This is a genomic window from Actinomyces sp. S6-Spd3 (assembly GCF_000758755.1).
Classification (GTDB): Bacteria; Actinomycetota; Actinomycetes; order Actinomycetales; family Actinomycetaceae; genus Pauljensenia.
This window is the reverse complement of sequence record NZ_JRMV01000274.1, coordinates 1-115,343: the sequence shown is the minus strand read 5'-3', so window position 1 is coordinate 115,343 and position 115,343 is coordinate 1. Positions and strand designations below refer to the sequence as shown.

General features: G+C 57.9%; 100 protein-coding genes and 7 tRNA genes (1 of these 107 running past the window's edge). 35 read left to right on the top strand and 72 right to left on the bottom strand.

Annotation, left to right across the window (positions count from 1 at the left end):
• The 17 genes from rplX to rpsL form a co-directional block, all read right to left on the bottom strand.
• Positions 1-381, bottom strand: partial view of a 50S ribosomal protein L24 gene (gene rplX / locus HMPREF1627_RS03975; protein WP_034501330.1) — the 5' portion only. Its footprint begins 54 nt before the window's first position; 381 of the gene's 435 nt are visible here — the first part of the coding sequence; the start codon lies at positions 379-381; its stop codon lies beyond the left edge, outside the window.
• Complete coding sequence (gene rplN / locus HMPREF1627_RS03970; RefSeq protein WP_034501327.1) at positions 381-749, bottom strand: 50S ribosomal protein L14; 369 nt, start codon at positions 747-749, stop codon at positions 381-383. Before rplN ends, rplX begins: the two co-directional genes overlap by 1 nt.
• 95 nt (positions 750-844) lie before the next feature.
• On the bottom strand, positions 845-1,111 hold the full coding sequence (rpsQ, locus tag HMPREF1627_RS03965) for a 30S ribosomal protein S17 (RefSeq protein ID WP_034501324.1): 267 nt from the start codon (positions 1,109-1,111) through the stop codon (positions 845-847).
• Between the two features lie 5 nt (positions 1,112-1,116).
• Entirely contained in the window at positions 1,117-1,350 is a 234-nt protein-coding gene (rpmC, locus tag HMPREF1627_RS03960) for a 50S ribosomal protein L29 (protein WP_034501321.1), read from the bottom strand.
• Positions 1,350-1,769 carry a 50S ribosomal protein L16 gene (rplP, locus tag HMPREF1627_RS03955; protein ID WP_034501318.1) on the bottom strand — a complete coding sequence of 140 codons (420 nt, stop codon included), beginning with the start codon at positions 1,767-1,769 and terminating at the stop codon, positions 1,350-1,352. The genes rpmC and rplP overlap by 1 nt, the downstream gene beginning before the upstream one ends.
• 5 nt (positions 1,770-1,774) lie before the next feature.
• On the bottom strand, positions 1,775-2,584 hold the full coding sequence (gene rpsC, locus HMPREF1627_RS03950) for a 30S ribosomal protein S3 (RefSeq protein ID WP_034501315.1): 810 nt from the start codon (positions 2,582-2,584) through the stop codon (positions 1,775-1,777).
• Positions 2,585-2,956: a 50S ribosomal protein L22 gene (rplV, locus tag HMPREF1627_RS03945; RefSeq protein ID WP_034501311.1), complete on the bottom strand. Its 372-nt coding sequence runs from the start codon at positions 2,954-2,956 to the stop codon at positions 2,585-2,587.
• 35 nt (positions 2,957-2,991) lie between these two features.
• On the bottom strand, positions 2,992-3,273 hold the full coding sequence (gene rpsS / locus HMPREF1627_RS03940) for a 30S ribosomal protein S19 (RefSeq protein ID WP_009408780.1): 282 nt from the start codon (positions 3,271-3,273) through the stop codon (positions 2,992-2,994).
• 13 nt (positions 3,274-3,286) lie between these two features.
• Complete coding sequence (gene rplB, locus HMPREF1627_RS03935; RefSeq protein ID WP_034501308.1) at positions 3,287-4,123, bottom strand: 50S ribosomal protein L2; 837 nt, start codon at positions 4,121-4,123, stop codon at positions 3,287-3,289.
• 24 nt (positions 4,124-4,147) lie between these two features.
• A complete protein-coding gene (gene rplW, locus HMPREF1627_RS03930; RefSeq protein WP_034501306.1) occupies positions 4,148-4,453 on the bottom strand; it encodes a 50S ribosomal protein L23 in 306 nt (101 codons plus the stop codon).
• Positions 4,450-5,094, bottom strand: coding sequence for a 50S ribosomal protein L4 (gene rplD / locus HMPREF1627_RS03925; RefSeq protein ID WP_034501433.1), 645 nt, complete (start codon positions 5,092-5,094; stop codon positions 4,450-4,452). The genes rplW and rplD overlap by 4 nt, the downstream gene beginning before the upstream one ends.
• A gap of 2 nt (positions 5,095-5,096) precedes the next feature.
• Positions 5,097-5,762 (bottom strand): 50S ribosomal protein L3, encoded by a 666-nt coding sequence (gene rplC / locus HMPREF1627_RS03920; protein WP_034501305.1) that lies wholly within the window; start codon positions 5,760-5,762, stop codon positions 5,097-5,099.
• Between the two features lie 11 nt (positions 5,763-5,773).
• Positions 5,774-6,082 (bottom strand): 30S ribosomal protein S10, encoded by a 309-nt coding sequence (rpsJ, locus tag HMPREF1627_RS03915; RefSeq protein WP_009408775.1) that lies wholly within the window; start codon positions 6,080-6,082, stop codon positions 5,774-5,776.
• A 576-nt stretch (positions 6,083-6,658) separates the two neighbouring features.
• A complete protein-coding gene (gene tuf, locus HMPREF1627_RS03910) occupies positions 6,659-7,849 on the bottom strand; it encodes an elongation factor Tu (protein ID WP_034501302.1) in 1,191 nt (396 codons plus the stop codon).
• Between the two features lie 150 nt (positions 7,850-7,999).
• On the bottom strand, positions 8,000-10,123 hold the full coding sequence (gene fusA, locus HMPREF1627_RS03905) for an elongation factor G (RefSeq protein ID WP_034501301.1): 2,124 nt from the start codon (positions 10,121-10,123) through the stop codon (positions 8,000-8,002).
• An 82-nt stretch (positions 10,124-10,205) separates the two neighbouring features.
• Entirely contained in the window at positions 10,206-10,676 is a 471-nt protein-coding gene (gene rpsG, locus HMPREF1627_RS03900; RefSeq protein WP_034501300.1) for a 30S ribosomal protein S7, read from the bottom strand.
• The gene (rpsL, locus tag HMPREF1627_RS03895) at positions 10,676-11,050 is read right to left on the bottom strand and encodes a 30S ribosomal protein S12 (RefSeq protein WP_034501299.1); all 375 of its coding nucleotides are present in this window, start codon (positions 11,048-11,050) and stop codon (positions 10,676-10,678) included. The genes rpsG and rpsL overlap by 1 nt, the downstream gene beginning before the upstream one ends.
• 1,025 nt (positions 11,051-12,075) lie before the next feature.
• Between rpsL and HMPREF1627_RS03890 the strand changes: the two genes are divergently transcribed.
• Positions 12,076-12,858 carry a hypothetical protein gene (locus HMPREF1627_RS03890; protein ID WP_052040834.1) on the top strand — a complete coding sequence of 261 codons (783 nt, stop codon included), beginning with the start codon at positions 12,076-12,078 and terminating at the stop codon, positions 12,856-12,858.
• 659 nt (positions 12,859-13,517) lie between these two features.
• Here the strand turns inward: HMPREF1627_RS03890 and HMPREF1627_RS03885 are convergent.
• The 5 genes from HMPREF1627_RS03885 to HMPREF1627_RS03865 form a co-directional block, all read right to left on the bottom strand.
• Positions 13,518-14,987 (bottom strand): LPXTG cell wall anchor domain-containing protein, encoded by a 1,470-nt coding sequence (locus HMPREF1627_RS03885; protein WP_034501296.1) that lies wholly within the window; start codon positions 14,985-14,987, stop codon positions 13,518-13,520.
• Positions 14,988-15,220: 233 nt separating this feature from the next.
• A complete protein-coding gene (gene rpoC, locus HMPREF1627_RS03880) occupies positions 15,221-19,120 on the bottom strand; it encodes a DNA-directed RNA polymerase subunit beta' (protein ID WP_034501428.1) in 3,900 nt (1,299 codons plus the stop codon).
• 15 nt (positions 19,121-19,135) lie between these two features.
• Positions 19,136-22,621: a DNA-directed RNA polymerase subunit beta gene (rpoB, locus tag HMPREF1627_RS03875; protein ID WP_034501295.1), complete on the bottom strand. Its 3,486-nt coding sequence runs from the start codon at positions 22,619-22,621 to the stop codon at positions 19,136-19,138.
• Between the two features lie 237 nt (positions 22,622-22,858).
• Positions 22,859-22,932 (bottom strand) — tRNA-Ile (locus HMPREF1627_RS03870).
• A gap of 59 nt (positions 22,933-22,991) precedes the next feature.
• On the bottom strand, positions 22,992-23,579 hold the full coding sequence (locus tag HMPREF1627_RS03865; protein ID WP_231945365.1) for a LytR C-terminal domain-containing protein: 588 nt from the start codon (positions 23,577-23,579) through the stop codon (positions 22,992-22,994).
• Between the two features lie 120 nt (positions 23,580-23,699).
• On the opposite strand from HMPREF1627_RS03865, the gene HMPREF1627_RS03860 reads away from it, so the two are divergent.
• Positions 23,700-24,386, top strand: coding sequence for a uracil-DNA glycosylase (locus HMPREF1627_RS03860; RefSeq protein ID WP_034501292.1), 687 nt, complete (start codon positions 23,700-23,702; stop codon positions 24,384-24,386).
• An 86-nt stretch (positions 24,387-24,472) separates the two neighbouring features.
• On the opposite strand, the gene HMPREF1627_RS03855 is transcribed toward HMPREF1627_RS03860, so the two are convergent.
• From HMPREF1627_RS03855 to HMPREF1627_RS03820, 8 genes are all read right to left on the bottom strand, one after another.
• A complete protein-coding gene (locus HMPREF1627_RS03855) occupies positions 24,473-27,838 on the bottom strand; it encodes an RICIN domain-containing protein (RefSeq protein WP_107066755.1) in 3,366 nt (1,121 codons plus the stop codon).
• A 312-nt stretch (positions 27,839-28,150) separates the two neighbouring features.
• Complete coding sequence (locus HMPREF1627_RS03850) at positions 28,151-28,330, bottom strand: hypothetical protein (RefSeq protein ID WP_034501290.1); 180 nt, start codon at positions 28,328-28,330, stop codon at positions 28,151-28,153.
• Positions 28,331-28,425: 95 nt separating this feature from the next.
• A complete protein-coding gene (locus HMPREF1627_RS03845; protein ID WP_034501289.1) occupies positions 28,426-28,731 on the bottom strand; it encodes a metal-sensitive transcriptional regulator in 306 nt (101 codons plus the stop codon).
• Positions 28,728-30,410 (bottom strand): FAD-dependent oxidoreductase, encoded by a 1,683-nt coding sequence (locus tag HMPREF1627_RS03840; RefSeq protein ID WP_034501286.1) that lies wholly within the window; start codon positions 30,408-30,410, stop codon positions 28,728-28,730. Before HMPREF1627_RS03840 ends, HMPREF1627_RS03845 begins: the two co-directional genes overlap by 4 nt.
• 203 nt (positions 30,411-30,613) lie before the next feature.
• Positions 30,614-31,030 carry a hypothetical protein gene (locus HMPREF1627_RS10160; protein ID WP_234305243.1) on the bottom strand — a complete coding sequence of 139 codons (417 nt, stop codon included), beginning with the start codon at positions 31,028-31,030 and terminating at the stop codon, positions 30,614-30,616.
• Positions 31,022-31,097: transfer RNA gene (locus HMPREF1627_RS03835), tRNA-Thr, on the bottom strand. The genes HMPREF1627_RS10160 and HMPREF1627_RS03835 overlap by 9 nt, the downstream gene beginning before the upstream one ends.
• Before the next feature lie 202 nt (positions 31,098-31,299).
• Positions 31,300-32,151, bottom strand: a complete 852-nt coding sequence (locus HMPREF1627_RS03825) for a DsbA family protein (RefSeq protein WP_034501282.1) — start codon at positions 32,149-32,151, stop codon at positions 31,300-31,302.
• 111 nt (positions 32,152-32,262) lie between these two features.
• Entirely contained in the window at positions 32,263-34,113 is a 1,851-nt protein-coding gene (locus HMPREF1627_RS03820; protein ID WP_034501280.1) for a serine/threonine-protein kinase, read from the bottom strand.
• A 208-nt stretch (positions 34,114-34,321) separates the two neighbouring features.
• Here HMPREF1627_RS03820 and HMPREF1627_RS03815 point away from each other — a divergent pair, with 208 nt between their 5' ends.
• The 3 genes from HMPREF1627_RS03815 to HMPREF1627_RS03805 all read left to right on the top strand — a co-directional run bounded on the left by HMPREF1627_RS03815 (position 34,322) and on the right by HMPREF1627_RS03805 (position 37,749).
• The gene (locus tag HMPREF1627_RS03815; RefSeq protein WP_034501279.1) at positions 34,322-35,452 is read left to right on the top strand and encodes an ABC transporter ATP-binding protein; all 1,131 of its coding nucleotides are present in this window, start codon (positions 34,322-34,324) and stop codon (positions 35,450-35,452) included.
• Positions 35,453-35,557: 105 nt separating this feature from the next.
• Positions 35,558-36,976 (top strand): DUF4032 domain-containing protein, encoded by a 1,419-nt coding sequence (locus HMPREF1627_RS03810; RefSeq protein WP_034501278.1) that lies wholly within the window; start codon positions 35,558-35,560, stop codon positions 36,974-36,976.
• A gap of 23 nt (positions 36,977-36,999) precedes the next feature.
• Positions 37,000-37,749: a glycerophosphodiester phosphodiesterase family protein gene (locus HMPREF1627_RS03805; RefSeq protein ID WP_034501275.1), complete on the top strand. Its 750-nt coding sequence runs from the start codon at positions 37,000-37,002 to the stop codon at positions 37,747-37,749.
• On the opposite strand, the gene HMPREF1627_RS03800 is transcribed toward HMPREF1627_RS03805, so the two are convergent.
• Complete coding sequence (locus HMPREF1627_RS03800) at positions 37,746-38,366, bottom strand: TrmH family RNA methyltransferase (RefSeq protein ID WP_034501273.1); 621 nt, start codon at positions 38,364-38,366, stop codon at positions 37,746-37,748. The two genes, HMPREF1627_RS03805 and HMPREF1627_RS03800, sit on opposite strands and share 4 nt — an antisense overlap.
• Before the next feature lie 49 nt (positions 38,367-38,415).
• Between HMPREF1627_RS03800 and HMPREF1627_RS03795 the strand changes: the two genes are divergently transcribed.
• The 5 genes from HMPREF1627_RS03795 (at position 38,416) to HMPREF1627_RS03775 (ending at position 43,891) form a co-directional block, all read left to right on the top strand.
• On the top strand, positions 38,416-39,234 hold the full coding sequence (locus HMPREF1627_RS03795) for an HAD-IIA family hydrolase (RefSeq protein ID WP_034501271.1): 819 nt from the start codon (positions 38,416-38,418) through the stop codon (positions 39,232-39,234).
• Between the two features lie 10 nt (positions 39,235-39,244).
• Positions 39,245-39,772 carry a hypothetical protein gene (locus HMPREF1627_RS03790; RefSeq protein ID WP_034501269.1) on the top strand — a complete coding sequence of 176 codons (528 nt, stop codon included), beginning with the start codon at positions 39,245-39,247 and terminating at the stop codon, positions 39,770-39,772.
• 139 nt (positions 39,773-39,911) lie between these two features.
• Positions 39,912-41,324: an SLC13 family permease gene (locus tag HMPREF1627_RS03785; RefSeq protein ID WP_034501425.1), complete on the top strand. Its 1,413-nt coding sequence runs from the start codon at positions 39,912-39,914 to the stop codon at positions 41,322-41,324.
• Complete coding sequence (locus HMPREF1627_RS03780) at positions 41,325-43,424, top strand: sensor histidine kinase (RefSeq protein WP_034501268.1); 2,100 nt, start codon at positions 41,325-41,327, stop codon at positions 43,422-43,424. It abuts the gene before it with no gap.
• Positions 43,421-43,891: a response regulator gene (locus HMPREF1627_RS03775; protein WP_034501267.1), complete on the top strand. Its 471-nt coding sequence runs from the start codon at positions 43,421-43,423 to the stop codon at positions 43,889-43,891. The genes HMPREF1627_RS03780 and HMPREF1627_RS03775 overlap by 4 nt, the downstream gene beginning before the upstream one ends.
• 78 nt (positions 43,892-43,969) lie before the next feature.
• On the opposite strand, the gene HMPREF1627_RS03770 is transcribed toward HMPREF1627_RS03775, so the two are convergent.
• Complete coding sequence (locus tag HMPREF1627_RS03770; RefSeq protein ID WP_034501424.1) at positions 43,970-46,762, bottom strand: choice-of-anchor M domain-containing protein; 2,793 nt, start codon at positions 46,760-46,762, stop codon at positions 43,970-43,972.
• A 99-nt stretch (positions 46,763-46,861) separates the two neighbouring features.
• Complete coding sequence (locus HMPREF1627_RS03765; RefSeq protein WP_034501265.1) at positions 46,862-47,623, bottom strand: SDR family NAD(P)-dependent oxidoreductase; 762 nt, start codon at positions 47,621-47,623, stop codon at positions 46,862-46,864.
• Between the two features lie 39 nt (positions 47,624-47,662).
• On the opposite strand from HMPREF1627_RS03765, the gene HMPREF1627_RS03760 reads away from it, so the two are divergent.
• On the top strand, positions 47,663-48,448 hold the full coding sequence (locus HMPREF1627_RS03760; RefSeq protein ID WP_034501264.1) for an exodeoxyribonuclease III: 786 nt from the start codon (positions 47,663-47,665) through the stop codon (positions 48,446-48,448).
• Here HMPREF1627_RS03760 and HMPREF1627_RS03755 read toward each other — a convergent pair.
• The 6 genes from HMPREF1627_RS03755 to HMPREF1627_RS03730 form a co-directional block, all read right to left on the bottom strand.
• Positions 48,432-49,238: a serine hydrolase domain-containing protein gene (locus tag HMPREF1627_RS03755; protein ID WP_034501263.1), complete on the bottom strand. Its 807-nt coding sequence runs from the start codon at positions 49,236-49,238 to the stop codon at positions 48,432-48,434. The two genes, HMPREF1627_RS03760 and HMPREF1627_RS03755, sit on opposite strands and share 17 nt — an antisense overlap.
• 3 nt (positions 49,239-49,241) lie before the next feature.
• The gene (locus HMPREF1627_RS03750; RefSeq protein ID WP_234305241.1) at positions 49,242-50,015 is read right to left on the bottom strand and encodes a TetR/AcrR family transcriptional regulator; all 774 of its coding nucleotides are present in this window, start codon (positions 50,013-50,015) and stop codon (positions 49,242-49,244) included.
• A gap of 112 nt (positions 50,016-50,127) precedes the next feature.
• Positions 50,128-52,743, bottom strand: coding sequence for an ATP-dependent chaperone ClpB (gene clpB, locus HMPREF1627_RS03745; protein ID WP_034501422.1), 2,616 nt, complete (start codon positions 52,741-52,743; stop codon positions 50,128-50,130).
• 193 nt (positions 52,744-52,936) lie between these two features.
• Entirely contained in the window at positions 52,937-53,782 is an 846-nt protein-coding gene (locus HMPREF1627_RS03740) for a hypothetical protein (RefSeq protein ID WP_234305240.1), read from the bottom strand.
• Positions 53,745-54,518, bottom strand: a complete 774-nt coding sequence (locus tag HMPREF1627_RS03735) for a type 1 glutamine amidotransferase (RefSeq protein WP_034501260.1) — start codon at positions 54,516-54,518, stop codon at positions 53,745-53,747. Before HMPREF1627_RS03735 ends, HMPREF1627_RS03740 begins: the two co-directional genes overlap by 38 nt.
• Positions 54,515-55,828 (bottom strand): MurT ligase domain-containing protein, encoded by a 1,314-nt coding sequence (locus tag HMPREF1627_RS03730; protein WP_199805876.1) that lies wholly within the window; start codon positions 55,826-55,828, stop codon positions 54,515-54,517. The genes HMPREF1627_RS03735 and HMPREF1627_RS03730 overlap by 4 nt, the downstream gene beginning before the upstream one ends.
• A gap of 89 nt (positions 55,829-55,917) precedes the next feature.
• Here HMPREF1627_RS03730 and HMPREF1627_RS03725 point away from each other — a divergent pair, with 89 nt between their 5' ends.
• Entirely contained in the window at positions 55,918-56,526 is a 609-nt protein-coding gene (locus tag HMPREF1627_RS03725; protein WP_034501259.1) for a GtrA family protein, read from the top strand.
• 81 nt (positions 56,527-56,607) lie between these two features.
• Here the strand turns inward: HMPREF1627_RS03725 and HMPREF1627_RS03720 are convergent, their stop codons facing one another.
• From HMPREF1627_RS03720 to dnaK, 4 genes are read right to left on the bottom strand one after another with little or no spacing between them, the layout of a single operon-like run.
• The gene (locus HMPREF1627_RS03720; protein ID WP_034501258.1) at positions 56,608-57,129 is read right to left on the bottom strand and encodes a heat shock protein transcriptional repressor HspR; all 522 of its coding nucleotides are present in this window, start codon (positions 57,127-57,129) and stop codon (positions 56,608-56,610) included.
• Positions 57,129-58,172 (bottom strand): DnaJ C-terminal domain-containing protein, encoded by a 1,044-nt coding sequence (locus tag HMPREF1627_RS03715; protein ID WP_034501257.1) that lies wholly within the window; start codon positions 58,170-58,172, stop codon positions 57,129-57,131. Before HMPREF1627_RS03715 ends, HMPREF1627_RS03720 begins: the two co-directional genes overlap by 1 nt.
• A gap of 45 nt (positions 58,173-58,217) precedes the next feature.
• On the bottom strand, positions 58,218-58,871 hold the full coding sequence (locus HMPREF1627_RS03710; RefSeq protein WP_034501256.1) for a nucleotide exchange factor GrpE: 654 nt from the start codon (positions 58,869-58,871) through the stop codon (positions 58,218-58,220).
• Complete coding sequence (gene dnaK / locus HMPREF1627_RS03705; RefSeq protein WP_034501255.1) at positions 58,868-60,724, bottom strand: molecular chaperone DnaK; 1,857 nt, start codon at positions 60,722-60,724, stop codon at positions 58,868-58,870. Before dnaK ends, HMPREF1627_RS03710 begins: the two co-directional genes overlap by 4 nt.
• 1 nt (position 60,725) lies before the next feature.
• Here dnaK and HMPREF1627_RS10760 point away from each other — a divergent pair, with 1 nt between their 5' ends.
• Entirely contained in the window at positions 60,726-60,896 is a 171-nt protein-coding gene (locus tag HMPREF1627_RS10760; RefSeq protein WP_234305239.1) for a hypothetical protein, read from the top strand.
• An 81-nt stretch (positions 60,897-60,977) separates the two neighbouring features.
• On the opposite strand, the gene HMPREF1627_RS03700 is transcribed toward HMPREF1627_RS10760, so the two are convergent.
• A complete protein-coding gene (locus HMPREF1627_RS03700) occupies positions 60,978-61,433 on the bottom strand; it encodes an RNA-binding S4 domain-containing protein (RefSeq protein WP_034501253.1) in 456 nt (151 codons plus the stop codon).
• 180 nt (positions 61,434-61,613) lie between these two features.
• Here HMPREF1627_RS03700 and HMPREF1627_RS03695 point away from each other — a divergent pair, with 180 nt between their 5' ends.
• Positions 61,614-62,720, top strand: a complete 1,107-nt coding sequence (locus HMPREF1627_RS03695; protein WP_034501252.1) for a methyltransferase domain-containing protein — start codon at positions 61,614-61,616, stop codon at positions 62,718-62,720.
• Between the two features lie 259 nt (positions 62,721-62,979).
• Positions 62,980-64,773 (top strand): cell wall protein, encoded by a 1,794-nt coding sequence (locus HMPREF1627_RS03690; RefSeq protein ID WP_234305238.1) that lies wholly within the window; start codon positions 62,980-62,982, stop codon positions 64,771-64,773.
• A 108-nt stretch (positions 64,774-64,881) separates the two neighbouring features.
• Here the strand turns inward: HMPREF1627_RS03690 and HMPREF1627_RS03685 are convergent, their stop codons facing one another.
• A complete protein-coding gene (locus HMPREF1627_RS03685; protein ID WP_052040832.1) occupies positions 64,882-70,167 on the bottom strand; it encodes an endo-alpha-N-acetylgalactosaminidase family protein in 5,286 nt (1,761 codons plus the stop codon).
• Positions 70,168-70,315: 148 nt separating this feature from the next.
• On the opposite strand from HMPREF1627_RS03685, the gene HMPREF1627_RS03680 reads away from it, so the two are divergent.
• The 3 genes from HMPREF1627_RS03680 to HMPREF1627_RS03670 all read left to right on the top strand — a co-directional run bounded on the left by HMPREF1627_RS03680 (position 70,316) and on the right by HMPREF1627_RS03670 (position 73,143).
• A complete protein-coding gene (locus HMPREF1627_RS03680) occupies positions 70,316-71,410 on the top strand; it encodes a phosphodiester glycosidase family protein (protein ID WP_034501248.1) in 1,095 nt (364 codons plus the stop codon).
• A gap of 3 nt (positions 71,411-71,413) precedes the next feature.
• Positions 71,414-72,634 carry a bifunctional glycosyltransferase family 2/GtrA family protein gene (locus HMPREF1627_RS03675; RefSeq protein WP_052040831.1) on the top strand — a complete coding sequence of 407 codons (1,221 nt, stop codon included), beginning with the start codon at positions 71,414-71,416 and terminating at the stop codon, positions 72,632-72,634.
• Between the two features lie 68 nt (positions 72,635-72,702).
• Complete coding sequence (locus tag HMPREF1627_RS03670) at positions 72,703-73,143, top strand: GNAT family N-acetyltransferase (RefSeq protein ID WP_034501245.1); 441 nt, start codon at positions 72,703-72,705, stop codon at positions 73,141-73,143.
• A 53-nt stretch (positions 73,144-73,196) separates the two neighbouring features.
• Here the strand turns inward: HMPREF1627_RS03670 and HMPREF1627_RS10000 are convergent, their stop codons facing one another.
• Positions 73,197-73,655, bottom strand: a complete 459-nt coding sequence (locus tag HMPREF1627_RS10000) for a MarR family winged helix-turn-helix transcriptional regulator (protein ID WP_052040830.1) — start codon at positions 73,653-73,655, stop codon at positions 73,197-73,199.
• A gap of 261 nt (positions 73,656-73,916) precedes the next feature.
• On the opposite strand from HMPREF1627_RS10000, the gene HMPREF1627_RS03660 reads away from it, so the two are divergent.
• Positions 73,917-75,227, top strand: coding sequence for a M18 family aminopeptidase (locus HMPREF1627_RS03660; protein ID WP_034501243.1), 1,311 nt, complete (start codon positions 73,917-73,919; stop codon positions 75,225-75,227).
• A 59-nt stretch (positions 75,228-75,286) separates the two neighbouring features.
• Here HMPREF1627_RS03660 and HMPREF1627_RS03655 read toward each other — a convergent pair whose 3' ends face one another.
• Entirely contained in the window at positions 75,287-75,799 is a 513-nt protein-coding gene (locus HMPREF1627_RS03655; protein ID WP_034501241.1) for an NUDIX hydrolase, read from the bottom strand.
• Between the two features lie 15 nt (positions 75,800-75,814).
• Positions 75,815-77,383, bottom strand: a complete 1,569-nt coding sequence (locus HMPREF1627_RS03650) for an aspartate:alanine exchanger family transporter (protein WP_034501239.1) — start codon at positions 77,381-77,383, stop codon at positions 75,815-75,817.
• A 159-nt stretch (positions 77,384-77,542) separates the two neighbouring features.
• Between HMPREF1627_RS03650 and HMPREF1627_RS03645 the strand changes: the two genes are divergently transcribed.
• Positions 77,543-78,361, top strand: coding sequence for a DUF2510 domain-containing protein (locus tag HMPREF1627_RS03645; protein ID WP_034501237.1), 819 nt, complete (start codon positions 77,543-77,545; stop codon positions 78,359-78,361).
• A complete protein-coding gene (locus HMPREF1627_RS03640; RefSeq protein ID WP_052040829.1) occupies positions 78,358-79,107 on the top strand; it encodes a hypothetical protein in 750 nt (249 codons plus the stop codon). The genes HMPREF1627_RS03645 and HMPREF1627_RS03640 overlap by 4 nt, the downstream gene beginning before the upstream one ends.
• 120 nt (positions 79,108-79,227) lie before the next feature.
• On the opposite strand, the gene HMPREF1627_RS03635 is transcribed toward HMPREF1627_RS03640, so the two are convergent.
• Positions 79,228-79,962 carry a TetR/AcrR family transcriptional regulator gene (locus tag HMPREF1627_RS03635; protein WP_034501233.1) on the bottom strand — a complete coding sequence of 245 codons (735 nt, stop codon included), beginning with the start codon at positions 79,960-79,962 and terminating at the stop codon, positions 79,228-79,230.
• A 206-nt stretch (positions 79,963-80,168) separates the two neighbouring features.
• Between HMPREF1627_RS03635 and HMPREF1627_RS03630 the strand changes: the two genes are divergently transcribed.
• The 3 genes from HMPREF1627_RS03630 to HMPREF1627_RS03620 are packed head-to-tail and all read left to right on the top strand — an operon-like array spanning position 80,169 to position 82,881.
• Complete coding sequence (locus HMPREF1627_RS03630; RefSeq protein WP_034501231.1) at positions 80,169-81,014, top strand: aldo/keto reductase; 846 nt, start codon at positions 80,169-80,171, stop codon at positions 81,012-81,014.
• 38 nt (positions 81,015-81,052) lie between these two features.
• Entirely contained in the window at positions 81,053-81,514 is a 462-nt protein-coding gene (locus HMPREF1627_RS03625; protein WP_231945358.1) for an ACT domain-containing protein, read from the top strand.
• A 50-nt stretch (positions 81,515-81,564) separates the two neighbouring features.
• Complete coding sequence (locus HMPREF1627_RS03620) at positions 81,565-82,881, top strand: DUF4921 family protein (RefSeq protein WP_034501229.1); 1,317 nt, start codon at positions 81,565-81,567, stop codon at positions 82,879-82,881.
• A 372-nt stretch (positions 82,882-83,253) separates the two neighbouring features.
• On the opposite strand, the gene HMPREF1627_RS03615 is transcribed toward HMPREF1627_RS03620, so the two are convergent.
• Both HMPREF1627_RS03615 and HMPREF1627_RS10485 read right to left on the bottom strand, forming a co-directional pair.
• The gene (locus tag HMPREF1627_RS03615; protein ID WP_034501227.1) at positions 83,254-83,517 is read right to left on the bottom strand and encodes a hypothetical protein; all 264 of its coding nucleotides are present in this window, start codon (positions 83,515-83,517) and stop codon (positions 83,254-83,256) included.
• A gap of 814 nt (positions 83,518-84,331) precedes the next feature.
• A tRNA-Ser gene (locus HMPREF1627_RS10485) sits at positions 84,332-84,418 on the bottom strand.
• A gap of 78 nt (positions 84,419-84,496) precedes the next feature.
• Between HMPREF1627_RS10485 and HMPREF1627_RS03610 the strand changes: the two genes are divergently transcribed.
• Positions 84,497-84,868 (top strand): sterol carrier family protein, encoded by a 372-nt coding sequence (locus tag HMPREF1627_RS03610; RefSeq protein WP_034501225.1) that lies wholly within the window; start codon positions 84,497-84,499, stop codon positions 84,866-84,868.
• Here HMPREF1627_RS03610 and HMPREF1627_RS03605 read toward each other — a convergent pair.
• Positions 84,855-85,148 carry a DUF4235 domain-containing protein gene (locus tag HMPREF1627_RS03605; protein WP_034501223.1) on the bottom strand — a complete coding sequence of 98 codons (294 nt, stop codon included), beginning with the start codon at positions 85,146-85,148 and terminating at the stop codon, positions 84,855-84,857. The two genes, HMPREF1627_RS03610 and HMPREF1627_RS03605, sit on opposite strands and share 14 nt — an antisense overlap.
• 104 nt (positions 85,149-85,252) lie before the next feature.
• Here HMPREF1627_RS03605 and HMPREF1627_RS03600 point away from each other — a divergent pair, with 104 nt between their 5' ends.
• The gene (locus tag HMPREF1627_RS03600; RefSeq protein WP_034501219.1) at positions 85,253-86,290 is read left to right on the top strand and encodes a hypothetical protein; all 1,038 of its coding nucleotides are present in this window, start codon (positions 85,253-85,255) and stop codon (positions 86,288-86,290) included.
• Positions 86,291-86,298: 8 nt separating this feature from the next.
• Here HMPREF1627_RS03600 and HMPREF1627_RS03595 read toward each other — a convergent pair whose 3' ends face one another.
• The 4 genes from HMPREF1627_RS03595 to HMPREF1627_RS03580 form a co-directional block, all read right to left on the bottom strand.
• The gene (locus tag HMPREF1627_RS03595) at positions 86,299-87,753 is read right to left on the bottom strand and encodes an LssY C-terminal domain-containing protein (RefSeq protein WP_081940754.1); all 1,455 of its coding nucleotides are present in this window, start codon (positions 87,751-87,753) and stop codon (positions 86,299-86,301) included.
• 369 nt (positions 87,754-88,122) lie between these two features.
• Positions 88,123-88,671: an NADPH-dependent FMN reductase gene (locus HMPREF1627_RS03590; RefSeq protein ID WP_034501218.1), complete on the bottom strand. Its 549-nt coding sequence runs from the start codon at positions 88,669-88,671 to the stop codon at positions 88,123-88,125.
• 105 nt (positions 88,672-88,776) lie between these two features.
• Complete coding sequence (locus HMPREF1627_RS03585; RefSeq protein ID WP_034501217.1) at positions 88,777-89,805, bottom strand: hypothetical protein; 1,029 nt, start codon at positions 89,803-89,805, stop codon at positions 88,777-88,779.
• Positions 89,795-90,826 carry a vWA domain-containing protein gene (locus HMPREF1627_RS03580; RefSeq protein WP_234305237.1) on the bottom strand — a complete coding sequence of 344 codons (1,032 nt, stop codon included), beginning with the start codon at positions 90,824-90,826 and terminating at the stop codon, positions 89,795-89,797. The genes HMPREF1627_RS03585 and HMPREF1627_RS03580 overlap by 11 nt, the downstream gene beginning before the upstream one ends.
• A gap of 157 nt (positions 90,827-90,983) precedes the next feature.
• Between HMPREF1627_RS03580 and HMPREF1627_RS03575 the strand changes: the two genes are divergently transcribed.
• Positions 90,984-92,414 carry a hypothetical protein gene (locus tag HMPREF1627_RS03575; RefSeq protein WP_034501214.1) on the top strand — a complete coding sequence of 477 codons (1,431 nt, stop codon included), beginning with the start codon at positions 90,984-90,986 and terminating at the stop codon, positions 92,412-92,414.
• 133 nt (positions 92,415-92,547) lie between these two features.
• Here the strand turns inward: HMPREF1627_RS03575 and HMPREF1627_RS03570 are convergent, their stop codons facing one another.
• From HMPREF1627_RS03570 to HMPREF1627_RS03545, 6 genes are all read right to left on the bottom strand, one after another.
• Positions 92,548-93,561, bottom strand: a complete 1,014-nt coding sequence (locus HMPREF1627_RS03570; protein WP_034501212.1) for a vWA domain-containing protein — start codon at positions 93,559-93,561, stop codon at positions 92,548-92,550.
• On the bottom strand, positions 93,558-94,040 hold the full coding sequence (locus tag HMPREF1627_RS03565; protein ID WP_034501211.1) for a hypothetical protein: 483 nt from the start codon (positions 94,038-94,040) through the stop codon (positions 93,558-93,560). Before HMPREF1627_RS03565 ends, HMPREF1627_RS03570 begins: the two co-directional genes overlap by 4 nt.
• A complete protein-coding gene (locus tag HMPREF1627_RS03560; RefSeq protein WP_034501210.1) occupies positions 94,030-94,998 on the bottom strand; it encodes a DUF58 domain-containing protein in 969 nt (322 codons plus the stop codon). The genes HMPREF1627_RS03565 and HMPREF1627_RS03560 overlap by 11 nt, the downstream gene beginning before the upstream one ends.
• A complete protein-coding gene (locus HMPREF1627_RS03555) occupies positions 94,995-95,984 on the bottom strand; it encodes an AAA family ATPase (RefSeq protein ID WP_034501209.1) in 990 nt (329 codons plus the stop codon). Before HMPREF1627_RS03555 ends, HMPREF1627_RS03560 begins: the two co-directional genes overlap by 4 nt.
• A 74-nt stretch (positions 95,985-96,058) precedes the next feature.
• Positions 96,059-98,077 (bottom strand): hypothetical protein, encoded by a 2,019-nt coding sequence (locus tag HMPREF1627_RS03550; protein ID WP_234305236.1) that lies wholly within the window; start codon positions 98,075-98,077, stop codon positions 96,059-96,061.
• 115 nt (positions 98,078-98,192) lie between these two features.
• On the bottom strand, positions 98,193-100,031 hold the full coding sequence (locus HMPREF1627_RS03545) for a phosphoenolpyruvate carboxykinase (GTP) (RefSeq protein ID WP_034501208.1): 1,839 nt from the start codon (positions 100,029-100,031) through the stop codon (positions 98,193-98,195).
• 304 nt (positions 100,032-100,335) lie between these two features.
• On the opposite strand from HMPREF1627_RS03545, the gene HMPREF1627_RS03540 reads away from it, so the two are divergent.
• The 3 genes from HMPREF1627_RS03540 to HMPREF1627_RS03530 are packed head-to-tail and all read left to right on the top strand — an operon-like array spanning position 100,336 to position 102,484.
• Complete coding sequence (locus HMPREF1627_RS03540) at positions 100,336-100,968, top strand: DUF47 domain-containing protein (RefSeq protein ID WP_081940753.1); 633 nt, start codon at positions 100,336-100,338, stop codon at positions 100,966-100,968.
• A 3-nt stretch (positions 100,969-100,971) separates the two neighbouring features.
• Positions 100,972-102,033 (top strand): inorganic phosphate transporter, encoded by a 1,062-nt coding sequence (locus HMPREF1627_RS03535; protein ID WP_034501206.1) that lies wholly within the window; start codon positions 100,972-100,974, stop codon positions 102,031-102,033.
• A gap of 13 nt (positions 102,034-102,046) precedes the next feature.
• Entirely contained in the window at positions 102,047-102,484 is a 438-nt protein-coding gene (locus tag HMPREF1627_RS03530; RefSeq protein WP_234305235.1) for a septum formation family protein, read from the top strand.
• A 4-nt stretch (positions 102,485-102,488) separates the two neighbouring features.
• Here the strand turns inward: HMPREF1627_RS03530 and HMPREF1627_RS03525 are convergent, their stop codons facing one another.
• The 6 genes from HMPREF1627_RS03525 to HMPREF1627_RS03500 form a co-directional block, all read right to left on the bottom strand.
• Positions 102,489-103,523 (bottom strand): NUDIX hydrolase, encoded by a 1,035-nt coding sequence (locus HMPREF1627_RS03525; protein WP_234305234.1) that lies wholly within the window; start codon positions 103,521-103,523, stop codon positions 102,489-102,491.
• A 92-nt stretch (positions 103,524-103,615) separates the two neighbouring features.
• On the bottom strand, positions 103,616-105,073 hold the full coding sequence (locus tag HMPREF1627_RS03520) for a sulfatase-like hydrolase/transferase (RefSeq protein WP_052040826.1): 1,458 nt from the start codon (positions 105,071-105,073) through the stop codon (positions 103,616-103,618).
• Positions 105,070-105,924 (bottom strand): carbohydrate ABC transporter permease, encoded by an 855-nt coding sequence (locus tag HMPREF1627_RS03515; RefSeq protein WP_034501204.1) that lies wholly within the window; start codon positions 105,922-105,924, stop codon positions 105,070-105,072. The genes HMPREF1627_RS03520 and HMPREF1627_RS03515 overlap by 4 nt, the downstream gene beginning before the upstream one ends.
• Positions 105,921-106,871, bottom strand: a complete 951-nt coding sequence (locus HMPREF1627_RS03510) for a carbohydrate ABC transporter permease (protein ID WP_052040825.1) — start codon at positions 106,869-106,871, stop codon at positions 105,921-105,923. The genes HMPREF1627_RS03515 and HMPREF1627_RS03510 overlap by 4 nt, the downstream gene beginning before the upstream one ends.
• A gap of 1 nt (position 106,872) precedes the next feature.
• Positions 106,873-108,147, bottom strand: coding sequence for an ABC transporter substrate-binding protein (locus tag HMPREF1627_RS03505; RefSeq protein ID WP_034501203.1), 1,275 nt, complete (start codon positions 108,145-108,147; stop codon positions 106,873-106,875).
• A 130-nt stretch (positions 108,148-108,277) separates the two neighbouring features.
• Positions 108,278-108,916, bottom strand: coding sequence for a hypothetical protein (locus tag HMPREF1627_RS03500; RefSeq protein WP_034501202.1), 639 nt, complete (start codon positions 108,914-108,916; stop codon positions 108,278-108,280).
• 66 nt (positions 108,917-108,982) lie between these two features.
• On the opposite strand from HMPREF1627_RS03500, the gene HMPREF1627_RS03495 reads away from it, so the two are divergent.
• Positions 108,983-109,054, top strand: a tRNA-Lys gene (locus HMPREF1627_RS03495).
• Positions 109,055-109,069: 15 nt separating this feature from the next.
• On the opposite strand, the gene HMPREF1627_RS03490 is transcribed toward HMPREF1627_RS03495, so the two are convergent.
• From HMPREF1627_RS03490 to HMPREF1627_RS03475, 4 genes are read right to left on the bottom strand one after another with little or no spacing between them, the layout of a single operon-like run.
• Positions 109,070-110,008, bottom strand: coding sequence for an EamA family transporter (locus HMPREF1627_RS03490; protein ID WP_034501201.1), 939 nt, complete (start codon positions 110,006-110,008; stop codon positions 109,070-109,072).
• Positions 110,005-110,922 (bottom strand): EamA family transporter, encoded by a 918-nt coding sequence (locus HMPREF1627_RS03485; RefSeq protein WP_034501200.1) that lies wholly within the window; start codon positions 110,920-110,922, stop codon positions 110,005-110,007. The genes HMPREF1627_RS03490 and HMPREF1627_RS03485 overlap by 4 nt, the downstream gene beginning before the upstream one ends.
• Positions 110,923-110,929: 7 nt before the next feature.
• Positions 110,930-111,397, bottom strand: a complete 468-nt coding sequence (msrB, locus tag HMPREF1627_RS03480; protein WP_034501199.1) for a peptide-methionine (R)-S-oxide reductase MsrB — start codon at positions 111,395-111,397, stop codon at positions 110,930-110,932.
• 2 nt (positions 111,398-111,399) lie between these two features.
• A complete protein-coding gene (locus HMPREF1627_RS03475) occupies positions 111,400-113,208 on the bottom strand; it encodes a mechanosensitive ion channel family protein (RefSeq protein ID WP_034501198.1) in 1,809 nt (602 codons plus the stop codon).
• A 219-nt stretch (positions 113,209-113,427) separates the two neighbouring features.
• Between HMPREF1627_RS03475 and HMPREF1627_RS03470 the strand changes: the two genes are divergently transcribed.
• The 4 genes from HMPREF1627_RS03470 to HMPREF1627_RS03455 all read left to right on the top strand — a co-directional run.
• Positions 113,428-113,500: transfer RNA gene (locus HMPREF1627_RS03470), tRNA-Glu, on the top strand.
• 61 nt (positions 113,501-113,561) lie between these two features.
• Positions 113,562-113,635: transfer RNA gene (locus HMPREF1627_RS03465), tRNA-Asp, on the top strand.
• A gap of 28 nt (positions 113,636-113,663) precedes the next feature.
• Positions 113,664-113,739, top strand: a tRNA-Phe gene (locus HMPREF1627_RS03460).
• 297 nt (positions 113,740-114,036) lie between these two features.
• On the top strand, positions 114,037-115,343 hold a 1,307-nt coding region (locus HMPREF1627_RS03455; RefSeq protein WP_234305233.1), incomplete at its 3' end, for an Ig-like domain-containing protein.

Genomic DNA, 115,343 nt, shown 5'->3' with positions numbered 1-115,343 from the left:
GACGCGAACGGTGCGCGTACGGCCGTCACGCTCAACGGTGTCCTCGCGGAAGCCAACGCGAACGCGCTGCTTCGTCTCGGGATCCACCAGAGCAACCTTCGACAGCGAGATCGGAGCCTCGACGGTGATGATGCCGCCGGCCTGGCCCTGAGTCTGTCCCTGACGAACATGGCGGGTCTTCAGGTTAATGCCCTCAACGAGGACCTTTTCCTCAGCGGGGAAAACGCGGATAACGCGACCCTGCTTGCCCTTGTCGCCGGGCTTGAGGGGCGCGAGGCCCTGCTCTGCACGGCGAGCATTGCGCTTTGCGAGTTCCTTTTCATCCGAGGTACGTCCACGAACGACCTCGACCAAGTCACCCTTACGAATCTTCGCTGCCATCAGATCACCTCCGGTGCGAGAGAAACGATTCGCATGAACTTCTTTTCACGCAGCTCGCGGCCCACGGGGCCGAAGATACGCGTACCGCGGGGTTCACCGTCATTCTTGAGAATGACTGCCGCGTTTTCATCGAAACGGATGTAGGAACCGTCGGGGCGACGGGTCTCCTTGCGCGTACGCACGATGACCGCCTTGACGACGTCCCCCTTCTTAACATTGCCGCCAGGGATAGCATCCTTGACGGTGGCGACGATCACGTCGCCGATTCCGGCATAACGCCGACCAGATCCGCCGAGAACACGGATGGTGAGGATTTCCTTAGCACCTGTGTTGTCGGCGACCTTCAGTCGCGACTCCTGCTGGATCATTTTCTACTGACTCCTGTCGTCGAGCCGGTTCTCTGCCCCGGAGTTTCCTCCGGGGCCGAGCCTTGCCGAACGGATTTCGGTCTGTTAGGCGAATGTCACTTCGCCTTTTCGAGAATCTCGACCACGCGCCACCGCTTGGTGGCGGAGAGCGGACGAGTCTCCATAATCAGGACGAGGTCGCCAACGGAGCACTCGTTGTGCTCGTCGTGAACCTTGACCTTCTTGCTCTTGCGCATAACCTTGCCGTAGAGGGCGTGCTTGACACGGTCCTCAATCTCAACGACAACGGTCTTGTCCATCTTGTCACTGGTGACGTAGCCACGACGGACCTTGCGCTCGTTGCGCACAGTGCTTTCTGCCATGTTTGTCACTCCTCAGTGCCAGGTGCGGTGCGGTAGCCAAGCTCCCGTTCACGCGCGATGGTGTAAATGCGGGCGATATTACGACGAACAGTCTTCATACGACCGTTGTCTTCAAGGGAGCCAACTGCCTGCGCGAAGCGGAGGTTGAAGAGCTCAGCCTTTGCCTTCTCGAGTTCGGTGGACAGTTGTGCATCGTCCATGGCGTCGAGATCGGCGGTGGTCAGACCCTTTTCGGCCATCAGTTGTCACCACCCTCGCGGACCACGAAACGGGTCTTCATCGGAAGCTTGTGCTGGGCGCGACGCATTGCCTCGCGGGCAAGAGCCTCGGGCACGCCGGCCAGCTCGAACATGATGCGTCCCGGCTTAACGGGAGCGACCCACCACTCAACGGCACCCTTACCGGAACCCATACGGGTTTCGGCGGGCTTCTTGGTCAGCGGGCGGTCGGGGAAGATGTTGATCCACACCTTGCCACCACGCTTAACGTGACGGGTCATTGCGATACGAGCAGCTTCGATCTGACGGTTGGTCACGTAGGCACCCTCAAGTGCCTGAATGCCGTAATCGCCGAATGCGAGCTCCGTGCCGCCGGTCGCAAAACCGGTGCGGTGCGGGCGGTGCTGCTTACGCCACTTAGTACGACGGGGAATGAGCATTGGGCTCAGGCCTCCGTTCCGGTCTCGGTAGCGGCAGGTGCCTCAGTTGAAGCTTCCTGCTGCTGAGTGTTCTCCTGCTGCTGCTGGCCACGCTGGCCGCGACGCGGGTTGCGGCGCTCGCCACCACGGCGTCCGCCGCGGTTGGCCTGCTCAGCCTGCTGGCGGGCAAACTCACGCTCGGTGATATCGCCCTTGTAGATCCACACCTTGACGCCAATACGACCAAAGGTGGTACGCGCCTCGTGGAATCCAAAGTCGATGTTCGCGCGCAGGGTCTGCAACGGGACACGGCCTTCGCGGTAGAACTCGCTACGGCTCATTTCAGCGCCACCCAGACGGCCGGAGACCTGGACACGGATGCCCTTGGCTCCCGCACGCTGTGCAGACTGAATACCCTTACGCATCGCACGACGGAAAGACACACGGGCAGCGAGCTGCTCGGCGATTCCCTGTGCGACCAGCTGTGCAACCAAGTCGGGGTTCTTGACCTCGAGGATGTTCAGCTGAACCTGCTTGCCGGTGAGCTTCTCCAGGTTCTGGCGAAGACGATCTGCTTCTGCTCCGCGGCGACCAATAACGATACCGGGGCGAGCGGTGTGCAGATCGACGCGAACGCGGTCGCGCGTACGCTCAATATCGACCTTTGCAATACCTGCACGCTCAAGATTCTCAGTCAGGTTCTTACGAATTGCGACGTCTTCTGCAACGTAGTCGGCGTAACGCTGACCTGCAGTCGTCGAATCGGAGAACCAACGAGACCGGTGATCAGTAGTGATTCCCAGGCGGAACCCGGTGGGGTTAACCTTCTGGCCCATTTACCGGTCTCCCTTCTTCTGATCTTCCTTAGTGCCGACCACAACAGTGATGTGGCTCGTGCGCTTAAGAATGCGTCCTGCACGGCCCTGAGCGCGGGGGCGGAAGCGCTTCATGGTGGGACCTTCATCAACAAAGGCTTCGAGGATCAAAAGATCCGCCTCGTTGAAGGTTTCCTTAGCGGCTTCTGCCTTCACCTTCGCGTTAGCGACGGCGCTCAAGAGAACCTTGCGGACATCGGTGGCGACGGCCTGCGGGGCAAACCGCAGAATGTCGGCTGCCTCCAAAGCAGCCTTGCCGCGAACCTCGTTCACGACACGGCGTGCCTTCTGGGGCGTGACGCGGACAAAACGCGCCTGCGCCTTGGCTTCCATGAAATCCTGCCTTTTCTTCCGTACGCAAGGCCGGCTCAGCGCCGACGTCCCTTGCGATCGTCCTTGTCGTGGCTACGGAAAGTACGCGTGGGAGCGAACTCTCCGAGCTTGTGGCCCACCATCGACTCAGTGACGAAAACGGGCACGTGCTTGCGACCGTCGTGCACGGCGATGGTCAGTCCCAGGAAATCCGGGGTGATGACCGAACGACGCGACCAGGTCTTGATAACGTTCTTCGAGCCGGATTCGACCGCCGCGTCAACCTTCTTCATAAGGTGATCGTCGACGAAGGGGCCCTTCTTCAAACTACGAGGCATTCCCAGCTCCTACTCAGCGATTCTTGCCGGTCTTGCGACGACGCACGATCATGCGGTCGCTGGCCTTGTTCGGACGACGGGTGCGGCCCTCGGGCTTGCCCCAAGGCGACACAGGGTGACGACCACCAGAGGTACGGCCTTCACCACCACCGTGCGGGTGGTCAACCGGGTTCATAACAACACCACGGACATGCGGGCGCTTGCCCTTCCAGCGCATACGGCCGGCCTTGCCCCAGTTGATGTTGGACTGCTCGGCGTTGCCGACCTCACCAATGGTTGCGCGGCAAGTGATTTCGACGTTGCGAATTTCACCGGAAGGCATACGCAGCTGAGCGAAGCGGCCTTCCTTTGCGACGAGCTGAACCGAGGTACCAGCACTACGAGCAATCTTTGCGCCACCGCCGGGGTAGAGCTCCACAGCGTGGATCACAGTACCGAGGGGGATGTTGCGCAGGGGCAGGTTGTTGCCGGGCTTGATATCGGCCGCGGGGCCAGCCTCGACAATGTCGCCCTGGTTGAGCTTGGCGGGTGCCAGGATGTAGCGCTTCTCGCCATCCGCATAGTGCAGGAGGGCGATACGAGCGGTGCGGTTGGGGTCGTACTCGATGTGAGCAACCCGTGCGGGCACGCCGTCCTTGTCGTGACGACGGAAGTCGATCACGCGGTAGGCGCGCTTGTGGCCGCCGCCGCGGTGGCGGGCAGTCACACGGCCGTTGTTGTTACGGCCGCCAGTCTTGTGCAGCGGACGCACCAGCGACTTTTCGGGCTCGGAACGAGTGATCTCGACGAAGTCAGAGACGCTCGAACCACGACGACCCGGGGTCGTGGGCTTGTACTTGCGAATTCCCATGATTTTCCTCTAGTTCTCCGACGCTCAGGCCTGCTCGCCGAAGATGTCGATGGTGCCTTCACGCAGGGTCACGATCGCGCGCTTGACATCCTTGCGCGTGCCGATTCCGTTGCGAGTGCGGTAAACCTTGCCCTTGCGGTTCTGCGTCGCCACAGAAGCAACCTTCACGCCGAAGATTGCTTCGATCGCCATCTTGATCTCGGTCTTGTTCGAGCGAGGATCAACTTCGAAGGTGTACTTGCCCTCATCCATCAGGATGGAGGACTTTTCGGTAACAACCGGACGCAGGATGATGTCGCGGGGGTTCTTAGCGGATTCGATCGAGCTCACTTCGTTTCCTCCTTGGTGCCAAGGAATGCCTCGAGGGCGCCCTGGGTGAAGATGACATCTTCGTGATCGAGGACGTCGTAGGTGTTGAGCTGATCGGCCCACAGCACGTGAACTTCGCGTGCGTTACGCAGCGAAAGAGCGGTGAGCTCGTCGCCGCGCTCGAGCACGACGAGTGCCGGACGATCGGCAACAAGAGCGCGAACCGCAGCCAGTGCCTGCTTGGTCGAGGGCTTCTCACCTTCGAACAGAGCGGTCACGACGTGGATGCGACCATTGCGTGCGCGGTCTGACAGAGCCGAGCGAAGAGCGCCCACCTTCATCTTCTTGGGGGTGCGCTGCGAGTAATCGCGAGGCTGCGGACCGTGGACGATGCCACCGCCGGTGAAGTGAGGTGCACGGATCGAGCCCTGACGAGCGTTACCGGTGCCCTTCTGGCGGAACGGCTTCTTGCCACCACCGGAAACCATGCCACGCGTCTTGGTTGCGTGCGTGCCCTGACGGCCTGCAGCAAGCTGAGCGACGACGACCTGGTGCATCAGCGGAATATTGGTCTCAACGTCAAAGACCTCTGCGGGAAGATCGACCGAACCGGCCTTCTTACCCTGCAGGTCCAGAACATCGATGGTACGGATTTCAGACATGATCACGCACCCTTCACAGCGGAGCGAACCAGCACGATGCCGTTCTTAGGTCCGGGGATTGCACCCGAGATCAGGAGCAGACCCTTTTCCACGTCGACGGCCTGCACGTGCAGGTTCTGGACGGTACGACGGACACCACCCATGTGGCCAGCCATACGCTGACCCTTGAAGATGCGACCGGGGGTTGCGCAAGCACCGATCGAACCGGGCTTACGGTGGTTACGGTGAGAACCGTGAGATGCGGACACGCCAGCAAAACCGTGACGCTTCATAACACCGGCAAATCCCTTGCCCTTGGTGTTACCGGAAACATCGACAAGCTGTCCTGCTTCAAAAATCGAAGCATCCAGTTCCTGACCGAGCTCGAAGTTATCAGCCTCGGAGGTACGGACCTCGGCGAGATGACGACGGGGAGCAACCCCAGCCTTTGCGAAGTGAGCAGCCAGGGGCTTGGTCACCTTGCGAGCATCGATTTCGCCAAAGCCAAGCTGGATTGCGGTGTATCCGTCGGTTTCCTCAGTGCGGAGCTGAGTAACGACGTTAGTGCCGACCTGCACGACAGTCAGGGGCACGAGGCGGCCGTCGGCGTCCCAAACCTGGGTCATACCGAGCTTGCGGCCGAGCAGCGCCTGAACAGGCGCAGCAGCGTGCTGCTTATTCTTTGTCATTGCAGATTACCTCAGAGCTTGATCTCGATGTTGACATCCGCGGGCAGATCGAGACGCATGAGCGAATCGACGGCCTTAGGCGTCGGGTCGATGATGTCGATGAGCCGCTTATGCGTACGCATTTCAAACTGTTCGCGGCTGTCCTTGTACTTATGGGGCGACCGAATCACGACAAACACGTTCTTTTCGGTCGGCAGCGGCACCGGGCCCACGACAGTGGCACCTGCTCGCTGCACGGTGTCCACGATCTTGCGCGCGGAGCTGTCGATGACCTCGTGGTCATACGACTTGAGCCGGATGCGGATCTTTTGTCCCGCCATGCCGTCTTACCTCTTCTCGTACAGATTCGGCGCCGGTACCCGTACTCGGGCGTGTCACTCTTCGCGAGAGCGCCCAATGCGGACCGGCGTCTTGTCCAAAGATCTTGGGCATTTTGCCCGGTTAAACAGTGATTGCACTGTCTAACCGCCCTACCTCTAGTAGGGCAACCCTTCTATTTTTGCAGAAAGACGCAGGTCTCCTCAAGCTTGAAGCCAAGGAAACCTGTGTGAATCCACTGACATAGAAGGTATGCGCACACATTGCTCCGGTGGAGGTACTGTGCGCACCGAGTTCCTACACTACACCGCACTCGGGCGTGTCGCAAAGTCAGATCGGTCACTTCCCCTGCCAAACCCAGCGTTTTTCTCCATCGCCGAGGCCTCGCTGGAGTCGCAGATCACCCAATTTGGTGCACTTCCCCCCAAAGAGCTGGCGCCCACTCCCCCACGCTTAGGGAACCATCGCGTACCGAAACTAGCCATGGCCTCGGCAATTGCAATAAAAAGGAGCAGGCCCGCTCAACTGAGCGGACCTGCTCTACTGAAGAATCAGCGATCGCTATGCGATCAACAAAGTCACTTCAGGATCTTGGTCACACGACCGGAACCAACGGTGCGGCCACCTTCGCGGATTGCGAAGCCGAGGCCGGGCTCCATGGCGATGGGCTGGATCAGCTGAACGGTGATCTCAGTGGTGTCGCCAGGCATGACCATGTCGGTGCCCTCGGGGAGGGTGATGACGCCGGTCACGTCGGTGGTACGGAAGTAGAACTGAGGACGGTAATTCGAGAAGAACGGGTTGTGACGTCCGCCTTCTTCCTTCTTCAGGATGTAGACCTGGCCCTCGAAGTCGGTGTGAGGCGTGATGGAGCCGGGGACGGCCACAACCTGGCCACGCTCGACCTCGTCGCGCTTGGTGCCACGGAGAAGCAGACCACAGTTCTCGCCTGCCCATGCTTCGTCCATCGACTTGTGGAACATTTCGATGCCGGTGACGGTGGTCTTCTGAGGCTCGCGGATACCGAGGATCTCAACTTCGGAGTTGATCGGCAGCTTGCCACGCTCGACACGACCGGTGACGACGGTGCCACGACCGGTGATCGTGAAGACGTCTTCGATCGGCATGAGGAAGGGCTTGTCCATGTCGCGCTCGGGGGTGGGAACGTAGTCGTCCACAGCATCCATGAGCTCTTCGACCTTGGCGGTCCACTCGGGGTCACCCTCGAGGGCCTTGAGTGCAGAAACCTGGATGACGGGAGCGTTCTCGCCGTCGAAGCCCTGCGAGGACAGGAGGTCGCGGACCTCTTCCTCAACGAGCTCCAGCATTTCTTCGTCATCAACCATGTCGGCCTTGTTCAGGGCGACGAGGATGGTGGGCACGCCGACCTGACGGGCGAGCAGAACGTGCTCGCGGGTCTGGGCCATGGGGCCGTCGGTGGCGGCGACAACGAGGATGGCGCCATCCATCTGTGCCGCACCGGTGATCATGTTCTTCACGTAGTCAGCGTGGCCGGGGGCGTCAACGTGTGCGTAGTGACGCTTCTCGGTCTGGTACTCAACGTGAGAGACGTTAATGGTAATACCGCGATCGCGCTCTTCAGGAGCGTTGTCGACCTGATCGAAGGGGGTGAACTCGTTCAGATCCGGGTACTTGTCGTGCAGAACCTTGGTGATTGCTGCAGTCAGCGTGGTCTTGCCGTGGTCAACGTGACCGATGGTACCGATGTTGACGTGCGGCTTGGTGCGCTCGAACTTGGCCTTCGCCACTTGTGTCCTCCTGGACTCGGGTAGAAATTCTCAGCCTATGGCTAGGTGTCAGCATAACACCCAATGGGGCATGAGACCTACAGGTTTATTGATTCTTGTCAGGTTGGTCACAACTAAGAGGTTTCTTAGCCGTGACCAACCCTGTGGGACTCACTCGCCCCGAGACTTTCCGATGATCTCATCCGCGACGTTACGCGGGACCTCGGCGTAGCTATCGAACTGCATGGAGTACACCGCGCGGCCCTGCGTCTTGGAACGCAGATCGCCGATGTAACCAAACATTTCGGACAGCGGAACCTGTGCGCGGACCACGCGCACACCGTGCTGCTCATCCATGGACTGGACTGCACCACGACGAGAGTTGAGGTCGCCGATGACGTCGCCCATGTACTCTTCGGGCGTACGGACCTCGACGGCCATGATCGGCTCGAGCAGAACCGGAGAAGCCTTCTTTGCGGCTTCGCGGAATGCCATCGAACCGGCGATCTTGAAGGCCATTTCCGAAGAGTCAACTTCGTGGTATGCACCATCAAGCAGGGTTGCCTTGACGTCGACCATCGGGTAACCGGCAAGAACACCATTCTGCATTGCGTCCTGGATACCAGCGTCGACCGAGGGGATGTATTCGCGAGGAACGCGTCCACCGGTGACCTTGTCCTCGAAGATGTACTCTTCTTCGGAATCAGCCGGGATGGGCTCGAGTGCAATGATGACGCGCGCGAACTGACCGGAACCACCGGTCTGCTTCTTGTGCGTGTACTCGAACTTTTCGACGTTCTTACGGATGGTCTCGCGGTAAGCAACCATGGGCTTACCAACGTTTGCCTCGACCTTGAATTCGCGACGCATACGGTCGACGATGATGTCGAGGTGAAGCTCGCCCATACCGCCGATAACGGTCTGGCCGGTTTCGGCATCGAGCTCAACCGTGAAGGTCGGGTCCTCTTCTGCCAGCTTCTGGATGGCAACGCCCATCTTTTCCTGGTCGGCCTTCGACTTGGGCTCAACGGCCACGTGGATCACGGGCTTCGGGAAGGTCATAGACTCGAGGACGACCGGCTTGTCGATCGCGCAGAGCGTATCGCCAGTGGTCGTATCCTTCAGGCCGATAACCGCGTAGATGTGGCCTGCATGTGCCTCTTCGACCGGGTTTTCCTTGTTGGAGTGCATCTGGAAGATCTTGCCGATGCGCTCCTTCTTGCCCTTGGTCGAGTTAAGAACCTGCGAGCCTGCCTCCAGCTTGCCCGAGTAAACACGGACGAAGGTCAGCTTGCCGTAGAAGGGGTGGGCAGCAATCTTGAATGCAAGAGCTGCGAAGGGTTCCTTCTCCGAGGCCTCGCGGACCTCGTTGCGCTCTTCGTCGTCATGACCGGGCTTGAAGCCGCGAACCGCGGGGATATCCAGCGGCGAGGGCAGGTAGTCGATGACCGCGTCAAGCACGGGCTGAACGCCCATGTTACGAAGTGCGGTACCGCAGAAGACGGGGAATGCGCGACCGGAGATGGTCAGTGCACGCACGCCTTCCTTGATCTGCTCAATGGTCAGCTCGCCGTTTTCGAGGTAGGCCTCGGTCAGCTCATCGGAGCCTTCCGCAGCTGCCTCGACGAGGGCCTCGCGGTACTCTTCCGCCTTCTCCTGGAGTTCTGCGGGGATCTCGCCACGGACGACAAGCGCACCAAGGGTGGGCTGGCCGTTCTCGTCTTTGGCGGGGTAACGCACAGATTCCATGGTCAGCAGATCGATGGTTCCCTCGAAGTCATTCTCCGCGCCGATGGGCAGGTGCATGACGATCGGGGTTGCGTGAAGGCGATCGCGAATGGTCTGAACCGAGAAGTAGAAGTCCGCACCCATCTTGTCCATCTTGTTGATGAAGCAGATACGGGGGACGTCATACTTGTCAGCCTGACGCCACACGGTCTCAGACTGGGGCTCGACACCTTCCTTACCGTCGAACACAGCGACTGCACCGTCGAGGACGCGCAGCGAGCGCTCAACCTCAACCGTGAAGTCAACGTGACCGGGGGTGTCGATGATGTTGATTTGGTTTCCGTTCCAGAAGGAGGTGACGGCTGCGGAGGTGATGGTAATACCACGCTCCTTTTCCTGCTCCATCCAGTCGGTGGTGGAGGCGCCATCGTGCGTCTCACCAATCTTGTAGTTGATGCCCGTGTAGAACAGGATTCGTTCGGTCACGGTGGTCTTGCCGGCATCGATGTGAGCCATGATGCCGATGTTGCGAACCTTCTTGAGGTCAGTAAGCACCTCGTGTGCCACTACATCAGTCCTTCGTTTGAAGTGAGGGTGTTAAAACATCCTGCCCGCTCCGGATGGGGTCATCGCGAAGCGGGAGGGGTGATCACCAGCGGTAGTGAGCGAACGCGCGGTTCGACTCAGCCATCTTGTGCATGTCCTCACGACGCTTGACAGCGGCGCCAAGACCATTGGAGGCGTCGAGAATCTCGTTGGCGAGACGCTCGGTCATGGTCTTCTCACGACGCTGGCGTGAGAAGTCCACCAGCCAACGCAGTGCGAGGGTGGTCGCACGTGCGGGGCGAACCTCAACCGGAACCTGGTAGGTCGCGCCACCAACACGGCGGGAACGAACCTCGAGGGCCGGGCGAATGTTGTCCAGTGCGCGCTTAAGCACGGAAACGGGTTCCTGCTCGGTGCGCTCACGAACGATTTCAAGTGCGCCGTAAACGATGCGCTCTGCGACGGTCTTCTTACCGTCGAGCAGCACGCGGTTCACGAGCTGGGTCACGATCTTGGAGCCGTATACCGGGTCGTCGACCAGCGGGCGCTTGGGAGCGGGGCCTTTACGAGGCATTACTTCTTCTCCTTCTTTGCGCCGTAACGGGAACGGGCCTGCTGGCGACCACGGACACCCTGGGTGTCGAGGGCGCCACGGACGATGCGGTAACGCACGCCGGGGAGGTCCTTCACACGACCGCCACGAACGAGGACGATCGAGTGTTCCTGCAGGTTGTGGCCTTCACCGGGAATGTACGCGGTGACCTCGATGCCCGACGAAAGGCGCACACGAGCGACCTTACGCAGAGCCGAGTTCGGCTTCTTAGGGGTGGTGGTGTACACACGGGTGCACACGCCGCGACGCTGGGGCGAGCCCTTGAGCGCGGGGGTCTTCACCTTTGCGCGCTTGGTGCTGCGGCCCTTGCGGACGAGCTGCTGAATGGTAGGCACTGGTTCTCCAGTTCAATTCCGTCTACGGTTTAAGGATTTCCTTAAACCCATGTCTCAGTCTTCCATGACTGTCCTTATCCCCCAGCGCGCACAGCGATCCGCCAGGGGCCGGCGTGCCATGATAACGGGGCTAAGCCGCGTCAGAGAATGACACCCGGAGCTCCGACGGAGGGAGCCCGCGCGTTCCACATTTGGCTCATAGTCGCCGCGATAAGATCACGGAGAAGAACCGCTCGGGAACTGTCCACACATAACGTGGACATAGGAAACCCGTACAGTCACGGGTACCGCGTTCAAGAATAGTCAGCTATTCCCACTCCCGTCAAAGCCAGATTGTTCACATTATTTGTGGGACTGCCCACTTCTGACTTAGCTCACCCATTCCTGGTTCCGCTCCCCCATTCCTGGTTTAGCTCGCTCACCTGCGGCCTCAGAACAGCGATAGGCCCGGAACGAGTGAGCTAAACCAGGAGTGCAGTGCACTAGAACAGAACCAGCACTAGGTGAAAGCTCCCCGTTGCACCGCTCGCTATCCTTCTTTCCACAGGAATACCCATTTCCACAGGACTGTCGGGAAATAGGCGTTTTCCACAACTACATCGTTCGTACTTTCGGCGTCGCCTGCTAGTGGCGACACTTGCAAAATGAGCCCCGTTACCATTGAGAACATTCAAACTCGACATAACGCTTTCCGTCATTTACGCGAAGATTCAGAGGTCTGCCGAATTCGCCGCGGGTATTATGCGCGTTTTCATTCGCCAGACAACGTTCCTCTGTGGGATTTGTGGCAGGCCGTTGCGCTCTCCCGCATATTCGCATCAGCTGCGCTTGCCCGAAGCGGTCGTGTATTTACCGGAAGATCCGCGTTGCTCCTTCACTCAATCCCTACATGGGTCACGAATCCCAATGTTGAGTATTGGCGGAAAGACGGGTGTAGAAGAACTATCCCCTTCTCTAGTGTGCAGTTTCAGAGCAAGAGCGTTCCTCCGTGTGCGATTACTCTTCGTTCTCAGGAACCTCACGCGGTGGTACGACTTCCTGAAGGCCTCATTGTTGAGTCGATTGAAAGTGCAGTAGTTCGAATTGCACTCAACGAAGAACCTCTTGAAGCCTTTGTCGCCGCGTGCATGGCGTTACATTCACTTTCGGACTTTTCGCGTTATGCGCTAGAAATATCTCGCACTCGCGTTGAGATAGCAAGAGACAAGCTATTGACGGTATTACATGATCGACTAACGCACAGGAACTATGCGATCGCACATTCGATTCTCGCTTTTGCCGACGGTGGCTGCGACAACATTTTCGAGGCCGCGGTCCTTTGGGTGGTCCGCACTCTTTACCCGGGTGAAGTGGTCACACAATTTGAGATTCACGGCAGATATGGTCGCTACTTCGGTGACATTGTTATTCCCGCTCTCCACTTGATCATCGAGACAGATGGCGTGAGCAAGCTTTCTTTTCCGCGTTCAGATGGATTATCCGCTGAAGACGCATGGATGCGTCGCCAGCAGGATCTCATTAATCTCGGATGGAACATCTTCAGAGTCTCTTGGGCAGACCTTGAAGACTTCGCAGCTTTACGTCGTGCTATTGCGTCACATTTAGGGATAAGACGTCTTCCGCCGAGTTCAGAATGCGCACGAATATGGGCTCTTCCCAGCGCTGAATGCGATGGGCCGAAACGTCGCATCCATACAAAGAGACATCGCTCAGCCGGATTTCTAAGCGCCGATGACCAACCGGACTCCGGGTTTGGCTCACCCATTCCTGTTTTAGCTCGCTCACCTGCGGCCTCAGAACAGCAATAGGCCCGGAATCAGTGAGCTAAACCAGGAGATGGCAGAGGACGGAGGGCAGAGGGCGGAGGACGACGCGCCGCGGACGACAGAAGACAGACGGAGGACACCGACCGGTCCCGACATAACGACACACAACGGGATAACAGCAGAAGACAGACGAAGGTCTTAGCCGCCACGCAGAAACGGTAAAGGGGACCTTGATCGACTCAACCATCTTCCACACATCAGACCAGTTGATGGAAAGCATTGTTGATGTCCTCTTTCAGTTCCGAAACCCCGCATCCCAGAGCCAGATCAGCTCCCTTTCCATCCCCGTTTGTGTCTCCATAGACGTGGGCCACCGCAGACCCGAGGGCAGACGGGAACCACCACCACCTATTCAACCGCACGGTCGGCCCCTCGAGGTGGGACCTCGTGCGTTCTGTCGGATTGCGTGCACAATCTGTCAGAGTGGGCAAGCTGGCGCCCGCATGCTTCGCCCCCCTACGTGGAAAGTCTCTCTCCCCGACAGCCTCGCTCCCTGACCGAGGTCGGGCCCGCGGAGCTTAATGCCGGGGCGCCACGGCGGTATCAGCCCTGTCACCGACGACGGCAATCGCAGGGGATGCACGAGGGCCCGGCCCCCTCGCGGGGACCGGGCCCTGTGACGTTGTCGACCGGATCTCCGATCAGTGTGCGCGGCGCCTCGCCGCTACGAGGCCGACGCCGGCGACGCCTAGCAGGCCGACGAGCGCGATGGCAACTCCGGTGTTTGCGCCAGTGCGGGCAAGCTTGTTGCCTTCAGTGCTCTTGCCGCCCGTGGGCTGCGCCTGCTCAGGAGTCGACTGCGCCTGCTCAGGAGTCGACTGGGACTGCTCGGCAGTGGGCTGGGACTGCCCAGGAGTCGGCTGGGACTGCCCAGGAGTCGGCTGGGACTGCCCAGGAGTCGGAAGCTCGGGGAAATCGCACGTCGAAGACTGCGAGGTATCGGACTCGACGATGGCTGCACCACTCGTCGTCGTCCCCGAGATCTTCACGAGCGGAGTAACCTCAGCGCTGCCGGCGATAAGGAACGAGAACTTCACCGACCCGTTGGCGGGAAGCTCCAGATTCTTGAAGGTCAGAACCTTACCCGCGACCGTCGGCTCGGGGGCACCACTGACCGACTGGGGAACGTAGGTGGCGTCGTCCGACAGGGTTGCAATGACCGTCTGAACCGACTTGACATCACGGTTCGGGTTCGTGATCGTCACGCCGATGGTGCGCGTCGCGGTGGAGTCGGCACCCGGCTGGGCGACGGCGCACGTCGCGGAGGACAGCGCGACCTGGCCCTTCGGCGAGAAGGAGGTGACGAGAGAGTAGTCGACCGTCGCATTCGGCTCGAGGGTACGAGTCCAGCTCAGAGCCATGCCGTTGTCCCGGCTAGAATCTGCTCGCTCGAGCTTGTTGGGCAGCGGGGCGCGATCCTTGAGCTTATTCCAGACCTCGTTAAAGGAACTGTAGTAGTAGTTCGAACCGGCGGTTGTCGGGACGAACTGCTCGACTCGGCCACGATCCGTATGCTTGCCGGTTTGCGGATCCTCCGCTCGGCAGATGACCGTCCCCGTGCTCTCGTCGTACTCACCGAAGCCGTAATCGTTGTCCTGAAGGTAGCAATCCGCCGCGTGGTAAAGAGTAAAATCCTGAGCTGCATCCGAAATGTTCTTCACTGACGAGGTCGTTGCGTAGAAGTCATTGCCCGTTGAGTAGGTGTCCGTCTGCGTGATCTCGAATCCACCGCCGCGAACGACAGTCGTGAGGACCCACGGATCGGCTTGAGTACCCGTTCCTGACTTCGTTTGCGAGACCGGCGTCCAGGCGATCCTCCCCATCCGCCTCGCAGCTGGAGAATTCAGCTTCCCCGGACCGAACAGCTCGGATCCCACAGCGAGGAAGGTCCCACAGTCGGCTGGATTCTGAGCGGATCGACTGTTGTAGAACTCGTTGAACCTATCGCCCTGATAGTTGATCGAGCAGTTGAGCGTGTCGGAGATGGCGATCCGGACAAGCGGACCTTCCGTATCCTCAATCATGGGACCGGCGGCGAAGGCTGCCAACGAGTTGAGAACGAGGGTCGCGGAGCCGAGCGCTGCAATGACCAGCTTCTTGGACAGGCGCATGAGGAGACATCCTTAAGCGTTAACGGATAGTGTGCAGCCAATCTAGCATCCGCGCGTCAGCTTTCCAAATTGTTGAACTTGTAATGTTCGATCGTCGCCGCCTGTGCTTGATCTGCGCCGCCGTGAGACATCCCCGGCGCGCTCAGGGCAAGCAAGCAGACACGACAAAGAACCCCGGCCTCGTCACGCTTACGCGGAAGAGGCCGGGGAACTTCAGGAAACCGCTGAGGCGGTTACTCCTTGAAGGTCATACCGAAATCGATTGCACCAAGGGCATCCAGGAAGTCCGCGGACACCTGGCCGTCTTGGAAATCGAGCTCGGTGTAGTTCGAGTTCGCCAGAGCCTCGGGCGTGGGCTCGACCGTAACGTTGTTGTAACGCGACAGGCCGGTACCAGCCGGGATGAGCTTACCGAGAATGACGTTCTCCTTGAGGCCAAGAAGCTGATCCGACTTGCCGTTCATTGCGGCCTCGGTCAGGACCTTCGTGGTCTCCTGGAAGGATGCAGCAGACAACCAAGAATCGGTTGCCAGCGACGCCTTGGTGATACCCATGAGCATCTGACGACCGGAAGCCGGCTGTCCACCCTCGGCAGCAACCTTACGGTTCTGCGCGAGGTAGGCCATGCGGTCAACCAGTTCACCCGGCATGAAGGTCGTGTCGCCCGGCTCCAGGATGGTGACCTTGCGGAGCATCTGGCGAACGATGACCTCGATGTGCTTGGAGTGGATACCCACACCCTGATCGCGGTAAACCTTCTGGACCTCGTCGACGAGCTGCTTCTGGGCCACGTTGCGGCCCATGATGCGCAAAACTTCCTTGGGATCCAGCTGGCCTTCGGTCAGTGCGGTACCGGCATCGATGTGCTGTCCTTCTTCCACCAGGAGCTTCTGGCGGCGAGAAACCTCGATGACCAGGTCTTCCTTGGCGTCATCACGGATGATGACAATGCGACGCACCGAAGGATCTTCGTCGTCAATGTGAACGCGACCAGCGGCCTCGTTCATCTTGGCTTCGATCTTCGGGCTACGCGCTTCGAAGAGTTCCTGAACACGCGGCAGACCCTGCGTAATATCGGCTGCCGAGGCCGCACCACCGGTGTGGAAGGTACGCATCGTCAGCTGGGTACCCGGCTCGCCAATCGACTGAGCAGCAATAATGCCGACGGCCTCGCCGATGTCAACCTGCTTGCCGGTGGCCAGCGAGCGACCGTAGCAGGTCGCACAGGTGCCGACCTGAGATTCACAGGTCAGGACGGAGCGGCAGACAACTTCCTCCACGCCAGCTGCAACGAGCTGTGCGAGCAGATCGTCACCCAAGTCGCTTCCTGCCGGAGCAACAACGGTGCCATCTTCTGCAACCGCATCGCGAGCAAGGGTACGTGCATACGCCGTGGTCTCGATGGTGTCCAGAGCTTCCCATTCTCCCGCAGAGTTCTTCTGCGCGATCTGGATGCGCACGCCCTGGCGGGTGCCACAGTCGGCCTCGCGAACGATGACGTCCTGCGAGACGTCGACGAGGCGACGGGTCAGGTAGCCCGACTCTGCCGTACGAAGAGCGGTATCGGCCAGCCCCTTACGAGCGCCGTGGGTTGCGATGAAGTACTCGAGAACCGTCAGGCCCTCGCGATAGTTCGCCTTAATGGGCTGCTCGATGAGCTTCTGCTTCGGGTCGGACACGAGGCCACGCATACCAGCAAGCTGCTGGACCTGCGACCAGTTACCACGTGCGCCGGAAGAAACCATGCGGTACACGGTGTTACGTGCCGTGAAGTGTTCACGCATATCCTGCGCGACCTCTTCGGTGCACTTGAGCCACAGGTCAACCAGCTCTTCGTAGCGGGTTTCCTCGAGGATAATACCGGTCTCGAACTGATCCTGGATCTCGGCGGCCTTGGCCTCGTAACGAGCAAGGATCGCACGCTTGTTCGGCGATGCCTGAATATCCGAGAAGGCAATGGTGATGCCCGACCAAGTCGACCAGTGGAAACCAGCGGACTTGAGTGCATCCAGGCAGTCAGCAACCAGAACATTCGGGTAACGCTCGGTCAGGGTGTTGACGATCTGGCCCAGCTGCTTCTTGCCGACAACTTCGTTGACGAAGGGGTAGTCGACAGGGAGCTGCTCGTTGAAGATCGCACGACCCAGCGAGGTTTCCAGAATGATGTCGTCGCCCTCGCTCCAGCCTTCGGGAGCTTCCCAATCCAGCGGAGGAACGATACCCGAGAAACGGATACGAGCGCGCTGGTTCAGGTGAAGATCGCCGTTATCGAAGGCCATGCGGGCCTCGGCAACAGTGGAGAACACGGGGACGATTTCCTCGCCGTTGTCATCGCGGGCAACCTCAACCGAGGGATCGGGATCCGAGGTCAGGTGGAACAGACCGATGATCATGTCCTGAGAGGGCATGGCCACGGGGCGTCCATCCGAGGGCTTCAGAATGTTGTTGGTCGACAGCATGAGGATGCGGGCTTCAGCCTGCGCCTCTGCACCCAGCGGCAAGTGGACTGCCATCTGGTCACCGTCGAAGTCAGCGTTGAAGGCGCCACAAGCCAGCGGGTGAAGCTGGATTGCCTTACCTTCAATGAGCTGAGGCTCGAAGGCCTGAATACCGAGGCGGTGCAGCGTAGGTGCACGGTTCAGCAGAACCGGGTGCTCGCGGATAACGTCATCGAGGACGTCCCACACCTCGGGGCGCTGACGCTCAACCTTGCGCTTTGCAGCCTTCACGTTCTGCGCGAAGTTCTTCTCAACCAGGCGCTTCATAACGAAGGGCTTGAAGAGCTCCAGAGCCATCTGCTTGGGCAGACCACACTGGTGGAGCTTGAGCTGAGGTCCAACGACGATAACGGAACGACCCGAGTAGTCCACGCGCTTACCCAGAAGGTTCTGGCGGAAACGACCCTGCTTGCCCTTGAGCATGTCAGAGATGGACTTGAGCGGACGGTTACCGGGGCCTGCGACGGGACGGCCACGGCGGCCGTTGTCGAAGAGCGCGTCAACGGATTCCTGAAGCATGCGCTTCTCGTTGTTGACGATGATCTCAGGCGCACCCAGCTCGAGCAGACGCTTGAGTCGGGTGTTGCGGTTGATCACGCGACGGTACAGGTCATTCAGGTCGGAGGTCGCGAAACGGCCACCATCAAGCTGAACCATGGGGCGAAGATCCGGCGGAATAACCGGGATGTTCGTCAGAACCATGGACTCGGGCTTGTTGCCGGTCGCAACGAATGCGTTGATGACCTTCAGGCGCTTGATCGCACGAGTCTTGCGGGGACCGTTCTCGTTCTGAATGATCGAACGCAGCTGTTCGACTTCGGCTTCCAGATCAAAGGTCTGCAGACGCTTCTGGATAGCAGAAGCGCCCATGTCGCCCTTGAAGTAGGTGCCGTAGCGAGCAACCATCGCGCGGTACAGGCGCTCGTCACCTTCAAGGTCACCGACCTTGAGGGACTTGAAGCGCTCCCAAACGGTCTCCAGGCCTTCAATATCGCCGTCGTAACGACGACGGATCTTGGCCATGTCGCGCTCGCCAGCCTTGCGGCGGCGTTCAATCTCGGTTGCGGAGGCATCGGAAGCTTCGAGCTGGGCGATCTCGGCTTCCAGGCGCTCTGCGAATTCGTTGATAGCGGCATCGCGCTGGTTTTCGAGGTGGGTCTTTTCGACCTCGAGCTCGGAACGAAGATCCATCAGGTCTTCGTCACGGCCCTTCTCGTCAACCTCGGTGATCATGTAGGCAGCGAAGTAGATGACCTTTTCGAGGTCCTTCGGAGCCAGGTCCAGCACGTAGCCCAGGCGCGAGGGAACACCCTTGAAGTACCAAATGTGGGTAACGGGAGCTGCCAGGTCGATGTGACCCATACGCTCACGACGCACCTTGGAGCGCGTCACCTCGACACCACACTTTTCGCAGATGATGCCCTTGTAGCGCACGCGCTTGTACTTACCACACGCGCATTCCCAGTCGCGGGTGGGACCGAAGATCTGCTCACCGAACAGGCCGTCGCGCTCGGGCTTGAGCGTGCGGTAGTTGATGGTCTCCGGCTTCTTCACTTCACCGTGGCTCCACGAGGCGATGTCCTCGCCCGTGGCCAGGGTGATCTTCAAACTGTCGAACGTCTTGGCGTCCAGCAAAGTCATTGCTCCTTATCAGATCGCATCGATGGTCGCCGCGGCGTTCGGACGCGCATCAAGAGTGATGCCCAGTTCCTCACGCGCATTGAAGTCGTCATCTTCTTCACGCAGGTCAATCACGTTGCCGGCTGCGTCGAGAGCCTCGACGTTCAGGCACAGCGAACGCATTTCCTGGATCAGAACACGGAAGGATTCGGGGATGCCGGGCTCGGGGATGTCCTCGCCCTTAACGATCGCCTCGTAAACCTTGACACGTCCGGTGGTGTCATCGGACTTGATGGTGAGCAGTTCCTGAAGGGCGTAGGCTGCGCCGTACGCTTCCAGGGCCCACACTTCCATTTCACCAAAGCGTTGGCCACCGAACTGGGCCTTACCACCCAGAGGCTGCTGCGTAATCATCGAGTACGGGCCAGTTGAGCGAGCGTGAATCTTGTCGTCAACCAGGTGGTGCAGCTTGAGCATGTAGGCGTAGCCCACTGCAATCGGGTACGGGAAGGGTTCGCCAGAGCGGCCGTCGAACAGGCGCGCCTTGCCCTCGGCGTTGGTGAGGACGTCACCATCGCGGTTGGGGTTGACGTTGCGCAACAGACCGGCGAGCTCTTCGGCCTCGAGGCCGTCGAAGACGGGGGTTGCCACGGGGGTCTCGGGGGCGACGACGATGCCTTCTTCGGGAAGGTGCTTCGTCCATTCTTCGCCAGCCTTGACAGCTTCCGAGGCGTCCCATCCCTGGTGGGCGAGCCAACCAAGGTGGTACTCGAGCACCTGGCCGACGTTCATACGACCGGGGACACCCAGCGGGTTGAGGATGATGTCAACCGGGGTGCCGTCCTCGAGGAAGGGCATGTCTTCGACCGGGAGGATCTTAGACACAACACCCTTGTTACCGTGGCGGCCTGCCATCTTGTCACCAATGGTGATCTTGCGGCGCTGGGCAACGTAGACGCGAACCGTCTGGCGCACGCCGGGGTTGAGATCGTCTTCGTCGTCGTTGAATTCACGAACGCCAATGACGATGCCTTCTTCACCGTGGGGGACGCGCAGCGAGGTATCGCGAACCTCGCGAGCCTTCTCACCGAAGATGGCGCGCAGCAGGCGCTCTTCGGAGGTCAGTTCGGTTTCACCCTTCGGGGTGACCTTACCGACGAGGATGTCACCAGCGGTCACCTCGGCGCCGATACGGATGATGCCGCGCTCGTCCAAGTCAGCGAGGGATTCCTCGGAGACGTTGGGGATATCGCGGGTGATTTCTTCCTCACCGAGCTTGGTTTCGCGTGCGTCGACTTCGTACTCTTCGATGTGAATCGAGGTGAGGACGTCCTCTTCAACAACGCGACGGCTCAAGATGATGGCGTCCTCGTAGTTGAGGCCTTCCCACGACATGTACGCAACCAGCAGGTTCTTACCCAGTGCGACTTCACCATTGTCGGTGGCGGGACCGTCGGCGAGCACGTCGCCTTCTTCCACGCGCTGGCCTTCGTCAACAATTACGCGCTGGTTCGTGCAGTTACCGGGGTTGGAGCGCTCGAACTTCTCGAGGCGGTAGGTGTCGCGTCCGCCTTCATCCGTGGTGACGACAACCAGGTCTGCCGAGACCTCGGTGACAACACCGGAGTGCTGGGCGATAACCATTTCGCCAGAGTCGTGTGCGGCACGCTGTTCCATACCGGTACCCACGAGCGGAGCTTCCGTGGTGAGCAAGGGCACGGCCTGACGCTGCATGTTCGCGCCCATGAGGGCTCGGTTTGCATCGTCGTGCTCGAGGAAGGGGATGAACGCGGTTGCCACGGACACCATCTGGCGAGCAGAAACGTCCATGTAATCCACGCGATCACGTGCGATGAGGGTCGGGTCTTCGCCGGCAACACGGCACAGAACCTGCTCATCGATGAAGTGTCCATCAGCATCGACCGGCGAAGAAGCCTGTGCGATGAAGTGGCCCTTTTCGTCATCGGCGGTCAGGTACTCGACTTCGTCGGTGACCTGTCCGTTGCGGACGATACGGTAGGGGGTTTCGATGAAACCGAAGGGGTTGATGCGGGCGAAGGTTGCCAGCGAACCAATCAGACCAATGTTCGGGCCTTCAGGGGTTTCAATCGGGCACATACGACCGTAGTGCGAGGGGTGAACGTCACGAACCTCCATGGAGGCGCGGTCACGAGACAGACCACCAGGACCCAGAGCCGACAGACGACGCTTGTGCGTGAGGCCAGCCAGGGGGTTGTTCTGGTCCATGAACTGCGAGAGCTGCGAGGTTCCGAAGAACTCCTTGATTGCAGCCACAACAGGACGGATGTTGATCAGGGATTGCGGCGTGATGGAGTCCGTTTCCTGAGTAGTCATACGCTCACGAACGGTACGTTCCATACGTGCAAGGCCCGTACGCACCTGCGCCTGGATGAGTTCGCCCACGGCGCGGATACGACGGTTTCCAAAATGATCAATATCGTCAGACTCGACGCGAACCTCGACGGGCTCACCGTGACGGACGCCTGCGAAGGTCTTCTCACCGGCATGCAGGGCAAGCAGGTACTTGACGGTCGCAATAATGTCACCGATGGAGAGCACCAGTTCGGGGCTATCGGCCGGGGTGTCAACAGCCAGCTTCTTGTTGATCTTGTAGCGGCCGACCTTTGCCAGGTCGTAACGCTTGGGATCGAAGTAGAAGTTGTGCAGCAGAGCCTCAGCGGCTTCAACGTTGGCGGGTTCGCCCGGACGCAGCTTGCGGTAGATATCGGTCAACGCCTCGTCGCGGGTACGAACGGTGTCCTTCTCGAGGGTCTCAAGAAGCACCGGGTAGGCGGCGAAGTGCTCGCGAATTTCGGCCTCGGACAGGCCAAGAGCCTTGAGGAAGTGCGTCACCGACTGCTTACGCTTACGGTCGATGCGCACGCCCACGGCGTCACGCTTATCGATTTCGAACTCGAGCCATGCACCACGGCTGGGGATGATCTTCGCGTTGAAGATTTCCTTGTCGGATGCGCGATCCGAGGTCCGCTCGAAGTACACGCCCGGCGAACGGACGAGCTGCGAGACGACGACACGCTCGGTGCCGTTAATAATGAAGGTGCCACGGGGGGTCATGAGCGGGAAATCGCCCATGAAGACGGTCTGCGACTTGATTTCGCCCGTGTTGTAGTTCATGAACTCGGCGGTCACGTACATGGGTGCCGAGTAGGTGTAATCCTTAGCCTTCGCTTCTTCAACGGAGTACTTCGGTCGTTCCAAGCGGTGATCGCGGAACGAAAGAGACATGGTGCGAGCCACGTCTTCAATCGGCGAGATCTCTTGGAAAATTTCTTCAAGACCGGAGACATCCGGAACATCTACGCGTCCAGCAGCCTTTGCGGCATCCACGCGTGCTTTCCATGCATCGTTTCCCAGCAACCAGTCAAAGCTTTCGGTCTGCAGGCCGAGCAGATTCGGTGCCTGCAGAGGCTCGCGGAGCTTAGCGAAAGAAATGCGGTTCTTGGGCTGGTTGGCAGTGTTGGTACTTGCAGCCAACGGGGGTCCTTCCCTGCGTTTTCATTGCGCGCACACGCTTTTCGACCCATTAACTGACACCGTCCGCATCCGCCCAGCGCCTATTACAGCGAATGGATACGGGTCACCTCGGGCACAATAAAGCGCAAATACTCATCATAGGCACAGGGATATAGGGGCGCAATGCTCGACGGACAATATGTCCAACCTCACGTTCAGGTTGCCCCCAGAACTACTTCAGCGTAGAAACGCTTCCAGTGCCCCAAGTCGGGCTTGAACCGACGACCCACGGATTATGAGTCCGCTGCTCTGACCGACTGAGCTATTGGGGCGTAGAAAGTTTAACGCGAAGTATTGGCCTCAGCGCAACACGAGCCCCACAGTCCCCTACTTACTTGAGAACAACAACGACGTCGGGATCGCCCGTCTGCGTTTGAACAACACGCGAGATTCCCAAGACATTTGCAACCTCTTCAGCGGTGGGCTTGAGGTTGGGATCCTCGTAGTAGACGGTCGTAACTTCGGTATCCCAGCCACGCGCATTTGCGGCGCTTGCACCATCAAAACCGGCGTTCGCCAGTGCAGAAACCTTCTGCGCAGCAAGACCTTGAGTTCCGGTTCCGTTCAGCACGGAAATCTTCGCGGAGTGACGCACCGGGATGCTCGGCGAGGGAGAGGGGGTCTCACTTGTCGTCGCCGAGGCGGAGGGCGAGGCGGTGGCCTCGGAAGAAGGAGAAGCAGAGGGAGTGGTCGCGCTTGCGCTGGCAGATGCCGTCGCAGTAACGCTGGTCGTAGCCTTCGGCTGCGAGCCACCCGAGGTCAGGATGTGGCTGATCCCCCATGCGGCCGCGGGAACGATCACCAGCACTGCGAGGAAGGGCCACACGCTCTTCCAACGCGAGGGCTGCTGAAGGTGCATGCCCTGAGGCATGTCTTCGCCGGCGCGGTCAAATTCGTCCTTTGGATACTGAGAAGTCACGGTTTCAGAGTAGCGAAAACACTATCCCCGCGCATAGTCCCTCCCCGCGTGGCTGAGATTTCCCCATTTCAACCGATTGACGAGGCCGCGGCCCGGCAAGCCTGCGGCTACAGTAGGTCCGTGGAATCTTTGGATCGAGTGATTGACCCCTCGTGGGCACGTGCACTAGCCCCGGTTGAAGACAAAATTCACGAGTTGGGTGCGCAGCTGCGCGCTGAAGTCGAGGCTGGGCATGGGTATCTTCCCGCCGGAAGCGATGTCTTACGCGCTTTTACCTACCCTCTGGATCAGGTGAAAGTCCTCATCGTCGGCCAAGACCCCTACCCCACTCCCGGGCATGCGATGGGCCTCAGTTTTTCTGTTGCACCCGGCGTTCCTTTCCCCGCATCTCTGCGCAATATCTTCAAGGAACTCACCACCGATGTGGGCGTTCCCATGCCAACCAGCGGGGATCTGACCCCTTGGTCCAGACAGGGAGTGTGCCTTCTCAACCGCGTATTGACGGTTCGCCCCGGACAGGCTGGCTCTCATCGGAAGATGGGATGGGAAGAAGTGACCTCACGGGCCATTGATGCTCTGGTTGAGCGCCGCGATTCCTCGGGGAATCGTCTTCCACTGGTTGCAATCTTGTGGGGACGAGATGCGCAGTCTCTGCGCGAGCAGTTGGGGGATACTCCCGCGATTGAGTCTGTGCACCCCTCTCCCCTGTCGGCCAGGCGCGGTTTCTTTGGCTCGAGGCCTTTTAGCCGCGCAAACGCGCTGCTTGCGCAGCAGGGGGCAACAGCGATTGATTGGCGACTTCCCTAAGGCGAGCGTGTTCAAAGTCGCCACTCAGCGAAAAGGGGCACCCGCGTACTCTGCGCGGGCGCCCCATCTCTATAGAGCTCTAGCGATTACTGCTTGATGAAGCGGAAACGCTGAGCCTTTGAACCGTTGTATCCGTAGGTCTGCAGAGGTGTCCCATCAGCATTTCGCCCGCCCTCTAGGTCGAGGAACAGCAAGGGAGCAACAGCGGATGCAATAGCTAGATCACCGTTGTCGGTCTCGACGACCATCCATTTCTGCGCGTGAGTACCGTTTGCAGGTTGTTGAGTCACCTTGGTCCCAAAGGCTTTGCTGGCACCGTAGACATCCAGCACCTTCCCTGAGCCAACATTCGTCAAAATGACATAGCCCTGAGCATCGTGACTGACACGCCACTTTTGTGCAGAACTACCATTCGCCGAATAGAGCCACACTCGAGCGCCGGCGTCCTGTGAGGCCCACTGAACATCCAGACGCTTTCCGGGAGCAGCAATCGGTTCGATCTCGTAAATCCCATCTTCGACAAGGCCACGCGTTGCATCGGCGGCATCATCAAAACGACTGATGGGGTCGTTGAGCTTGTCGAGACGCCACTGCTGAGCGGTCGTGCCATTTGCAAGGTAACCGTCAATGGGTCTGCCATTTTGAGCAATACCGGCACTGAGGTCGACGACCAATCCCGTTCCCACATTGCGAAGCATGTAGGCCCCGCCCGTGACCGAAGTGATCACCCACTTTTGATTCGGGTTGTTCAGATCCGTTGTCCAGAGCTGAAGTTGGCGGCCCGGAATGGGCGTCCCATCTGTACTATCCAGGGATTTATTCGACCAAACATTTTCGAGGCGGTAGTAGCCATCGGCGTCACGGGAGATCTTCCAGATTTGGTCGTGGAATCCGTAGTTGGTCCACGCATGGACCTTTGCACCGTTATCCAAAGAATAATTTGCAAGAGCCATAATCATATTGGGGTTCACAACACTGGAAATCGAGTAGTAACCCGGGGCAACATCTGCCTGCCCTTCAGGACTTAGCAATGGCTTCGTCGGGATAAACGCGAAGGTCTGAGCGTCTGAACCATTGGCCGTCCACAGTTGAACGTTCGCACCGGAGAATCGCCCTCCCGCCGAGATATCAAGGACGATCGACGGATCCAAGGCGGAAACAATGGTGATACGCCCCTTGTCACCGGTCACGATCTTCCACTTCTGTGCGCGGCTTCCATTACCGCTCCACTGTGCGACATTCGTTCCGGGGCGGGATGATCCCCACTGCGCATCAAGGACCTTACCCGAGGCGACATTCGTAATGGTCGCAAACCCCTCAGAGTCATAAGAGACCCGCCACTTCTGAGCGCCACTCAAGTTCGCGTTCCACAGCTGAACATTCGCGCCATCATTTCGGCTCGCCGCCCAAACATCGAGCACCAGGTCATCTGCAAGCGCGGACTTGATGTAGTACTCGCCCGCTTCAACCGACGACTTAGCACCCACGCCGTTTTGGACGCGGATCTTTTCGAAGGAATTGCCGTTCTTCTTGTAGTAGATAATGACGGAGTCTGTCGCATCCCACAGCGCGTGGGTGTAGCCTTCCTTGGCGCTGATTGAGTCAGAGAATTCGACTTGGTAGCAGGTGTGGCCGCCTGGGCACAGTTTCTTCAGCCCGTCTTCCGCCTTGTCCATGGGGACGATCCAGTATTCAAGACCGCGGTAGGGCGAAGCCTCGGATTCCATTGCCTTGGTCTTCGTCAGGTTGAAGACACCTTTCGCTTTACCCGGCTGCGTGCTGGCAAAGGTCGATGACTCATACCCCGCAACATCAATGCCCGGATTGAAGAACAGGATGAGTTCCGCTGCGATTGAGGCATCGACATCGGTCATTTCAAGGCGCTTGAGTTCGTCTTGCTTAGTGGTAGAAAGCTCAGTCGGGGTCGCGGGATGGCCCTTGTAGTAGTACAGGTAGCGATCCCCGTAGTAGCTCTGCGTGAATCGCGCATAGTCTTCAAAGCCGGACTCCTGCTTCAGGTGGGTTCCAAGCATGAGCATGACCTCTTTGCCCTGTTTCTCAGCTTCGTTGAAGTATCCGTCATTGAAGTTGTAGAGGGCCTTGAATTGAGCTGTCGCTTCAGCAGAGGGCGCGATATTGGTCTTGAGCAGAGCCGAGATATTGACGGCCTTGACCTTGGAAGAGCTCTGAACTTCCTTGGCGAAAGCGTCTGCGTCTCCAGGCGAGCTCAGCAGTTTCGGCCGGGAGAGCCACCACTGTGCATTCGGTTCAGAATCAACCATCGCCCACAGGTATGGCGACATCTCCCAGGTACTATCGGCAGGGTATTCGGCACGGCCCTTGGCATAGGTCTTTGCCTTCAGTTCTTTCCACTCACGCACCAAACGTTCATGTGTTCCCTTGGGATTTCCGTCTTGGTAAACATCGGGGAACTTCACGTAGGAGTATGCGCCGTCAGTGATCAAACGGATCGTGTAGCGATCCTGCGGGATTTTATTCGCGTAAATGACCTTCTGGACAACGTTGACGAAGACGTCAACGACGTAGAGGTTGATCGTCGAGGAGGGGTCTAATTCGCGCAGGTCGCGCACGTAGTCGGCGACGATGTCGATGCGATCACGGAACTGCTGCGAGGCCTCGTCGAAGCCACCGGGTTGGAGGGTGATTTCCTTTTCAGAGAGATAAGGAAGCCCGTAGACACCGTAGTTATCAGCCTCGGGTCCGGGCAGCGCCTTCCAGTTGTAGGCGTTCGGGCGCTCAAACATCGCGATTACCGGGCCGGATTTACGAATCGAGTTTTCTCCCCACAAGTTCAAGGAGAACATTGCTACGGGCAAGGTCGCGCTAACCGGTGCAATGTTGTAGCTATCTGCAGTCACGCCAATAGTTTGATTGGACAGAGCGCGAACAGTGTTCCCGTTCTTTTCCAAAGTAAGCGAAGCAGTGAATTTTCCGAAGGTCCCAAAGTCAAGGGAGTAGTTTCCCTCTTGCACCTGGGCGAGGGGAATCTTCTTGTCGATCTCGCGAGTGACTTTTCCGCGGTAGTTCATCGTCGCGCGAAGGTGAACAGTATCCGCATTGGCTGCAATATCATCTGCGGCGTCATCAGCGACGCGTACTCGCACCTGGGTGGTGTTCCTTTGTGGTTCAAGAAGGATTTCCGAGGCATCAGTTGAGCGAGCGACACGCCTGCCTTGGGTGGTGGGCGTGGGAGCTTCTTCGGGTGCGGGTGAGACGCTGGCTTCAGGAGTGGCAGTCGGCGAGGCTTCAGAAGGTTGCGAAACCGTCTGCGTCGTATGTGGTGCCGTTGGGGTTGTGTCAGTGTAGGGAACCGTAGGAGCGGCCTGTGCGGGAAGTACAGCGGTTCCGACTCCAAGCGTGGTTGATAACAGTGTTGCAATGAAAATGCGCCGGAGGGTGTGCTGGCGCGTCGAAGGATATACACGGTGCATGAGAAGTAAACCCATCTGTCGTGAAAAGCTCAGGTGCCAATTGGGGGCGCACCTTTGCGTAGGCTGGATGGACAGTTGCGAGTTTACCGAGCCAGCGGAGCATTTGTTGCTGCGACAACCCGAATTTATTGGATTCAAAAATGTTTCGAAAGCTTGAAAACGCAGGGGAAAAACAGGAGTCGGTTTCCCGGATAAAAACGGATACCTCTCTATCCAATCGGTACACCAGTAGCGTCCTACATAGTGGAGTAGGTTATTCGAGCGCTCAATCCTTCCGCAGGCGGCGCGCGACGATGCCAGAAGGGCCGAGGGCTAGCTGCAGAGGCTTCCGAAGAAACCGCGCTTCTTCTTGGCGGCGGCGTACTCCTCTTCGGTATGGTCCTTATCGCACCACTGATCCGGGGGCACTTGTTCCCTCACCGAGTCGATGTGCTTGCCGCAGCCTTTCCAGGTGGTCTTTCCGCATACTTCACAGGTAGTGGGTCGACACATGATTGTCTCCTTCGTTGATCGGGCCTCGAATCCGTCAGCGGATCCGCTGCATGGTGTGATGAGGTTTTTCTAGGCGGGCTGATTGCTGTGTCGCATCAGCCTAGCCGGAGGAACAATTGCTCGAGTTCTTCGATCGAGATGCTCCCGGTTTTGACTAGAGATTCTTCCGCTTCGGGTGTCGGCGCATCATCGTTTTCGAGGATGGAATCCTCGAGCGCACACTGCGACATGATCGTCGCAACCGCGAGGTAGCTTGCGCGTTTCATCGCGGAGTTAACGGCTGCGAACTGGGTCAGGACATCGCGACAGTTCGCATCTCCACTCTCGATGTGGTCGATGAGGCTGTCGAGCTGCCCGCGAGCACGCTTGAGGCGATTGACGACCTGCTTGCGCGTCGTCATGAGTGTCCCTCCCCCGTGACGAGAACGGCCTCGGCCCGATCGCCGAGCCATGCGCGCAGCGTCTGGATGCCGCCCGACAGCATGGTGACGTTAAAGCCCGCGTGACGCACGATGCGGTAGCCGATCCAGGAGCGCACGCCCGCAGCACACATGACGACGAAGGGCCGGTCGCCGACGCTCTCGTCGACCCAGGCGCGGACTTCATCGAGGCGGTCGCGCAGCTGGGTGTGCGGAATGTTGAGTGAGTTGGGCATGTGCCCGGCCGCGTATTCTCCCACCGTGCGCACGTCGAGGACCGGCATGTCCTCGGTGAGGGCCTCCGGGCCAGTGAGGATGAGCTCGCCGGTCAAGACGTTGTGGGCAACCATGCCGGTCTGGTTGACGGGGTCCTTGGCCTGACCGTAGGGCGGGGCGTAGGCGAGGTCCAGGTCGATGAGATCCGTGGCTTTCAGGCCGGATCGCATGGCGGTCGCAATGACATCGATGCGGCGGTCCACGCCGTCGGCACCCACGGCTTGCGCGCCGAGAATCTGCCCGCTGACCCCCAGGTGCATGAGGATATGCACGGGCTTGGCGCCGGGAAAATAGCCTGCGTGTTGGTTGGCGTGCGTGTGCACCGTGAAGTACTCCGTGCCCGAGGCATCGAGGGCCTGGCGGTTAGCGCCGGTCATGGCGGCGGTAAGTCCGCCGATCCGCACGATCGCGGTGCCCTGAGGCCTCGGGATGGGGCGCGCGGTAGCCTCGCCGCGCTCGGCGTCGGAGATCGCGTCGGCGACGAGGCGTCCCCCACGGTTCGCAGGTCCGGCTAGGGCGACGGGGTGGTCGTGGTCACGGCCAACCGTGGCGTCGCCAACCGCGTAGATACCATCCACGCTGGTGCGCCCGTGCTCATCGACGAGGATATAGCCGCGGTCGGTCTCGATGCCCGCAGCCTCGGCGAGGGCAGTGTCGGGGCGGAGGCCGGTCGATAGGACGATGACGTCGGCACCCAGCTCGGTACCGTCGGAGAGCGTCACGGAGTCGTGGTCCTCGCCATGCTTGATGGACTGGGCGGAGACACCGGCGTGGACGCGCACGCCAAGAGCACGCAGCTCCTGCGTGACCAGGCTTGCCATCTCGACTTCGAGGGGCGGCAGGACGTGCTCGGCATACTCGACGAGGTGGGTCTCAAAGCCTCGCTGTGCGAGTGCTTCGGTGGCCTCGATGCCGATGAACCCGGCACCCAGGACGACGGCGTGCGTACCCGAGGCCTCGCACTGGGAGCGTGCGTCATCGACCGTGCGCAGGGTGTGCACGCGCGGGGAGTCGAGGCCATCGATTGGGGGCCGGCTGACGAGGCCGCCCGGGGAAAGGATCAGATGATCGTAGGTGAGTGCGTAGGCCTCGCCCGTCTTCGTGTCGGTGACCTGGACGCTGCGCGCCGCCGGGTCGATCGCGGTGACCTCGGAGTTGATGCGCACGTCGAGGTTGAGCGCAGCCTTGAGGGTTTCCGGGGTGTGAAGGAGGAGCTTGGCGGGGTCTTCGATCTCGCCGCCAACGTAGTACGGGAGCCCGCAGTTCGCGAAGGACACGTACTTGCTGCGCTCCAGCACGATGATCTCGGCACCCTCATCGCGTCTGCGCAGGCGCGCCGCCGCGCTCATGCCACCGGCGACTCCTCCGAGGACTACAACTCGCATATGCGGCTCACTTTCTGACTTGAGCTTTTGTCTTCTTCGCTTCCTCCAATAATACCCCTGGGGGTATTGGGAAACAAGATTCCAACACATACAGCAGACTCCACAACCTTCGAGAAAGCCCCTACTTCTGACTCGAAATTATTGGACGCACAAGGATCACCGAATTCATTTTTTCCTTAATTCTTTCGGAGACCTCACCGGTTCTACTCTGGTTTTTGTGATGGATCGGAGTTACTGCTCGCCTTGTATATCCATATAATTCCGACGAGACTTTGTGCACTAAACACAACTACCGGAATAAGCGGAGAAATGATCTCGTGGTAGATTCCTTGAAGAATGAAGAGTAAACCTGAATCTGCATAAGCAACGGCTAAGCAGATGAGTGGTACTGAACCTGCTCGTTGAACCTGATACCAGGACGACTCCGACTCTGATGCTGCCTTACGTACATCGAGCGCGATAGTACGTTTCAATCCGCAAAGCACCCGCGCAGCCACAACAAACAACAGGTATAAATAAGCCGGGTCCCCACTTTCCCGAAATAACAGGGGAATGCAGGCCGCCCGGCCAATGCCAGCCACAAAACGGGCGTATCCGTTTGGACTGAATAATGGAGCCACCTGTCGGACTCGAACCGACGACCGCCCGCTTACAAGGCGGGTGCTCTACCAACTGAGCTAAGGTGGCAACCCACATAGTGTGCCATGAGTGGGGCCACAAAGACGAATTAAAAACCGCAATATGGCTCACATGCCACTTCATGATCCTCCCCATCACGGGACACGCAAAAGCTCAGGGGACATCTCAGAAGATACAACAGGGGCGCATGCGCGACCATGTCACGCACGCGCCCCTGAAAAGCCCAATCACATGAGAGCGATCAGCAGCATCACTTCGATGCAGATGCCGGACCGGCAGCTTGAAGCTGAGCAGTAATCACGGGATAGAAGTCCTTGACACTGGTTGCCTTGACGCCCTTGAAATCAACGACGGCTTTATCGTTCACAACGAACTCAGGAGTTCCCAAAGATCCATTTTCGCGACCGTCAATCTTCGCCTCAGCCCACGCGTTGGTCGACTTGGTCAGATAGTCATTCACACCGTTTTCGGGGAAGGTGTCAATAACATCCTGCGGAATTCCCGCCTGCGCAGCGATTTCTTTAACCTTTGTAGCAGAAGCAGACAGGTCCTGAACGACAGTTCCCTTGCCGGAGTTGTACTGATCATTGAAGTAAGACAGCAAAGCATTGTGGAACTTCATCCATGTTTGCGCATCGACCTTTTGCGCAGCGACCAGAGCCGCACTGGTTGATGCATACTGATACGCGGCCTTCACCGTATTCACTGGCTGGTACTTGATGTTGTACTTACCAGCAAGAACGTCCTGGCTAACCTGCTCCCCAAAAGCCACATCGTATGCGGCACACACATGGCAGGAGTAGTCGAAATACTCAGTCAGCGTCGGAATGGATTCGTCGACCTTCCCAATACCAAGGTGGGAAACAACAACGGGTTCACCATTTGAATACGCACCGAGCGCAGCCGATCCAGCCTCGGCGATTTCTGCCTTCTTGCGGTTGGACTGAACGATCACCGCAGCAATTGCCACGATGATGACAACCACAATCAGTGCAACCAAAGAAATGATGATGTTGCGAGTCCGGCGATCTGCACGCGCCTGTTCTTCACGCAGTTGCTGCGCCTTTGCGCGCACATCCTGCGAGCGGGAAGACTTTGCCATTATTGCGGGCCTTTCTGTTGAACTGCATTCAAGACTAGCGAGCAATGCCCGTTTACGCACCGATACCAACGCAGCTGCGCCATATTTCATTCCGTGCGCACCAGCTGAACCTTAGAAATTCAGGGCAAGGACAGCTGCAACGCCACCGGAAATGAGCAGACCAAGAAGTACTCGCATCCATGTCTTGGGAGCACAGGTCGACACGCATACGCTCACGCCATCACGCAAAGCGGATCCCGTTGGCATCACCCACATTCCCCACAGGGCAAGAGTGGTCAGAACCCAGGTCAAGATAATCCACGAGGGACTCCCCGCCAGCCACGCATCAGACGTGATCGGCGCATGACCGGTCAATACAAGCGGGAACCACCATGTTCCGGGATCTCCGAAGGGGGTGGAGAAGAATCCAAAATCGGGAGACAAACCGAGAGGCTCGTAGAGGCCACGGGAAAAGAGAATCCACTGCCCCCACGCCAGAGCAGCCCCGGGGGCAAGACCAACCGCAGTAGAGAGAATCCCTCCCAGCCCGGTGAAAGGAGCAACACCGAGTGCAGCCCAGGTATCACTGGAGCGCGCCTCTTGATTGAGGATCCTCCGATTTTCACGCCATTTATAGGCGCTCCCAAGCACTGCGAAGAGCGCGACGATCACCCCCACGCTGATCAACCCGATCAACCCCCTATATAAAGGAATCAGCGCAAGAGCAGAAAGAATGATCAGCCCTAAAATATTCGCCGTCTTCACCTGCTGAGGAATATACGCGGGTGCTTGGGTTGCAAATTCGATACTGGGCGGGATCGACGCCTGTCGGAATCCATCCTGAGCGGGTAGGTAGCTTGTCCCCGTTGACGAGGCCATGGGATGCGGGTAGTTAAAAAGCGAGGTTTCGTCGATACTTGGCTGCGCGCCACCCATGAACTGCGGATACACCTGAGTTTCATCCGGAGATGAGAAGTCATTCGCTAATGCCGCAGTACGATCCGGATCGAACTCTTCAATGACCGCGGTCTGTAAAGCATCATCGTCAAAGACCTGAGTTTCCTCGTTAGCAGAGTCATCTGCGACCACTGAGACACTTGGGGTATCCCCTTGACGAACAGGAGCCAAGAGTCGTGCCCAATTGAGGTTTTCCCACGCCTGACTTCCCCCATAGATCGCAATCTTTTCAAGGGGGAACCCGCCCCAGTGCGCAAGATGGCGGATGATGTGGTCAGGGTTTGGGCGAAGCTGAGGATCCGGGTGAAGTCCTTGTCGCATGAGCTGAGCGACAGACGAATCGAGGCCGTCGGTGTCAGGATCCCCCTTGAGCACCCGATCCAAGATCGCAGCGGTCACCCCACTTCCATAGGGTGGGCGCCCAGTGAGTGCGGCAAGCAGGGTAGCCGTCCACGCCCACCAATCTGTCGCTGCCGAGGCCGAAGCCCCCTTGAGCAATTCGGGTGCGGTATATCCCGCGGTTCCCGATACCAGACCGGTTTGAGTCAGGCGCGCCTCGTCTTGCCCCATGGCGATACCGAAATCGATGAGCACCGGCCCTTGCGGGGAACAAATGACATTCGAGGCCTTCACATCGCGGTGGACAATCCGACGAGCATGAACATCTTGAAGGGTTTGGGCAAGCGCCCCGCCGATGGCCGCAACCCCTCCAACATTGATCGCACCGCGGGAGAGTAATTCGGAAAGCGTGGGGCCTGGAATGTACTCGCTGACGACAAAAGGTTGAGTCGCATCGATCTCGATATCCAAGATGTGGGACACTCCCCCACCGCGAATGGAATTCACCGTTCGAGCTTCTCGAAGGAGACGCTCACGGTAGTCATCATCGGCGGCGAGCGCGGGGTGAAGGATCTTAAGGGCTACACGCTCCCCGGCCTCGTCGCAAGCAAGCCACACGGTAGCAGCGCCCCCCGCCCCCAGGCGTTTGAGGAGGCGGTACCCACCGATGATCTCTTGCTCACGCACCCCCCAAGGGTATCGAATGCCCAGCTCATTTCGAATCTCTTCTATGCACTTCGTTTTAAATTGAGTTGGATTTTTCGCAAATTTTGGTGCTATCGTGAGCAAGTACGCACTTCACACAGGTGGTGAAGGACGTGCGGCGGCAGTGAAGACGCTGTCGTCTGGTCTCTACTAAGGATCGTCCGGCACGTACCGCCGGTGGAGGTTCAATATGGCAACTGTAACTTTCGATAAGGCAACCCGAATCTACCCCGGGTCAGATAAGCCCGCTGTCGACCAGCTCGATCTTGAGATTCAGGATGGTGAATTCCTGGTTCTCGTCGGTCCCTCCGGTTGTGGCAAGTCCACCTCGCTGCGCATGCTCGCAGGTCTTGAGGATGTGAACTCTGGCCGCATCTTCATTGGCGATAAGGACGTCACCGACGTACAGCCGAAGAACCGCGACATCGCAATGGTCTTCCAGAACTACGCCCTCTACCCGCATATGACCGTGCGTGAGAACATGGGCTTCGCACTCAAGATCGCAGGCACTCCTAAGGATGAAATTAACAAGCGCGTTGAAGAAGCCGCACGCATCCTTGACCTGGAGCCCTACTTGGACCGCAAGCCCAAGGCTCTCTCCGGTGGCCAGCGTCAGCGTGTTGCTATGGGCCGCGCAATCGTTCGTAAGCCTCAGGTCTTCCTCATGGATGAGCCTCTGTCCAACTTGGACGCCAAGCTCCGTGTCCAGACCCGTACCCAGATCGCCTCGCTGCAGCGCGAACTCGGCGTCACCACGGTCTACGTGACCCACGACCAGACCGAGGCTCTGACGATGGGCGACCGCATTGCGGTTCTCGCAGGCGGTCTCCTCCAGCAGGTCGGTACCCCGCAGGAAATGTACGAGCGCCCTGCCAACGAATTCGTCGCAGGCTTCATCGGCTCCCCCGCCATGAACCTCGGCAAGTTCAAGGTTGAAGGCAATGTCGCAAAGCTCGGCACCGCAGAGGTTCCGCTCTCGCAGGCAACGCTGGATGCCATGGTTCCCGAAGACGAAGGCAAGATCACGATCGGCTTCCGTCCCGAGGGCCTCGAGGTCGTTTCTGCAGAAACCGAAAACACCATTCCGATCGAAGTTGAGTTCGTTGAGGAACTGGGTTCGGATGCCTACATCTACGGCCACCTGGCAGGTGCAGATTCCGGCCATGGTCTGGGTTCCGGCAGCGAAGGCAAGGGCGAACAGCTCATCGTCCGCGTTCCTCCGCGCACCGCTCCCAAGCCTGGCGGCGTGATCCACACCCGCATCAAGGAAGGACAGCAGCACAACTTCTCTGCGTCCACCGGCGAGCGCCTGCCCGAGTGACCTACTCGGCGTCTAGACGCTACTCAGGGCTAAACCACGGGGCCCGCAACCACACACGGTTGCGGGCCCCGTGCCACTTTGCTCAATGAATGCGAGAATAGAGCTATGCCCATTCCCTCAACGCTTGAGATCACAGCAGCGACGGTTGACCCCGCACTGTTGGACTTACCTTGGGATATCCCCCTTGAAGACTGGCCGACGGAGATCCTTGCTGCTCTTCCTCGCGGCATCTCTCGCCACGTCGTCCGTTTCGTCAACCTTTCCGACAGGGTCATCGCGGTCAAGGAAATCGGCGAAAGCGTCGCATACCGCGAATATGAACTCCTTCGAGATCTGTCGCGTCTAGGTGCACCTTCCGTCCTGCCCACTGCAGTCATCACCGGGCGACGCGACGCCTTTGGCGAAGAACTTGCGGCTGTGCTGGTTACCGAACACCTTCAGTTCTCTTTGCCCTACCGCGCGGTTTTTAGCCAACACATGACACCCGAAACCGCAGGGCGCTTGATCGATGCCCTCGCAGTTCTCCTGGTTCGTCTTCATCTCCTCGGCTTCTATTGGGGCGATGTTTCTCTTTCAAACACGCTTTTCCGTCGCGACGCCGGATCCTTCTCCGCATACCTCGTTGACGCAGAAACTGGCGAAATCCATCCTTCTCTTACCGAAGGCCAGCGTCTCTACGACGTTGATCTGGCACGGACGAATATCATCGGCGAATTAATGGACCTTCAAGCAGGATCTTTCTTCCCCAGCGATGAAGATCCCATCGAGGTCGGCGACCGGATTCGCTCGCGCTACTTGGAGCTGTGGAACGAACTCACCGGACCTGAAGTTATTGAATCCAACCAGAAGTGGAGAGTCGCTCAGCGTATCCGCCGCCTGAATGACCTTGGCTTCGAAGTCGGTGAACTCCAGATGTCCTCCGACCTTGATGGAACGCACCTGATCATCACTCCAAAGGTCGTTGATGCCGGCCACCATCACCGCAAACTCATGCGATTGACGGGCATGGACGTCGGCGAGAATCAGGCCCAACGTATGCTCAACGATATTGAGACCTACCGTGCCATGACGGGAAAGACCCGAATGCCTCTCGAAATCGTTGCTCATGAATGGATGAACGAAGTTTTCGAACCTGTCATCACTGCCGTTCCCGCCGAGCTCGCAGCCAAGCTGGAACCGGCCCAGATCTTCCACGAATTCCTGGAACACCGCTGGTACCTTGCCCAAGATGTTGGGCACGACGTTCCCCAGGATGAAGCCATCCAGTCCTATGTGGAGAGCGTCCTTCCCACCAAGCGCGACGAAGCGATGCTGCTCGACCCGGCGCTGATGACCCAACCTGACGAAGGCGCGGCCTCGGAGATGGAAACGCTCACTGAAGAAGAGGGTTTCAGCCGCCAAGAAGAGCGCGCGGGAATCGACGGAATGCACGGGAAAGCCGATGAAACGGAAACCCCCACGGACCGCCCGAAGATGCAATTCGTACCCGGAGTCGGGCTGATCCCCGTCGATGACTATTTCTAGAATTGCGCAGCGAAGGAGAAATAATGACTGAATTCCCAAAGATTTTCGCCCACCGCGGGGCTCCCACGCTCGCGCCCGAAAACACGATCGCTTCCTTCGCGAAGGCCTCGGAAATTGGGGCCCGCTGGTGTGAGTGCGATGTGGGTGTCATGGCGGATGGGACGCTGCTCATCATTCACGATGACACTGTCGACCGCACGACAAATTCCTCGGGTTCCTGGGATTCATGGGGATACGGTGAGCTGCGCAGGCTCGACGCGGGCGCATGGTTCTCGCCAACCTACCGTTTTGAGCGCATCCCCGAGCTAGCCGATGTTGTCTCCTTTGCCAACTCAACCCAGACCGGCTTCAATTTCGAGCTCAAGCCTCGAGCGGCAGGCAGACGCCGCGATACTCTCATCGAGAATGTCGAAGTAGCCCTGCGCTCTTTTGTGAACAAGGACAAGATCCTTATTTCTTCATTCGATCACGACCTGCTTCGCGCGGTGCGCGAGGCTATGCCCGAAGTTTCGCTCGCCTGGCTGTGCACCCCAGCGGAAGTGCGCGCAGGAAGCTGGCGCGAGGCCTCGCAGATTGAGTGCACTGCGATCCACCCCTGCGGGCAAGACCTGACCGAGGCCGACGTCCACGAGATGCTCGACGCCGGCTTTGAGGTCAACGTCTGGACCGTGAATACCCTCGAGGATTCGCGGAAAGCTGCGCAATGGGGCGTTACGGGGATCTTCACCGACCGGGTGCAAGACTTCCCCGCCGAGGCCTTGGCGCGAGCCTAGGAGTGCTGAATCACCCACGCCCACATTGCGATTGCTGCGGCGTGGCCGACATTCATTGAACGCGTTGAGCCGCGCTGCGTAATGTGGAGGATTTCGTTGCATTCCCGGCGCATTTCTTCGCTCAAACCGCTTGATTCTTCACCGAAGACCAGGCATGCCCGTTTGGGAAGAGCATGCCCTTCAAGGGGAATAGAGCCGGGAACATTGTCGATTCCAACCGGGGTGATTCCTCGTTCGTGCAGTGAGGAAATAAATTCACCGACCTCGGGATGGTGAATAACCTCCAAGTAGCGGTCGGTCACCATAGCCCCGCGCCGATTCCACCTACGCCGACCGACGATGTGGACGCGGCTTACTCCCAGAGCATTCGCGCTGCGAACGATTGAGCCGATATTGAAGTCGTGACCGAGGTTTTCGATGGCTATCTCGAAAGGAAGTGCGTGAGAGGCGATATCAGCGATGATTGCCTCCATCTTCCAATAGCGGTAGCGGTCCTCGACATTGCGTCGATCCCCCTCGGCCAAGAGCTGCGGATCGTAGAACTCTTCCGATGGCCAGTTTTCTGGTCCTCCCGGCCAGGGCCCAACGCCAACTTCTGGCTGAGAGTTTTCTTCCATGGTCGCCTTCTTCCTACCGAACGAGCTCGCAAACAGATAGATTAGAGGCATGACGAATTCTCTTTCCACTGCACTGTCGGATATGCCCCCAATTAGCGCTTGGCTTTCGGATATGGATGGCGTTCTGGTTAAGGAAAACCGCGCCCTTCCCGGAGCCCAGGATTTCATCTCCGCTTTGGAAGAGAATGGCATTCCATTCCTGGTCCTGACGAATAACTCGATCTTCACAAACCGCGACCTATCTGCGCGCTTGGCGAATTCGGGCCTCAATGTTCCAGAAGAGCACATCTGGACATCGGCGAATGCAACCGCCGCATTCTTGTCCCAGCAGTCCCCCAATTCTTCCGCCTACGTGATTGGCGAAGCTGGCCTGACGACGGCGATCCACTCAGCCGGATACATCATGACCGATCAGGATCCTGAATTCGTGGTCCTCGGTGAAACCCGCGTCTATGACTTCTACGCTCTGACGACTGCAATCCGATTGATCGAGCGCGGTGCGAAGTTCATCGCGACGAACCCGGATGTTTCTGGTCCTTCAGATGAGGGCACTCTTCCGGCAGCGGGATCGGTCGCCGCGATGATCCAAGCCGCGACCGGCAAGGCCCCCTACTTCGTCGGAAAGCCGAATCCTGTGATGATTCGTGCGGGCCTGAACAAGATCGGTGTTCACTCTGAGAATGCCGCAATGGTCGGCGATCGCATGGATACGGATGTGCGCGCAGGCGTTGAGGCAGGCATGAGGACCTTCCTCGTCCTTTCTGGTTCGACCAGTGCCGAGCAGGTTTCTAATTTCCCCTTCCGCCCCTATCGGATTTACAACGGCATCGGCGATCTGATCCGCTACGTCAATCCTTCGTCCAACTGATAGTGCTGATATGACGACACACGACCCGCATCTTCTGACCCTCCGCGGCCTTGCCGCTCCCCTTCTTGAGTCACCCAATCCTTTGGGTCGTCTCAACGAGCTCACTTTGAGCGCTCAGGGGGCTGCCGTTTGCGGGCATATCCTTATCGATCTTTTGGAAGAACATGATCTTGCCATTGGGGATTATGAGCTGGTGATTGCCCCCGCGGGTGACGCTGCCCTCGCAGCAGCGATGATTCACGCTGCAGGAGGGCGCGGGCTTGACCTTGACGCCGCGCTTTTCCTGCCCGCCCAAGGCCCGGCCTCGGCAATTAACAACGCAGCGGACGAGCGCTGCTTCTCGGGTTCCCCACTCGCGGGGCGCAAGGCGGTTCTTTTAGCGAACTCTGCCCTGGCTAATGGGGAAGAAATCCTCGCCGCCGCGACGGAGTGTGGGGCGCAAATCGTGGGTTGTGCCTCGCTTCTCCCGGACGAGGCCGCGCGCGCTTTTGCCGCTTCTGCGGGCATTGCGTATTGCTCGCCAGCGCTTGGTGACTAATCATCAAATGGTCATCATCACGTGATGTATGACATATAATTATGCGTACTATTTCCGCAAAGACAACGAGGTCTGCACAATGGTACGTCGTACGCGCACTACCGCCGCCGTTTCGATTAACCCGCGCTCCGCGCAAAATATGTCGACTCGACCGGCCGATTTTACGAAGAACAAGACGCAGCTTAGCCCCTTCAAGGTGTTCGGCGCTGTCGGTGCATTGGCCTCGATTGTCACCTGTTTGTTCATTCAGCTTCCTGGATTGGATACCTCGGGAACGCGAATGTTCGGAATCTTCTTGGCGGCAATCCTCCTGTGGGTGACCGAAGCTGTTCCCCTCGCCGGCACTGCTGTGCTGGTGATTTTCCTTGAGGTTCTCTTCATTTCGGACCACGCGCTTCTCTCGATCCCAGAGAAGGCGCCCGCCTACACGAAATTCTTTGGTGCACTGGCAAACCCCGTAATCATCCTCTTCTTGGGCGGTTTTATGGTGGCCGACGGGGCTGCAAAGTACAAGGTTGATCGCGCGCTCTCCGCGGTGCTGTTGAAACCATTCATTGGGAAGCCTCGCCTGACCGTCATGGGCGTCATGCTCATCACCGCAATCATGAGTATGTTCATGTCGAACACGGCGACAACCGCGACGATGTTCGCCGTCATGATGCCCGTCATCATGGCCCTCCCCGAGGGCAAAGCACGCACGGGCATCGCGCTTTCGATCCCGGTCGCCGCAAATGTCGGCGGCATGGGCACCCCCGTCGGCACTCCCCCCAACGCCATCGCTTTGGGCGCGCTTGAAAACGCGGGCGTCAAGGTCACCTTCTTCCAATGGATGTTGGCGGCAGTCCCGCTCATGCTCGTTCTTCTTGCACTTTCGTGGGTGTTCATCGCCTGGCGTTACATCCCCTCTGACGCGCAGTTCAACATCGACACCTCGGCGCGTTTTGAGAAATCAAAGAATGCCATTATTTTCTACGTGGTTGCGGGAGTAACGATTCTCCTGTGGATGACAGAATCCCTCCACCACATCTCCTCTAACGTCGTCGGCTTCCTACCGGTCGTGGTCCTCTTAATGACGAAGGTGATGAGCGGGGACGACCTGCGAGCCTTGGACTGGCCTGTTCTGTGGCTGGTCGCGGGCGGCATTGCGCTCGGATCAGGCGTGGCCGCCACCGGCCTCGACAAGTGGATGCTTGGATCAATCCAGTGGGCCTCGATCCCCGGAGCACTACTCATCCTGGTCCTCGCGCTGGTCGGTTGGGTGACCTCCAATGTCATCTCCCACTCGGCCTCGGCGAACCTCCTGGTCCCAATGGGTATGGGCCTTGCGGCAACGGTTTCCACAAGCGCCGCGGAAATTGCAATTGTCATCGCACTGGGCTGCTCGCTCGGCATGTGCCTGCCGATCTCCACTCCGCCGAACGCGATCGCCTATTCGACGGGAACCACCCCCACGAAGGAAATGGCCATCGTCGGTATCGTCGTTGGAGTGATCGGAATTATTTTGCTTTCCTTCGTCGCGCCTCTGACCTGGGGTGCGATTGGGGTGATGTAGGTGTCTTTTCCCGAGGCTGACTCCCCTTCCGCGAGTACGCCGGGTCTTGCGCACGGCTGGACGCACGGCCCGTCTTCGCTCGATGCCTCAATTCTGGAGAAAACGAGTGTTCGTAGTGGACATCGGAGCGGTTATCACGTCCATGTTCTGGTTGTCGGCGATAATTCACGCCAACTCGCCGGCCCCCTGACCCGCGATCTCACGCAGTCTTTCCCCAATCTGTGTTTTGACAGGATCGAGAGCGCCAAGGATCTCGCGCTTTTCTTCGAAGGACTGGATGAAGAAGACCACGTTCTTCTCGGCGTTGCCACCAGCGAAGTCAAGGATGTCGATGCACTCATTGATGCAGCCCGAGCATCCTCACTGATGGCATCAACTCAGTGGATGCTTGTCACCGATCAAGAACTCCATACGGACCTTGCTGCATGCACCGAATCCGGGCATCTGGCTGCGGTCGTGCGTTTCCCCTGGACGGTTCCCCTTTTGTCCGGGCAAGCCTACTCGACGATGCGTCGTTACCTCGAAGAGTGCGGGTACTGCACGTACGAGATTCTCGACCTCATTCAAGAACCTCCCTCTTTTGCTGTTCAAGGTCCCATCCTTGAGGGACTCGACCTCAACGAGGACCAGGTCGTACACGAGCTCCTCGAAGGCGTCGAGCGCGTTTTGGGGCCGAGGCCTCGAATTCGTCTCCCCCGCGGCACGCACCTTCTCACCCAAGGACACCGGGTCGAGGCTGTTCATTTGGTTCTTGAGGGGACAGTTTCCCTGCACCGCGATTCTCGCCACGGTGAGGTCCTTGCCCACCTTGCAACCTCGGGTCCACTCATTGGTCTGATTTCGCTCGCTCGAGGTGAAAACGCGTTTTTCACAGCACTGACGACAAGCGAAGCGACCGTCGTGCGTCTGACAACCGAGCAGCTTCAGATCGCGTTAACCGAAGACCCCTCAATTTCGACAGTCTTGACCGCGCTGGCAATTCGTTCACTGACACGTCGACTCATGCGCGCCGAGGACCTGCACGTGGAAAACGCAATGCTTGCCGAAGACCTCGAACGTCAAAAAGAAGAGTTAGCAGCGACCCTTGAAGATCTTCGTGCAACCCGCGCCGAGCTTGTTGAGCGCGCACGCTTCGCTATGCTCGGTGAGCTCAGTGCGGGAATCGCTCACGAGCTCAACAATCCCGTGACAGCTCTATTGCGCGCGGCCGGGCACCTGCGCGAGGACGCCGAGGCGGTGATGGCTTCGCGCGCGCCCGAGGCCTGCCGCAGTGCCCTTGATTGCGCGATGGACTCTCCGCCGCTGTCTACTGCACGCGAGAGGGAACTACAAAAAGAACTCCTCCCCATTCTTCACGATCGCAGCGTCATTCGTCAGCTCATCCGCGCCGGTTTGACTGACACTGCCCACGCGCGAGCTTTAGCAAACGACCCCGCTCAACTAGAAGCTTTCCAAGCAGGAGCACGCTTAGGAGGCTCATTGCGGTCAGTGTTGGCCTCGGGAGAACGCATTATTTCCCTTACTCAGTCCCTGAAGGGATACGCGCGCCCCGATGCCGACGATCTCAAGGAAGTTGATGTTCGACGGGGAATCGATGATGTCTTGCGACTGACCTCTCACCGCGTCCACGGTATTGAGGTCGTCTGTGAATACGAGGATGTCCCTCCCATCCTCGCTCACCCTGCCAAGCTCCAGCAGGTGTGGACAAATCTCATTGTCAACGCTGCCGAAGCAATTGAGGACGAAGAGGCGGACCTCAAGGCGCAGGGGCAAGAAAGCGCGGCCTCGGAAAAGATGCTTCCCGCACGAGGCCACGCGGAAGCACGCATCACCATTACCGTCGCAAATTCCGGCGACGGTGTCGAAGTGTGCGTGTGCGATAACGGACCGGGAATTTCTCCGCAGGTCCTTGAACGCATCATGGAACCGCATTTCACGACGAAGGCTGGTCGTGTGCGTTTCGGTTTGGGAATGGGCATGTCCATTGTTCATTCGATCATCGCTGATCTGGGTGGTCAGCTCACTATTGACTCTCACCCGGGGTCCACAATTATGCGGATCCTGCTTCCACTACATCATGTTCACGAGGAGGAATCATGACCCTGACCATTTTGTCCCTCGAAGACGAGGCCGATGTTCGCCAGGCACTGGAACGTGACCTTGAAGATTTCGAGGTCCGCGTCCGTTTGGAGCTCGCGGAAGATGTTGAAGATGCGTGGAGCGTCATCGAAGAAATTACCGATGACGGGGATGAACTTGCCCTAGTTCTTTCTGACCACCGCCTTCCGGGCAAATCCGGTGTCGATTTTTTGGTTGAGCTCACTGCAAATCCGCGCTTTGCTTCCACGCGAACAGTGCTGGTGACCGGTCAGGCCGATCAGGCGGATACGATTCGCGCGCTCAATCAGGCGGGATTGGACTACTACATTGCCAAGCCGTGGGACCCGGAGGTTTTGCGCGAGGTGGTGCGCACTCAGCTGACGGATTACGTCCTTGAAATGGGGATCGATCCCCTGCCCTACATGCCTGTCTTGGACAGCGTGCGGGTCATGGAGTCGATTCGCTAGAACATTCCTCGCGCCAAAACAAGGAACCGGCCCGCCTCCTCAGGAGATCGGGCCGGTTCTGACATGGAGTCCTTCGCTTTATCGCATTCTTCTGATGACGACAGCGGTGCCTGCGCCGAGCGCGATCGCTCCGGCCGCCACGGGGATCCACCACCAGCGAGACAATGGTGATCGCGATGGTGCAGCTGGAGAGTCTGCTGCCAAAGCAATGGGATTAGCCTCTGGCGTTTCTTGCGCGTCATCGCTCGGTGAGGTGGATGCTTCCTCCTTATGCTCACCTGCAGGGCTTGTATCCGCACTCGTTGCGCTTTGTGTGCTTCCGCTCGATCCGAAGACCTGTCCTCCCGTCAAGCGTTCAACGGCGCTGACTCGTCCCAGCGGGCTGGCCGATCGCGAGGGTGCAGCATTGGAAGACGCGACCGTAGAAGTTCCCGGAGCCGGAGGATTCTGCGCTGCGGGTGAGCTCGCGGGAGAATCCACCGGAGCTTGAGAGGGCTCGGGGGCAGGCGTCGCAGTCGGCGCTTCAGGCACTGGGTTTGAGGAAGCAGCAGGGGTAGGCACGCTCGGCACTGCGGATGCACTCACCGAAGGCGTAGGAGCCAAAGTCGGCTGCACGGAAGGAATCGCGGTCGAGGGGCTAGAGGGTTCCGGCTTAGCTGCGGCCTCGTGAATGGAAGCAATCCAACTCACCGGTGCAGCGATTTCCTTGTCGCCATCGAGTGCGCGGATCTGCAGGCGATAGCGACCTGGGCGCGAGAAGACCCAATTCGCGTGCATGTGAGTCGGCGAATCCGTGTGAATTCGCGAGAGCGCGGGGTTCGCAGAATCGATCATGACCTGTGCTGGGCCACCGAAGGTGCCCGTTTGGAAGAACGCGACTCGGGAGTCCTTCGGAGATTCAAGTACGCGGACTTCATAATCGATTCCCTTAGGGAAGACAGAATAGTCAATCCCTTCCGTGCTCACTCCCGGCCAGACGATGTCGGGGTTCTGGGTTTCAGGCAGCACATAGCTGGATTCACCAATCGCACCGAGGACGTCATAGCTTGGGTCTGTCAGGCTCTGAGGGCGTGTAAAGCGGGCGTTGACACCGACCTTCCAGGTCACTGAATCGATTGAGCGCATGACTGAGGTCTTCTCACCCGTGAGTGAATCGTCCTTGAGCACCAGCGAGTACTTCGTGGGACTAGAAGAATCTGCGCGAAGACGCAGGTCCATGTGTCCGTGCGTGAGCTCAACCGGATTCGTCTTCAGCTCGTCAGCTGCGTGGTCGTTGCTCGTGTCCGGAATATTCGGGGCGGGCGATGCAGATGCAGACGGCTGCGGCGTAGGAATGAGCGGCTGTGTCGTTGGTGTGGGAGTGGGCTCAACCGTGTTTCCACCCGGCCACATCTTCAACTTCAGATCAAGCCCGAATGATGAAGACAATTCGACATCTTCTTGTGCCTTCGTGGTCATCGAGGCTAAGGACTTCGGGTGCGGGCGAACAGTGAATTTCATATACATGGGCTGGCCCACGCAGGCCCCCAAGTCTTGCTGCTGAACATCGATTCCGCCCTTTCCGAGCGTGCCTTCGATGGCACACCACGGCGAGAAATCGTATTCACTTTCAAAGAACTCGACCTTGTAGGCTGCGCGCAATTCGGGATCATCGGCTTGGACCTGAACTGTGTATTGGTCTTCGCTTCCTTCCTTACGGACATAGGAGACATGAACCCCTGGACGCGACACGGAAATCTGCGCGGGGTCCCAGACGGGGCTTGGGTCCGGATTTGAGGGCTCAATGATGACCGAGCTCGATCGGGTGACGCGCACTTCCGCTCGATCTCGCTGAGAAAATGCCTGAGGTGTTGAGGCCCAGCGCGCGGCCCCGCTTCCGGCCTCGGGAATGAAGACCGCCTGAATCAGCGCATCATCATCGCCGAGGAGTTCGCGTACCTGCGCACGCCCATCGACGACAGGTTCTTCGGTGAGAAAGTATCCATTGACGGTGAGCCATAGACGTCCTTGATCCCCCGGATTTCCACTGTTGAAGGTGATCTCGCTGAGGTGCTGGTCGCCAGGATGTTCACGCTGCGCATTGGGAGCAAGCGTGAGGGAAGGACGTGCCTGCGCGCCGTCACTGCGCTCGACGGGTGCCGCCGCGAAGGCCTCGTGAATGTCCTTGATGCTTCCAGAAGCAGGATTCGAGCCGCCTACCTGCCACGTCAGTGACTGGATGGGAGAGGTGTAAATTGTCTTGCCATCAATCGAACGGGCATTGACGCGGAAGCGCGCCTGGTAGCGGCCGGGCTGTGTAAAGGTCGTGAAGAGGTGCGTGTGGCGCGGGTTGTAAACCGAACGATATGCAACATCGTGACTGGAGAGGAAACGAGAGACTGAGTCTCCGTGGTCGATAAACATTTCCATCCGGCCGGGGCCATCGACATTGATGAGGTCGAGCGTGTAGGTGCTTCCGTCGAATTCATCAGGAGCCGCCCACTCAACCGAGGAGTCAGCTCCAAGACCTGCCCAGATTGGAGTGTTATTAGGACCGGGGTTTTGCGGGGCCGCGTTGAGCACCGAGTGCTCGGGACCCAAGAAAGCAAGATCGGGGCGCTTCTCGGGGACTTCTAGTTGATACTTCGCATCCTGTGCACCGCTTCCCGCCCACGCTTTTGGCAGCCATAGGACAGTCTTCTCAACGGGCATATTGATGGTGTTCATGGTGAAACTACGCGTGTCAGCATGCCAGATGGGAATGGGAGCATCGACGTGTTGTCCCGTGACGACCCATTCGGTATCACGGTCGGGTCCGGCCCATGCCATTTGGGGGGCAAACACGAGGGAAAGGGCAAGGGCCCCCGCAGAAATCAGTCTCTTTGTTCTCATAATGAGAATCATTATCACTCTATAAAAGGGGCGCCGTCAATTTCATGACAATGCCACACGCCTCCTTTGCCGAGCCTCACGCCCTAAAAGCACGGCGCTTCACATATGCGGAATGCTGCGCATCACCCTCCGCGTGAGCCAACGCGGAGAAACCCGCATGGCGCCCATCGCAAGTTTGTAAACGGGACGCGGCGTAACCAGCACCTGTCCCCGGCGAACCGCATCCAAGGCCTCGGAAACAACTTGCTCAGGGCTTGCCCACAGCCACTGCGGCGCTGCGGACATATCGACTCCTGCGGCCTCGAAGAAGTTCGTATGCACGGGTCCTGGACACACCGCAGTCACCGTCACACCACTCCCCCGTAGTTCCTCTGAAAGCCCCTCACTAAAGGCTCTGATCCACGCCTTGTGCGCACTGTAGGTCCCTGCACCCGTCTCCGAAGCAACTGAAGAGAGATTGCAAATCGCCCCGCGCCCGCGAGCGCGCATTGCCCGAGCTGCCGCATAGCTCAAAACCATGGGAGCGCGAACCATCACGTCCAGCGCATTCTCCTCAGCCTCAAGGGAGTTATCGACAAAGGCCTTCCCCAATGCGAACCCCGCATTATTGACCAGCAAACCGATGGGCGCTTCATCTTGGCGAAGATGCGCGGCTACGCGTTCAACATCTTCCGCGACACTAAGATCCGCAACGAGTACCTCCACGGCTACACCCGCGATCTGGCGGAGTTGCTCAGCCAGCTCCTCGAGTTTGTCCTTGCGTCGCGCGACCACAACCACATCGTGGTGCGCCGCAGCCAGTTGCCAACAAAATTCCTCGCCGATACCAGAGGTTGCCCCGGTCACAAGTGCTGTACCCATGGCGATTATTTTAGGTCCTGCCGCGTATGCTGGGGTGCCATGAGGCTTGCAACATGGAACGTTAACTCAATTCGCACCCGCGTCGAACGCGTCATCGCTTTCCTTGAACGCGCCGATATCGACGTCTTGGCAATGCAAGAAATTAAGTGCAAGCCCGAGCAGTTCCCCGTCGAAGCCTTTCACGAGGCCGGCTATGAAGTCCGCATGCACGGCCTCAACCAGTGGAACGGTGTTGCCGTCGCTTCCCGCCTCCCAATCGTTTCAACCGAGGTCAACTTCCCCGGCCAGCCCGGCTTCGGTGATCCTGAAGTCGTTGAGGCTCGCGCACTAGGAGTCACCGTCCTCAATGGAGACCAGGAAGTTACAACCTGGAGCCTGTACGTGCCCAACGGTCGCGAGCTTGATCATCCGCATTACACCTACAAACTGCGATGGCTTCGCGCTCTTCTTGAGGCCGGAGATACCTGGCTTGAGCAGGGCCGCCAGATCGCGCTTGTTGGGGACTGGAATATTGCACCCTACGACCACGATGTCTGGGATATCAAGGCATTTGAGGGACAAACCCACGTCTCACAGCCCGAACGCGAGGCGTTCTTTGCCTTTGCGCAGCACGGATGGGATGAAGTCACCCGCGAGCGCGTCTCCCAATACACCTACTGGGATTACCAAAAGCTCCGCTTCCCGAAGAACGAGGGAATGCGCATCGACTTCATCTACGCCTCGCCGCAATTGGCCGCGCGCGTGGACTCTGCTTCGATCGATCGCGATGAACGCAAGGGTAAGGGCGCTTCCGATCACGTTCCCGTGATCATTGACCTCGCATAGCGTGCAAGATTTCCTCGTTCAGGGCGCTCCAATTGTCGCGGTGCCACGGACCAAAAGGCTCTTCGCCTAAGAAAACCGCACGTTCGCCTGAAAGAGGATCGACCCACAGGAAAGATCCCGACTGTCCAAAGTGACCGAAGGTCTTTCCCGAAGAAGAGGGCGCAGTCCAATGCGCCTGCTTCTCACCCTTAATTTCTGCACCGATTCCCCAAGGACAGGGACGGAAATTTCCGTATCCGGGAACGATCCCATCCAGATGAGAGAAATGAACACTGGTTGCCAGGTCAAGAAGTTCAGCACTGATCAGCGTCGGGCGAGATAGCTCGCGAGCAAAAAGCATGAGGTCTTCCGCGTGAGCGTAACCCGAATAGGCCGGAGAGCCTTCAACTGTGAGGCTTGTCAGCCCCAGTGGCTCAGCAATCGTTTCTTCAATCCAACGCCCGATCTCTGTGCCCGTGGCTTCTTCAAGCATGTCTGCGGCCGCTTCAATTCCCGCATTGGAGTAGATCCTGCGGGTGCCCGGCGGGCGCGTAATGGCGCGCTCCCCCATTGCCATTCCCGAGGCGTGGGAAAGCAGGTGCTCAAGCGTCACCCCCGGATAGGGAGCGGGCGCACTCAAAGTAACGAGGCCTCGGGAGATCGCAATCAATGCTGAGTAGGCGGTGAATAGTTTCGTCACCGAGGCGAGGGGGAAGACTTCGCGTGCGTCCCCTGAAGCGAGGGAAGCCCCCGCGTCGTTTTCCGCGAGAATCGAGGCGTGGAAGGGAATAGAGAGCAACTGCGGGGTCATCGACTACTTCGAGGAGCTGGAGTACTCCACGAGGAGCTGCTGGAAGGGTGCAGCGGCCTTGCGCGGAATCATCGATCCCAGGGCAAGAAGTTGCTCAGCGCTGTAGTGGAGCTCGCGAACGGCAAAGGCGAGGTACTTGACGATGAGTTCGCGGCTATCGAAACGCTCGCCGTCCCAACCGCCAAGGATCACCATGCCATACCAGCGCTCAACGAGCCTGCGAGTATCAACGGGGTTGTCCGGGTCGCGATCGGGCATTTTCTCCGCGAGGCGTTCGAGCAGTTGCAGCATTGCTTCGACTCGATAGGAGAAGTGATCGTGTGCGGGGTGGCTTTCATTGACCGATTCGACGGTGAACACACGATCCAAGTCGGTCATGATCTGATTGTCGCTTGCTGCAGCAAGACGAAGGTGAGCAGCAATCCACTCATTCATCGTGTCGACTTTGGCACCGCGCTCTTCCAGAACAAGCTGATCAGCTTCGCCCTCGACGCCTTCGCGGGTAACGACATCAACGTCGAAAATTCCGAAAGCATCTTCAAAAGCATGGATAACGTGAAGAACGAGCGCGTCTTTCGTTGGGAAGTGGTACATCACGGTCGGATGTGAGACGCCGATTTCGTCGGCGAGGTCTCGCAGCGAGAAACCGTAATAGCCGCGAGTTGACAATAGCTGCGCCGCACCGCGGATGATTGTTGTCCGGGTGGAACGCCCAACGGAGTAGCTGCCTCGCTTCTTGCGAGTTGCTCCGCTTTGCACACCTTCGTCGTCGCTCACGGCTACCTCCTTCATTCTTCAGTTCTGCTCTGTTACTTGGGATAACTATTAGAGTCTATGCGAAAAAATGGGTGGCGCGAAATTATCGCGCCACCCAAAGGTATTTTCGTGATCAACGACCTATGATCTCGATTTTCAGCTCTTCAAGGTCATCGCTGACATCGATGAGGACTTGCTCTCCGTCAGTGAGTTCACCACTGAGGAGGAGCTTTGCCAAACGGTCACCAATCTCGCGCTGAATGAGACGGCGCAAGGGACGAGCACCGTAAGCCGGATCGTATCCGCGCCTGGTCAGCCAGCCACGAGCGCCTTCACTGACGCTCAGGCTAATGCGGCGATCCTTGAGCCGCTCTGCCATGGAATCAACCAAGAGGTCGACAATTCCAGACAGATCATCGGGGCTGAGCGGGTCGAAAATAACCGTTTCATCCAGACGATTGAGGAACTCAGGCTTGAAGGAGGCGCGCACGGCGTTCATCACGCCCTCACGCTTTTCTTCGTCACTGAGGTCCGGATCGGTGAGGAACATCGATCCCAGATTCGAGGTCAGGATCAAGATGGTGTTCCTGAAGTCGACAGTGCGTCCCTGGCCGTCGGTGAGACGACCGTCGTCCAAGACCTGCAAGAGAATATTGAAGATCTCAGGGTCAGCCTTCTCAACTTCGTCCAAGAGGACGACGCTGTAGGGGCGACGGCGCACGGCCTCGGTCAGTTGACCGCCCTGTTCGTAACCAACGTATCCCGGAGGGGCACCGACGAGGCGCGCAACCGAGTGTTTCTCGGAGTACTCCGACATGTCGATTCGAACCATCGCACGTTCATCGTCGAAGAGGAACTCGGCCAAAGACTTGGCAAGCTCCGTCTTACCGACGCCCGTGGGGCCGAGGAAGAGGAAGGATCCGGTCGGCCTGTTCGGATCGGACAGCCCGGCGCGTGAACGACGAACCGCGTCCGAGACCGCGCGAACAGCGTCCTTTTGCCCGATCAAGCGGTGGGCAATGACGTCTTCCATGTGGACGAGCTTTTCACTTTCGGTTTGAAGCAGTTTGCCCACAGGGATCCCGGTCCAGGATTCGACGACCTCTGCGATTTCGGTGGGACCAACCTTTTCGGCGATCATGGGTTCTGCCGAATCGGAGTTCTTCTCCTCGGCTTCAACCTTTTCTTCCTCTTCGCGAATCTGGCGTTCGATCTGGGGAATATCGCCGTTTTGGAGGCGTCCAGCCTCATCGAAACGACCCGCGCGGATTGCAAGTTCAAGCTGGGTGCGCAATTCATCCAATTGCACGCGAAGCTCGCCGACACGATTATGTCCAGCCTTCTCCGCTTCCCAGCGACTGGTCAGAGCAGACAGCTCCTCATTCTTGTTCGCTAGGTCCTCACGCAGCTTCTCGAGGCGCTCCGCCGTGGCCTCGTCCAATCCATCGGGGTCAGACTCGGTCAGGTAGGACTCTTCCATGCGCAGGCGGTCCACCTGACGACGCAGAACGTCGATCTCCTCAGGGGAGGAATCCAGTTCCATGCGCAGGCGGGAGGCGGCCTCGTCGATCAGGTCAATGGCCTTATCGGGAAGCTGGCGGCCGGTGATGTAGCGGTCGGACAGCTGTGCGGCTGCAACCAGAGCACCATCAGAGATGGTGATCTTGTGGTGTGCCTCGTACTTGGGGGCAATACCACGCAAGATTGCGACGGTATCCTCGACCGAAGGCTCACCAACGAAAACCTGCTGGAAACGACGCTCAAGCGCTGGGTCCTTTTCGATGTTCTCGCGGTACTCATCCAGAGTGGTTGCGCCGACCATGCGGAGCTCGCCACGGGCAAGCATGGGCTTGAGCATATTGCCCGCATCCATTGCCCCTTCTGAGCCGCCACCGGCACCGACGACCGTGTGAAGCTCGTCGATGAAGGTGATGATTTCACCATCGGAGCGTTCGATCTCATTGAGAACAGCCTTGAGGCGTTCCTCGAATTCACCGCGATACTTCGCACCCGCAACCATCCCGGTCAGGTCAAGAGCGATGAGCTTCTTGTTCTTCAGGGATTCGGGCACGTCGCCAGCGACGATTCGCTGGGCCAGGCCTTCCACGACTGCCGTCTTACCAACGCCAGGTTCACCGATGAGAACAGGATTGTTCTTGGTACGACGCGAGAGCACTTGGATCACGCGGCGAATCTCGCTATCACGACCAATCACCGGGTCCAACTTGCCTTGGCGTGCCACCTCAGTGAGGTCGCGACCATACTTCTTCAGGGCCTCGAAGGAGCCTTCAGGATCGGCGCTGGTAATGGGATCGGGGCGAAGCTCATCCAGAGCCTTCTGCAAGCGTTCTGCGGTTGCGCCGTTTTCACGTAGGATTTCGCCGGCGCTATCGTCATTTGCTGCCAACGCAATAAGCAGGTGCTCGGTGGAGACATAGGCGTCTCCCTTAGCTTCTGCGCGCTTGCGGGCATCGTTAATCACTTGGATCAGGCCGCGCGAGGTTTGCGGTTGGGCAACACTCGAACCGCTGGTTGAGGGCAGAGCCACCAGCGCATTGCGCGTACGAGCGCCGATCTGCTGCGGGTTTGCCCCAATTGCTTGAAGCAGGGAGTAGGCAATGCCCTCGCCCTGTTCAAGAAGTGCTTCCAAGAGGTGCAGGGAATCCACCTGCGGGTTCCCAGCGGCCTGTGCCGACTGGACCGCGCTGCTCACTGCCTCTTGGGCTTTGCTTGTAAATTGTTCAGTCATCATTCCTCCTGCCGCTCGTAATGGGCGGCTTTATTCGTTCTGACTAACACAACGTCAACAAACTTGAGTCTATTCCACTCAACTTTATTTTTCTGCACAAATCAGCATTCGAAGGCACATTTCACAAAAAAGAAAAGAACGCTGAGTCTGACGCATAACACGCCAGCTCAGCGTTCCCCATATGAGAGCAGTTTTAGCGCGAACGGCGTAGGTAGATTCCCAGACCTATCACACTTAAGCCAAGCATTCCAACAACACTTGACCACGTCATCGCGTCGGGGGCCTTCGACAGGGCCGCAGACTCACTAAAGCCAGTCATTCCAACCATTTTCACGCCGTCGGGAGAACAACTCAGAGTGTATTCACCGGGGGTAAGCCCGGAGACAGTCCACTGATTAAGAGTGACCTGCATCGGGTGCTCGCCACCATCAGCGCCCCGCAAGCTACATGTCTGTGCACTCCCAGCGGTGATCTGCACGACGTAACCGCCACTGGAATCAACCGTCACGCTTTGGCTATTGGACACCTCGCGAAGGCTCGACTGCATCGCCGAGAAATCGGTGCCAGAAAAGGCAATAGCAAAGAAGAGCACAGGGGCACATACAACGGACATGACAATGCCAAGGAGAATGACCCAACCTCCACGCTTACGCGCGCGTGGCACTGCTGCGACCGAAGAGGGATCAACAGGCGCCTGCGCGGGTGGCGCATAGCCCAGCGGCCCACCTGACGTGCGCAAACGGATTCTTCCCGATTCCCCTTCACGAGGCAGTCGCCGGCTAGGACCGTCACTTTCCTGTGCAGCAGGCACTGCAGCGTCGTCGAAAGAAGATGACGAGGCCTCGACAGAGGGATCGAAGCGAGCAAAGCGCGGGGTACGCGCGGGGGCAACGACCTCGCCGTACTGCTCCCAGGGAACCGAGGACGGAGAGGAAGGGGCTGCACTCTCCTGCGATTCATCCTGCCACTGCGGCGAACGGGCTCCGAAACGCGGCTGATCCTCAGCGGCCATCGCGATCCAATCGCGAGATCGTCGCACCTAGGCGTTCCTTGCGAAGTTCATCGACACCGGGAATCTCGAGAGGTTCAAGCTTGTGTCCACAAGCGCGCTCAAGGAGCAAATCAGCCAACTGCGGATTGCGGGCAAGAACTGGCCCGTGCAGGTAGGTGGCGATAATCGACCCCTGGACAGCACCGTCGATTGCTCGAGACTGTTCAGCTTCGCCCTCGCCGCCTTGACGATCAGCGGGCAAGATCGAATTGCCGTTACCGAAAAGAACCCTGCCCAAGGGACGTGCCAGCGGCCCTAGGCGACTGCCACCACCGTGGTTCTCAAAACCTGTCAAGGGCTCGGTCAGCCCCTCAATTTCGGGTTGAACAACGAGTTCACCAATGGAGCGCTTACCCTGCGGCAAGGTCGTAAGGTCCAAGAGTCCCAGGCCAGAAACCTTGCGATTACGCGCATCCGTGTACCAGTGACCAAGGATCTGCAGGGAAGCACAGATTGCAAGGAGAGGGCGACCGGCCTCGACCGCACGCTTCAGACCAGAATCGGCGGTGAAGGTCTCAACTGCTAGCTCCTGAGCGGCGTCCTCTCCCCCACCGAGGGTGTAGATATCGAGGTCATCGGGGATTGCATCCCCCACACCGACGTACTCGATCCGGGCATCGATTCCGCGGCGGCGCGCACGCTCCGCCAAGACCAGAGCATTGCCACCGTCAGCGTAAGTCCCCAAGACCTCGGGAAGAAGAACACCAATTCTCAACGCGCTCATTCTGCTTCCTCCGCTTCACGATGAGAGTCCAAAACCCGCTTGAAATCGCGCAGAGCCGTGTAGTTCAGCAGGATTTCAACGCGGCCAGGGGTGCATGCGCGAAGCGCTTCCATAGGCAAGGGGAAGAGTTCACAATGCACACCCGCATATTCCAAGCGCACCGCGAGATCAGCGCCGCGCTCACCACAGGCGTAAACCTTGCGTGCTGGCGCGCCCAAGACTGAGAAATCAACGTCCCACAGCCACGAGAGATCCTGACCGTCAGCAACCTGGCCGTTCACGGCAACGATCACCTGGTCGACGGCCGGATCAATCATGTACATGGCTTCTTGCCAGCCTGCGGGGTTCTTCGCCAGCATGAGTCGCGCCAGACGCCCGTGAATTTCGTAGGTCGAGTAGCGTCCCGCAACTTCTTCAACCTGTGACATCGCGCGGCACGCTGCCTGCGGGTCTACGCCCATCGCAACCGCTGCAGCCAAAGCCTCGAGAGCGTTCGAAAGGTTTGCGCGTCCAGGAAGGGACAAGCGAAGAGGAATGCGCAGCCCATCCTTTCGGCACGCAACAGCGGCAGGGTGAGCAGCATCGGAGAGATCTTCATCTTCAAGCCACCACATGGGTTCGGGACGCTGGTATTTCTCCAAGCCTTCTTCACCCGAAACGGAGGTCAAGGGAACCACTCGCCACGAATCATCGGAGTGGATCACGCGTCCACCCCGAGGAAATGCAGTCGAGTCCCCCATCCACGCATGTCCCGCTGCAACCCATTGAACATTGGGGCTATCCCAGGCAGCAGAGGCAATCAGCGGATCGTCGCAGTTCGCGATGACAATGCTGTCTGGATGCTCATTAACGGCCTTGCGCAGGCGACGCTCTACCGCTCCAATCTCACCCACGCGATCCAGTTGGTCACGCGAGAGATTCAGTAAGACGATCGCTTGAGGGTTGACGAAGCGACTGACCACCGGCATGTGCATTTCATCGACCTCGAGGGCAGCCAGCGGCGCGTGAGAACGCATAAGAGCGGTCGTGATTCCCGGCGTCATATTGTCACCGTTGGTATTGGAGGCAACCTCACCGATTGCAAAGAGAGCCGCGCGCAGCAGTCGAGTCGTGGTCGACTTTCCGTTCGTTCCAGAAACAACGGCGCTGCGGCGATGAGCAGCAAGATCGGCGAGCAAATTCGGGGCAAGTTTCAGCGCGACTTTGCCGCCGATCATTCCTCCCGATCCGCGGCCCAGCCTGCGCGATGCCCAACTGGCGCTTGTCCCAGCAGCAATTGCCACACGCGAACGCAAAGTCAATGAAGTCATGGAAACAACACTACATGCCTCCATGCCTCATAGCTTCTCCACAGCTTGGACATAAACCACACAGATTTGCGGTGGGCACAGTTAATGTCATGAACACGAACGCAGAACTCACCGCTCGCAGCGCAACACGCACACAGGCCTCGGCTATGAGCGCATTCGCCACCTCGGCGATGCGCAAGGCCACCCAGGCTATCCGCGCCAATGCACGAGTCCTGCGTTACCTGGCCTCGTCGCTTTCTTCCACCGCTGTGGACTACACGCTGCTCTTGGTCTTTAACGCGACGATCGGCGGCGTCTTCTTGCCGGTCGCGCTGGCACGCGTCTCTTCGTGCACGATGAATTACACAATGAACCGCAAGGTTTTTAACGCACGAGGCGGAGTTGTGGCAACCGCGATCCGTTACGCGATCATGGCGGCGAGCGTGATGACCATGTCCTACCTGATGATTCAGGCCCTAGTCTCCGCCGGAATGGCACTGTGGATGGCCTCACTGACTGCAAGCAGCTCCTTGTTCATCGTGAACTACCTGGGGCAGAACTTCTTCGTCTTTGGCACCTTGGCTGATTTCCGCGTGTTCATTACCGAGGCCGCCGCTTCCGTGAGCCTTTTCGCTTCCCGCGCAGCAACTGCTTGTGCGTCTACGATCCGCGGAATTGTTGCTCGCCTGCGCGGACGCGAGCTGGTTTTAGCTGCCTAACTCTCATAACGAAAAACGGGGAGGTATCGCAAGATACCTCCCCTTACTCGTCGCCTCGAGGACCATCACCCGAGGGACGAGCTATCGTGAAACCACAACGGTTCCTTCGATGACCCGAACTCCTTCGGGTGACGCTTCAATGAGCGCGCGGACTCGCTGGTTACCAGCGGGCCTCCACGCGACCAGACCGTGATTTCTGACGGGCACCATGCCACGCCGAGTCTCCTCACTGCGCCGCGCATGTGCACGACGCATGGGGCGAATCTGACCATCCGGGCTTGCGACAAAAACTCTGTCGAAGACAGGTTCAAATTCTTCGACTCTTTGGGCCAAAGCGTCACGTTGCGCTCGCAGGCGATCAACTTCGTCTTCCAGCTCCATGATTCGCTGGATCCCAGCCAAGTTGATGCCCTCTTCCTGGCTGAGGCGTTGAATCTCCTTCAAACGCTCGACATCGCGTCGCGTGTAGCGTCGTCCGCGGCCCTTCGTACGCAGAGGCGTGACAAGGCCGATTCGGTCGTATTGACGCAAGGTCTGCGGGTGCATTCCCGCAAGCTGTGCGGCAACGGAAATCACGAAGGTCATTTCATCTTGATGTCCCATTACGCACTCACCTTCTTCACAAGTTCTGCACGAGGATCACCCTGGTCAAGACCATCAGCCAGCGCCTTGATCGAGTCAAGCTGCTCAGGGGTTAGGTCCTTGGGGACAACCACGCTGATCGTCGCCAAGAGATCACCCGTCTCCTTCTTCGTGGTCACTCCGCGTCCCTTCAGGCGCAGGGTGCGACCAGAATCAGAGCCGGCAGGAACCTTGACGGTGACGGTCGAACCATCGATCAAGGGAACTTCAACCTTGGCGCCCAGCGTGGCCTCGGCAAAGGTCACGGGAAGGGTCATACGAAGATCATTTCCCTCGCGGCTGTAGACCGGATCCTCCTCGACGTGGATCGTGACAATCAGGTCGCCAGTGGCTCCGCCGTTAAGCGAGGCCTTGCCCTTGCCGCGCAGACGCACGCTCTGGCCGTCCTTGATTCCCTTGGGAACCTTGACGGTCATAGGCTTGCCGGAGACTGCCAACTTGATGTTGACTCCGCTCAAGCTCTGCTTGAGCGTGATGCGCGTCGAGGCGTGCAAGTCTTCACCCTTTTGAGGCGCTTGCTGGTAGGACGCTCCATGCGCGCCGCCGAAGTCACCGAATTGAGAAGCACCAGCGAAGGGTGAAGATCCCCGCGAAGAGCCGCCGCCGAAACCGCCGAAAGCACCCAAGATGTCGTCCAGGTTGATACCTGCGCTGCCGTTGGTGGCAAAACGAACGTTTCCGCCGTTTCCACCGCCGAAAGCGCCGAAGATATCTTCAAAGTTCACGCCGGATGCTCCGGAGCCACCGGCACCGCCGCGGAAACCACCGGCGCCCATCGCGCGAATCGCATCGTATTGCTGGCGCTGCTCAGGATTGGAAAGGACCGTGTAGGCCTCGCCAATCTCCTTGAAGCGCTCTTCAGCTTCGGGGTTCCCCTTGTTCTGGTCGGGGTGCCAGGTGCGCGCAAGTTTGCGGTAGGCCTTCTTGATTGTGGCCTCATCAGCATCCTTGCTTACGCCAAGAACCTTGTAGAAATCCTTTTGGAGCCAATCTTCTCCACTCACTGCGCGTCACCTCCTTTTTTGACTCTGCAGTTCGTTGAATGTTCCTTATTCAGGGTTGTACACCAGGACTTTCGCCGCGCGGATAATGGTGTCTCCGCGACGATATCCAGATTGCAAGACCTGTCCCAAGACCGGATGATCCACCTCAGCGCTGGGCTGAGCCATGAGCGCCTCGTGGAGCATGGGGTCGAAATCGTCCCCTTCATCTCCGAAACGTTCCAGCTCGAAGCGGGTGCGAAGCGTGTCTTCCAGCTTGTTCGCGATCGAGGCAAAGGGACCGTCATTAAGATCCCCGTGCTTGCGCGCGGCCTCGATATCGTCCAAGACACCGATCATTGCCTCGAGCACCTGGTCGCGTCCGGACTGGACGTGGCCGGCGACGGATTCCTTGGAACGGCGAACGAAGTTTGAATATTCCTGGTTCAGGTTGTACAGGTCTGCGTGGGCGCGGGCGAGTTTTTCTTCCGCCTGCGCCACTTGGTCGAGAGCCTTGGACAGTTCACTGTCTTCCAGCTGCTCTTCGAAGTCCGACATGTCGACCTCGCCCGTTTCCTCGCCCTGAGCGCTTGCCGAGGCCGCGGCCGCACCTGCAGCTGCGCCCTCTTGAGCGTGAGGCTGGGCGTCGCCCGGGGTGGCCGGCTGAGAGCCGACCACCGGATCCTGGGCGTCGTCGGAAGTATTCGTGGGCTCGATGCTCACTTGTCGTCCTCATCCACAACTTCGGCGTCGATGACGTCGTCATCGGAGGAAGAGGAGGAAGACTGCGAAGCACCTGCTTCAGCGGCGGCCTGAGCAGCCTGAGCGTTCTGGTAGACCTCCTGGCCGATCTTCATCGCGGACTGGTTGAGCTTCTCAACGGAGCTCTTGACAGCCTCGATGTCGCTGCCCTTGAGGGCTTCCTTCACGGCGTCAAGGTCTCCCTGGACTTCCTGGCGGGTCGCTTCGGAGACCTTGTCGGCGTCTTCCTTCAGGGTCTTCTCGATGGTGTAGACCAGCTGCTCTGCGGAGTTACGAATCTCAAGCTCCTCGCGGCGCTTCTTGTCGTCCTCTTCGTGCTGCGCGGCCTCGTTGACCATGCGATCGATCTCTTCCTTGCTCAAGGCGCTACCGCCGGTGATGGTCACCGCGGTTTCCTTGCCGGTTCCAAGATCCTTCGCGGAGACGTGAACGATACCGTTTGCATCGATGTCGAAGGTCACTTCGATCTGGGGAACGCCGCGCGGTGCGGGAGCGATTCCGGAGAGCTCGAAGTTACCGAGCGACTTGTTGTCAGCGGTGAACTGACGCTCGCCCTGGAAGACCTGGACCAGAACCGAGGTCTGGCCGTCGGCAGCGGTCGAGTAGACGCGCGATGCCTTGGTCGGGATTGCGGTGTTGCGCTCGATGACCTTGTCCATGACGCCGCCCATGGTCTCAATGCCCAGGGACAGAGGAGTCACGTCGATCAGCAGAACGTCCTTACGGTCACCCTGGATGACGCCGGCCTGCAGAGCTGCGCCAACTGCGACGACCTCATCGGGGTTCACACCCTTGTTGGGCTCGCGGCCACCGGTGAGCTTCTTGACCAGTTCGGCAACGGCGGGCATACGAGTGGAGCCACCGACCAGGACGACGTGGTCGATCTCGCTGACGGAGATTCCGGCGTCCTTGATGACCTTCTCGAAGGGGGTCTTGGTGCGCGCGAGCAGATCCGCAGTCATTTCTTCGAACTTTGCGCGGGTAAGGGTCTCATCCAAGTGGACGGGGCCATCTGCAGTCACGGAGAGGTACTGCAGCGAGATGTTCGTGCTCATGGCGCTGGACAGTTCCTTCTTGGCCTGCTCAGCTGCTGCACGCAGACGCTGAAGAGCAACCGGGTCCTTGGACAGGTCTGCACCGTCCTTGGACTTAACCTGCTCGATCAGCCAGTCAACGATGCGCTGATCCCAGTCATCGCCACCGAGGCGGTTATCGCCAGCGGTTGCGCGGACCTGAATGGTGGAGAAGCCGTCATCATCCTTGCCGATTTCCAGCAGGGAGACGTCGAAGGTGCCGCCACCGAGGTCGAAAACCAGGATGAGTTCGTCTTCCTTGCCCTTTTCGAGGCCGTAGGCCAGTGCCGCTGCGGTGGGCTCGTTGATGATACGCAGGACGTTCAGGCCTGCGATCTGTCCGGCATCCTTGGTTGCCTGACGCTCTGCGTCGTTGAAGTACGCAGGAACGGTGATGACCGCGTCGGTGACGGGCTCGCCGAGGTATTCTTCCGCGTCCCTCTTGAGCTTGGAGAGGATTCGCGCGGAGATTTCCTGAGCGGTGTACTTCTTGTCGTCGATTGTCACGGTCCAGTCAGTGCCCATGTGGCGCTTGACCGAAGAGATGGTGCGATCAACGTTCGTGACCGCCTGACGCTTGGCGATTTCGCCAACCAGGACCTCGCCGGTCTTGGAGAAAGCAACGACCGAGGGGGTCGTACGTGTGCCTTCCGCGTTTGCAATGATTGTGGGTTCTCCGCCTTCGAGCACTGCAATAGCGGAGTTCGTGGTGCCGAGGTCAATACCTACTGCGCGTCCCATAATGAGTTTCCTTTCATCAAAGCGTGGTGGAAATTATCGCCGAGGCGATACCGCGCTTTGTACGTCTTCTGTTGTGGTGGCCGAGGATATCGACCTCCAGACCACCTTGAGCCTGTTGCACTCAAGTTTAGGGATCAAGTCTCACGCCCGCAAGCGCTACACCCAACCTTGAGTCTGACATACTCAACTTTTTTTGGAGGGTTTTATTCCCTGTTTTCCAAAATTACTTTCTAAGAATCGACAACCCTGCCGATTACCATTGAAACTCCGCGGAAAAGTCGGGATTCATTCCGCGGAACTTCTCCATATCGCGACGCTCTTTCTTCGTCGGGCGCCCACTGCCGCGTTCACGCTGGGCGAAGGCGACCCCCAACCGAGGCCTCGGCTCACTGAGATCCTCGTAGCACAGCTTCGCAAAGGGATAGCCCAGACGCTTCACAAGAAGCTTGCGAACAATAAGGACGCGGTCGAAACCCTCCACCCGCAGGCGGACCTCATCGCCCACCCGCACTTTCTGCGCAGCTTTTACCGATTCCCCGTTGAGCTTGACGTGTCCGGCGCGAGCAGCCGCCGTCGCCTGAGAACGCGACTTCACTTGGCGGGTTGCCCACAGCCAAGTGTCAATACGCATGGTCTCAGCACTCGCAAGAGCCCCCTGAGGGACCTCACGCGGTTCGTCAACTGCGCCCACGCCTGGCTTTTCACTCATGGAAGCATCTTAATGCCCACACGCTTCCGACCTTCCTACTCCCCCAGCGTGCGCACAAGTGGCACCACACCACTCAACGCCCACTCGGCCTCGTTTGTGGCAAAGAAAGGATCAAGATGCCAAGATGAAGCGATGGAGTGCGTACATTTAACAAGCGGACAGTGCCATTCGTGTCCGTTAATGCCCACTCCCTACGATCTTCAGCTTGCACAGCGCCAGAGTGCAGTTGAAAAGATTCTTGCCGATATTCCACACGCATCCGCCATGCAGTGGCTCCTTCCCGCGGCCTCGTCACCTTCTCACTATCGAACCAAGGCAAAGTTCGCGATCGGCGGCACAACCGAGCATCCAACTCTGGGCATCACTGGCCCAGCGCCTACCTATGAAGGGGTCGACCTTCCTCACTGCATCGCACACACCGATACCATCGCTCGAAGCATTGAGCCCCTCAAGGAATTCATCAGGAGCACCGGAATTGAGCCCTATGACATCACGAAACGCACAGGCGAACTCAAACAGATTCTTGTGACTCAGGGCTCCGATGAAGCCTTGATGATCCGTTTCGTGCTGCGATCGAAGCGCGAACTGGCGAGACTGCGTTCTCGCCTGCCTCTTCTACACTCCCTCATCCCCACGCTCCAGGTCGTCACCGTCAACATTCTTCCCATTCACGCGGCCCTTGTTGAGGGCGATGAAGAAATTGTGATCTCCGAGCAAACGACCCTTCCCATGTTCGTTGGTGATGTCGAACTGCACCTGGGGCCGAGGTCTTTTTCGCAAACCAACACGGGAGTGGCCTCGGAACTGTATCGCCAAGTCGCGCAGTGGGCGCGCAGCAGCGGTGCAACCTCGCTGTGGGATCTGTACTGCGGAGTGGGTGGTTTTGCCCTGCATGCGGCGCTTGGCGGGATTGAGCGCGTAAGCGGCGTTGAGATTTCGCCCGAGGCCATCGCCTCGGCCCAGCGCACCGCCGCCGATGCTGGGGTGAGCGATCGTGTAACGTTCATGGCCGCAGACGCCGCACAGTGGGCTTTCGACCAGGGCATTGATGCCACTCCCGAGGCTATCGTCGTTAATCCCCCGCGGCGCGGCATTGGTGAGGCTTTCGCAGAGTGGATTAATGACTCACACGCGCGCTACGTGATCTATTCCTCGTGCAACCCCAAATCGCTTGCTCGCGATCTGAAACGAATGCCGAATTATGCCCCGCTACAGGCGCGACTCTTCGATATGTTCCCCCACACCGAACACATGGAATGCGCGGTGTTGCTTGAAAAATTGCCCTAGTGTGGCGGGGACGTCGAGTGCACAATGGAGCAGATGCGGATCAGGTGTGCGCGATGCGACCGCGCCTTGTAGAAGATTCAATCCAAAGCTAAGCTCTCAGTAGACGATGTGCTTTTGTATCAACAATGAGTACACTGAAAAAATCCTGAATCACGACGTTTTAAACACGCATCAAAAACTGGGGGACATAATGAGGAAAAGCCGGAGAGTTCTGGCTACAGGCGCTGGACTGGCCCTTTTCGCCGCAGGTACGGTAACAATGTTTGCGCCTCGCGGTGCGCAAGCCGATGACCAGGCCTTCTCTCTGTCGCAGTACACCTCTTCTACAACGACGACTGTGTGCAATACCAACCCTGTGATCACGACCTATCACGGTACCGTCGTAGTGGAGATCCCGATCACCACGCTTCTTGCAGGCCACGAGGCCGAAATCCGCGCTGCAGCTGCACAGGGACTCTCCCCCCACGATTCCGGTAGCTTCTACAACTCCGACATCGCCCTGACCGTGAGTGTCCCTGAGGAAGTCAGTTTGGGGACGTCTCGCGCGAAATCTACCTCGTCGATGCTCGCCTACACCTGGTTCTCCCCCAACTCTGAGCGCACACAGGTCACTGCGAACATTCAGTTCAAGGATCTGAGCTGGCAGCAGCTGCTCGATATCTACGATGCAGAGAAGGCCAACCCCGGCCAGCACACGATCAAGGTCCAGGTCCCCTATGCCGTTGGCACCACTGACCCCACGGCAGCGACTCGACTGGCCAGCGAACAGGTTACCGTTACAGGTAAGTTCAACTTCTTCACATCATCGGCCACTCCCGCTCAGGTCTTTAACTTCGATACGAAGACCCTGATGCTGGCGGAGTCGCCTACCGACTGCTTCGCGTCCGCACCAACCCGGACAACGCGCTGGGTTGATGAAGAGGACGGCCACGACTTGCAGCCCCCGAAGACCGGACCGAACTTCTTCCAAGCCGCAGGAATTCCCGACTACGAATTCTCCACTTGGGAGCTCTCTTCGGATCGCTTGACCGGCATTTACAAGTACAAGAAGGCTTTCGGCACCCTTCCGGTTAACGGTGACGACCCGGCAATCGACACCGATTTTAAGATCGGCACCGATGAGAACCCCCCAACTCAGAAGGAAGAGATCCACGCCGAGAATAAGGACTCCCTTCTGACCATCGAGAACGTCGTTCACTTGAATGACCTTCGCGGTGGACGCATTGCGGATCTCCTCCAGAAATACGACGAGACTCCCAACGCTTTCGACGATATTGCGCTGAAGAATGCTCACTTGGGCTTCACAACGCAGATCACTCTTCCTGCGCAGCTGAAGTTCTCTGATCCCTCGGCCATCTCGGTGACGGGGCTTCCCCAGGGCTTCTCAGCGAAGACAGTGGCAATTGACGGACAGACCGCAACGGTCACCGTTGACTTCGATAACCCCGATCAGATCACCACCATTGAAGCCCTCAAGGATGCGATGGCTGGGCTTCAGGGTGAAGCGCTGATCACCATTAAGAAGATTGCCTTCACTGATTCCGCAACTGCCGATTCGGATTACACGATCGATCACCTTACGCAGGGCATTATCTCGGTTGATGTCGAGAAACAACTCGGTGTCATCGTCATCCCCGGGCAGCCTTCACCCGCATGCCCTCCGACTATGGGCGACTACGACACTGTCGAACCGGCCGAGCCTCGCTCTGTTCTTGGAACGGTATTCGATCCCCCGTCGCCTGCTTGTCCTCCTTCGGACATCCCTTTTAGCGCCGGATGGAGGCAGCCCATGACCGGCCCTTCTGCCGGATGGGACGAAGCTCCGCTCATGAAGCACCCCTTGAAGTACACGACCAGCGAGTCGCATCCCTACGTGACGCGCCTGTCCTTTAAGCCTGGTCCGACGCCGACACCGACGACGCTTACGCCCTCGGTTCCTCCCACGCCTGCAACGCAGCTCGCCAAGACCGGTGCTATCACCGGCGGAGTGCTGCTGCTCGCTGCCGGGACAAGCGCTATTGGCGCCGCGACAATGCGGAAGAAGCGCTCGTAATTCGCGTCTCATAGCTATGAGCGGGGGTGCCGGTGATTCACCGGCACCCCCGCCTTGTGTGTGGTGGGGAGCTGCCCCTCAGCTCAGCTCCCCACCGGGATACTCACCTCAATTCATGCGACGTCTACGCAGTGCGTAGCCTGCAGCTGTCAGGAGGGCGGCACTGATCAAGATCGTGCTTGTTTCGCCACCTGTGCGAGCAAGAGATGACTTCTTGCCCTTGCGGGTGCTCTTCTTCTTTTCATCCTTTGCCGAGGCCGTGCCCTTTTGCTCTACAGAGGCGGAGCCAGCCTGCTGTGCGCCGCTTTGAGAAGGATCGGCGCTAGGCTGGGTACTTGGATCCCCGCTTGGCTGGGTGGTGGGATCCGTTGTCGGCTGAGTACTTGGATCCGTCGTTGGATCCGTCGTTGGGTCCGGAGTTGGGTTCGGAGTCGGTGCCGGCAGCGAGACGCTGAGAGCAGTGCTCAAGCCAATGCGTGCGTTCGCCCGCATTGTTGTGCATGCCTCCGGAGTCGGATCAGCCATGCAATCCACGCCAAGAAGATCGTTGGTCGTAGGACGCTCGATCTTCACCATGCGGAGATTGTCGAATAAGACCGGCGCATCGCCCTCATCAGCGGCAATGGTGAAGCGCACCTTCGTTCCATCCTTCGCGACCGTGAAAGTCACAGGAACGCGTTGGAAGGAACTAGGATCGCTATTGGTCCGGTGCTTCTGATCCGCAGCCATCCAGTTTTCGGCCCAGGTCCGGTCAATGACGGTCTCTGGGTTTGCAGCAGGATCGGTATCATTCACCGTCTGGACATCCAGATAGTTCTGTCCGACCAGTCCTTCAGCATTTGTATTCACCGTCAGCGCTTGTTCATCATCCAAGGAGCGAGCACGGCGTGCGCTTCGCGTACCAGCACTGCGGTCGCTACCCGAAACAGCTGCGCGCGTCGTTCCATCAGGAACAAGAACGCCCAGCTCGGCGATTGCAAGCAGGCCATCGGGTTGGTCGGCCTTGGTCTTGTAATTGCTCAGGACTCGGATGCGAACATACTTCGCGTTCACGGCCTCGTCGAAGGTAATACGTTGAGCAAGAGCCGTGTTTCTCAAAGTGCCTTCGGCGACCTTCTGATTGATGTTCGCTGCGTCTTGGCCAACATAGACCTCGTAGGCCTTGGGCCGGCCATTAGCTTGCCCCGCGCGTCCTGCGATCGACAGGCCGCCGATATTCACCGGCTGTGCGCCAGTGGGATCGCTTCCTTCGAAGAGGGCGAGATCAATCGTGCTGGGGTGGTCGGTGAGGTTGACCCAATCCTTGTCGTAGAAGGTCGTCAGGTCTTTGTCGAACATGTTCGAGGCCGGATTCTCTTCGTAGGCAGCCGGTGCGCTGACCAACTGGAGGGCTCCCGTGTAGTCCTTGAGCGTCAGAGTCGGAGTGGGCTCAGGGGCGGGAGTGTCGCCACCCTCGGTAGCGTTTCCACACAGCACGCGGGCATTACCCCAGTTCGCGTGGTCGTTACCGTTGCCATTGCCGCCGTCTCCAACGATCAAGCGGATGTACTTCATCCCTCGAACATTGCCCGAGATATCCCTCGGTTCGCTTCCTCCCCTGATAACCGAAGTTTCTGGAACGACATCGGACCAGGAGGAACCGTCAGTGCTACCGATGACGTGGAAGGTCACTGAGCCACTCCACTGTCCGTCCTGCACGCCAACGGTTGCCTTGAAGGTTGTGCACTTTCCGTCCAGTTCGAAACCGAGGTCACTGGGAGCGTGTGCGCCCAGGCCCTTGGCATAGGGCTGGTCGTTCATCGAGATCGGATCACCGTCTCCTGCTTGATCTTCGCCGACCTCGCTATCACGCTCGACAGGTCCCCAGCCGTTGGAGTTCCACGTCGATGAGAAGGGGATGTCAGAGAGGTAGTTGACGGCATTGGACCTGATGGATCCCAGAGCTGTCACGCTCGTTGTGCCCACAGCGGTACGGTCCTCATCGCCGATCCGGTAGTGCGCCTGGTGTGTCAAGGTGACGGCATTGCCACCGGCCCCTTCGGGAATGCTCACCGTCCACGTGGTGGTGAAGGTTTCTCCCTTGGCAAGAGTCTCGGCAGTCGTGGGCGAAGTCGCCTGTGCACTCCACCCCGCCGGAAGGCTCAATTCGCTGCGGACATTGGTGACATCCGCAGACTCATTATTCACCAAGGTCGTTGTCACCTGGACGGTCTTGCCTTCTATCGCGCTTCCTTGGGTTGCGATGCTCGCAGCAGCGCAGGCAGGGACGTCGGCGGTTGTTCCAAGATCTTCAACTCGGAAGTTATCGATCGAGAAATCGTTTCCTGACTTTCCTCCCTGGACGTTGTAGAGGCCAACCCAGTAGGAGCCGCAAGCACCAACATTGAGTTCTTCAACGAAGTGCGAGGGCCTCTCCGTTTGGGGAAGCAGCGTCGAATCGAGATAGTTCGCACTGACTCCGTCAGCTCCCGCAGAATCGTATGCAGTGACCCAGTAGTATGAACCGCTCACGGCGTTGTCGTAGTCGTAGGAAATGCGGTAGCGGTGTCCCGCCTGCAGATTCACGGTCTGTGGAACCGTCCGGTAGACAAGACCGCCGTTTTCTTCGTGGCTCTTCAGTGACCAGTGTCCCGCAATCGCGTCATCCGTCGCCTTATGCGAACGGTCGGGAAGGACTCCGCCTCGTTGAGTGTATGGAGCGTTCAGCGAGGCCAGAACCGTGCGCGGGTCCGTGATATTGCCGGCATCGCCCTTGACGAAGGGGCCCCAGCCTTCCGCAATATTCTCGAAGTCCTCAAAGACTGTCGTCACAGGCTTGTCTCGAGTTGCCCCCAAGTCCCCATTTCGCTGCTGCGATCCGGCGCTTGTCACGCCATCTCCCGAGGCGGAAATAGTGACCTTGCGGGTCTTTCCATTGTTGATTTGGAGCCACGCGCTGCCCTGGTAGGTTCCTGCGTTGAGGGTCATCTCTTGGGACAGCGAGGCCTTGCCTGCGCCCAGTTGTGCGACAGGATCACCGTGGGGATCCTTCACGACGCTGACTGAACCAGTCGTTGTGTAGCCGCTTAGACTTCCCGAGTTGAATCCAGGATCAGCGAAGACGGTTCCTGCGCCCCATGCGGGGGTCGAGACGGCTGCGGGAGCATTTTCTGGTACCAGCACGAAGGCCGTGTGGTCGCGATCGCCCTCAGCTACTCCGTCATAGACCGAGGCCGGGATGGTGATCTTTCCGCCAGAGACAGCCAGATCAGTAACCTTCACGCGGCCTTGATCGGTGAGTCGGTAGACGGCTAGAGAACCAACGCCTTGGTAGGACTTGGTGAGAGTCCACTCCGTCGCAGTTCCAGCGGGGTTGTAGTAGTACAGGCGATCTGCTCCGGCAGAAGTTCCGTTGTCCTTCCACGGCAAGAGGTAGCTGTCGCCTCGAAGGACTGTTGCCCCGTCGTAGACAAATTCGCGCGAGGACGACATGTCTGCCTGGATCGTTCCGACAACGTAACTTGCCTCTGTTTGAGCGGTGACAGCCGTCGAACCCGAAGCTACCGTTCCGTTAGCGAATGTGTAGGTGTGCTTCGTCTTTCCGTCCCCTGCATCCGCGGTGTCGTAGCGCATGATGCGCGAGTTCTGGAGGAACTTGCTAGGCAGGTTGTTTGACCAGATATTGCGGTAGAACGCGTCTTGATCTTGGTGGCCAGTCCAGCCTTCGAACTCAACGATCTGGGGGTAGCCCAAGACAACATTCGGGTTCCAATTGTCCTTATTCGCGTTGTCGACGAAACGGATGACCTGGGAGTTCAAGCCCTTGTTGGTTGCGCCACCGTAGTGCTCGTCATTCGACCAGTGCGACCACAGGGAGTGCCTCTCGAAGCGGTCTGCCCATTCGGATCCGACTTCCCATCCCATCTTGTTGAGTTCGTTGCCCAAGCGGTCGGCTTGCCAGCCCGAACCGTAGTAGACATCGATGTAGATCCAGCGGAAATTGGGGTACTTGCTTAAGGGGAATTGATTGCGCAGTTCCTGGAATCGATTAACAGCGCCGCCGTTGCCCAAATCGTCACGCTGATTGACGTAGTAGGACTGGTTGAGCCAGTTCCATCCGCGGCCACCGGTGAAGGGAAGAGAACCGAAAGAGTTTGCTTCCGGGTAGGCCTCGGTTGTATTGACGTGAACGCCGTAGATCGCGTTGACATCCTTCGTGCTGGTGAAGAGAGTGCCGAAGTCAGCCTCGCCACCGGCGCGAGTGTTGATGTTACCGCCGTAGTCCATGTGGCCCGAATCGTGCCCTTCAGAGGCATAGCCCTTGACCATGACGCGCTGTCCCAAGCCGTCAGTCGCAAGGCTCACGCGCTTGACGTCATCGGCGATCTGGAGGAAGGGATGCGTTGCGGCCGAACCAAAATCGAAGGGAATGTGGGTGACAACCCACTTATGATTGTCGGCTGCGCCAGTGATCTCAGGAGTGATATCCGCATAGGCAACTGCGGCATCTTGCCAATCAACACTGCCCGATGAATTCGCGTCTCCTGTGAAGACAAGTGTCGTATAGGGGCGTTCTTCGTCCCCAATCGCATCCGTCGCGGCCTCGGAACGGTAGGTCCACTGACCGTTTTGCGCGATCAAAGTCTTGACGCCGTTTTGTTCAATGACCTGGCGCTTCCACCTGGAATTCCAGTTGGTTTCATAGCCGTGGGGCTCATCGTAGGTCGCGTTGGTCTCCATTCCGACGGCGACCTTATTGGTATTGACCATGAGGTAGGCGCTGGGTTGTTCATAGTAATCAATGGGCGTCGAGGCGGTGATGCTGGCAAAAGTATCGTCAACACCCGCATAGGAGTCGCCATTGGCCGCGCCTCGGGATACTCCCGTGATGCCGCATGCGTATGCTCCGCCTTGGTCTGCATTGACCGAGACGAGGCCGTGGCCGGGAATTTCCACCGTGTGCGCGCCGTTCATCTCAGTGATGCGGAAAGTCAGAGTCGGTCGTTTTGCCCCCTCTGTTCCTTGGGCGTGCGAGGTAATTTCCTGTACCTCGATCTCGGCTTTCATCGTGATCTCGCTGCCGACGAAAGTTACCGTGTAGGCAACTTTCTGGTCCGAAACACGCTGAGCTTCAACAGTGTCGACGGTGTATTGGTTTCCGTCGATCGTGACCTGGTGAAGCGTTTCCGCGCGGCCGCCAACGGGATTTCCCGCGAAGGTATATCCGGTGACCTGTGGGAATTCGTGCGAGACCGTTGCACGAAGTTGTCCCGCACTAATGGTCGTTGGGGCGTTGAGAATAACAGGGGTATCTGTTGCACCTTCAGTAGCATGTGCAACTGCTGATCCCGGAAGGGACAAGGCGAGTGCCCCAAGGATGGCCAGGGGTCGCCAAAAGACGCGTTTGTCTATCATCGTGTCGGGCTCCTTTGCCTAGACGTGACTCATCTATCTTCCAGCGAACATTCATCAAATGCAAGGAGTTTTTGAGAGGTATTTGTTCCACAGGTGGAGCACAGCTTGTCCATAATCCCTACAGAAGCCGGCCGTGAATTCTAGGGGCATGAACAAGAATGACTTCCCCACTCCGGCCACTCCTTCGGCCGATGATCTTGCCCGCTCCTTCGCTGCCCGCCAGCAGGCAGCCACCGCCCAGACTCAGGCCTCCAGCACGGAAGGTTCCTCGGCCTCGGCGCACCGCACTAAACCGACTCGTACCCGCCCCACGAAGCGTCGTCGCAAGGGACTACGCAACGGAATCATTGCGGGCGCAACCGCAATCACGCTGGCATTGGGTGGCACCACCGCATGGGCCCTCAACCGCTACGTGATCGATCACGTTGAAGTCACCAGCGCTTCTTCGTACGAGGCCGCTCAGGGCAACGCGCAGACAACTTCTCTGAATACGGATAGCGCAACGATCACCTCGGATACCTACACGAACGGAAACACCAAGATCTCCGTGAAGCAGGTCCAAAACAACGGCGTCACCTACTACGTCGCGGATGTTCAGCTCTCCGACGCGACTGCTCTGCGTTCCGCTTTCGCAAACGATCAGTTCGGTGCGAACATCACGGACCTTGTGTCTTCAATCGCGACGGATAACAACGCCGTCTTCGCTATTAACGGCGACTACTACGGTTTCCGCTCGACGGGCATCGTGATCCGAAACGGCACAATCTACCGCGACAGTGGCGCTCGTCAAGGCCTGGCCATCTACAAGGACGGCACGATGAAGGTCTACGACGAAACTCAGACCAACGCTCAAACCCTGGTCAACGAGGGCGTGTGGCAGACCCTCTCCTTCGGCCCGGCGCTTTTGCAGGACGGCCAGGTGATCAGCGGAATCGACAACCTGGAGATCGATACCAACTTCGGTAACCACTCGATCCAGGATAAGCAGCCGCGAACCGCGATCGGCATCATCGACGACAACCACTTTGTCTTCGTCGTTGTGGATGGTCGCTCGCGAACTTCAAGCGGCGTAACGATGAGCGGCCTGGCCGAAATCATGCAGAGCCTGGGCGCAAAGACCGCCTACAACCTCGACGGCGGTGGCTCCTCTGAAATGTGGTTCAACGGCCAAGTCGTCAATAACCCCTCCAACGGTGGCGAACGCGCTACCTCCGACATCATCTACATCACGAAGGGAGCTTGAGCCATGTACGTGTTAATTCCTGCTTACCAACCGGATGCACGATTGCCGCGTCTCATCCTTGAGCTGCACCGAGCTGATTCAGCAATGCGCATTGTTGTGGTCGATGACGGTTCCGGCGAAGAATACCGGGATATCTTCGATGCCTCGCGCACCGCGGGCGCGCACGTCATCTCCTACGAACGCAACCGCGGTAAGGGGTACGCGCTTCGGGCTGGTTTCACCTACATTTATGACCGCGCCCAAAGCCTTGGAATCGATGATTGCGTTGTGACTGCAGACGCCGATGGCCAACACACGCTTGTCGATATCTTCCGCGTGGGCCAGGCCTCTGCAACATCCAATCAGAGTGTTTTGGGCGTCCGCGAGTTCGTCGGTCATGTTCCGGCACGTTCGAGGATTGGTAATAGCGCGACTTCTGGGCTCTTCTGGCTTGCAACCGGCTGGAAGCTCAAGGACACCCAGACTGGGCTGCGCGCCTTCCCGATTGACCTTTTGCCGACGTTAGTCGGTATCGAGGGTGATCGTTATGAGTACGAGCTCCGCGTCCTTTTGCACTTGGCGAAGTTCCGTCATCCGGTCACCCAAATTCCGATTGAGACAGTTTACGAGGCCGGAAACCCGACCTCTCACTTCCGTCCGCTGCAAGATTCCGCGCGAATTTGGGCGCCGCTCTTGAAGTTCGCCGCTTCTTCAGGAATTGCGACCGTTATTGACTATGTCTTGGTTCTTCTCTTGAACGCGGTGACGGGTACTTTGCTTTTCCCCGTTGTTGCTGCTCGTTTGGTCAGCGCTTCGGTGAACTTCACAATGAATCGCCACGTTTTCGAGGCCAAGGGCACCTCCCTGCGTCGCAGTGCGATGCGTTATGCGTCCCTGGCACTTGCGGTCGTCGCCGGCTCCTACATCATGCTTTCCGTGATGACGAGCCTGGGAATGCCGCTATGGCTGGCAAAGATTATCGCTGACACGACGATGTACCTGGTCTCCTACTCCGCGCAGAGCCGCTATGTCTTCGCTCCGGAGAAGGAAGCATCCGGCAGGCAAGAAAACACTCTTGATCACTCCGTTTCTGTCCAAGCGACGGCTGCGGATCTGCAGGATTTCAAGCCCGAGGCCTCGCTTCCGACCCCGGCCACGCCCACGCCGGCGGCTGTGCACTCATTGCGCGCACGTGCTGCAGTGGGTTCACATAACGATACATTTCGCTTGAGCCGCGCCTCCTAAAGGAGTGCTCGCGCTATCCTCAATGGCATAACTTTGGCCATTGTTCACGCACCAAATAAGGAGCACCCATGCGTATCGAGATCCTGAATACGCTTCCCGATTCTTCTCACGATCAGGTTCACGAGGCTTTCGACCGTTTGCTTCCGCAGCTGTCCTCCTCCGCACAACCCTTGTCCGTGGAGCAGATTGAGGAGCTTTTTGACCAAGAGTGCCTGCACCTGGTGTGTGCCGTTGATGATGAGGAGAAGATCATGGGCATGCTGTCCCTGGTCGTCTTTGACATTCCAACGGGAAGGCGCGCGTGGATTGAAGATGTTGTGACAGATCAGGCCGTGCGCGGACAGGGCGTTGGCCAAAGTCTTGTGGAAGCCGCAGTGGACCACGCCAAGGCGTTGGGGGCTCGGACAGTCGATCTGACATCCCGGCCGACGCGAGAGGCGGCGAACCGCCTCTACCGTCGGGTTGGTTTCCTTCAGCGCGAAACCAACGTCTACAGGAAGTCGTTCTAACCGTGTAGACCCAGAATGTGGGGTGGGGCAGCTTACGCTGCCCCACTTTTCTTTTAGAGAATCGTGTCGGAGATGACGTTCAGGATTCTCAGTAAGGTGTCGCGGTCATTGCCGTCTACCGCACTGAGAAGCCCGCTGCGGACTGCGTTTGCGAAGACACTATTAGCGGCCTCGTAGGCCTTGCGCCCCTCGGGGGTGAGGCACACAAGAACGGAGCGTCGATCCGTTGACGATCCTTCTTTACTGATGAAGCCCTTAGCGACAAGACGGGAGATCGCGCGGCTGGTTCCAGAGCGCGTTAACGAGACAAGAGCCCCAAGCTCTCCAGAACGCATAGGTTGTTCTCCATTAGCAAGCTCATCGAGCATTTCAAACTCGATTAAAGCCAAAGGAGCGCTCTTGCTAATTTCGGAACCCAAGGCGCTCTGAACAGCACGCGTAACAGAACTCCACGCGTGCCAAAGCTCAGCTTCGCTCTCATCGAGGAGAGTCTCATTGCTTTGAGTAATCACCCTTTTAATTTATCAGTCTCAGAGGAATAAAACTAGCCCCTGACCTGCGCAAATGCGCAAATAAACCGGACGGATTTTCATCGAATTATTACGAACTAATATGATCTGACAACAATTGCATCTAAATACTTGAACAAAGTTGTTTTAGTGTCATCCCGCATTTACTGAAACAAAGCGCGGCTCAATACATGTGAGCGAAAAAGTACCGCTGCACATATGTCCACCCACTCCTGAATAAAATGTGCAGCGTAAAATGCAGGTATGACACCACGACTTGAGTCTAAAAATCCAGAACTCGACTCTAATACTCTCGATTATCTCCATTTTCTAGCTGATTCCCCCACGCCCTATCACGCGGCTTCCCTCGTCGCTCAGCGCCTCGAAGACGCAGGCTTCACCCGCCAAAGCGAAACAGAACCCTGGGATGCAAGCCCCGGCGGGCATGTCATGGTTCGCGGCGGAGCCGTCATGGCATGGATGGTTCCCCAAAACGTCACCGACTCAACCGGTTTCCGAATTGTCGGTGCACACACAGACTCCCCCGCTTTCACGCTTAAGCCCTCACCCCAGACCACAACAAGCGATGGCTGGGGGCAGATCGAGGTCGAAGTCTACGGCGGAATGATCATGAATTCCTGGCTCGATCGCGAACTATGCGTTGCGGGTCGACTGATCATGGCCTCGGGAGAAGAAATCCTGGTCCGCACAGCGCCACTGGCACGCATTCCGCAGCTGGCAATCCACCTCAACCGAGGCGTCAACGAGTCTTTGCACCTCGATCCCCAGAAGCACTTGCACCCCGTGTGGACGGTCGACAGCCCCGATGCCTCGCTGATGGACACCATCGCCCGTGCTGCTGGTCTGGAAAACGCAAACGAGGTCGTTTCCTTCGATCTGATCTGTACTCCCTCACAGGGCCCCGCGACCTTTGGCTCGGAGGCACAATTTGTTGCCGCTGGACGTCAGGACAATCTCTCTTCGGTCCATCCAGCACTGGCGGCACTTGAAGATATCGCAGGGATGGGCATTCCTGAAGGCGGAGACATTATTGTCTTGTCGTGTTTCGACCATGAAGAAGTTGGTTCCGAATCGCGCACAGGCGCGGCCGGCCCGATCCTCGAAGACGTTTTGCGTCGCACTGCTTGGGCGCTCGGGCGTGATGAAGACGGCTATGCACGCATGATTGCTTCGTCTACGTGTGTGAGCGCGGACGCGGCGCACTCGGTGCACCCGAATTACCCGGAGGTCCACGACCCTTCGCATCACCCGGTCATGGGCCGCGGCCCGGTCCTCAAGATCAACGCTAAGCAGCGTTACGCAACAAACGGTGTGGGTATCGCCTTGTGGAAGCGTGCATGCAAACGTGCAGGAGCCTCTTCACAGGACTTCGTGTCAAATAACGCCTCACCCTGCGGAACAACGATTGGCCCAATCACCGCAACGCGTCTGGGTATCGAGACCGTTGATGTGGGTGTTGGATTGCTCTCCATGCACTCGGCTCGCGAGATGAGCCATGTCCAAGATCTTCTTGATCTTCGTAAGGTGTTGGCTGCCTACTGGCTTGGCGCCTGATTGATTGACATGCCGTGGTGCCCGGGTGAATTCTCACCCGGGCACCACCTTTTCATGTCTTAGTTAAAGGAAGCAGCAAGCTCGCCGCTCAGCGCGCGCGCAATCGTGCGCCTGAAGCGTTCATTCATCGGTGGAAGTTCATCGCCCCGAACAAAAGCAGCTTGAGTATTTTCCCCATCGGCCGGGAAGGGGTCTCCGTCCTCCCACTCACATGCGAATGCTAGGTCAAGATAGGTCGTTTGATCCCCATTCTCATAGATCACGGGGCCTACGACTTCGACGTTGATCAGACGCTGTGCACGCGCCTTGCAAGCCGTCTCTTCGAGAATCTCACGAAGCGCTGCCCAAGCAGGTTCCTCGCCCGGATCGATAATCCCGGTCACCGGGGTCCACTGATGATTATCCGCGCGTTGGACGACCAAGATCTCGACGGAAGCGGGGTCGATGGGAGCCTGCCAATTAATCGCAGCTCCATCACGGCCTCGTAAGACGACAGCGGTACAGCCTGAAAGCCAGAGCATGGAGTGCCCCACGTGCCGACGTAGTTCCAGAACAAAATCCGGTGTTGCCATGAATTACTCCTTAGCTCACAGTGTCCAGATAAATGGCACCAAGAAAATTTTGACGATGATCGCGAAGGCGAACAGTGTCGCGTATGCAGCCTCGATACGTTCATCAGCAACGCGCGCATCCGCAGCCTGCAAAACGGCCGGCTGTCCCAAGAACCCAGCGACAGCACCCGCACTACGAGGCGCAGACAAGCCAAGGAAGCGGCCCGCGATAGCCTGTGCGACGCAACAGGCCGCAACGATGATCAACGCAAGGAGAGCGGCCTTCCACCCTTGGGGGCTGGCCAATAGCTCAACGAAAGCGGGGCCAGCATTGAGGCCCAGGGCGGCCAAGAAGAGCATGAGGCCAATGGAACGGATCGTGATGTTCGCCGAGGCCGGCAGGGTCCATACCAGCGGACCCGTACGACGAAGCGCACCAAGGAGCATACCGACGATGAGTGGGCCAGCAGCTGAGCCCAACTGGAAGGTTGCTCCGCCAAACATGGGGAATGGAATTGCCCCGAGCGCCATTCCCAAAACCATGCCGATTCCGAAAGCCATTCCATCGACTTCGCTCACGCGACGCTCGGAGTCCCCGAGGAAACTCTGGACATTGTCGAGTTCTTCTTGAGGGACAACGACTGCCGCATGATCGCCAAGATTGAGCTTGAGGTCATCGCTGGCGAGCAGGTCCAGATCGCCGCGTCGAACTCGTGTAATAGCCGCACCGAAGCGGGTCGCCATATTGAGTTCCGCAATCGATCGGCCCGCTACGTCTGGGCTGGAGACGACGATGCGTTCGAAGGCCACGTCCGAGCGATCATCAGCCAGGTGCGCCTCGGTCTGGACACCAAGTTGCTCGACAACTTCTGCGATTGCCGAGGAACCACCGACCAGAACAACTAGGTCTCCCCTGCGCAGTTCTTCACCGGGAATTAAGACTCGCGTACGTCCCTCACGCTGCAGGTAGGACATGCGGACGCGTCCTTCTCGCCAGGCGGGGATCTTGCGAGTTGCCACAGCCCTTTCGACGCGGACGGTTACCGCGTCTAATCCCGCGCCCGCGAGTGAGGGGGTGTCTTTTTCGCCAATCCACTTGCGCGTCACTGTCATCGTGACGACGACGATGCCGACAATCACGCCAATGGGATAACCGAAGGCGTATCCCACTGCGGCATCGCCGCTTCCACTGACACGTGTGGCCGCGTCGAGCGCAGGGGCCGCGGTTAGTGCGCCCGTGTACAACCCGGTGACGAGGCCCTTGCCCAGTCCTAGGAAATGACCACCCGCCCAGGCAATGATGGCTCCAACGACGCAGATAATGGTCGCAGAGCCCAAGAGAGAACTCTGGCGACGCAGATCGGCAAAGAATGTCGATCCTGCGGCAATACCGACGGTGTAAACGAAAAAGGCCAATCCGATTTGTTGAATAATTGCAGTCCCATGCCCCGCTTCGGGACTATATGCAGAGACCAGGAGGCCGACGAAGAGAGCTCCGGCCGCCCCAAAACGGAAGGGGCCAACGCGAATCGCCCCTAAAATAGCACCGAGTCCAACGACAAGGAAAAGAGTCAGAAGATGGTTCTGTGCGAGGAATTGGGCCATAAGGACTAAGGGTAGCTTCCAGTGGAGAGGAAACCCAGAATATTGCGAGATAAGAGTGGATACAGTGGCGAGTAAGACACTCTCGCGTCCAGAATGCTCACAGTATTCGCACAGCATGTTACCGTTCAATAAAGGGCGACGTATAGGAAGGATCCCGCCATGACAAATCCGCAGCCGGGTTGGTACCGCGATCCCTCGAACTCCTCCCAGCTGAGATGGTGGGACGGATCGCAGTGGACCAGCTATACACAGGCAGCAACCGGTGCCACAAACGGCACGACCCCTGCAGGTAGAGTAACGACCTCGTCATCCGCCTACAGCGCTGTGCCCGCTCACCCATCAGCTTCAACGACCGGCTCTGCACAAGCACAGTACCCATCTGCTCAGGCTTCAAGCGCCCAGCCCCAGGCACCCTTTGCGCAAGCGCGTCCTTCTTCCGCGCAGCCTCAGGCGCCGTTTGCGCAGCCACAGGCACGTCCTTCTTCCGCACAGCCTCAAGCGCCCTTTGCGCAGGCTCGCCCTGCGCCCGCGCCGGCCCAAGCACCCCTCGCGCAGCCCCAGCCTCGTTACACTGGCGCACCCCAGGCGAGCGTTCCTGGCGCACCCCAAGCGGGCTACTCAGCGGCGCCAACGCGGCCTTCCTACGCCTCGACAACGCAGCCTGCGTACGGATCGAGCAGCACATCTGGCTTCCCCGGCGCGCCCGCGGCCCCAATGGCGCCTGCTCGCCCAGCGAAGCCCGCAAAGCCGAAGAAACCCTCCGCATGGACAGGTAAGCAAAAGTTCCTCACCGTCATGTATGTGCTTTTGACGGTCGCTTTTACTGTTTCCGGCTTTGCCCTCATGAATTCTGCGCAGCACAATCAAGATCGCGCCTCCATCCTTGACGCTCAAATTCAGCCACTGCGTCAAAGTGTCGCGGAACAGCAAAAGAAGCTTGACGCATTGAACAAACAGCTGGAAGGGTCGGGCAAGTGAGCAGCATGAATCCCCAGGCAACAGGTGAATCCACTCAATCCGAGAAGCCGCAGGAAACGAAGGCTCCCTCTTCGAAGATGCCGAAGCGTGTTGTGCGAATTACCGCCGCGCTGTGCGCTATCAGCTTGGTCTGGGCAGTCGTCACACTGGTTCAAGCCCTGCTCGCTTACCAGAAGGTCAGCTCCCTGAGTTCAGAGACCAGTAATCTTCAGTCGCAGTCAGCCTCGATTGAGCAACAACTCACTGAAACGCAACAGAAAGCCGCCGCGGCCCGAGTTCAGCCGTGGTGCGATTCGGTCACCCCCGCATCTGCCAGTGATGCAGGCAAGATCCAAGACCTCCTCAAACAGTTGAAGACCGTTGATCCGAAGGGCGAATACGCAGAGCAAATCTGCCCCAACAAGGTCAAGGCATTCACTATTAATCAGGATTACTCCAAGCTACAAGCCTCCTTGGAGGACATCAGCGTCAAGTGCGAAGCTGACGGCAACCACGTGAGGATTTCGGGCGAACTCAAGAAGTACAAGGGCCCTAAGGAAGCAACGAGCTCAATGAAGAAGTCAAACCTCACCCTCACGATCACTTCATCGCTTGAAGGAACCACTGATACTGCGCAAACCCAAGCAAAGATTGAGGGAATCAATCCGGGTGAATCGAAGCAATTCAAGGCAGAAGCTGATCTTCCGGCGAAGGCTCTGACCTGCCGAGTATCCGCGGTGTCCTGGTGGCCCGCTGATTTGAAGTAAGGACGATCGAGTATTTTGGGCGGCATCTTCGCGGTGCCGCCCAAAATAGTAGTTGGGGGCGTGCATATCGCACGCCCCCAACAAATCGTCTAAAAAGAAAAACGCTTAAAGCGCGTTCTTCTAGTTCCTTGCGATGGCCTCGCGCACCAAAGGAATCAGCCCTTCGCGCGAGGGATCCAATGCCTCGGCGCGGAATTGTTCGCGATCGGCGCCCTCAAAGGAAGCAGCAGTCTGCGGATCCTGATCCTTAGGGATCGAGAAGCCGAAGACAATGACGTCAACGACCTTGCGGATCGGGATCTGGTTTGCCTCTGCGGAGTCATTGACGCTCCCCAGAGCCTCGAGGTAGAAGATCGAGAGGATCTCGCCCATGATGTTCGTCGGCAGAAGCGGCTTACGCCCCATACGCTCGAGGGCAGACTCCAGCATGCCGGTGACAAAATCGGCCAGCTGGTTGCGCTGACTTCCCGGAATGCCGCTTGCCTCGGGGTTACGCATTTGGAAAAGACGGTATTCCATAAGGAGGATGTAGGCGGTGCGCCCCTGAGTCGCCAGGCTTTCCAGCGTCGCAACGATGCTATCGAGGTCAAGCGGGCCTTCGATTGAATCAAAAGCCTGCGTCATCTCGGTCAAAAGTTGCGTCGAATATGCGATGAAAGCATCCTCAAGGAGCTCATTCATATTCGAGTAGTTCGAATAGAATGCGCCGCGGGTATAGCCCGCACGACCAACAACTTCATCAATTTTTGTTCCCGCAAAACCGCGTTCAACAAGAATTTCCACTGCTGCGTCAACGAGGCGCGAGCGCGTGAGCGCACGGGCCCTGCTTTCGCCCTCCGCGCGTTTCTTAGTCACAGCCACCTCCATGATTAAAGAATTACTGGGCACAGCATAGTCACTTTTTCGTTGATTTTCTCAGCCAAAATAACAGTTTTAGACGTTTCTTCGGCATTTAGTAAAGGAATGAAAAGTAATTTCAACGGTCGAAGAACATATCATGTCTTTAAGATCATAAAAATTTGTGCACTTATGACGTGTGAATTCACCCTGGAGTATTCATCATGGCCCCCATAATTCAGCATTTGCCCTTGATTTCCGGGCATACCATTCCCCAATTCGGCTTTGGAACATACAAGCTTGTCGGCGAGGACTCTTTTCGCGGAGTCCTCGATGCACTCGAGCTTGGCTACCGCCACATCGACACCGCACAAATGTACGGCAACGAGGCCGAGGTTGGACGCGCCATCGCGGACAGCCCCGTGGCGCGCGAGGAAATTTTCGTGACCTCGAAGCTCAACAATCCCAACCATGAGCCCGATGTTGCGCGCGCCAGCCTCGAGCGTTCTTTGGAGGAACTGCAGCTGGACTACTTGGACTTGTTCTTGATCCACTGGCCTCTTCCCATGCACTACGGCGGCGATATTATGCCCACGTGGCGAGCGATGGAGACTTTCGTCCGCGAAGGAATGGTGCGCTCCATCGGTGTTTCGAATTTCGAGGCCCACCACCTCCAGCCAATCCTCAATAGCTGCGAGATCCCGCCCTCCATCAACCAGATCGAATCACACCCGTACTTCGCCAACCGTGAGCTACACCGTTTCAATGCTCGCCACGGGATCATTACCGAGGCCTGGGCTCCCCTGGCACGCGGTGCTGTCCTTTCCGATCCCGTGATTGTCGATATCGCGCGCGAAGTCGGTGCGCAAGAATCGCAAGTTGTTCTGCGCTGGGCAATTCAACGAGGCGACGTCGCTTTCCCGAAAGCGTCCTCGCATGAACGGCGCGCGGAAAACTTTGCCATCACAGGCTTTGAATTGGACGCGGATCAGATGCGCAGGATTGACGAACTGGATCGCGGGGAGGAAGGTCGCACGGGGCCTCGTCCCGATGAGATGGACCGAATGTAGCGCTTTCGCTTCAGGCGCAACTCATATCGTTTTTGGATATGAGACAGGCACAGATTGTGGGTGTGCCGCTGGGCTATCGTGAAGACATGACTCATGTTTCTACGACTGACTTGGACCGAGTTCTTGCTTCCCTCGATCCTCAGCCCAGCGGCACCTATGTCTTCTCTCTGGTCGACGAGATTCCTCAGGGGGTCGATTTCTTCGCCGTGATCCGCGACGAGGATGGCTACACCGTGGTCGTTGAGCAAGAGATTGCCCGTGAAGCAGGTATCAATGCCGATGAACTGTACACGCGAATCGACTTGGGTTCTTCCACCGAGCTTGCCGCAATCGGCATTACTGCATCGATTGCACAGATCCTCGCAGCGCGTTCGATTACCGCGAATTTCATTGCATGCCGTCGCCACGACCATCTCTTTGTTCAACCTGATCGCGCTCAAGAGGCCAGCGCTTTGCTCGAGGATCTTGGCCGTCGCGCAAAGGGCTGGCTGCCCGCCTGAAATTCATTTTTCGGACACACGCACACGCGTCTTCGGCCTAAAGTAGAAGCATGGCTGTACTACCTACGGGGAGCGACGAAGCGATCCTCCGTCTTTCTGACGGGACGGTCAAACAGCGCAACCTTTTAACTGGAACTGAAGTGTGGACGGTTCCGGGTCGGGCTCACCGCCCTCTGACTCGCCCGGGTTCGCCTGCGCCTATCATCGATCATGATTTAGACGGGCATCACTGCGCCTTTTGTTCGGGTCGGTACCTGGAAACCCCTCCCGAGAAGGCGCGCATTGTCCGCACGCGCGAGGGTGAATGGGAAACTCTCCACGGCCTCGGCGCTGAGGAACTCGGAGATACCGTTGCGGAATTTCGGCGGATTCCCAACCTTTTCGAGATTGTTTCTTACAACTATTGGCACCTCAATCACGGCCATGTTCCTTCCGAGGCCGAGCGGCGCAGGATGGCGGAGTACCTTGCCTCGCCACGGGGATACGACCACGTAATGAATGTTGTCCGCGCGCGTTTCTTGGCCTCGGGTGGAAGTCTCGAGGAGTTTGAGGAGCTGTCAGATTCGGAGAAGCTCACTCAGGCGAATGGTTTCTTTTCGGGCGGGCATGATCTGATTGTTGGGCGGCGACACTTCGTTGACGGGGCGAAGGATACGTCCCAATTGGCTTCGGCTGGGACGCTCACGCCCGAGGAACACTTCCAGTACATGTCGATGACCGTGCGGGCGATGCGGGACCTGTACGACTTGGATCCGGCCGTGAAGTACGTGGTGGCCTTCCAGAACTGGCTCAAGCCCGCGGGTGCGTCTTTTGATCACTTGCACAAGCAGCTTGTGGCGATTGATGAGTTCTCGACGCAGACGCATGACGAGATTGAGCGCGTGCGGACCTATCCGGGGATTTATGACGAGCTCTTGAAGATCGCTGCGACGCGTGGGCTGGTTTTGGCGCAAAACGATCATGCTGTGGCGATGGCTGGGTTTGGACATCGCTATCCCTCCTTGGCGATTTGGCCGCTTCATGCGCCGGCTGAGCCTTGGGAGTACTCCCCGGAACAATTACGAGGCATCAGCGACCTTGTGCACGCGATGCACGCCGCGACGGGCGCGGAGGTGCCGTGTAACGAGGAGTGGTACTACCGGCCCCCGAGTTCCTCGATTCCCATGCGCATGAGGATCTTGATCAAGTGGAGGATTTCCACGATCGCCGGTTTTGAGGGCGGGACAAGGATTTACCTCAATACGATTGATCCGTGGTCTGTGCACCAGCGAATGCTGGAACGCTTGGTTGTTATGCGCGATGAATGTTCGATCGCGCCGATGAAGCTGGGCGAAGAATGCAAGGTCACGCCGCTGTTGCTGCGGTGAGGGCTCAGGCGGGTTGTCGGCGTTCGTGTACTGTTTGCGCGCGGTCTGGATGATCGAGTTCCCGGTTTTTCGGGCATGACAAAGGCGAGAGACCCGAGGCCTGCCCGGGGTAACTGGTGGGCTGGCTGGCTTCTCTCGCCTTATACAAATGTCGGGCCTTCAGCCTCCACTTTCTCTTGGCCACTTATTTCAGGCTCGCGGGGGGTACCAACCCGACAGGACCGAGCTTAACAGAGTTTTATCAGGAAAGCTAGGCTTGGCTTGCCCTGTATGCACACCAAGAAACCGCGTGGAAATTGTTTGGGCGGCAAGCAGCAGTGAGACAACATTGATTTGTAGCCCCGCGTGTGCGGGGAAAATGAAGAGGGGGAATTAGGCGTTCTGCCTGTCGTACAGGCAGTCCTCCCAGTACTCCCGGATCAGTTCTTCGTCGTACCCCCTTACAAGGCCGTCGATTAGTTTTTCCGGGATGTCTGCTCCGTAAATGATGAGGTCTCCGATGATTTTCATCGTGAGCGATTCGTCCTCGGCTATTTCAAGAAGGAACTTACTCTCCTCATTTTCGAGAACGGGAATAGGAAGGATGCTGTCTGCATATTTGATAAGGTCTTCGACCGTATACATTGCCTCAGTCATGATCAATCCCTCACTCAACTGGTGTCAATTTACCATTTGATGCGCGAAGTACGCCTACGCCTCCAATGGGATGTGTAGTGATTGTTGCGCCCTTTGTCGCGTGTTTGCCTCTCACGCTTATCTGCGTAGCCACTTGCACTCCATTAACTGTGCTGTATGCGTAAATTCGGCGCCCTTGTTGCGTAATCCTAAGAGACGTCGGATTGGTAATTGTTAGAAACGCGGCCCTGATAATGTCGGTGTCGCTCCAGGTTCTTGGGAAGGCGATTTGTCCTGTCCTCATTTCGCGTTCTGCTTGCCTGTATGAGTGTCCGCTCGTGCGCTTCCCGTTTGCTTTTGTTGTCCCGTACAGAATGTGGTCAATCACCGCCTGCGTTGGGTTCATCCCCGCGCGCGCGGGGAAAACAAGAAGCGACACAAGTGCCACGTGTGCTCAGAGAACTTACTCAAGATGACATTGCAGCTAGTGCATTTCGAGCCATCACAACCTCCTGCATTCGAAATACAGTCGATCCTGCTAACGATTCAGCATCACTACGATTCGCCGGGTATGACAAAGGCGAGAGACCCGAGGCCTGCCCTGAAACAGCGGGCTGGCTGGCTTCCCTCGCCTTATACAAATGTCGGGCCTTCAGCCCCCGCGTTGAATCGTGCTGTTATTTCAAGCCTGGCGGAGGGTACCAACCCGACAAGGTCAAGCGTAACAGGGACCGATCGGGAAAGCTAGGTTTGGCTTGCAATCAAAACACTGCGGACGTTCTGCCCAATAAAAAACTTGTGGCCCCAACATCAGTTGGGGCCACAAGCCTTAACGCGGTAGCGCAGGGATTTGAACCCTGGGTGGCTGTTACACCACACAGCATTTCGAGTGCTGCACCTTCGGCCGCTCGGACACGCTACCTCGGCACACCACAATAGCGGATCTGGCAGGATCGGGCAATTCCACGCCAGCATACGCGAAGCGACCTACACTACTTTTATGGCAAAACGGCGTATCGATCCAGCAGACGGCCACACCGCACTCCTCACGTGGTACCGCGCCCCCGAAGACGCCTCGCGAGCAACTCTCTTCACCGCCGTACGCTACACGCTCGAAGAAATCGCAGCCCTGCACCCCGGCCGCTCGGTCGAACTTCGCGTTCCCCCGGCCGGTGCCACTCAGATCCTGCCAGGAACAACTCACCGCCGAGGGACTCCCCCGGCGGTGATCGAAATGTCGCCAGAAACCTGGCTCAAACTCGCATGCGGAATGCTGGACTGGAATGATGCGCTCTCCCACGGGGACCTTCAGGCCTCGGGACAGCGCACCGATCTTTCCACGTATCTTCCGCTATTTTCTAATTTGCGATAGCCGGCTGATCAAGATCCGACAGGATCTGCGACACAGCATCAACCGGGGCAAACCACTTATTCGTCTTGTTCACGACGCCGCGCTGAGCAACCGCCGCAATAGCGGCAGAAACTGCGGCAAAAGCGACCACTGAAACCAAGGATGCCGTACCGTCATCATCCTGAGGTGCGGTCTGACCGGTCACAGCCTTCCAGCCCAGCTCCGCGACCTTTCCGGCCACGAAACCGACGGCCATAGACAGCCCTGCGGTAATGAGTTTCTGACTGAGACTGCTTCCCATGATGACTCCTTGCATCAGATCGCATCGAACACTCGATACAAACATTTTGCCCTATCGACGCGCGAATATCTCACCTTCTATGCACTATTGCTTAGACTGGTACGGTGCGAAAGACCAATACCGCCTCTCCGTCCACTCAAGGCCAAGCTCGCCGCTTCGCCAGCGCCGCCATCCTGTGCACGCTCGCGCTCAGCGCCTGCTCCCCGTCAATCCCGCAGGGAGCCCAGTGGACGGACGATCCTTTCCGCACAGACTCAAGCTCTTCCACCCAAGCGGGCTCGGCCTCGGCAGTAGCGAAACACACGAAGGCAAGCGGTGACCAAGGAATCCCGCGCGGAAGTGGAACCCTGCGCATTGCTTACGCTCCCGGCTGGCAGCTCCCCGACGACTACGTCTCAGCCTTCGAGGCCGCAAGCGGCTACACCATTGAGCAATTCCCCGCCTCCTCTATTTCGAGTTCTCTCGATGCCGATATCCTCTTCGGCATTGATTCGGCCACGGCCGCTTCCCTGGGCGCGACGACATCCCCCACGGCAATCGGCAACGACCCGATTTGCGCCTACGCGGATCGCTCATGGTTTTCCGCAAACCGCAAGGCCCTACCAAACTCTCTAGCGGAACTCTCATCTTCAAGCAACGCGCCGCTCACCGCGCTTCCCCCGGAGAATTCGGCAATCGGAAGCCAGTACATCGCCAACGCCCAGAAGGCTCTCGGAGAGGGCTTCGAAGACTGGGCAGCCGACCTGCACGAATCGGGAAGCTTCTCCTCTTCGACCGGTGACGCGCTGGGTCAGTGGAGCGTCACAATCCCCGCCGACCGCGCCTCAATCATCCCCGAGGCCGAATCCACGCAAGGCTCTCACGCGCGCCCGATCCTCGTGTGGGATGCGCGCCTGGCAGTTGCCGCGGCCTCGAACACGGGCACGGAAAGCCGCGCCCAAGCGATCCCAGGATCGTGCGTTTCCCGCGAGGTAGTGGCCGCTCCCCTACCTGCTTCCACTCACGCCGAGGCCGTGGATTCCTTCCGCGCATTCCTTTCCTCACAGCTGGGCAAGGATGCGGCCGCATACGCTGGCTTGGCGTATAACGAAGGGATTGCAACGGATTCGCGCGCAGCCTGGTTCATGGCGCCAGCAAACTAAGATACTTTTCAGTTGGCTAGCTCAAGAGCTGCCGCAATTCGATCCCGTTTGCGTTCGCGCACCCACTGATGGCATGCCCTCGCCGACAAGGCAAGAAGCGCCAAAACGTTGAGCGATGATCCGATCAGAGTCATCAGCAAGATATGACTTGTTCCCGAGTGGGCTATATCGGCTACGGCGACAAGAATGTTCAAGCTCAGCGCGGTCATCAAGATGATTCGCGCACGAGGGTGTCCCTGCCACGTGAGTGCGGCGGTGACGATCACCAGACCAACCAGAATGACAGAAACAAGACCAACCGTCAGACGCAGCGCAAGGAGATTAATCTGCGATTCTGCAAGCTCATCAAGGGGTCCGACATTGATCGCGGCGTACTTCCAAGGGTTTCGCAAAATAAGCACCGCATTGATAACCTCGGTCAGAACCATGCAGGCTACCAGCATCATTCCGACGATCAACTGAGTGGGGCGCCGGCGATGTGCCCGCGTATCAACGACATGGGCGTCAGCGATTTGAACCGTGTCTTCGTCATCAACTTCAACGTCGGTGACATCGAGAAGGTAGAGGTCACCGTCGGTGACGACTCGGTCACCGCCACCGTTCTTATCGTGATAGGCACTGAAGAAGTCAGGCAAGATTTCGACGCGGGCATCCTCGCAGGCATAGAGGACATCATCAACGATGAAGTTGCGCTCAATGTCGATATCCGCATCGATCTTGTGAGTGATTTGGAAGGTGAGCAGGCTCAGACCAATTGCCCGGTCATAGGTACCAGCGGCAAGCCACTCGACCCGCCTACCGCCGGGGAGGACCCATCCTTGAGGAGTGCGCCAAAAACGCACATGGTGGCGCTCCGACGACTTCCCTGGAACTGATTTTTGATAAGCAAAATGCTGTTTTCGCCCGAAGAGCACCAAGTTTGATACCGGCGCAGAATCATAGTGCTGGCGAGTGAGCCATGAACGGATCACACGGAGCACACTTCTGGGGCTGATGGGGTCGGCTCGCACCCAACCTGCAGCAGTCATCGCTGCGTGAATATCAATTTCACTACCCAGCAGTGCCAGATTCACCGGGTCACCCAGCAAGCCATCAGCAGTCCTGGTGCGCCCAATGAAATAGTCGGGGACATAGAGCCATGTGAGAAGCTGATGAAGTCGCGGAAGCGCAAGGTAGGCAGTCACTCCCCAGCAGATGGCAAACCAGGCAATTGCGGTGGGTTTAAGCCTGATGGAACCCGCCAAAAACACGTATGCGAGCCACAGTGTTGCGATTCCGGAGAAGATAAAGAAAAGAGCGTCAACAACGTCATCGAAGCCCCAGTCACGTTCTTGAAGGAAATCGAGTTTTTCCGAGGCGTGCTGGTAGACGGGCGGATGCTGTGGGCGAGGACGCTCCAAACGCGGACATGCGCTTTGCTCAGCCCCCGGGTGGTCCGAGGCCTCAGGCAGTGTTTCACTCATGTCCCATCCTCAGTGCAAGAAGTTGTCCTTCATCAGCTTAACCCAGATGGATCTTAAGATTGAGGGCGCCTGAAAGTGAGTCAACAGGCGCCCTCCGGAGACGCAGTATGTCAGGGGTTTTTCACGTCTCCGGCACTCACGTTACCGCGAGAGCTAGTCGGACTGAACGTTTTCGCCCCCTTGAGTTCGATGCGAATTTTCCGCAGATTTTCGCCATTTTCGAGCGAAACGACAACCATGTCTACCTCTCTTAAACACGGCCGCTACCATTCCCGGTTTCCACACTCCGCTCACTCAAAATTGGGCACAAAAAGACCCCCGACACCACCTGGGGACTTTAGTCCCATTTGTGGTATTGGGGGCCCAAGCTTAGGCGTGACGGCGGATAAACTCCGCGAAGGCCTCGACAGCTGACTTCACGAAAGCCTGCGTTCCAGCGTCAACAAAACGACCATCCTCGCCAAAGGAATCAGCATTTGCTTGAAGGAACATTTCAGGCTGAGTCATGTTCAGCGGATTAAAGAAAGAGAGCGTCTGACGCACAGCCGCCTGCCCAAGAGCAGCTCCAACCGAACCCACAGAAGCGCCAACGACGTACAGTGGCTTGCCACCAATCGGGTTCGATCCCCACGGGCGTCCCATCCAGTCAATGGCATTCTTCAAACCACCGGGGATCGAGCGATCGTATTCAGGGCTTGCAATAAGCACCGCGTCAGCCTCTTCAAGGATTGTCTTGAACTCAGTAGCCACCTGCGGGTAATCCGCCTCGAGATCAGGGCTATACAGGGGGAACTGGGAGAAGTTCGCCTCGACGAATTCCAAATCCTGGGGAGCATCGGCAATCATCGCACCGACAAGCTTGCGGTTAACGGATGTGGAGGACAGAGAACCAATAATGTATGCGACCTTGTACGTCATGGGACAAACCTTTCATCACTGAGCCGCATCTTCAGCAGCACTGAAGATCTCAACCCAGCCAGAACTTCAGCTATTCCCCATTGGGACCTAAGTCACTGATCGCCTTTACCAGGCGCCGTTTCCGCCGGTGCCGCGCTTACGATCTTGTTCCTTGCGACCGTCTTGGTCACCCTTTTCTAAGCGGCGCTGCATTTCCTCACGCTTCTTGCGCTGCTCAGCAGTTTCGCCGTCATAAGGATCCTTCTGCTTGTCAGTCTGCTGATCCTTGTTGTCTTTATTGTCCTTATTGTCCTTGTTCTGATCGTCCTGATTCTGATCCTGCTTATCGTCTTTATTCTTGTCGTCCTTGTTATCTTTGTTGTCTTTGTTGTCTTTGTTGTCCTGATTATCTTTGTTATCGGACTTTTCAGCCTGCTCTTGCTTCTGCTTCGCACGATCATGCGCCTTATCAGCATCAGCTCCACCACCCTGGCCCTGCTGATTTTGCTGATTCTGCGTCGAGGACGTCGACTGACAGGGGGAAACGACCTCCCCCATCTCCTTGTAGAGGGCTGCCGCCTGAGCACGGTCACTCGCCATCGCGGCGTCACCCTGCTTTTCCAATCCGAGCGCAAGGTTCATTCGCACGGTGCACTCGTAGGAATAGGTTTCAATGCGCCCATCCTCAACCTGTCGCGCCTTGGGAACACGGTCCCACGCGGTACGCAGTTGCTCCACACCCGAATCGATGTGGTCGAGCCGAAGGTCTTCGGTACCCGCGTTGTAGTGCGCAACCCAGCTCGCAGGCCCCAGGTCCCCCCAGTAGATCTGGCGCGAATAGGAGCTAAGCGCGGCCTCGTGATTGCCCGCACGCACGGTCCTACCCGTTGCCCAGGCCCACAGGGGAAGCGAAACCATATAGGTTCCAACCGCAAGCGTGACGGCGACGACGGGCATGGACCACCACAGCGGGCGCAGTAGTTTTCCATTGCGCGGACGACGCGCGCTGCGTTGAGCCCGGTCTGCCGAGGCTGGCCTTGCGCTCGGATTTCCCTCTGACGAGGCCTCGCCACCGTTCTGTGCACCCGCGGGCGGTTGGTAGAAACCCTCGGGACGTTCCTCTACTCGAGCTGTCGATCGATGCTTAAATCGCACGGGTCCTCCTCAGTGCGTGAACGCGGCCGGCAAAAATGGCGGCCTCCCATGCCATGAGCACGGTGAGAACCAGCGCCGAGGGCCAGAGAATATAGCGAGAAGTCTGAATCATATCGCGACTATCCGCAATATTACGGGCGTTGGAAACAGACGAACTGGCAGCGTCTCGAATTGCTGAATCACTGGGAGAACGCACCATATCGACACCGAGCTGGGAGGCAATCTGGTTGAGCTTCGCAACATCAATCTTCGAGATCGCATCAGGAGTTCCGGCCTGGCTGTAGTCCTTAATGTACTCAGGAGTCTTCGAATTCTCTTGCCCCAAGGCGGAGACCTTCATGCGACCGCCCTTTTCAGTCCCGTACCCAATGACGAGGCCGCCCGAAAGCTCGGGTTGCACCTTCTTCCAGTCATCTGACTCGCCCGCGCCCACGCCGCGCCACGCATCACTATTGGAGGTCTCCCCATCGGTAAAGACGAAAAGGACGCGAGTGTTCTCTGGGTGTTTCTTTGCGGCAGCTTGCATCTCCTCTGCAAGGTAGGCCGCCGGACGATCCGGAGAAGAGCCACGAGAGGTGGAACTGACTTCATGGGTGAGCGTACTCATAAAAGAGCGAACCGCACCAAGGTCAGTGGTCAGCGGAAGTCCAGTGTCGGCCTCGGAATCCCAAGTCACGATACGGTAGCGAGCACCCGGGGCGGCAGTGAGGATGGTCTCGACATCGTGACGCACACCGTCCAGACGTGGCTTCGAGCCATCCCAGTCCTCGGCCGCCATTGAACCCGTGCGGTCAATCGCGAGCCACACCTCAACATTGGTTGTGACTTTTTGTGCTTCTCCGGGGATCGAGGGACCCACCAAAATCGACAAAAGGGCGAGGGAAATTCCACCTCTTCTGACCAGATCAGAAGTCCTGAAGGGTTGATGACGACGAGCACTCCACCAGGAGAAAAATAGGCATGCCGCAGCTATCACGACGACGAGGTAAACCGGCATGAGCGGTCGGAAGGAGAGCGACAATATTCCTCCTGGGATCGGATCAAACACTGGCAAGTATAGTGGCGAACTCACATTCAGCAGATAGAACATCTATTTGACGACTGAAGAGATGCATATGTAAATTTGAATCCGCAGCACAGTGTCCTAAATACACAATCACCAGGAAATTCGAGGCAAAATGAAAACGCTCTCAAAGATTGCAACTGGTTCACTTGGACTAGCGCTCCTCTTTTCTTCCCTCACTGCCGTAGGCGCAAACGCCGTCGAGGCAGGCGCTGATGGACAAATCAACGGCGACCGTAGCTCCGGCTGCGTTGTCGACTGGACAGCACGCGCAATGCTCGATCAGAACATGAACAACATCCCTCGAGGACTGCGTGCCGGCCCCTACGCCACTTCGGGCTTCATGGAGAGCGTTCACCCTCGTCACGGCAGCCAAGCCATTCTTGAAAACCACCACTGGTTTAACCCAAACTTGAACCTTCAGTACTGGCGTATCCCGGTCGGCGCTAACTACGAAATCCTCCCCGGCGCTGAGCTGACAGTCGATCTTCCCGACGACATGACGAACATTCAGTTCTTCGGCGAGCTGAGCTCGCAGGTCGTCGACGGCGATGTTGATCGCTTCATGCGTGGCCAGACTTTCGGTGCACTTGCGTCGAACCTGCACTGGGACCTCGTTCCGACCGCAACCCAGACGGATGCAGCACGCAACATCTGGACCCTCAAGTTCAACCAGGGCTTGCCTCTGGGACACGCAGCTGTCATCGAATTTGTTGGTAGCGGTGACCACACCAAGCACTACGAGGCGACGTCTCACCTGAGCGGCCTGCGCGCCACCGACGAAAACGGCAACGCTTGCAGCCCCATCCCCGAGCCTTCGCTCACCGTGGGCCACTGCCAGGCGGGAGTCGTCGGCCGCACCGTCTTCTCCCCCTACTCGCAGGATATTGATCGCCGCGAGAAGTACGCCGATAGCTGGCACGGTACCGGCCAGCTCTGGGGTGAAGCTGGGGCAGACGGCTGGGATCCCTCACGCCAATACTCCGATGCTGCTGGCGCAACGCGTCGCATGCGCTTCTACGCCGCAACCACGCGCGAACTGAACAACGCAACGATGACCGTGAGCGCACCCCAGGGTGCGACCTTCGACGAGACATCGATCGCCTCTGCACTGACCCCCGGTGCTGGCCAGCTTGTTGCTAACGGCTTCTCACAGTCGGTGACGGGAATCTCCAACCCGACCGTGAGCGCCGATAAGAAGACGCTGACCTTCACCGTTGCACACATGCCTGAAAACTCCTCCTTGAGCGTTGAGGTGAACGCTGTGCTCACCGGAGAGAAGGCACACCAGACCCCGACCTCGAAGCCCATGGTCTTCTTCCACACCTTGGTTGGTTCCATCCCCGGATGTGACGTCTCGCCGACTCCGACCACACCGGCAACAACGCCTTCCACTCCGGCTACTCAGCCCACTCCTGAGCAGCCTCAGAACCCCAAGAAGCCCGCTCCCCTGGCACACACCGGTGCTGCAGGATCGTTGCTCGTGGGACTGGCAGGAATGAGCCTCTTTGCAGGCATGCTGGCACTCAAGCGTCGCCGCGCATGATCTAATTCGACAATAGGTGTGGGGGCCGCAGCACTCGCTGCGGCCCCCACATTTTTGTCTCTATGCCCAGGCGAGCATGCCCGACCCACGCGAGCGTGCTCGCCTGGGTGCGGGCATGCTTACATCAGGAGGGCTACAGCCTCGTCACTCCCAAAAGACCGAGGAAGGAAAGAATAGCGACGGCAAGCCAGCCCGCGGGAGTTCCCACGCGATCCGTGACGGTCACGCGAGCGTCACCTTCGATCTCGTTCACCTGCTTGGCCTCGATATCTTTAATAATCGAATCCACTGTATCCGAGCTCGTCATCTTGTAGAGGCGTCCCCCGGTCGACTCGACCTGGTTCTTCATATCCTCGCCATCCGTGCCCAGGTAATCACCGGGGAATAGCCCAATGACCTCAACCTTTTGACGCTTCGCGAAGTCGATCGCCTCGCTCAGGGAATAGAGCCCCTGGCCGAGCACCTCATTATCCGAGGCCAAAATAACGGTTCGCGAACGCTCCTGATCCGTGTGGTCGAAGCCCAGGACGCACGAGGCCAAGCCGTCGCCGATCTGAGAAGCAACTTGCTCGTCGGGATCGTCGGTTCCTTCCAGGTACTTCGCGAGTTCCCTCGAGATCCGGTAGCCGTTGGAGGTGCGCGCCAAAATACCGTTTTTCAGGACCGAGCTGAGCTCATCCAAGTATTCGGTCACCATCGGATAGTCATCGGTCAGCGGGAACTTGCGAACGGAACGACCACTCCACAGGTACAGGGAGACGCGCTCCCCATTAAAGTGCTCGACCAAGGTCTTGAAGGCTTCGCCGATTTCACTGTCGTAGTCCAGCATCGAACCAGAAGCATCAAGGCAGAGGACAATATCGCGCGAGGCAAGGCGTCGGTCTTCAACTCGACGATCAACCGGGTTCGCTGCGACAACAGCCAAAGATGCCGCGCCGACACAAAAAACAGCCAAGAGCGCGGCGACAATCATCCGCGTTTTACGCATGAGCGTGCGGTAACGGGGAAGGTTACGAACGTAGCCCGTATTGGCTACCCAGCCTCGCCTCTCGCTCGCATGGAGTTTCAAACCAACACGGCGCCATCCGATGGCCGCGCCAAGAACAATGACGACAAGGACGACCGCGATCAGGTATCCGTATCTCACGCCTTCACCACTTCCCTAGCCTTACCGGCAATGGCACTCGCATCGAAATATGTTTCGCTTCCATCGGCCTCGGACTCAGCTTTGAAACCGTGCTCGCAGGCTTCAAGGGCGTTGGCAAGTTCCGGCCACGTGGGCACAATTCGACGGATTTCATCAACTGTTGCGGTTTCAAGATCACGTCCACTGCGTTCAGTGCCTAGGGCCCTCAAAATACCGGCGATTGCCAAGTGAACCCCACGTTCATCAAGGTCTTTCGACTGCAGGCGTCCCTCGACCTCGTCAACGAAGCCCAAGTAGCGCTGACGGCGCTTCTCATCCAGAGGGATCAGGGTGACCTGTTCTTCTTCACCCCCGCGGCTCGATCGAAGCCAACGGATGACCCACACGCCGATCCACACAAGGGTCGCAGATAGGAGTAAAACGCCGACAATCCACATCCAGTGCGGGTAATTGACGACTTCACGCAGTTCACCGGACACGATTTTCCCTTTCCAGTGCGGACAAAAGGGTTCGCACGACTTCAGCGCTCGAGGACACGCTCACCCGTGTAATCCCAGGGATATCGAGGAGCTGACGCACAACTTGGCGGCTCTGCTCCGCACGCACAGCGGCCTCGGAAGCAATCTGCGAATCTTCCAAAAGGAATCCGGGCAAGGGACCGGCATCAACGTCAACGATACGCGTCCCCTTGGGAAGCTTCGTGGGATCGGCGTCGGCAACCTGCATGACGATCATGCGGTGGTGGACACTCAATCGCTTGAGTAATTCCAGCGCACGAGGCGTGGGCTGGGGATGCGTTTCATCCGTAACCAAGACGATGAGGGAGCGCCGATGCGTTGCCGCTTGCACTCGCGCAAGCAAGGTCTCCAGATCCGAAGAGGGCGAACGCAAGTCGATATCTTCTTCGAGGCGCCGCAAAATCAGCTCAATATGAGCATTACCCGAGCGTGCGGGCATATGACGCATCCGCCCCTGGCACCCAGAAACCAGACCGACCTGGTCACCGCGACTGGATGCAAGCCACGCGATTGCCTGGCAGATCGTCAGAGCAATAGCTTCCTTACTTTCCCCAGAAGGAGCAAGCGCGCTCATGGAACGACCGGTGTCAACGACCAGGACAACCTGCACATTCGCGCTGGCCTCGTAACGTTTGACGATCGGAGTTCCGGTTCGAGCGGTCGCAGCCCAGTCGATGTCTTTAACGTCATCACCGGGCTTGTATTCGGCCATGTCCATGAATTCCCAGCCCTGTCCCGCGCGCGCAGAATAGTGCTGGCCCTCCATGAGAGACAGAAGTTTGCGCAAGACAGGCAATTGGGTCCGGCCAGCAAGGGCACGCAGCTGAGAACTATTCGTTCGCGCCTTCTGGTGCTGGTCGACATTGCCCAGGGTCTGCGAGCCTTCCTCGACGACCCCTCTCTTAATGATCGGGCTCACGGCACCGCTACCGCAGAGAAGACGGCATCAATGAGGCCGTCGACGGAAATATCATCCGCCATTGCGTCGAAGGTACGGATGATGCGGTGACGCAAAATCGGGTGGCGAAGTTTCTTAATATCCTCAGGCATGACGTAGTTACGCCCCTGCATGAGGGCAACTGCCTGGCTGACACGCATCAGGGCAATGCCACCACGAGGCGAAGCACCCACGCGCACGTGCTGAGAGAAACCGGGAAGCGGGTTCGGCCCCATACCGCGAGTGGTGTTAATCAGGTCGACGATGTAGGCCTTCAAGGTGTCGTGCAGGAAGATGCGACGAGTCATCTGCTGAAGGAAGGTCAGTTCTTCCAAGGTAATGGGCTCAACATCGATGGGCTTATCCATGCTTCCCGAATCAATCCTATTGAGGACTTCGAGTTCTTCGAGAGGCTGGGGGTAGGTGATGATTTCCTTCATCAAGAAGCGGTCCATCTGTGCTTCGGGGAGCACGTAGGTACCTTCTTCTTCGATGGGGTTTTGGGTTGCCATGACCATGAAGGGCTTGGGCAGTGGGTAGACGGTTCCACCGATGGTGGTCTGGCCTTCCTGCATGGCTTCAAGCATCGCGGACTGGGTCTTTGCCGAGGAACGGTTAATTTCGTCCAGGAGCACGATATTGGCGTGGACGGGGCCCAACTCGGTCGTCATCTCGTTTTGTGCTTGGTTCCAGATGCGCGTACCGACGATGTCGTTTGGCATGAGGTCCGGCGTGCACTGGATGCGATGGAAGCTTCCTGAGATTGCCATTGCGATGGTCTGGGCCGCCGTGGTCTTTGCAAGACCGGGCACCGATTCCATGAGGATGTGTCCCTGTGCAAGAAGTCCGACGATCAGGGTTTCCCTGAGCTGCTCTTGGCCAACCACGCGCTGCGCGAAGATCTTCTGGATGCGGTCCAGGAGCTCTTTGCTGCGCTTGAGCTCATCATCGGTGAGGTATGTAGACATTCAGGAAACTCCCGGGTGATTGAATAATTACCAATATCTTACTGGTTTTCAGCAGCTCATTCCGACTCGCAACTTCACTGCCCCGTCTGAGCGGGCGTTGGAAGCGAGAACGGAGGAATTGAGAAGGTCGGAACCGTTACCGAGATCGTTGGAAACGGCGTGACATGTGGGATATTCGTTTGTTTTGGACTCGAATGGACATAAGAGCGCCAAATCCCGAATATCAGCGCAATGATGAGCCAGACAACCCACCTCTTGCTTTTCGTGTTCCGCACAGTGGAATCATGGGGCGAGAGATCCACATCATTGTTCGTCAGGCGCATGCGTCGTCGCCGTTTCCATCGCGCACGTCTATTCCCTGCCGAGGCCGAGCCCGCTTGGGCAGGCATCGACGGCCGAGCAGCCGCGCGGCCTCGTTGACGGGGTTTCTCGGGCACAGCGGTAGGCGTGGGGAGGCTGAGACGGGAAAGATAGTCAGGAAGAGGCTGAATCGTTCCCTCTTGAAGGGCGCTGGGGCCCTCGTGAGTGAAGCGATCGACCAGAGCGATTTCCTCATCAAAGAGCGGCTCGATTGTGACGACTGGAACCCTGGAGGACAGGTCTTGCATGAGCGAGTCCAACACCACCACGGATTCGGGGGAAATGTACGCCTCGGGATAGATCGGGAGGAAGCTTCCATCACTATCGATGAGGACCGTGGCCTTTCCTGAGCGAAGCAGACACCTCACGTCTGACACCCTGATCTCAATTCGTCGCACGACCTGGGAGGTGTCGCGTTCCTTGGAGGCGTCATACCACTGGGCAACCACACGCTCGGGAGAGACCATCAGGTGATGCGGGAGGGCAAGCGCATAGCCGCTGAGGCTCTCTGGGACGCTTGAGAGAAGATCTGTTCCCTCGGTGGAGGGGAAGGGAAGCGCTTCCACCGGTTCGGGCACGCAATGAGTGGTTGCGAAGCGATCGTAGGTGCTCTTCGGCGCGGTCAGCAGCGGGAAGCGTTCAAGCAGCTCGGGCGAGGCGACATCAGCGGCAATGTGGGCGCGTGCCGCTACTTTGTTGATAAGTGCGAGGACCTCGTCACGCGTTGGAATACTATCGTCGTTAATGCGGTGCAGGTGCTGGGAAACCTCCAGGTTTTCATCGTCTTTATGACGATTAATGACCTGTTGAAGGTTGACGGTGAAGTCACGATCCGGGTCGAAATAGGCATCAAGGAAACGGCGCGCGTCCTCGAATGAATCCAAGTCGTCGAAACGGATCATCGCAATGAGATCAGGTGCGATCGAGTAGGCATCCGTCGTTACCTTGAAATCCGAGTATTTGGGATCCAGTGAGCGCAGGATATTTGTCGCATCCATTGCAATTGCCCATCGGGCGACGAGTCCGGCACGTGTCAGGGGAACCGCAAAGGAAAAGAGGTAGTTCAAGCCGCATTGCCATTGACTGCCGCGTAGGTACTGGTCTCGTGGAATGCCTTCATCCACAGCAAGCAGGTCGTCAAGATCCAAAGAATCGGGTTCACGATCGAAGCCAAGACCAAGAAAATCAGGCTCTGTCGTCACAAGAACACAGGGATAACGTCCTTCGAAGGGAGAGAGTTTCCGCGCAAGATCACATGCTGACGCAAAGTAGCGATCGGCCTCGAAAGTGGTGGTATCACTGCGGAAAACGGAGAGCAAGGCTTCATTGATCCCCGTTCTGTTTGCCACGTCAGCAGTCCACATCGACGTTGCGGGAGCACGTCCTGAAACGGGGAGCAAAAGCTCTGGATGCTCAAAGCAAGCGGGAAGACGCAGCCATGCCTGACGGACGATCTCACGCGGTCCATGGACGCGGATATCGATCTCTGAAAAGTAGGTCAGGCACTCAACTTGAGCGACATCGAACTTTCCGGGTGCGTATTCGACGGGACGCTGAAGTTCGGTTCGAATGGATTCCATCAGAACGTGAAGAGCGCCCATTTCCTCAGGTTTCACGTCAAGAGTTCCATAGGCCAGGGTCAGGCACATCCACAGTTCTCCCGGCTTTTCAACAACCGGATCCATTACGGCCCATTCAAAGCCGTTAATGAACTTCCACTGTTTGGCGACCACACCCCATCCTTTCCTATAAAAAGCCTTTTCTACTCTAAAACATAGAGGCAAATAAAACACAAGCGGGTGGCTCCCCTCTCGGGGAGCCACCCGCCTTGATGCTAGCTAGACGCTATCAGGCCTGCTTTGCAGCAGCGATACGAGCGCGGAACTTCGCGAGCTGCTCGGTGATAGCTGCGGGGAGCTTGTCACCGAACTGCGAGAAGTATTCCTCGGTGTCGTCCATTTCGGCTGCCCATGCGTCGGGGTCGATCGCAAAGAGCTTGGCCCACTTGGCCTCGTCGATGTCCAGGCCATCGAGGTTGAAGTCCTCGAAGTGGGGGTAGCGACCGGTGACACCGTCGATTGCCTCGACCTCACCAGCTGCACGGCGAACGATCCAGTCCAGAACACGGGAGTTATCGCCGTATCCGGGCCACATGAAGTTGCCGTCTTCGTCCTTACGGAACCAGTTGACCTGGTAGACCTTGGGGAAGTTCTCGCCCAGCTTGTCCTGCATCTCGAGCCAGTGGCCCCAGTAGTCGGCCATGTTGTAGCCACAGAAGGGCAGCATGGCGAAGGGGTCGTGACGCAGCGAACCGGCCTTGACGTCGGTTGCAGCAGCGGTGACCTCGGATGCAACGGAAGCACCGATAAACACGCCGTGTGCGGGCTCGTACTGCTCGGCGACCAGCGGCACGTTGGTGGCGCGGCGGCCACCGAAGAGGATCGCGTCAATGGCGACGCCCTCGGGTGCTTCCCAGTCGGGGCAGATGATGGGGCACTGAGAGGCGGGAACGGTAAAGCGGCTGTTCGGGTGAGCAGCCTTTTCGCCGGACTCGGGGGTCCAGTCGTTGCCGTGCCAGTCGATCAGGTGAGCCGGAACTTCACCGTCGATGCCTTCCCACCACACATCGCCATCGTCGGTCAGTGCAACGTTGGTGAAGATGGAGTTGGCCTTTGCGGTCTCCATTGCCATGGGGTTGGTCTGGTAGGAGGTTCCCGGTGCAACACCGAAGAAGCCTGCCTCGGGGTTGATGGCGCGCAGGCGGCCATCTGCACCCGGACGCATCCAAGCGATGTCGTCACCCACGGTCTCGACCTTGTAGCCGGGGATGGTGGGCTGGAGCATGGCGAGGTTGGTCTTGCCACAGGCGCTTGGGAATGCAGCGGTGACGTGGAACTGCTGGCCTGTGGACTCGCGGGTCAGGCGCAGGACGAGCATGTGCTCTGCCATCCAGCCGTCGCGGCGTGCCATGGTCGAAGCGATACGCAGTGCGAAGCACTTCTTGCCCAGCAGCGCGTTGCCGCCGTAACCGGAGCCGAAGGACCAAATTTCGTTGGTCTCGGGGAAGTGGGTGATGTACTTCTCGTCGTTGCAGGGCCAGCTGGAATCTTCCTGACCGGGCTCCAGCGGAGCGCCGACGGAGTGAACGGCGGGAACCCACACGCGGCCCTCATTGATGAGGTCCATGGCAGCCGCACCCATACGGGTCATGATGCGCATGTTGACAACGACGTAGGGAGAGTCGGTGATCTCAACGCCGAGCTGGGAGATGGGGCCACCCAGAGGACCCATGGAGAAGGGAACCACGTACATGGTGCGGCCCTTCATGGCACCCGTGAACTTCTCGTGCAGGGTTGCCTTCATTTCCTTGGGGTCTGCCCAGTGGTTGGTCGGGCCTGCGTCTTCTTCCTTCTCACAGCAGATGAAGGTACGAGACTCAACACGCGCAACGTCAGAGGGCTTGGAACGGGCGAGGAAGCAGTTGGGGCGCTTCTCTTCGTTCAGCTTGGTGAACATGCCGCTCTCAACCATCTGAGAAGTGAGGCGATCCCACTCTTCCTGGGAGCCGTCAGCGAACTCCACACGATCAGGGGTGGTCAGCGCTGCAATTTCAGCAACCCACTTGATGACATCTTCGGGAGCGTTTGCCGGAGCGGCTGCACGCACATCCTGTTCGGTCACGGACATTTTGCCTCCTGAGGCACTCGGTGATTCTGGGGCGCGGTCACGCCCCGATCTACGTCTCTAATCATCTCTCACCACACCGGCATTTGCGCGGGCGATAGGTCCCTTTTGGGCTGAAAATTCTGACAAATGCGTCAACTTTGGCGACGGAATGCCCAAGTTTTCCCGAGAGATCCGAGCTTTCGGGCATAATGTGGCAATAGACACACTACTCAGCAAGAAGTTCCTGCCTCGGTGAACTTGAATATGCAGTGTGTAATGGATGACGATTGCCTTGAGGCAATCTCAACACAATCGGAGGAACATTATGGGGATCCGCAACAGAACGCAGGGCCCAAATTTCTTTGAATTCTTCACCCAGCAAGCAGACAAGCTCGTTGCGGGCGTCGAAATTCTTGCTCAAATCTACGCTGCTTCCCCCGAAGAGCGAGTCGCACTTCGCGATCAGCTTCACGGCGTTGAACACCAATGCGATGAACTCAATCACGAGATCTTCCAGCGCATTAATTCGTCCTTTATTACCCCCTTTGACCGCGAGGATCTTCAGTCCCTGGCCGCTCACCTCGATGATTGCATGGACTTCATCGACGAGGCCGGTGACCTCTTGGTCCTGTACGGCATTACTAACATTCCCGAGGAGATCCTGACCCTCCTCAAGTCGCAGATCGCGGTTCTCACCCACTGCGCAGAACTGACCGCGCAGAACATGCCGGCGCTGAAGTCTCCCGTCGACATGCGCGATTACTGGATCGAGATCAACCGCCTCGAAAACGAAGGCGACCTCACCTACCGCCGTGCCCTGACGACTCTTTTTGACTCCGGCCTCGACCCCATCACGATCATCAAGCTCAAGGATGTTGTCGAAAGCTTGGAAGCCTGCGCTGATGCTTTCGAGCACTTGGCAAATATCATCGAGTCCCTCGCACTGAAGGAATCCTGAGTCGTGGATCTTAACCTGATCCTGGTTTGCGTCGTCATCGCCGTTGCCCTGTTCTTCAGCTACACCAACGGCTTCCACGACGCAGCAAACGCGATCGCCACTTCGGTTTCCACAAAAGCCTGGACGCCTCGCGCCGCCTTGCTTATGGCAGCAGTCATGAACATTCTCGGCGCGATGATGGGGACCGCAGTCGCGAAAACAATTGGCGAGGGAATCATCTCCATCAGCCCATACGCTGAATCCACTCAGGTGGAAATGCAGCAAAAGGGCCTGGTCATCATCCTTGCAGCCCTCCTAGGCGCGTGTATTTGGAACCTCATTACGTGGTGGTTTGGTCTGCCTTCTTCATCCTCTCACGCACTTATCGGTGGCATGGTTGGTGCAGGTTTGATGAGCGGCACAGCCGTGTACTGGTGGGGAATCGTTAAGTCCGTCATCATTCCGATGTTTGCTTCACCAATCATCGGTTTCGTTGTCGGCTACATCGTCATGCGCCTCGTTCTCTTCCTTTTGCGCAATGCTCAATACCACCGCACCATGCGTCGCTTCCGCGCTGCCCAGCGTTTTTCCTCTGCGGCTATGGCGCTGGGACATGGTATCCAAGACGCGCAGAAGACCATGGGCATTATCGTCATGGCTCTTCTTGCCGGCGGCTACGGCGAAACACACCAGATCTACGATCCGGTAACCGGAGACATGACGGTCCCCCTGTGGGTCAAGATTTCCGGAGCCTTGGCAATTTCTTTGGGGACAATGGCTGGCGGCGGACGCATCATGCGTACCATCGGCCGAAAGATCATCGATCTTGACCCCGCACGAGGCTTTGTCTCAGAAGCGGTCTCCTCATCGATCCTCTACCTGTGCTCCTACGTTGTCCACGCCCCGATTTCAACGACGCAGGTCGTATCGACGTCGATTATGGGTGTGGGATGTACGAAACGGTTCTCCGCCGTGCGCTGGGGTGTTGCAGGTTCGATCGTGACGGCATGGTTCCTGACCTTGCCAGCAGCTGCTGTTGTGTCTGGAATCGTCTACTGGATCTGCGCACTCATCGTTGGCGTCTAGTACCCTCGATCGAGTGAAGTCCTTTTTTAACCGCATCTGTCTCGGTGTGCTTGCCTGTGTTTTGGGGGCAGGCACACTGAGCGGGTGCGGTTTTTCGTCAGTGATGCGCCTGTCGGTCGGCGCCTGCGTTCAGGTTCCTCCAACGACAAGCGCCTATTCCCTGGAAACCGTCTCTTGCTCTCGCCCTCACCAAGCTGAAGTGATCGCGCTACCAACGGTTGCGGGCGCAAATTTCCCCGAGGCCGCACAACTTGAAACGGACGCTCGCCGCGAGTGCGAATTGGCTTTCCGGTCCTACGTTGGGATCCCTGCTGAGGATTCTGCTCTTGATCTGCTCTGGCTTGCCCCAAGCCGCGAATCGTGGGAGCGCGGCGACCGACAGATCGTCTGCCTCGCAGCAGCAAACGGCCAACAAACCCTGAGCGGCTCAATCCACGACTCAGCGTATTAGACCGCTACTCTCCGGTCCTGGGCGCATGCCTTTCAACATCAAGGACACGAACCTGTCCCCCATGCACAACGGTGTGCAAAATAACCATCTCCGAGGCCGAAAGTTCTCTGGCATCGAGCGGAAAATTCATGCGCACACCCGAAGGCGTGAACTGCCGAAATACGTCAAAAATCCCGGGAAGCATGCTTCGCGGCGCACATAGGACCCGTGGTTCGCTGTCACTAATGAGCGCGCGAGCGAAGGCCTCGTCAGAGGAAGGGGAATTCACTCCAGCGGCGCGCGAGGGAAGCGCCTCGATGTCAACTCCCGCGAGTGCAGCCCACGGCCCCAAGGTCTGGCGGGTCCGCGCACTCGAGGTCGCCATTGCCCGGCGCACACCGTAAGACGAGAGCAGATCGACCAGCTCGAGGGCTTCTCGCACGCCAACACGCGACAGGGGCCGAGTCTCCTCGTCTCCCTCCCACTGTTGAGCAGAAACCGTGCGCGCATGAGGAAGCAGTGCCAGCGCGGTTGTAACGAGTTCGCCGCTGCGGCCTCGCATGACAAGTTCTGTCAACAGGCGCCGGTCCCCGCGCCGCGTTAGAAGATCGTGAGCGCGAGAAGTCGTCATCCACTGTGTTTGGTCGATTTCGCGCGAGGGTGCACGGTGGACGGGTTTGCGCAGGTGGACGAGGCCGTCGTCCTTTCCCCCGTCACTTTCCATCAGCGTTCCCACCCAGTAGCGCACTTCCTTGGTCTGCCCTGAGCCGAGGCGGTAGCGCTGGGTAGTCAGTGGCGCACCGAGGCGGATGACGTGGCCGGTTTCTTCTTCGACCTCGCGCACTGCTGCGACGGGAATAGTTTCTTTACCCTCAATCTTTCCCTTGGGCCACGACCAATCGTGGTACTGGGGACGGTGAACCAGCAGGACTTCGATGTCTCGTTCATCCAGCACTTCCCCGGGAATGATCGGTCGTGCGGGGTCGCGAAAGCGCCACACGAGAGCGCCACCTGCGCGAATGAGGCGCATCGGGGGCATGGGCTGAGGGCTGGGTGTCACGTTATTAACCCTAACGTAGAGTGAGCGCGGGTGTGGATCATACGCCGCACCCGCGCTCACTTCACCTGCCGGAAATGTCCGAAATGGTGTTTCTATTCCTCACCGAATTGGACGAAGGCCTCTGTTTCGCGGGAGCGCCACAGGGGCATGATCTGGCCAAGGCCAGTAACATCCAGACCAATACCGGAAAATCGTGGATCCTCATGGGCCTCAAACCAATGGTCAAGCTCGTTTCTCAACTCGGATTGAATTCCACTGTAGGTCGGATCATCGATGAGATTGCGGCGTTCATCGGGATCGCATTCGAGGTCGTAAAGTTCCTCTGGTCCTTCTTCACGCCAGACGTATTTGAGCATCCCACGTCGGATCATTCGTGCGGCTCCATATTCATCGAAAACTGCGACAGACTCGCTGCCCGACTTGCCTCGAAGGATATCGACCAGTGTGCCTTCGCCCCGGCGTTGATCATCCGCGCATTCAACCCCGGCCAATTCACACAAGCTCGTGAACAAATTGAGGCTAGAAATTAGTTCCTCGACCGGCGAGGCATACCCACGACCACGCTGCGGATCAATACCGACGGAAGCGGCGACGGCCTCGGGAATTCGAATCAGGAAGGGAACTCGTACGGAGTTATCCCAGAAGTTCAGTGGAAAAGTACCGTTTCCCTTTCCCCAGATTCCGTGATGCCCACAAGAGAAGCCGTTATCAGACATGAAGATCACGATCGTGTTTTCCCACTCCCCCTGTTTCTTGAGCTCATCGGCGAGGGCGCCGAACACCCGATCGACTCCGCTGAGCGCAGCACAGTAGCCACGAAGCGAAGGAACGGGATCTCGATAGGCATCAGAGAATTGATGTACCCGTTGGTAATCGGCCCAAGGATGGGGTTCCTCTCGTGGAATCGAAGGGAATTCCTCGTCTTCGTAAATGTCGAGGAGTTCATCGGGATGCTGGTCTTCTCCCCACGGATCGTGCGGAGCCGTTGTCGCAGCAAAGAGGAAGAAAGGTTTCTTTTCACTGCTTCCACTCGTCTCGGCCGCTCGCGTGCGAAGGAACTCGAGGGCATGGACGCCAACTGCATCGGTGAAGTACAACTCCTCCTCGGCCTCGTGACCATCTTTCCAAATCGGCGCCCCCATGTATGGGCCGCCCCCGTAGCGATGCGCGTACCAAGAGGAGAATCCCGGTGCAGGCTCGCAAGAGTCTCCTAGGTGCCACTTGCCACTCAGTGCGCAGGTGTAACCCGAGCGATGAAGAATCTGCGGGAGAGTTTCGAGATGGTCAAGGTAGGTGTCGGGATGAGCGCGAGGATGCCGAGTCCCCGTGAGCCAATCGTGCACACCGTGAGTGGAGGGCATGGTTCCAGTGAGGATCGATGCGCGCGCCGGAGAACACACCGGTGAGGGCGTGTGCATCTGCGTGAAGACATACGCCTCCGAGGCGAATTTTTCCAAGGCGGGCATGCGCAGTTCAGGCGTGATCCACGGAAGCGCCCACGGACCCTGATCGTCAGTGAGAAAGAGCAGGATATTGGGACGCAGGCTCATTCCTTGACACCTCCAGCAGAGACTCCGGCGGTGAAGTAGCGCTGACCGAAGAGGAATATCACGACGATTGGCAAGGTCATGAGAATGACCGCTGCCATGAGCAGGCTCCACTGAGTTGAGTTCTCTTGATAGAACACTGCGAGTCCTAATTGGAGCGTACGCATATCGTTTGATTTCACGGATACCAGTGGCCACAAGAAGTCGTTCCATGCTCCTTGGAAGGCAAGCACCGAAACGACCGCAACCGCTGGAAGCGCGAGGGGCGTGTAGATCTGCCAGAAAATACGTCCTTCACTTGCACCATCGACTCGTGCCGATTCACCCAGTTCATCGGGAAGATCCAAGTAGAACTGGCGCATCAAGAAAATACACAGTGCGGAAATGACGTGCGGAACAACCAAGGCCGCGTAGGTATCCAGTAATCCAGAGCCACCGTTTCCCCAAAGGTCGTTACCTCCCGCGAAGGGCACGTGGGTGACGATAACGAAAAGCGGGACCATCATGACTTCTGGCGGAACAATGATGAGCGCAATGAGGACGAGCATGATGGTCTTCTTGCCCGGGATCGGCATCTTTGCAAGCGCATAGCCAGCCATCGCGCATAAAAGGACCTGAAGTACCGTCGAGGCCAAGGACACGACTAGCGAGTTCGCGAAGAAGAGCGGGAAGTTCTCTGCACGCATGGCTTCAGCGAAGTTCGACCAGGCGAATTCATCTGGGATACCGAACTGTAATTCACGATCTGCCGGGGCTAGGGCAACCAAGAAAATTGAGGCCAAAGGAACAACGTATAGAGCTGTAATGATCAGGGCAAGGGTATGGAAGATGCCAGATCGAAGAATTTTTCTCATCGTGTCCCTCCAGAGTGCTCAAGCGTGCGCTCGGGGGTAGCACTGCGACGTGCTGCCCGGTTTTGGAACAGGCGAACGGGCAATCCAACGACGATCACCGTCGAGAAGAGCAGGACAGCAATGGCGCATGCTCGCCCAATGTCGAGGTAGGTGAATGCTGATTCATAGAGCTCGTAGACGATCGTTCGCGTGGAGTTTTCAGGGCCACCTTGGGTCATGACATAAGCCTGAGTGAACATTTGGAAACCACCCATTAACCAGGTGATTGCCACGAAAAACAAAGTGTTCTTCAGCTGCGGTATCACAACGTAAATCAAGCGACGAAAAGCACCGGCTCCATCAATTTGAGCGGCTTCAATGAGCTGGGGCGGTATCGCTTGGATTCCAGCCAACAAGATGACCATGTAGTAGCCCATGTTGCGCCACAAGGACACAAGCAAAATTGAGGGCATTGCCGTAGATGCTTCAGTGAGGAAGTAGATCTTTGGCATTCCCATGTCTTGGAGAAACTCGTTGATTGGTCCTGAAAATGGATCAAAGAAGAAAGACCAGAACAGGGCGACAATGACGTAGGACATCGCTTGCGGCATATAAACGATCGTTCTCATCACTGAGTTTCCATGCAGTTTTTGACTGAAGAGCATGGCGATCATAAAGGCGACTACGACGCCGATAGCAACCTGCCCGAAAGCGAAGTACAGGGTGTTACCGATTGCTTGTAGGAAGACCTGATCGGAGAAGAGACCAATGTAGTTCTCAAAACCAACCCACTCTGGAGGATTAATCAGGTCGTACTTGGTAAAGGAAAACACTGCTGCAAGTGCAAGAGGCAGGAGGGTGAAGAGAATGACTGCAACCCCTCCCGGGGCAATCAGTGACAGGCCGGCTCGTCGGCGCTGGCGTTCCAGCGCCGACGAGCAACGAGCTGTATTCAATTGACGAGCCATGTCAGTGCCCGAAGGCGTTGAGTTTCTGGTCTATTGCTGCAAGAGTCTCATCCACTCCCACTGATCCGCGGACTGCCGGATCAAGAAGCTTGTTGATGTCTCCGCCGAATTGCATCATGCCCGGGTGCGGGGGCTGTGATTGAGCGTCTTTTGCCAGCGCCATGAGCTGGAGTCCCGTTTCACCGAGCCACGAAGCCTCAGCCAGATCGGTACGAACTGGCAAAACACCATAGCTCTCATCAAAAGCACTCAGGTTGTCCTTTTCCATGAGGAAGGAGATGAACTCGAAGGCCTTATCGGGGTTCTTGGAGTTCTTTGCGATAGCGAGCTTGTTGATCCACGCTCCGGCAGCGCCCTTCGATGCCGAAGGACCAACCAGCGCGGGGCCAATGAGGAGCTGCTTGGCAACCTCAGGGTTCGTGCTCTCGGCGTTGTAGTAGTCGTTTCGAGATCCCAAGCCCATCGCCGACTGACCTGAAACCAAAGGACGCGCCCCACTTCCGGAGTAGACCAGGTGGTAGTCAGCGGTTCCTTCCTTGAAGCTCGTCACCAAGAAGTCCAAGGCTTCACGAGCTTGCGGGGAAGAGAAGTTCGATGTCCCGTCTTCTTTCCAGTACTTGGCTTCGTTTTGCATCATGAGCTGAGCGAATCCTTGCTGGAGGCCGATGGATTTGTCGGTGCCCCAGAAAATCGGAGATTCGCAAATCCCGGCGTCACGCACTTTGAGTGCGACTTGGTGGAATTCCTCCCATGTTGTCGGGAGTTTCGTTGTGTCAACACCGGCTTTTTCGAGGAGGTCCTTGCGGTAGACCGGAACGCGAAGATCAAAGCCGTAGGGAATCGAGTACTGCTTTCCGTCCCACTGTCCGTCTTTAAGTAGCTCTGGGAAAATCTTGTCTTTATCTGCCCACTTGTCCATGTACGGGCCAAGATCAAGAAGGGCTCCCTTATCAGCTAGCGGCGCGGTCCAGATCGCGCCGAGAGAAACGACATCGGCCATCTGCTTCGAGGCAGCTGCGGTCGTGTACTTCTGGAAGGCACTCCCCCAGTCTGAAGTCTGCAAAGTGACGGTAACACCGGTCTTCTTCTTGAATTCCGGTAGGACATTTTTCTCGATGTGCTCGATTGATTTCTGCGATGCTCCGAGCATCATGAAGGTGAGTTTTTCCTCGCTTCCTGAAGAGGATTTTGAGGCACCTCCAGAGCACGAAGTGAGCAGCGAAAGTGCTGCAATGCCCGCGATAAAGGCGGTTCCAAAGCGTCTACGAGTAGACATGGGTACTCCTTGTGAGAACAACTCGACTTTGAGAAATTCACACACCCCGTCGCTGTTACCTGCGTCATACTATCAGCCAGCTCAGACGATGCCAATACCTTTTGTAACTTCGCAATACTAAATAAAAGGCTCAATCCAAATCGCCGATGCGAGCACGGGAAGCGGCTCGCTCTAATTCCTGCGCGGTCATGACCAGCGCACGAGCACGCGTGGTCACCCCGTAGGCCAAGGCATCGTGCGGATCATCAATCCACTGCTGACCAACCCGAGGATCTCCAGCGGCAATAATCCGCATCGCACGTGCGATGGCAGTGAAGATCTCCTCAAGATCATCATCTGTGCGCTCTCCCAACAGCAGCGCATCAGCTTGTGCGATCACTTCATCAAGCGGCGCATCATTCAAGGGACGTTCAAGGCCCGGGACGCGTTCGGCAGCAAGTCCCAGAAGATACAGCTCTGCCACGATCAAAGGGTCACGGTGGTACCACTCGCGGAACAAATAAACCCGCCACAATGCACCGGGAAGAGTGAAATCCGGACTCGAGGCCCATAGCTCAGCAACCAGAGGGATCCCACCCGTGGAGACAAGCTCCTTCAAACGCGCAAGCGCATGAGCGTCGAAGTCTTCATCACCAACTCCAAGCAACGCCCAGGCAGTCGAGTGCGCGAGAACCGAGGAATCCGCCACATCCTGAGCGCCAACAATTGCTTCAGTCTGCGCATAGTCCAAGATCGCGGGACGCCTGGGGATGCGTTGCGTTTCGCCCATTTGCTCTCCTGCCATTAAGATGGTGGGGTTGGTTCGGTTTTCCGGCCACATAGCGGGAAATCCCGCGGGCCTATAGCTCAATGGTAGAGCAGCGGACTTTTAATCCGTGGGTTGGGGGTTCGAGTCCCCCTGGGCCTACTTCTTCTACGTTTTCTAGCTTTCTGCTTCTTCTGTGCCCCGGACACCGACAGATTCCACGGCTGCATCTTTCGCATTGACATCTGGATGTGCACGTCCTGCCAAGGACGCAATTCCCACAGCAATCGAAATGCACACCAGTCCCACCAGCTGCCAGAGGCTAGGAATCCGGCGCAAAAGCAGCGCACCGATCAGCGCAGAAGTTGCGGGAAGAAGCGCGGTAAACAAAGCGAAAGTCACAGCAGAGACCCGCTTCATTGCCATCGCCTCGAGCGTATAGGGAAAAACTGTCGACAAGAAGGCCAAAGCAACCACCGCAATCAGAACCCTGCGATCGCTGAAAGCAGCCATCGCACCGGGCCCAAGGATCGGTGCAGAGATCAACGCACTGAAAGCACACCCCAGCGACAAGTTGACCATCGCAGAGCTCGACGAGGCTGCTTTCTGCCCCAACACGATGTAAGTTGCCCACGATGCGCCGGCCGCCAGAATCCATACAACCCCAGCCAAGGTTCTCGGAGCACTCAAATCCAACCCAAGTCCGCCGATCGCACACACCCCGGCCAAGGCAAAGAAGGCAGCGATTCTTGGCACCCAGCCACGACCTCGTACAACAGCAACCGTCACAGGACCAAGGAACTCAAGCGAAACCGCAGCCCCCAGGGGAATGCGGGAAATTGCCTCGTAAAAGCAAGCGTTCATGCAGACCAGGGCAATGCCGAAGAAGAGAGCGCCCTTCAGGGTCGCTCGATCAAGGCCTCGCCACGGACGCACCCACGCACACAGAACCAAACCGCCAACGAATCCCCTCCACCAGGCGACCGAGGCCGGCTCGGCGACCGAGAAAGCGAAGACTGCAACTGCGGCGCCGCTGTATTGAATAAGCGCCGAGGCGACGATCAGAATTTGGGCAGGAACACGGTTGATCAGGGATACGGGAGCTCGATTCGTCACGAGGCCAATTCAACCATTTCATGCACTTCTTCGGCGAGAACAACGTGATCCTTGGTGCCATGTCGGGATGCGATCGCAACCGCGAAGGAGATCAAGAGAAGACCAATCATCTGCCATAGGGTCGGAATCTGGCGAAGAATGATGATTCCAACAAGAAGCGAGGAAGCGGGAGAAAGCGCGGTGAAGAGTGAGAAATCCGCCGCCGAGACGCGGTGCATCGCAATAGCCTCGAAAGAGCAGGGAACAATCGTTGACAAGACTGCCACAACAATGACGATTCCCAGGATGCGAGGTTGAGTGATCGCGGGAGAAGCTTGGTGGAGAACAAAAGGCGCAACGATCAGCCCGCTCAGCGCACAGCCCACAGCAAGGTTCGTGACTCCCGATCGCTTCGAAGCAACGCGCTGGCCAAGGAGAATGTAAATCGCCCAGGCGGCTGCGGTGAACGCGGCCCATTTCATGCCAGTGAAGGTGCGCGCATCGGACAGGTCAAGGCCCAAACCGCCAATGGCAACAACCCCAGCCATCGCCAGAACTGCGGCAATTCTTGGGCCGATTCCTCGGCCTCGGACAACGGCAACAACAACGGGGCCAATGAACTCCATTGACACCGCTGCCCCCATCGGCAAGTAATCAATTGACTCATAGAAGGCGACATTCATTGCCAGCAGGGACAAGCCAAAGAGTGCCGATTCAAGAAGATCTCTCCAGGTCAGCCCGGCCCTCCACGGACGCCTCAGCGCGCATAGAAATATGCCCGCAATGAAGACGCGCAGCCACGCGATAACACCCGGCTCAAGCGCGGAAAAAATCGTGACTGCAAACGCGGCACCACTGTACGCACTGAGCGCTGCGCCGATGATCAGAACGGGCGCAGAAACATGTGTGAGGAGTGCACGAAGATGGGAGAGCACCTACCCACTATGCCATAGCGGCAGGTACAAAATGAAGACTCAACGAGTTCATACAAAAGCGATTTCCAGTGGGCTGATCTGGTGCGTCGTCAAAAATGTGGCCGAGATGCGAATCGCAGGTTGCACAACGCACTTCAATGCGCCTCATTCCATGGGAAATATCCTCGAAGTAGTTGACGGCTCCGGGAAGAGACTCATAGAAACTTGGCCATCCGCAGTGCGAATCGAACTTGGTTGTCGAGGGGAAGAGCTGCGCCCCGCATGCGGCACACACGTAGGTTCCTTCCCGCCGTTCCTCCAATAGCTCACCGGTGAAAGGCGCTTCGGTTCCAGCCTGACGCAAGACAAGGAACTGCTGGGGACTTAAACGCTCACGCCATTCCTCTTCGCTTAAATGCACACTTGGGGCACTTTGCTCACTGCGGGCGAGGTGTTCGAGTTTCGTTGCGCGATCGCGGGTGCGAATAATTTTCATGATCAATTCCTCTCGCTTCGAGGCTCCGGAAGGGGGCGGGTCGCATCTTGGGGAATGCGCGGGCCACCGTCTTTACGCGCCGCTTCTTCTTGGTGGCGCTTTGCTGCCGCCTCGCGTTCAGCGAGGACATCTTCACCCGGTCCGGCGTAGATTTCGTTGCGTTCATCGGCCTCGGGAGATCCCGAAAAGAGACGTTCCCCGCGGATCACTGTTTCCTCGGGGTGAGCACCCGTTTCCTGGGGTCGAGAAGGTGCCGAGGCGGCGGGAAGCACCGCGGTTTCCTGCGGCGCGGGGTGAAGCTTGCCGAGGCGCGCGTTGGCCTCTGCGACCTTCTGTGCCAGTTGCTCGGCAACGAGAGAGTGGAGCATGGTCTGCGTGAAGACTTGAGTTTGTTCTTCGGCGGGGCTGGGGGCAACGCTTCGGATACTTCCCGTGTCCGCCAATTCGCGTTGACGTTGCGCCATTGCGCGCCTGCGCGCTCGCTTTGCCTTTTGTCGCGCGGCAAGCAAGCGCACCTCGTGCACGGCATCTTCCCCCTCCCCTGTCGAGGCCGTGGGCGAAGTGGAAACTGGAGAGTCAGGTGAGTGTGTGGTGTGCGCATCAGGGGCACCGGTCGTATCAACCGCGATACCCGACAGTTCCTTTGCGAGGCGGGCGATGGCCTCGCGAGAAGTATCGTGCTGGATGCTTTGAATATCGAGGGGCTGAATGCGGGTCAATGGACGTACTGCAGGTTCTTGCTCAGCAATCCAGCGGATCATGTTTTCGCGCAGGTAGCAGCGCAGGTCCCACAGTGTCCCAGAATCCTTTGCGGAAACGACGATGCGAACCGTGATGGTCGTTGCATCCGAGTCGGCGACTTGGACGGCCCACGAGCGCCCGTCCCACAAGTCCGTTGCCAAGAGAAGTTTTTGCACCTGGTTTCGGATCAGGGTCATGGGAGCGGCCCAATCCAATTTGAGCTCGACAGAGCCGAGCTGTTTGGCGGCTCGACGCGTCCAATTTTCGAAAGTGTTTGAGGTGAAATAGGTAGAGGGGACAATAAGTCGACGTTCATCAGCGAGGCGAACAACGATGTACGAGAGGGTAATTTCTTCGACTTTTCCGGAGGGAGCATTCGTTCCCCCAGCGACCACGACATCACCCACACGGATCGCATCAGTGAATGCGAGCTGGATTCCTGCAAAGACATTGCCCAAGGTTTGTTGCGCGGCAAGACCGGCGATGACGGAGATGAGACCGGCAGAGGCCAGAACGGTCGTCATCGCTTGGCGGGCGGCATCGAAAGTGAAGAGAGCGAAGCAGACTCCGACGATGATGATGAGGACTTGGAGTAAGCGACGAATGATTTGCGCTTGGGTTTCGAATTTACGGGAGACACCGCCGTCACGTGCCTGACGGATTTGCGTAGCATCTTCGAAGATCCAGGCGCAGTTATAGATCATCCAAGTCGTCGTGAGAACGGAAACGATGAGCAGGACATGCGAGGCGAAACCAACTAATCCACCGTTCGACCAATCAGAGAGAGTCGTATTGACGAGCATCACCTGCAGGCCGATCCATGCGCCCCATGACAGAGCTGTCAGATAGAAGGAGGTGCGAACTCGTTTAACGATGGCGGCAAAGTAGCGCGAGCGGCGGGCAATCGGTCGCACGATGATGGCGATTACGAGAGCGACGAAAAAGCCGATGGCAGCACCAACAAGAGTAGCAAAAACAAGCGATGCGACATTGAGAGCATTGTCGACTGCTGCCTGGGTAATCCCCGAGGGGGAAGGCGAAGGAGAGGAATCGTCTAGAGGAAAAATCATCAAACCATCCTTATGTCGCTCATCATCTTCTCAATCAAGCCTATGCGCGATCAATGAAAAGCGCCTGATGCTTGCGTGAGAGACAATGACAAAAACATGCACCATTTCAACGAAAAGTCCTTGTGTGACGGTCATCACTGTCATTCTTTTTGCTTTAACGGCACGCTTCTGCCTAATATTCTCTTCGTCCTCGGACGCCAGACCGGTGGCCGAACAATGGCCCCCATCGTCTAGAGGCCTAGGACACCGCCCTTTCACGGCGGCGACACGGGTTCGAATCCCGTTGGGGGTACTTCTTCGAAGTCGTTCGTGTCGACAGTGAAGAAAAATTCAATAGGCTTCACCTATTGTGAGGCCCCGTAGCGCAGTTGGTTAGCGCGCCGCCCTGTCACGGCGGAGGTCGCGGGTTCAAGTCCCGTCGGGGTCGCAAGACCAGGCCAGCAGGTTTCGGTCCTGGCTCTGTAGCTCAGTTGGTAGAGCGTTCGACTGAAAATCGAAAGGTCACCGGATCGACGCCGGTCGGAGCCACCAGATAAAACCCCCGCAACGCGGGGGTTTTGCTTTATCATTTCACACCAAGCACTGCGCGCTAACTTTTCCACGTTGCCATCTTGTCAACAATGTGAGCTACGTAACGTTTCTTCTTCAACAACCCGAACGCACCCCTTACAAAGCGCAGCAGCATGCGACTCAGTCACCCTCCCACCTTCCCAAAAACATAGAAGGGAAGGAGGGCTTCCATACCCAAAAGCGATACGCACTTGAATCCCCACACCAAAACTCACTAATATTTAGATATCCCACACAGATATTTCAGGAGATTTTAAGGTGTTCACACGCGTAAAAAAGGCTGCGGGATCAGCAGTTTCGGGGCTCGCAATGCTCCTCTCTTGCTTCCTCGCATTGGCATACATTGTTGTTTCTCAGGCAGGTGCTTCTCAGGCAGCAACCATCAATGACATCGTTAAAGATGTCCACCTTTCTGGCGTCAGTGGTTCTACCAAGCTCGGCATTGGCACCATGATGCAGGTCGACTTCGCCATCGATGGGACCGGCAAGAACATTCGTGAAGGCGACACCTTCACTATCCAGGCTCCCGCAGAGCTCAATACCTTCGCAGCAACCGGCACGAAGCTTGAGTTCGACATGACGGCTCCCGACGGTGCAGTTGCGGTCAAGTGTTCGGCTCCCGCACCTCAACCCGGTGCGATCATCACCTGCACTTTCACCGATTACGCGAATACTCACCAGAACATCACCGGCACCGGCTGGGCGAAGATGAGCGCTGCAGCAAAGACCAATGCAGCTGCGGTCACCTTCACCATTGACGGTAAGCCCGTCTCTGTTCCCCTCCCCGGCGATGGCACCGGAATCGGTGATACCAATCTCGGAAAGACCACCAAGCACAACAAGGGTGGCACCGTCGACAGTGACGACGCCTCACTAATCAACTGGTCGATCAACGTCATCGAATCAGGAATCTCTGTGAGCACCATTACCGTCGAGGACATCTTCCAAGATGACAACGGCGGCTACACGCTAGCTAATGAGCCTTCAATGTCCGTGTGGGCAAACGGTGATGATTTCCCGCTGGGCGAGTCAACCTCTGTGTCCAACGGCGACGCCATCAACGGCGGTGTCTTCACCGTGACGAAGAAGGCGGATGGCACCGGCTTCACCGCCACTTGGCCCAAGGGCACCGGAAATGCGGTGTACTCGATCTCCTACAACACCAAGATTAAGAACCCGGCTATGGTCGGAAAGTCCGCAACCTTCAAGAACAACGCTTCGGTGAACGGAGTTGTCCTTAACGGTAAGGCTGTGATCACTGCTGACGGTGGCGGCTCCACCGAAGACAACACGACCACGACTCCTACCCCGGCCGTGACAACAACTCCGACCCCGACGGTCACAACCACCACGCCTACTCCCGTGGTGACCACGACCCCGACCCCCGTCGTCACGACAACAACTCCCTCCACCCCCACCACCACGGCAACAACCACGCCTACCCCGGCGGTAACGACGACTCCGACCCCGACGGTCACAACCACCACGCCTACTCCCGTGGTGACCACGACCCCGACCCCCGTCGTCACGACAACAACTCCCTCCACCCCCACCACCACGGCAAC

What these genes read in the sequence shown, in the direction of transcription:
- dnaK (WP_034501255.1), bottom strand. Translation starts at nt 60,724, where the DNA reads ATGGGACGCGCAGTAGGTATTGACCTCGGCACCACGAACTCCGCTATT.
- rplP (WP_034501318.1), bottom strand. Translation starts at nt 1,769, where the DNA reads ATGCTCATTCCCCGTCGTACTAAGTGGCGTAAGCAGCACCGCCCGCAC.
- HMPREF1627_RS03595 (WP_081940754.1), bottom strand. Translation starts at nt 87,753, where the DNA reads ATGAGTGAAACACTGCCTGAGGCCTCGGACCACCCGGGGGCTGAGCAA.
- HMPREF1627_RS03675 (WP_052040831.1), top strand. Translation starts at nt 71,414, where the DNA reads ATGTACGTGTTAATTCCTGCTTACCAACCGGATGCACGATTGCCGCGT.
- HMPREF1627_RS03690 (WP_234305238.1), top strand. Translation starts at nt 62,980, where the DNA reads ATGTTTGCGCCTCGCGGTGCGCAAGCCGATGACCAGGCCTTCTCTCTG.
- HMPREF1627_RS03670 (WP_034501245.1), top strand. Translation starts at nt 72,703, where the DNA reads ATGCGTATCGAGATCCTGAATACGCTTCCCGATTCTTCTCACGATCAG.
- HMPREF1627_RS03810 (WP_034501278.1), top strand. Translation starts at nt 35,558, where the DNA reads ATGCCCATTCCCTCAACGCTTGAGATCACAGCAGCGACGGTTGACCCC.
- HMPREF1627_RS03685 (WP_052040832.1), bottom strand. Translation starts at nt 70,167, where the DNA reads ATGATAGACAAACGCGTCTTTTGGCGACCCCTGGCCATCCTTGGGGCA.
- msrB (WP_034501199.1), bottom strand. Translation starts at nt 111,397, where the DNA reads ATGAAAATTATTCGCACCCGCGATCGCGCAACGAAACTCGAACACCTC.
- HMPREF1627_RS03605 (WP_034501223.1), bottom strand. Translation starts at nt 85,148, where the DNA reads ATGGGAAGCAGTCTCAGTCAGAAACTCATTACCGCAGGGCTGTCTATG.
- rplB (WP_034501308.1), bottom strand. Translation starts at nt 4,123, where the DNA reads ATGGGAATTCGCAAGTACAAGCCCACGACCCCGGGTCGTCGTGGTTCG.
- HMPREF1627_RS03845 (WP_034501289.1), bottom strand. Translation starts at nt 28,731, where the DNA reads ATGACGACGCGCAAGCAGGTCGTCAATCGCCTCAAGCGTGCTCGCGGG.
- HMPREF1627_RS03660 (WP_034501243.1), top strand. Translation starts at nt 73,917, where the DNA reads ATGACACCACGACTTGAGTCTAAAAATCCAGAACTCGACTCTAATACT.
- rplV (WP_034501311.1), bottom strand. Translation starts at nt 2,956, where the DNA reads ATGGAAGCCAAGGCGCAGGCGCGTTTTGTCCGCGTCACGCCCCAGAAG.
- HMPREF1627_RS03555 (WP_034501209.1), bottom strand. Translation starts at nt 95,984, where the DNA reads ATGTCTACATACCTCACCGATGATGAGCTCAAGCGCAGCAAAGAGCTC.
- HMPREF1627_RS03770 (WP_034501424.1), bottom strand. Translation starts at nt 46,762, where the DNA reads ATGAGAACAAAGAGACTGATTTCTGCGGGGGCCCTTGCCCTTTCCCTC.
- HMPREF1627_RS03755 (WP_034501263.1), bottom strand. Translation starts at nt 49,238, where the DNA reads ATGACCCCGCAGTTGCTCTCTATTCCCTTCCACGCCTCGATTCTCGCG.
- rpsQ (WP_034501324.1), bottom strand. Translation starts at nt 1,111, where the DNA reads ATGGCAGAAAGCACTGTGCGCAACGAGCGCAAGGTCCGTCGTGGCTAC.
- rplC (WP_034501305.1), bottom strand. Translation starts at nt 5,762, where the DNA reads ATGACAAAGAATAAGCAGCACGCTGCTGCGCCTGTTCAGGCGCTGCTC.
- HMPREF1627_RS03545 (WP_034501208.1), bottom strand. Translation starts at nt 100,031, where the DNA reads ATGTCCGTGACCGAACAGGATGTGCGTGCAGCCGCTCCGGCAAACGCT.
- HMPREF1627_RS03540 (WP_081940753.1), top strand. Translation starts at nt 100,336, where the DNA reads ATGGGGATCCGCAACAGAACGCAGGGCCCAAATTTCTTTGAATTCTTC.
- HMPREF1627_RS03855 (WP_107066755.1), bottom strand. Translation starts at nt 27,838, where the DNA reads ATGCACCGTGTATATCCTTCGACGCGCCAGCACACCCTCCGGCGCATT.
- HMPREF1627_RS03725 (WP_034501259.1), top strand. Translation starts at nt 55,918, where the DNA reads ATGAACACGAACGCAGAACTCACCGCTCGCAGCGCAACACGCACACAG.
- HMPREF1627_RS03680 (WP_034501248.1), top strand. Translation starts at nt 70,316, where the DNA reads ATGAACAAGAATGACTTCCCCACTCCGGCCACTCCTTCGGCCGATGAT.
- HMPREF1627_RS03515 (WP_034501204.1), bottom strand. Translation starts at nt 105,924, where the DNA reads ATGAGAAAAATTCTTCGATCTGGCATCTTCCATACCCTTGCCCTGATC.
- HMPREF1627_RS10760 (WP_234305239.1), top strand. Translation starts at nt 60,726, where the DNA reads ATGAGTTTCCTTTCATCAAAGCGTGGTGGAAATTATCGCCGAGGCGAT.
- rpsJ (WP_009408775.1), bottom strand. Translation starts at nt 6,082, where the DNA reads ATGGCGGGACAAAAGATCCGCATCCGGCTCAAGTCGTATGACCACGAG.
- HMPREF1627_RS03850 (WP_034501290.1), bottom strand. Translation starts at nt 28,330, where the DNA reads ATGTGTCGACCCACTACCTGTGAAGTATGCGGAAAGACCACCTGGAAA.
- HMPREF1627_RS03775 (WP_034501267.1), top strand. Translation starts at nt 43,421, where the DNA reads ATGACCCTGACCATTTTGTCCCTCGAAGACGAGGCCGATGTTCGCCAG.
- HMPREF1627_RS03475 (WP_034501198.1), bottom strand. Translation starts at nt 113,208, where the DNA reads ATGATTTTTCCTCTAGACGATTCCTCTCCTTCGCCTTCCCCCTCGGGG.
- HMPREF1627_RS03735 (WP_034501260.1), bottom strand. Translation starts at nt 54,518, where the DNA reads ATGAGCGCGTTGAGAATTGGTGTTCTTCTTCCCGAGGTCTTGGGGACT.
- rpmC (WP_034501321.1), bottom strand. Translation starts at nt 1,350, where the DNA reads ATGGCCGAAAAGGGTCTGACCACCGCCGATCTCGACGCCATGGACGAT.
- HMPREF1627_RS03650 (WP_034501239.1), bottom strand. Translation starts at nt 77,383, where the DNA reads ATGGCCCAATTCCTCGCACAGAACCATCTTCTGACTCTTTTCCTTGTC.
- HMPREF1627_RS03785 (WP_034501425.1), top strand. Translation starts at nt 39,912, where the DNA reads ATGTCGACTCGACCGGCCGATTTTACGAAGAACAAGACGCAGCTTAGC.
- HMPREF1627_RS03620 (WP_034501229.1), top strand. Translation starts at nt 81,565, where the DNA reads ATGGCTGTACTACCTACGGGGAGCGACGAAGCGATCCTCCGTCTTTCT.
- HMPREF1627_RS03795 (WP_034501271.1), top strand. Translation starts at nt 38,416, where the DNA reads ATGACGAATTCTCTTTCCACTGCACTGTCGGATATGCCCCCAATTAGC.
- HMPREF1627_RS03790 (WP_034501269.1), top strand. Translation starts at nt 39,245, where the DNA reads ATGACGACACACGACCCGCATCTTCTGACCCTCCGCGGCCTTGCCGCT.
- HMPREF1627_RS03695 (WP_034501252.1), top strand. Translation starts at nt 61,614, where the DNA reads ATGCCCACTCCCTACGATCTTCAGCTTGCACAGCGCCAGAGTGCAGTT.
- HMPREF1627_RS03615 (WP_034501227.1), bottom strand. Translation starts at nt 83,517, where the DNA reads ATGACTGAGGCAATGTATACGGTCGAAGACCTTATCAAATATGCAGAC.
- HMPREF1627_RS03625 (WP_231945358.1), top strand. Translation starts at nt 81,053, where the DNA reads ATGAGACAGGCACAGATTGTGGGTGTGCCGCTGGGCTATCGTGAAGAC.
- HMPREF1627_RS03610 (WP_034501225.1), top strand. Translation starts at nt 84,497, where the DNA reads ATGGCAAAACGGCGTATCGATCCAGCAGACGGCCACACCGCACTCCTC.
- HMPREF1627_RS03700 (WP_034501253.1), bottom strand. Translation starts at nt 61,433, where the DNA reads ATGAGTGAAAAGCCAGGCGTGGGCGCAGTTGACGAACCGCGTGAGGTC.
- HMPREF1627_RS03590 (WP_034501218.1), bottom strand. Translation starts at nt 88,671, where the DNA reads ATGACGTACAAGGTCGCATACATTATTGGTTCTCTGTCCTCCACATCC.
- HMPREF1627_RS03500 (WP_034501202.1), bottom strand. Translation starts at nt 108,916, where the DNA reads ATGGGCGAAACGCAACGCATCCCCAGGCGTCCCGCGATCTTGGACTAT.
- rplD (WP_034501433.1), bottom strand. Translation starts at nt 5,094, where the DNA reads ATGTCTGAAATCCGTACCATCGATGTTCTGGACCTGCAGGGTAAGAAG.
- HMPREF1627_RS03840 (WP_034501286.1), bottom strand. Translation starts at nt 30,410, where the DNA reads ATGCGAGTTGTAGTCCTCGGAGGAGTCGCCGGTGGCATGAGCGCGGCG.
- HMPREF1627_RS03805 (WP_034501275.1), top strand. Translation starts at nt 37,000, where the DNA reads ATGACTGAATTCCCAAAGATTTTCGCCCACCGCGGGGCTCCCACGCTC.
- rpsS (WP_009408780.1), bottom strand. Translation starts at nt 3,273, where the DNA reads ATGCCTCGTAGTTTGAAGAAGGGCCCCTTCGTCGACGATCACCTTATG.
- rplN (WP_034501327.1), bottom strand. Translation starts at nt 749, where the DNA reads ATGATCCAGCAGGAGTCGCGACTGAAGGTCGCCGACAACACAGGTGCT.
- clpB (WP_034501422.1), bottom strand. Translation starts at nt 52,743, where the DNA reads ATGACTGAACAATTTACAAGCAAAGCCCAAGAGGCAGTGAGCAGCGCG.
- HMPREF1627_RS03800 (WP_034501273.1), bottom strand. Translation starts at nt 38,366, where the DNA reads ATGGAAGAAAACTCTCAGCCAGAAGTTGGCGTTGGGCCCTGGCCGGGA.
- HMPREF1627_RS03630 (WP_034501231.1), top strand. Translation starts at nt 80,169, where the DNA reads ATGGCCCCCATAATTCAGCATTTGCCCTTGATTTCCGGGCATACCATT.
- rpsG (WP_034501300.1), bottom strand. Translation starts at nt 10,676, where the DNA reads ATGCCTCGTAAAGGCCCCGCTCCCAAGCGCCCGCTGGTCGACGACCCG.
- HMPREF1627_RS03505 (WP_034501203.1), bottom strand. Translation starts at nt 108,147, where the DNA reads ATGTCTACTCGTAGACGCTTTGGAACCGCCTTTATCGCGGGCATTGCA.
- HMPREF1627_RS03655 (WP_034501241.1), bottom strand. Translation starts at nt 75,799, where the DNA reads ATGGCAACACCGGATTTTGTTCTGGAACTACGTCGGCACGTGGGGCAC.
- HMPREF1627_RS03720 (WP_034501258.1), bottom strand. Translation starts at nt 57,129, where the DNA reads ATGGGACATCAAGATGAAATGACCTTCGTGATTTCCGTTGCCGCACAG.
- rpsC (WP_034501315.1), bottom strand. Translation starts at nt 2,584, where the DNA reads ATGGGCCAGAAGGTTAACCCCACCGGGTTCCGCCTGGGAATCACTACT.
- HMPREF1627_RS03825 (WP_034501282.1), bottom strand. Translation starts at nt 32,151, where the DNA reads ATGGCAAAGTCTTCCCGCTCGCAGGATGTGCGCGCAAAGGCGCAGCAA.
- HMPREF1627_RS03645 (WP_034501237.1), top strand. Translation starts at nt 77,543, where the DNA reads ATGACAAATCCGCAGCCGGGTTGGTACCGCGATCCCTCGAACTCCTCC.
- HMPREF1627_RS03520 (WP_052040826.1), bottom strand. Translation starts at nt 105,073, where the DNA reads ATGAGCCTGCGTCCCAATATCCTGCTCTTTCTCACTGACGATCAGGGT.
- HMPREF1627_RS03510 (WP_052040825.1), bottom strand. Translation starts at nt 106,871, where the DNA reads ATGGCTCGTCAATTGAATACAGCTCGTTGCTCGTCGGCGCTGGAACGC.
- HMPREF1627_RS03815 (WP_034501279.1), top strand. Translation starts at nt 34,322, where the DNA reads ATGGCAACTGTAACTTTCGATAAGGCAACCCGAATCTACCCCGGGTCA.
- HMPREF1627_RS03575 (WP_034501214.1), top strand. Translation starts at nt 90,984, where the DNA reads ATGAAAACGCTCTCAAAGATTGCAACTGGTTCACTTGGACTAGCGCTC.
- HMPREF1627_RS03885 (WP_034501296.1), bottom strand. Translation starts at nt 14,987, where the DNA reads ATGCGCCTGTCCAAGAAGCTGGTCATTGCAGCGCTCGGCTCCGCGACC.
- HMPREF1627_RS03760 (WP_034501264.1), top strand. Translation starts at nt 47,663, where the DNA reads ATGAGGCTTGCAACATGGAACGTTAACTCAATTCGCACCCGCGTCGAA.
- HMPREF1627_RS03730 (WP_199805876.1), bottom strand. Translation starts at nt 55,828, where the DNA reads ATGACTTCATTGACTTTGCGTTCGCGTGTGGCAATTGCTGCTGGGACA.
- HMPREF1627_RS03765 (WP_034501265.1), bottom strand. Translation starts at nt 47,623, where the DNA reads ATGGGTACAGCACTTGTGACCGGGGCAACCTCTGGTATCGGCGAGGAA.